Annotated in this window: 92 protein-coding genes, 5 tRNA genes, 1 pseudogene and 1 riboswitch; of the genes and pseudogenes, 53 read left to right on the plus strand and 45 right to left on the minus strand. The window is 66.2% G+C overall.

The window, feature by feature from the left end; genetic code table 11:
• Nucleotides 1-81: 81 nt before the first annotated feature.
• From MK181_02475 to ltaE, 6 genes are all read right to left on the minus strand, one after another.
• Nucleotides 82-1,005: an LLM class F420-dependent oxidoreductase gene (locus MK181_02475; GenBank protein ID MCH2418661.1), complete on the minus strand. Its 924-nt coding sequence runs from the start codon at nt 1,003-1,005 to the stop codon at nt 82-84.
• A gap of 81 nt (nt 1,006-1,086) precedes the next feature.
• Nucleotides 1,087-2,304: an FAD-binding oxidoreductase gene (locus MK181_02480; GenBank protein MCH2418662.1), complete on the minus strand. Its 1,218-nt coding sequence runs from the start codon at nt 2,302-2,304 to the stop codon at nt 1,087-1,089.
• Nucleotides 2,301-3,905 (minus strand): hydantoinase B/oxoprolinase family protein, encoded by a 1,605-nt coding sequence (locus tag MK181_02485; GenBank protein MCH2418663.1) that lies wholly within the window; start codon nt 3,903-3,905, stop codon nt 2,301-2,303. Before MK181_02485 ends, MK181_02480 begins: the two co-directional genes overlap by 4 nt.
• Nucleotides 3,902-6,013 (minus strand): hydantoinase/oxoprolinase family protein, encoded by a 2,112-nt coding sequence (locus MK181_02490; protein MCH2418664.1) that lies wholly within the window; start codon nt 6,011-6,013, stop codon nt 3,902-3,904. The genes MK181_02485 and MK181_02490 overlap by 4 nt, the downstream gene beginning before the upstream one ends.
• A 10-nt stretch (nt 6,014-6,023) precedes the next feature.
• Nucleotides 6,024-6,839 carry an SDR family oxidoreductase gene (locus tag MK181_02495; protein ID MCH2418665.1) on the minus strand — a complete coding sequence of 272 codons (816 nt, stop codon included), beginning with the start codon at nt 6,837-6,839 and terminating at the stop codon, nt 6,024-6,026.
• A gap of 106 nt (nt 6,840-6,945) precedes the next feature.
• Nucleotides 6,946-8,004, minus strand: coding sequence for a low-specificity L-threonine aldolase (gene ltaE / locus MK181_02500; GenBank protein ID MCH2418666.1), 1,059 nt, complete (start codon nt 8,002-8,004; stop codon nt 6,946-6,948).
• A 79-nt stretch (nt 8,005-8,083) separates the two neighbouring features.
• Here ltaE and MK181_02505 point away from each other — a divergent pair, with 79 nt between their 5' ends.
• Together MK181_02505 and MK181_02510 are read left to right on the plus strand one after the other, a co-directional pair.
• A complete protein-coding gene (locus MK181_02505) occupies nt 8,084-8,992 on the plus strand; it encodes a dihydrodipicolinate synthase family protein (GenBank protein ID MCH2418667.1) in 909 nt (302 codons plus the stop codon).
• Nucleotides 8,993-9,036: 44 nt separating this feature from the next.
• Entirely contained in the window at nt 9,037-10,068 is a 1,032-nt protein-coding gene (locus tag MK181_02510; protein MCH2418668.1) for an NYN domain-containing protein, read from the plus strand.
• Between the two features lie 10 nt (nt 10,069-10,078).
• Here the strand turns inward: MK181_02510 and MK181_02515 are convergent, their stop codons facing one another.
• Entirely contained in the window at nt 10,079-11,269 is a 1,191-nt protein-coding gene (locus tag MK181_02515) for a cytochrome P450 (GenBank protein MCH2418669.1), read from the minus strand.
• Complete coding sequence (locus tag MK181_02520; GenBank protein MCH2418670.1) at nt 11,266-11,922, minus strand: hemolysin III family protein; 657 nt, start codon at nt 11,920-11,922, stop codon at nt 11,266-11,268. Before MK181_02520 ends, MK181_02515 begins: the two co-directional genes overlap by 4 nt.
• An 89-nt stretch (nt 11,923-12,011) precedes the next feature.
• Here MK181_02520 and betA point away from each other — a divergent pair, with 89 nt between their 5' ends.
• From betA to MK181_02535, 3 genes are read left to right on the plus strand one after another with little or no spacing between them, the layout of a single operon-like run.
• Entirely contained in the window at nt 12,012-13,667 is a 1,656-nt protein-coding gene (betA, locus tag MK181_02525) for a choline dehydrogenase (protein MCH2418671.1), read from the plus strand.
• 42 nt (nt 13,668-13,709) lie between these two features.
• On the plus strand, nt 13,710-14,945 hold the full coding sequence (locus MK181_02530) for an amidohydrolase family protein (protein MCH2418672.1): 1,236 nt from the start codon (nt 13,710-13,712) through the stop codon (nt 14,943-14,945).
• Between the two features lie 16 nt (nt 14,946-14,961).
• Complete coding sequence (locus MK181_02535; protein MCH2418673.1) at nt 14,962-16,074, plus strand: hypothetical protein; 1,113 nt, start codon at nt 14,962-14,964, stop codon at nt 16,072-16,074.
• Between the two features lie 32 nt (nt 16,075-16,106).
• Here MK181_02535 and MK181_02540 read toward each other — a convergent pair whose 3' ends face one another.
• The 4 genes from MK181_02540 to MK181_02555 all read right to left on the minus strand — a co-directional run bounded on the left by MK181_02540 (nt 16,107) and on the right by MK181_02555 (nt 20,777).
• Nucleotides 16,107-17,171 (minus strand): zinc-binding dehydrogenase, encoded by a 1,065-nt coding sequence (locus tag MK181_02540; protein ID MCH2418674.1) that lies wholly within the window; start codon nt 17,169-17,171, stop codon nt 16,107-16,109.
• Between the two features lie 29 nt (nt 17,172-17,200).
• Entirely contained in the window at nt 17,201-18,394 is a 1,194-nt protein-coding gene (locus MK181_02545; GenBank protein MCH2418675.1) for a steroid 3-ketoacyl-CoA thiolase, read from the minus strand.
• A 181-nt stretch (nt 18,395-18,575) separates the two neighbouring features.
• Entirely contained in the window at nt 18,576-19,802 is a 1,227-nt protein-coding gene (locus MK181_02550) for an acyl-CoA dehydrogenase family protein (protein MCH2418676.1), read from the minus strand.
• 42 nt (nt 19,803-19,844) lie between these two features.
• Complete coding sequence (locus tag MK181_02555; GenBank protein MCH2418677.1) at nt 19,845-20,777, minus strand: SDR family NAD(P)-dependent oxidoreductase; 933 nt, start codon at nt 20,775-20,777, stop codon at nt 19,845-19,847.
• A gap of 225 nt (nt 20,778-21,002) precedes the next feature.
• Between MK181_02555 and MK181_02560 the strand changes: the two genes are divergently transcribed.
• Nucleotides 21,003-21,989 (plus strand): MBL fold metallo-hydrolase, encoded by a 987-nt coding sequence (locus MK181_02560; GenBank protein ID MCH2418678.1) that lies wholly within the window; start codon nt 21,003-21,005, stop codon nt 21,987-21,989.
• A gap of 43 nt (nt 21,990-22,032) precedes the next feature.
• A complete protein-coding gene (locus MK181_02565) occupies nt 22,033-22,902 on the plus strand; it encodes an NAD(P)-dependent oxidoreductase (GenBank protein ID MCH2418679.1) in 870 nt (289 codons plus the stop codon).
• Between the two features lie 32 nt (nt 22,903-22,934).
• On the opposite strand, the gene MK181_02570 is transcribed toward MK181_02565, so the two are convergent.
• Nucleotides 22,935-23,801: a TauD/TfdA family dioxygenase gene (locus MK181_02570; GenBank protein ID MCH2418680.1), complete on the minus strand. Its 867-nt coding sequence runs from the start codon at nt 23,799-23,801 to the stop codon at nt 22,935-22,937.
• 173 nt (nt 23,802-23,974) lie between these two features.
• On the opposite strand from MK181_02570, the gene MK181_02575 reads away from it, so the two are divergent.
• Both MK181_02575 and MK181_02580 read left to right on the plus strand, forming a co-directional pair.
• Nucleotides 23,975-24,286 carry a hypothetical protein gene (locus MK181_02575; protein ID MCH2418681.1) on the plus strand — a complete coding sequence of 104 codons (312 nt, stop codon included), beginning with the start codon at nt 23,975-23,977 and terminating at the stop codon, nt 24,284-24,286.
• Between the two features lie 3 nt (nt 24,287-24,289).
• A complete protein-coding gene (locus tag MK181_02580; GenBank protein MCH2418682.1) occupies nt 24,290-25,597 on the plus strand; it encodes a cytochrome P450 in 1,308 nt (435 codons plus the stop codon).
• Between the two features lie 137 nt (nt 25,598-25,734).
• Here MK181_02580 and MK181_02585 read toward each other — a convergent pair.
• A tRNA-Lys gene (locus tag MK181_02585) sits at nt 25,735-25,810 on the minus strand.
• A gap of 59 nt (nt 25,811-25,869) precedes the next feature.
• Nucleotides 25,870-25,947: transfer RNA gene (locus MK181_02590), tRNA-His, on the minus strand.
• Between the two features lie 101 nt (nt 25,948-26,048).
• Between MK181_02590 and MK181_02595 the strand changes: the two genes are divergently transcribed.
• Nucleotides 26,049-27,176 carry an FAD-binding oxidoreductase gene (locus MK181_02595; GenBank protein MCH2418683.1) on the plus strand — a complete coding sequence of 376 codons (1,128 nt, stop codon included), beginning with the start codon at nt 26,049-26,051 and terminating at the stop codon, nt 27,174-27,176.
• An 18-nt stretch (nt 27,177-27,194) separates the two neighbouring features.
• Nucleotides 27,195-27,272: transfer RNA gene (locus MK181_02600), tRNA-Arg, on the plus strand.
• Nucleotides 27,273-27,353: 81 nt separating this feature from the next.
• On the opposite strand, the gene MK181_02605 is transcribed toward MK181_02600, so the two are convergent.
• Nucleotides 27,354-27,719 carry a hypothetical protein gene (locus MK181_02605; protein MCH2418684.1) on the minus strand — a complete coding sequence of 122 codons (366 nt, stop codon included), beginning with the start codon at nt 27,717-27,719 and terminating at the stop codon, nt 27,354-27,356.
• A gap of 421 nt (nt 27,720-28,140) precedes the next feature.
• Between MK181_02605 and MK181_02610 the strand changes: the two genes are divergently transcribed.
• On the plus strand, nt 28,141-28,974 hold the full coding sequence (locus tag MK181_02610; GenBank protein MCH2418685.1) for a methyltransferase domain-containing protein: 834 nt from the start codon (nt 28,141-28,143) through the stop codon (nt 28,972-28,974).
• A gap of 32 nt (nt 28,975-29,006) precedes the next feature.
• Here MK181_02610 and MK181_02615 read toward each other — a convergent pair whose 3' ends face one another.
• The 3 genes from MK181_02615 to MK181_02625 are packed head-to-tail and all read right to left on the minus strand — an operon-like array spanning nt 29,007 to nt 31,074.
• Nucleotides 29,007-29,786 (minus strand): alpha/beta fold hydrolase, encoded by a 780-nt coding sequence (locus tag MK181_02615; protein ID MCH2418686.1) that lies wholly within the window; start codon nt 29,784-29,786, stop codon nt 29,007-29,009.
• Between the two features lie 15 nt (nt 29,787-29,801).
• Nucleotides 29,802-29,987, minus strand: a complete 186-nt coding sequence (locus tag MK181_02620; protein ID MCH2418687.1) for a tautomerase family protein — start codon at nt 29,985-29,987, stop codon at nt 29,802-29,804.
• Between the two features lie 52 nt (nt 29,988-30,039).
• A complete protein-coding gene (locus MK181_02625) occupies nt 30,040-31,074 on the minus strand; it encodes an LLM class flavin-dependent oxidoreductase (protein ID MCH2418688.1) in 1,035 nt (344 codons plus the stop codon).
• Between the two features lie 174 nt (nt 31,075-31,248).
• Here MK181_02625 and MK181_02630 point away from each other — a divergent pair, with 174 nt between their 5' ends.
• A complete protein-coding gene (locus MK181_02630) occupies nt 31,249-31,659 on the plus strand; it encodes an aminoacyl-tRNA hydrolase (GenBank protein MCH2418689.1) in 411 nt (136 codons plus the stop codon).
• Here the strand turns inward: MK181_02630 and MK181_02635 are convergent.
• The 3 genes from MK181_02635 to aceB all read right to left on the minus strand — a co-directional run bounded on the left by MK181_02635 (nt 31,656) and on the right by aceB (nt 35,959).
• Complete coding sequence (locus MK181_02635) at nt 31,656-32,894, minus strand: N-acetylmuramoyl-L-alanine amidase (protein MCH2418690.1); 1,239 nt, start codon at nt 32,892-32,894, stop codon at nt 31,656-31,658. The two genes, MK181_02630 and MK181_02635, sit on opposite strands and share 4 nt — an antisense overlap.
• 112 nt (nt 32,895-33,006) lie before the next feature.
• On the minus strand, nt 33,007-34,293 hold the full coding sequence (gene aceA, locus MK181_02640; GenBank protein ID MCH2418691.1) for an isocitrate lyase: 1,287 nt from the start codon (nt 34,291-34,293) through the stop codon (nt 33,007-33,009).
• A gap of 79 nt (nt 34,294-34,372) precedes the next feature.
• Entirely contained in the window at nt 34,373-35,959 is a 1,587-nt protein-coding gene (gene aceB / locus MK181_02645; protein MCH2418692.1) for a malate synthase A, read from the minus strand.
• 190 nt (nt 35,960-36,149) lie between these two features.
• Here aceB and MK181_02650 point away from each other — a divergent pair, with 190 nt between their 5' ends.
• Nucleotides 36,150-37,625: a helix-turn-helix domain-containing protein gene (locus tag MK181_02650; protein MCH2418693.1), complete on the plus strand. Its 1,476-nt coding sequence runs from the start codon at nt 36,150-36,152 to the stop codon at nt 37,623-37,625.
• Nucleotides 37,626-37,650: 25 nt separating this feature from the next.
• On the opposite strand, the gene MK181_02655 is transcribed toward MK181_02650, so the two are convergent.
• Both MK181_02655 and rmuC read right to left on the minus strand, forming a co-directional pair.
• Complete coding sequence (locus tag MK181_02655; protein ID MCH2418694.1) at nt 37,651-38,505, minus strand: phosphodiesterase; 855 nt, start codon at nt 38,503-38,505, stop codon at nt 37,651-37,653.
• 41 nt (nt 38,506-38,546) lie between these two features.
• Nucleotides 38,547-39,722 (minus strand): DNA recombination protein RmuC, encoded by a 1,176-nt coding sequence (rmuC, locus tag MK181_02660; GenBank protein MCH2418695.1) that lies wholly within the window; start codon nt 39,720-39,722, stop codon nt 38,547-38,549.
• Between the two features lie 146 nt (nt 39,723-39,868).
• Here rmuC and MK181_02665 point away from each other — a divergent pair, with 146 nt between their 5' ends.
• Entirely contained in the window at nt 39,869-40,900 is a 1,032-nt protein-coding gene (locus MK181_02665; protein MCH2418696.1) for an aromatic ring-hydroxylating dioxygenase subunit alpha, read from the plus strand.
• 26 nt (nt 40,901-40,926) lie between these two features.
• On the opposite strand, the gene MK181_02670 is transcribed toward MK181_02665, so the two are convergent.
• Nucleotides 40,927-40,998 (minus strand) — tRNA-Gly (locus tag MK181_02670).
• Between the two features lie 92 nt (nt 40,999-41,090).
• On the opposite strand from MK181_02670, the gene MK181_02675 reads away from it, so the two are divergent.
• The 19 genes from MK181_02675 (at nt 41,091) to rpmA (ending at nt 61,861) form a co-directional block, all read left to right on the plus strand.
• Nucleotides 41,091-42,548, plus strand: coding sequence for an aldehyde dehydrogenase family protein (locus tag MK181_02675; GenBank protein ID MCH2418697.1), 1,458 nt, complete (start codon nt 41,091-41,093; stop codon nt 42,546-42,548).
• Nucleotides 42,545-43,132, plus strand: a complete 588-nt coding sequence (locus tag MK181_02680; GenBank protein ID MCH2418698.1) for an amino acid synthesis family protein — start codon at nt 42,545-42,547, stop codon at nt 43,130-43,132. The genes MK181_02675 and MK181_02680 overlap by 4 nt, the downstream gene beginning before the upstream one ends.
• On the plus strand, nt 43,129-43,956 hold the full coding sequence (locus tag MK181_02685; protein ID MCH2418699.1) for an alpha/beta fold hydrolase: 828 nt from the start codon (nt 43,129-43,131) through the stop codon (nt 43,954-43,956). The genes MK181_02680 and MK181_02685 overlap by 4 nt, the downstream gene beginning before the upstream one ends.
• Nucleotides 43,953-45,428 carry an aldehyde dehydrogenase gene (locus MK181_02690; protein ID MCH2418700.1) on the plus strand — a complete coding sequence of 492 codons (1,476 nt, stop codon included), beginning with the start codon at nt 43,953-43,955 and terminating at the stop codon, nt 45,426-45,428. The genes MK181_02685 and MK181_02690 overlap by 4 nt, the downstream gene beginning before the upstream one ends.
• Before the next feature lie 150 nt (nt 45,429-45,578).
• Nucleotides 45,579-46,997 (plus strand): trigger factor, encoded by a 1,419-nt coding sequence (gene tig, locus MK181_02695; GenBank protein MCH2418701.1) that lies wholly within the window; start codon nt 45,579-45,581, stop codon nt 46,995-46,997.
• Nucleotides 46,998-47,002: 5 nt separating this feature from the next.
• Nucleotides 47,003-47,650 carry an ATP-dependent Clp protease proteolytic subunit gene (locus tag MK181_02700; protein MCH2418702.1) on the plus strand — a complete coding sequence of 216 codons (648 nt, stop codon included), beginning with the start codon at nt 47,003-47,005 and terminating at the stop codon, nt 47,648-47,650.
• Nucleotides 47,651-47,673: 23 nt separating this feature from the next.
• Complete coding sequence (gene clpX, locus MK181_02705; protein MCH2418703.1) at nt 47,674-48,933, plus strand: ATP-dependent Clp protease ATP-binding subunit ClpX; 1,260 nt, start codon at nt 47,674-47,676, stop codon at nt 48,931-48,933.
• A 10-nt stretch (nt 48,934-48,943) separates the two neighbouring features.
• A complete protein-coding gene (locus MK181_02710) occupies nt 48,944-50,287 on the plus strand; it encodes a bifunctional folylpolyglutamate synthase/dihydrofolate synthase (protein ID MCH2418704.1) in 1,344 nt (447 codons plus the stop codon).
• 38 nt (nt 50,288-50,325) lie between these two features.
• Nucleotides 50,326-50,739 carry a nucleoside-diphosphate kinase gene (gene ndk / locus MK181_02715; GenBank protein ID MCH2418705.1) on the plus strand — a complete coding sequence of 138 codons (414 nt, stop codon included), beginning with the start codon at nt 50,326-50,328 and terminating at the stop codon, nt 50,737-50,739.
• Between the two features lie 161 nt (nt 50,740-50,900).
• A complete protein-coding gene (locus tag MK181_02720) occupies nt 50,901-51,968 on the plus strand; it encodes a rod shape-determining protein (protein MCH2418706.1) in 1,068 nt (355 codons plus the stop codon).
• On the plus strand, nt 51,969-52,823 hold the full coding sequence (locus tag MK181_02725; GenBank protein MCH2418707.1) for a rod shape-determining protein MreC: 855 nt from the start codon (nt 51,969-51,971) through the stop codon (nt 52,821-52,823).
• 7 nt (nt 52,824-52,830) lie between these two features.
• The gene (gene mreD / locus MK181_02730) at nt 52,831-53,361 is read left to right on the plus strand and encodes a rod shape-determining protein MreD (GenBank protein ID MCH2418708.1); all 531 of its coding nucleotides are present in this window, start codon (nt 52,831-52,833) and stop codon (nt 53,359-53,361) included.
• Nucleotides 53,358-55,613, plus strand: coding sequence for a penicillin-binding protein 2 (mrdA, locus tag MK181_02735; GenBank protein ID MCH2418709.1), 2,256 nt, complete (start codon nt 53,358-53,360; stop codon nt 55,611-55,613). Before mreD ends, mrdA begins: the two co-directional genes overlap by 4 nt.
• Entirely contained in the window at nt 55,613-56,752 is a 1,140-nt protein-coding gene (gene rodA / locus MK181_02740; protein MCH2418710.1) for a rod shape-determining protein RodA, read from the plus strand. The genes mrdA and rodA overlap by 1 nt, the downstream gene beginning before the upstream one ends.
• 60 nt (nt 56,753-56,812) lie before the next feature.
• Nucleotides 56,813-58,786: a TIGR03960 family B12-binding radical SAM protein gene (locus MK181_02745; GenBank protein ID MCH2418711.1), complete on the plus strand. Its 1,974-nt coding sequence runs from the start codon at nt 56,813-56,815 to the stop codon at nt 58,784-58,786.
• Complete coding sequence (locus tag MK181_02750; protein MCH2418712.1) at nt 58,786-59,511, plus strand: TIGR03936 family radical SAM-associated protein; 726 nt, start codon at nt 58,786-58,788, stop codon at nt 59,509-59,511. Before MK181_02745 ends, MK181_02750 begins: the two co-directional genes overlap by 1 nt.
• A gap of 327 nt (nt 59,512-59,838) precedes the next feature.
• Entirely contained in the window at nt 59,839-61,215 is a 1,377-nt protein-coding gene (locus tag MK181_02755; protein MCH2418713.1) for an Rne/Rng family ribonuclease, read from the plus strand.
• A gap of 81 nt (nt 61,216-61,296) precedes the next feature.
• On the plus strand, nt 61,297-61,605 hold the full coding sequence (gene rplU / locus MK181_02760) for a 50S ribosomal protein L21 (GenBank protein MCH2418714.1): 309 nt from the start codon (nt 61,297-61,299) through the stop codon (nt 61,603-61,605).
• A 4-nt stretch (nt 61,606-61,609) separates the two neighbouring features.
• A complete protein-coding gene (rpmA, locus tag MK181_02765; protein ID MCH2418715.1) occupies nt 61,610-61,861 on the plus strand; it encodes a 50S ribosomal protein L27 in 252 nt (83 codons plus the stop codon).
• Between the two features lie 70 nt (nt 61,862-61,931).
• On the opposite strand, the gene MK181_02770 is transcribed toward rpmA, so the two are convergent.
• Entirely contained in the window at nt 61,932-63,092 is a 1,161-nt protein-coding gene (locus tag MK181_02770) for an HD domain-containing protein (protein MCH2418716.1), read from the minus strand.
• Nucleotides 63,093-63,156: 64 nt separating this feature from the next.
• On the opposite strand from MK181_02770, the gene obgE reads away from it, so the two are divergent.
• A complete protein-coding gene (gene obgE, locus MK181_02775) occupies nt 63,157-64,398 on the plus strand; it encodes a GTPase ObgE (protein ID MCH2418717.1) in 1,242 nt (413 codons plus the stop codon).
• Entirely contained in the window at nt 64,398-65,510 is a 1,113-nt protein-coding gene (gene proB, locus MK181_02780) for a glutamate 5-kinase (protein MCH2418718.1), read from the plus strand. Before obgE ends, proB begins: the two co-directional genes overlap by 1 nt.
• A gap of 16 nt (nt 65,511-65,526) precedes the next feature.
• Here the strand turns inward: proB and murJ are convergent, their stop codons facing one another.
• Nucleotides 65,527-67,188, minus strand: a complete 1,662-nt coding sequence (murJ, locus tag MK181_02785) for a murein biosynthesis integral membrane protein MurJ (protein ID MCH2418719.1) — start codon at nt 67,186-67,188, stop codon at nt 65,527-65,529.
• 59 nt (nt 67,189-67,247) lie between these two features.
• Between murJ and MK181_02790 the strand changes: the two genes are divergently transcribed.
• The 3 genes from MK181_02790 to MK181_02800 all read left to right on the plus strand — a co-directional run bounded on the left by MK181_02790 (nt 67,248) and on the right by MK181_02800 (nt 70,962).
• Complete coding sequence (locus tag MK181_02790) at nt 67,248-68,498, plus strand: glutamate-5-semialdehyde dehydrogenase (GenBank protein ID MCH2418720.1); 1,251 nt, start codon at nt 67,248-67,250, stop codon at nt 68,496-68,498.
• Nucleotides 68,499-68,561: 63 nt separating this feature from the next.
• Nucleotides 68,562-69,455, plus strand: coding sequence for a MoxR family ATPase (locus tag MK181_02795; GenBank protein ID MCH2418721.1), 894 nt, complete (start codon nt 68,562-68,564; stop codon nt 69,453-69,455).
• Between the two features lie 22 nt (nt 69,456-69,477).
• Nucleotides 69,478-70,962: a VWA domain-containing protein gene (locus tag MK181_02800; GenBank protein MCH2418722.1), complete on the plus strand. Its 1,485-nt coding sequence runs from the start codon at nt 69,478-69,480 to the stop codon at nt 70,960-70,962.
• A gap of 25 nt (nt 70,963-70,987) precedes the next feature.
• Here the strand turns inward: MK181_02800 and MK181_02805 are convergent, their stop codons facing one another.
• Both MK181_02805 and MK181_02810 read right to left on the minus strand, forming a co-directional pair.
• Nucleotides 70,988-72,361, minus strand: coding sequence for a 3-deoxy-7-phosphoheptulonate synthase class II (locus tag MK181_02805; GenBank protein MCH2418723.1), 1,374 nt, complete (start codon nt 72,359-72,361; stop codon nt 70,988-70,990).
• 73 nt (nt 72,362-72,434) lie between these two features.
• Complete coding sequence (locus tag MK181_02810) at nt 72,435-73,265, minus strand: sigma-70 family RNA polymerase sigma factor (protein MCH2418724.1); 831 nt, start codon at nt 73,263-73,265, stop codon at nt 72,435-72,437.
• A 294-nt stretch (nt 73,266-73,559) separates the two neighbouring features.
• Between MK181_02810 and nadD the strand changes: the two genes are divergently transcribed.
• The gene (gene nadD, locus MK181_02815) at nt 73,560-74,192 is read left to right on the plus strand and encodes a nicotinate (nicotinamide) nucleotide adenylyltransferase (GenBank protein MCH2418725.1); all 633 of its coding nucleotides are present in this window, start codon (nt 73,560-73,562) and stop codon (nt 74,190-74,192) included.
• 243 nt (nt 74,193-74,435) lie between these two features.
• Here the strand turns inward: nadD and MK181_02820 are convergent.
• A pseudogene (locus tag MK181_02820) lies at nt 74,436-74,597 on the minus strand (response regulator).
• 482 nt (nt 74,598-75,079) lie between these two features.
• Here MK181_02820 and MK181_02825 point away from each other — a divergent pair.
• Nucleotides 75,080-75,394, plus strand: coding sequence for a LytR C-terminal domain-containing protein (locus MK181_02825; GenBank protein MCH2418726.1), 315 nt, complete (start codon nt 75,080-75,082; stop codon nt 75,392-75,394).
• Between the two features lie 12 nt (nt 75,395-75,406).
• Nucleotides 75,407-75,790: a ribosome silencing factor gene (gene rsfS / locus MK181_02830; protein ID MCH2418727.1), complete on the plus strand. Its 384-nt coding sequence runs from the start codon at nt 75,407-75,409 to the stop codon at nt 75,788-75,790.
• A gap of 4 nt (nt 75,791-75,794) precedes the next feature.
• Here the strand turns inward: rsfS and MK181_02835 are convergent, their stop codons facing one another.
• The 4 genes from MK181_02835 to MK181_02850 all read right to left on the minus strand — a co-directional run bounded on the left by MK181_02835 (nt 75,795) and on the right by MK181_02850 (nt 79,064).
• Nucleotides 75,795-76,595, minus strand: a complete 801-nt coding sequence (locus MK181_02835) for an ABC transporter ATP-binding protein (protein ID MCH2418728.1) — start codon at nt 76,593-76,595, stop codon at nt 75,795-75,797.
• Complete coding sequence (locus tag MK181_02840; GenBank protein MCH2418729.1) at nt 76,592-77,656, minus strand: iron ABC transporter permease; 1,065 nt, start codon at nt 77,654-77,656, stop codon at nt 76,592-76,594. Before MK181_02840 ends, MK181_02835 begins: the two co-directional genes overlap by 4 nt.
• Before the next feature lie 19 nt (nt 77,657-77,675).
• Nucleotides 77,676-78,557 (minus strand): ABC transporter substrate-binding protein, encoded by an 882-nt coding sequence (locus tag MK181_02845; protein MCH2418730.1) that lies wholly within the window; start codon nt 78,555-78,557, stop codon nt 77,676-77,678.
• An 84-nt stretch (nt 78,558-78,641) separates the two neighbouring features.
• Nucleotides 78,642-78,777, minus strand: a riboswitch (cobalamin riboswitch).
• Nucleotides 78,778-78,782: 5 nt separating this feature from the next.
• The gene (locus MK181_02850) at nt 78,783-79,064 is read right to left on the minus strand and encodes a metal-sensitive transcriptional regulator (protein ID MCH2418731.1); all 282 of its coding nucleotides are present in this window, start codon (nt 79,062-79,064) and stop codon (nt 78,783-78,785) included.
• Between the two features lie 60 nt (nt 79,065-79,124).
• On the opposite strand from MK181_02850, the gene MK181_02855 reads away from it, so the two are divergent.
• The gene (locus MK181_02855) at nt 79,125-81,287 is read left to right on the plus strand and encodes a heavy metal translocating P-type ATPase (protein MCH2418732.1); all 2,163 of its coding nucleotides are present in this window, start codon (nt 79,125-79,127) and stop codon (nt 81,285-81,287) included.
• 195 nt (nt 81,288-81,482) lie between these two features.
• On the opposite strand, the gene MK181_02860 is transcribed toward MK181_02855, so the two are convergent.
• The 7 genes from MK181_02860 to MK181_02890 are packed head-to-tail and all read right to left on the minus strand — an operon-like array spanning nt 81,483 to nt 88,755.
• Nucleotides 81,483-82,742, minus strand: coding sequence for a Coenzyme F420 hydrogenase/dehydrogenase, beta subunit C-terminal domain (locus tag MK181_02860; GenBank protein ID MCH2418733.1), 1,260 nt, complete (start codon nt 82,740-82,742; stop codon nt 81,483-81,485).
• A 6-nt stretch (nt 82,743-82,748) separates the two neighbouring features.
• A complete protein-coding gene (locus MK181_02865) occupies nt 82,749-83,480 on the minus strand; it encodes a hypothetical protein (GenBank protein MCH2418734.1) in 732 nt (243 codons plus the stop codon).
• A complete protein-coding gene (locus MK181_02870) occupies nt 83,481-84,275 on the minus strand; it encodes a hypothetical protein (GenBank protein ID MCH2418735.1) in 795 nt (264 codons plus the stop codon).
• Nucleotides 84,269-85,648 carry an MmgE/PrpD family protein gene (locus MK181_02875; GenBank protein MCH2418736.1) on the minus strand — a complete coding sequence of 460 codons (1,380 nt, stop codon included), beginning with the start codon at nt 85,646-85,648 and terminating at the stop codon, nt 84,269-84,271. The genes MK181_02870 and MK181_02875 overlap by 7 nt, the downstream gene beginning before the upstream one ends.
• Nucleotides 85,645-86,700, minus strand: a complete 1,056-nt coding sequence (locus tag MK181_02880; GenBank protein ID MCH2418737.1) for an aromatic ring-hydroxylating dioxygenase subunit alpha — start codon at nt 86,698-86,700, stop codon at nt 85,645-85,647. Before MK181_02880 ends, MK181_02875 begins: the two co-directional genes overlap by 4 nt.
• Nucleotides 86,701-86,744: 44 nt before the next feature.
• Nucleotides 86,745-87,851: an aminotransferase class I/II-fold pyridoxal phosphate-dependent enzyme gene (locus MK181_02885; GenBank protein MCH2418738.1), complete on the minus strand. Its 1,107-nt coding sequence runs from the start codon at nt 87,849-87,851 to the stop codon at nt 86,745-86,747.
• A 4-nt stretch (nt 87,852-87,855) separates the two neighbouring features.
• A complete protein-coding gene (locus MK181_02890; GenBank protein ID MCH2418739.1) occupies nt 87,856-88,755 on the minus strand; it encodes a MurR/RpiR family transcriptional regulator in 900 nt (299 codons plus the stop codon).
• Between the two features lie 86 nt (nt 88,756-88,841).
• Here MK181_02890 and MK181_02895 point away from each other — a divergent pair, with 86 nt between their 5' ends.
• Both MK181_02895 and MK181_02900 read left to right on the plus strand, forming a co-directional pair.
• The gene (locus tag MK181_02895; protein ID MCH2418740.1) at nt 88,842-91,259 is read left to right on the plus strand and encodes an FAD-dependent oxidoreductase; all 2,418 of its coding nucleotides are present in this window, start codon (nt 88,842-88,844) and stop codon (nt 91,257-91,259) included.
• A gap of 78 nt (nt 91,260-91,337) precedes the next feature.
• The gene (locus MK181_02900; protein MCH2418741.1) at nt 91,338-92,450 is read left to right on the plus strand and encodes a mandelate racemase/muconate lactonizing enzyme family protein; all 1,113 of its coding nucleotides are present in this window, start codon (nt 91,338-91,340) and stop codon (nt 92,448-92,450) included.
• A gap of 346 nt (nt 92,451-92,796) precedes the next feature.
• On the opposite strand, the gene MK181_02905 is transcribed toward MK181_02900, so the two are convergent.
• A tRNA-Ala gene (locus tag MK181_02905) sits at nt 92,797-92,869 on the minus strand.
• Nucleotides 92,870-92,967: 98 nt separating this feature from the next.
• Between MK181_02905 and leuS the strand changes: the two genes are divergently transcribed.
• Nucleotides 92,968-95,442 (plus strand): leucine--tRNA ligase, encoded by a 2,475-nt coding sequence (gene leuS, locus MK181_02910; GenBank protein ID MCH2418742.1) that lies wholly within the window; start codon nt 92,968-92,970, stop codon nt 95,440-95,442.
• Between the two features lie 15 nt (nt 95,443-95,457).
• Here leuS and MK181_02915 read toward each other — a convergent pair whose 3' ends face one another.
• Entirely contained in the window at nt 95,458-96,324 is an 867-nt protein-coding gene (locus MK181_02915; protein ID MCH2418743.1) for a PAC2 family protein, read from the minus strand.
• Between the two features lie 2 nt (nt 96,325-96,326).
• Nucleotides 96,327-97,361 carry a phosphotransferase family protein gene (locus MK181_02920; protein ID MCH2418744.1) on the minus strand — a complete coding sequence of 345 codons (1,035 nt, stop codon included), beginning with the start codon at nt 97,359-97,361 and terminating at the stop codon, nt 96,327-96,329.
• 51 nt (nt 97,362-97,412) lie between these two features.
• On the opposite strand from MK181_02920, the gene MK181_02925 reads away from it, so the two are divergent.
• The 3 genes from MK181_02925 to holA all read left to right on the plus strand — a co-directional run bounded on the left by MK181_02925 (nt 97,413) and on the right by holA (nt 100,162).
• On the plus strand, nt 97,413-98,114 hold the full coding sequence (locus MK181_02925) for a tetratricopeptide repeat protein (protein ID MCH2418745.1): 702 nt from the start codon (nt 97,413-97,415) through the stop codon (nt 98,112-98,114).
• Nucleotides 98,115-98,294: 180 nt separating this feature from the next.
• Nucleotides 98,295-99,152, plus strand: coding sequence for a dihydropteroate synthase (gene folP / locus MK181_02930; GenBank protein ID MCH2418746.1), 858 nt, complete (start codon nt 98,295-98,297; stop codon nt 99,150-99,152).
• Nucleotides 99,149-100,162 carry a DNA polymerase III subunit delta gene (gene holA / locus MK181_02935; GenBank protein MCH2418747.1) on the plus strand — a complete coding sequence of 338 codons (1,014 nt, stop codon included), beginning with the start codon at nt 99,149-99,151 and terminating at the stop codon, nt 100,160-100,162. The genes folP and holA overlap by 4 nt, the downstream gene beginning before the upstream one ends.
• Nucleotides 100,163-100,198: 36 nt before the next feature.
• Here the strand turns inward: holA and rpsT are convergent, their stop codons facing one another.
• The gene (gene rpsT, locus MK181_02940) at nt 100,199-100,459 is read right to left on the minus strand and encodes a 30S ribosomal protein S20 (protein MCH2418748.1); all 261 of its coding nucleotides are present in this window, start codon (nt 100,457-100,459) and stop codon (nt 100,199-100,201) included.
• A 187-nt stretch (nt 100,460-100,646) separates the two neighbouring features.
• Between rpsT and lepA the strand changes: the two genes are divergently transcribed.
• The 4 genes from lepA to MK181_02960 all read left to right on the plus strand — a co-directional run.
• The gene (gene lepA, locus MK181_02945) at nt 100,647-102,431 is read left to right on the plus strand and encodes a translation elongation factor 4 (protein MCH2418749.1); all 1,785 of its coding nucleotides are present in this window, start codon (nt 100,647-100,649) and stop codon (nt 102,429-102,431) included.
• Nucleotides 102,432-102,470: 39 nt separating this feature from the next.
• Complete coding sequence (hrcA, locus tag MK181_02950) at nt 102,471-103,499, plus strand: heat-inducible transcriptional repressor HrcA (GenBank protein MCH2418750.1); 1,029 nt, start codon at nt 102,471-102,473, stop codon at nt 103,497-103,499.
• A 3-nt stretch (nt 103,500-103,502) separates the two neighbouring features.
• The gene (dnaJ, locus tag MK181_02955; protein MCH2418751.1) at nt 103,503-104,609 is read left to right on the plus strand and encodes a molecular chaperone DnaJ; all 1,107 of its coding nucleotides are present in this window, start codon (nt 103,503-103,505) and stop codon (nt 104,607-104,609) included.
• The coding region (locus MK181_02960; protein ID MCH2418752.1) for a 16S rRNA (uracil(1498)-N(3))-methyltransferase at nt 104,606-105,188 on the plus strand (583 nt) is incomplete at its 3' end. The genes dnaJ and MK181_02960, both read left to right, overlap by 4 nt.

Below are 105,188 nucleotides of genomic sequence, written 5' to 3' on the forward strand. Positions count from 1 at the left end.
ACTGGCCGTAGGCGAGGAGTTCGCTGAGGGCCCGGCCCACCCCGGCGCTCTCATCGAGGGTCTTTGCTGCATAGCGAACTGTTAGGTCAGTAGCGCCTCGGCGATACTGTCGAGGTGGTTCAGGTCCTGGTCGTCAAGGACTTGTAGGTAGACCCGATTACATCCTCGTTCAGAGAACTCAGCAGCCCTTGCGCGCAGTTCTTCCCGGCTTCCAGCAAACCCGTTTTGGCGAAGTTCGTCAGGTTGCCGTCCGATCGCCGCTGCGCGTCGTTCCATTTCGGCATCGTCATCACCACAACAGACAACCTGAGCACTGGAGTAAACGAGGTCATCAGGATCCCGGCCGCTGGCCTGACAAGCGTCACGCACGATGGTGGTCACTTCTGTCCATCTTTCCGGCGGCGTGAACGGAACGTTGAACTCGGTGGCGAAACGTGCAGCCAGCCGAGGTGTTCGTCTCGGACCGGACCCACCCATGATTATCGGCGGACCCGGCCTCTGTTCGGGTTTCGGCAGAGCGGGTGAACCCTCGATGGTCAGTATCCGGCCGGAGTAGTCGAAAGTCTCTCCGATCGGCGTGTTCCACATCCCGGTCATGATTTCCAGGGTGTCCTCGAGCAGATCGAAGCGTTTCCCGATTGGCGGGAAGGTCAGACCCTGGGCCTGGTGTTCAGCCTCATACCAACCGGCTCCGAGGCCGAGTTCTATCCGCCCACCGCTCATCTGATCGACCTGGGCTACCGACACGGCAAGAGGACCAATGTGGCGAAAGGTGATCGGAGTTACCAGGGTGCCTAGGCGAATACGTTGCGTGTCGCGGGCAAGACCAGCCAACGTCGTCCAGGCGTCAGTGGGGCCGGGCAGTCCATTGCTGTCTCCCATGCTTAGGTAATGGTCGGAGGTGAAGAATCCACCGAAGCCAAGTTCGTCAGCATGGCGAGCCAGGGCTAGGAGTCGCTCGTAGGTCGTTCCCTGCTGCGGTTCTACAAAGATTCGGTAGTCCACGGTCCTCCTTGAGTTCTTTCTGCATTCTGGGCCAGCAGTCGCCCATCGTGCTGACACGCCCGTTGATATTCGGATTCCGGCTTAGATGATGGCTTTTTCTAGGAAGGGCTCACCGCGCATGATCCGACCATGGCCCATTGCCGACAGGTCGATGGTGCGGTACTCGCCGTAGGTGAGGAGCTCGCTGAGCGCCCGGCCCACCCCGGCGCTCTGCTGTAGACCGTGTCCGCTGAACCCGTTGCAGAAGTAGAAGTTCGGTACCGCTTCGGCGGGACCGACCACGGCGTTCCGGTCCAGCGTGTTGTAGGCGTAGTGGCCGACCCAGGAGTGGGTCACAGCAATCCGTTCGAAGGCCGGAATCCGGTGCACGAGGGCGGGCCAGATCAGGTCTTCCCACTCGTCGCGTCGGACAGCAAAGTCGTCCGGGTCTACTTCCACGTCGTCGGCCGGGGGGATACCGGCCAGGTAGTGAGGCGGTTCGGTCCGGACGTGCATCCCGTTGATGTCGATGGTCAACGGCAGGGTGGGCCCGTCGAGTTCTTCCCGGCAGTCGAAAACCCAGGCACCCCGAATCCGAGGCTCAACGGGCAGAGGCAGACCGACCAGGTCGGCCACCCATCGGGCCCGCGGCCCGGCACAGTTCACGACCCGGTCACAGGCCACCACGGTTCCTGAGGCCAACTCGACGTGGGTGATCCGGCTGCCGGCCGCGTCGGTCCGTAAGCCCACTACTTGGTCGGTTACGTACTCGATGCCGTTGTGGCGGGCCCTCTGCTGGAAGCCTCGCATCATGGAGTAGGCGTCCAGGGTGCCTTCGTGGCGCAGGCCGAGGCTGGCACCGGCCAGGTCATCGACAAACAGGTAGCCGAACCGGTCGGCTAGCTGCCCGGCGGTCAGCAGCGCTACCTCGGCTCCGCATGACAGCTGCACCTCGTGGTTTTCGCGCAGGACTTCCATGCCGTCGCCGGTGGCGAGGAACAGGTAGCCGGTGTCTCGGAACCCCAGGTCGGGCGACTCGCCGTCCACCTGAACGTTCTCGTGGAAGTCGGCGATGAATTCGGTGGCGAACATTGACAGGCGGACGTTGACCGCCTCGGAGAACTGGTGGCGGATACTGGCTTCGGACAGGGTGGTCGAGGACCGCTCGTAGGTCGGGTCCATCTCCACGACCAGGACCGGACCGTCAAAGTCGGGGTTCTCAGACAGCCAATAGGCCACCGAACTACCCATGACTGCCCCGCCCACGATGACGGTGTCGTAGCCGGAGCGGCTCGGACCCGTCGGGGCGGGCCCGGTCACGTCACGTAGCCCTGTCGACGGTCCTCAGCCACCGCCTCGGAATCGCGTTGAACCGGTTCGCCAAACCCGCCACCCCCGGGGAGCTCCAACACGATCGTGCGGCCAGCCGGCACCAACTGCTTGCCCTTGGCGTCAAACGGGGTGCCGTCATCGAGGTACACGCGGCCCGGTGCACCGTCTCCGCCGCCGCGGCGCCCCCGAGCCGGGTTCTCGACCCGGTCGAACATGCACGAGAAAGCGAAGTGGTAGCCGTCGGTGGGGCCCAGCTCGATGACCTGGCCCAGGCCGCCGCGCTGACGTCCGGCTCCTCCCGAGTCGGGACGTAGTTCCTTGCGCCACACCACGATGGGTCCGGCCTGCTCGGTGGCCTCGGCGGGCATGGTTCGCACACCACTAGGGAACGCCGTGCTGTTGAGACCATCTAGGGCGGGGCGAGCGCCGGTGCCTCCACTGTTGAACATGAGGATCTCCCGGGGTGGGAGCCCGGCCGACGGGTCAACAGCCCGGGCGCTGACCTGGAAGTTCCAAAGGGCTCCGGCGCCTTCGGCGGGCACCACGTCGGGGAGCGCGTCGGCAATGGCCCCCAGGCACAGGTCGGTAACGAAGTGCCCGATCACGTGGCGCACCGCCACCGGCTCGGGGTGGCGGGCGTTGAGGATGCAGCCCTCAGGGGCGCTAACCGAGAAGGCAGCCAGGGAGGCATGGTTGGACGGCATCTCGGGGGCCAGAGCCACGAGCATGGCGTACGAGAAGTAGGCGTGGGCGTACGTCAGGGGCACGTTCACGCCGTGAGCACAAGTCGGCGACGTGCCGGCGAAGTCGGCGTGGGCGCCGTCGTCGGTGACGGTCAGGGTGACGACCAGATCGACCGAGTCGTTGTAACCGTCGACCCGCATTTCGTTGGTGTACGTGCCGGGAGGCAGAGCCTGAAGGCGTTCCCGGGTAGCGACAGCGGTCCGCTCGAAGATGAAGGCAGCCAGCTCGACAACGTCGTCCAGGTCGAACTCGTCGAGCATGGCGTGCAGGCGGCGGGCGCCCGTGTCGTTACAGCCCGACAGCGAGTACAGGTCGCCGACCACCTGCCCGGCTTCGCGCACGTTGTTGCGCACGATGTTCAACAGGTCCTCGTTGACCACGCCCCGTTCAGCGAACTTCATGATGGGGACGAAAAGCCCCTCTTCGTAAACCTCGGTGGCGTCCGGTCCGTAACCGCGGCCGCCCACGTCGACCACGTGGGCTGTGCAGGCGAAGAAGGCGACCAGGTTGCCGTTTCGAAACACCGGGTTGACGACGGTGAAGTCGTGCAGGTGGCCGGTGCCCTTCCACGGGTCGTTGGTGATGTACGAGTCGCCCTCGTAGATCCGGTGAGGGCCGATGTCCTCGATGAAGTTGACGACCGCTGCGGCCATGGTGTTGACGTGGCCCGGGGTGCCGGTCACCGCCTGGGCGATCATCCGGCCCTCAGTGTCGTAGATGCCGGCCGACAGGTCGCCGGCTTCGCGGACACTGGTGCTAAACGCCGTGCGCACCAGGGCCAGCGCCTGCTCCTCCACGATGGAAATGAGCCGGTTCCACATCACCTGGTGACGAAGCTCGCTCACGGCGTGGCCTCCTGTCGGGTCACCAGCAGGCAACCGTCGGCCTGCAGGACCGCCTGCTGGGTGCTGGACAGCCAGGTGGTGGTCTGAGGTTCCACGACGACTGCCGGACCCGGCACACGGTCACCGACAGCCAGGTCGTCTCGCTCCACGACAGCTGCCGTCACCGGGGTACCGGTCGTCGGGTCGTGGATAGTCCGGGAACGCCCGGTAGCGACATCACGGGAGGCAGCCACCCGCTCGATTCGATCCACCGGCGGTCGCGGAGTGGCCACCCGCACCGACCAGCCGATGGCCTCGATGGCCAGGCCGGCGATAGCTCGCCCGAAGAACTCCTCGTAGGCCTTCTCGAACCGGTTAGCCAGCAGCTCGCCACCCAGGTGGTCGAACGGGGCGGCATCGAGGCGGACGGGGATCTCCCATCCCTGACCGGCGTAACGCATGAAAACCCACCGTTCGGTCTCCAGAGCCGGCGGCCCATCAGCCTGGTGGGTGGTGGCCAGGGCTGCGGCGACCACCCCGGTGGCTTCGTCGGCCAGCTCGGCCAGCATCCGGTTGGCTGCCTCGTGGTCAAAGTCGGAGGTCAGGGCGTGGTGGCTACGGAGGGCCTCGTAGGCGACAGGGGCCCGGAGGAACCCGATAGCTGAGCCCACGCTGGCTCCCGGCGGGATCAGCAGCTCGTCCACGTCGAGCTTGTCGCACAGCCGACCGGCGTGCAGGGGGGCACCGCCACCGAAGGCAATGACAGTGAAGCGGCTCACGTCCTTGCCGTTTTCCACGGCGTGGACCCGGGCTGCGTTGGCCATGTTCTCGTCGACCACCTCGACGACACCTTCGGCTGCCGTGTCAGACGTCAGCCCGAGCGTGGCACCGACCCCGGCGTCCAAAGCCGTCCGGGCTGCCTCCTCGGACAGGTCGATGCCCGGAGCGCCGAACGTGTCGGCCGACAGGCGACCCAGGACCAGGTCAGCGTCAGTCACCGTGGGGGCCGTACCCCCCAGCCCGTAGGAGGCGGGGCCGGGTTCGGAACCTGCGCTGAGTGGCCCGACGCGGATCTGTCCCAGCACGTCCACGCCGGCGATGGATCCGCCTCCGGCTCCGATCTCGATCATCTCGATGACCGGGATGGAGATGGGCATCCCGCTGCCCTTGGTGAACCGGTGGGTGCGGGCCACCTCAAACGTTTTGGCCGTCCGGGGGGTTTGGTCCTCGATGAGGCAGATCTTGGCTGTGGTTCCGCCCATGTCGTAGGAGAGCACAGCGTCCAGGCCGTGACGGGCCGCGATGTCGGCGGCGAAGATGGCCCCTCCGGCCGGCCCGGATTCCACGAGGCGCACCGGGAACCGTGACGCCGTCTCGACGGTCATGAGGCCGCCACCGGAGTGGATCAGCGAAACAGGGCAGCGGGCGCCCGTCGCTTGGAGTCGGCGTTCCAGTTCACCCAGGTAGGTGGCCATGAGGGGTTGGACGTAGGCGTTGGCGCACACCGTGTTGAACCGCTCGAACTCTCGCATCTGGGGCGACACCTCAGAGCTGATTGATACGGCCACGTCGGGTAGGCGTTCCAGCAGCAGGTCGCGGAAGCGCCGCTCGTGGGTGCCGTCCACGTAGGCGTGGATGAACCCCACAGCGACCGACTCGTAGGTCTCACCGTCGGCGCGTTCGGCCAGCACCTCGACCAGGGCCCGTGCTTCGTCGTCGTCGAACGGGCGCAGGACCGAGCCATCGGCACCGATCCGCTCCGACAGGACATGGCGGTCCCTCCGCTCGATAAGCGGGGTGGGTAGCACCAGGTTCAGGTCGTACTGCTCGAAGCGGCTCTCGGTGCGCATTTCGATGGTGTCGCGGAAGCCGGCTGTGGTGACCAGAGCGGTGCGGGCCCCGGTGCGTGAGATAAGGGCGTTGGTGGCCAGCGTCGTGCCGTGGATGAACGTTTCCAGGTTGGCCAGGTCGGCTCCGGCGTCGGCGACGACCTGGTGGACGCCGTCGAGGATGCCCTGTTCGGGGGCGTCGTACGTGGTGAGGACCTTGGTTGAGAACAACCCATCGTCGGTTTCCAGCACCACGTCGGTGAATGTGCCCCCGACGTCGGCGCCGATACGCATGCCCATGGCCCGGTCCTCAGTCCTCGCCGAGCACCTGGTCGAGCGACGGGAAATCGCTGGGCGGCATGATGTCAACGGTGGCTGACCGCTGCTGGGACAGCATCCCACCGTCCACTTTGAGGACGTCGCCGGTGATGTAGCGGGCATCGTCGGAAGCCAGGAACAACGCCGGGCCGGCCATGTCGTCCGGGTCGCCGGGTCGTCCCAGCGGGATGTTCTCGCCCCGCAGACGTCGGGCTGCCTCGTCCATGCCCTCGGTGTCGATGGAGCCCGGCATCAAAGCGCACACCCGGATGCCGTACGGGCCGAGGTCCAGGGCCATGGCTCGGGTCAGGGCCTCGATGCCGCCCTTGGAGGCGTCGTAGGCGGTAAACGCCCGGTGGGCGCGGGTGGCTCCACCGGACGACATGTTGATGATCACGCCCGCTCCGTTGGCGGCCATGATCCGGGCCGCCCGGTGCGAACACAGGAAATGGCCGGTGAGGTTGACGTCGATGATGCGCCGCCACCAGGCCTCGTCAGCCTCGAAGAAATGAAGCATGGGGCTGACCATGCCGGCGTTGTTGACCAGCACGTCGACGGTACCGAACGCCTCGACGGCGGTGTCGAACAGGGCCTCGACCTGGGCGCTGTCAGACACGTCGGCCGGGCCTCCGACTGCCGTACCGCCGGCCGCTGTGATGGAGGCCACCACGTCGTCCACCCGGGAGGATTCCAGGTCGTTAACCACCACGGAGGCGCCTGCCCCGGCGAAGCGTTCGGCGATGGCCCGCCCGATGCCTTTGCCTGCACCGGTGACGACAACGACCTGACCTTCGTGAGAAGCACTCATGGACGGCCTTTCAATCCTTGTATCGACCCGTACACGCGAGGCTATCGGGGGTCGAATCCGGAGGTCAGATCCGGGGCGGTGAGTGCGGGACGCCGCCTTTTGGACGTCAGGTCCGGCCTAGGAACTCTCCGACGGTGTCGACCAGCAGGTCGGCGTGCCCGTCGTCCACGTCGAGGTGGGTCACGATGCGCAGCGTGGGCTTCCAGAAACACAAAAGGATCCCAGCGGCCTCCAGGTGGGCTACCAGACCGTCGTGGCGATCGGCGGGCGGAGTGGCCCACACCATGTTGGTGGCCTGCACGACCTCCATACCGTCGATGCCGCGCAGCCCGTCGGCGATACGTCTGGCCCGCTCATGGTCCTCGGCCAGGCGGTCTACGTGGTGGTCCAGGGCGTGCAGCCCGGCGGCTGCCAGGTGGCCGGCCTGGCGCATGCCGCCCCCCAGCATCTTGCGGATCCGGAAGGCCCGGGCAATGGAGGCTTGGTCTCCGGCGAGCACCGTGCCTACCGGGGCGCCGAGGCCCTTGGAGAGGCAGAGAGAAACCGTGTCGGTATCGGCGGAGTAGGCGTCGATACCGACACCCTCGGCGACTGCCGCGTGGAACAGGCGGGCGCCGTCAAGGTGGACGGCCAGGTCGTGCTCCCGGGCCGCCGCGATCAGGTTGGCTATCTGGTCGACGGACTGGGCGTGTCCGTTGACGGTGTTCTCCAGGCTGAGGAGGCGGGTCACCGGGTGGTGCTGGTCGGGTTCTTTGACGGCAGCCCGGACGTCTTCCGGCGTGAAACAGCCCTGCTTGTCGACCTCGAGGGGCCACGGGACGGCACCCCCGAGGGCCGCCGCGCCCCCAACTTCGTTGATCATGACGTGGTTGTTGCGGCCGGTCAGGAACTCGTCACCGCGCTGGCAGTGAGACAGGATCCCAGCCAGGTTGGACTGGGTTCCCGAGGTGCAAAAGAGGGCGGCTTCCTTGCCGGCCAGGGTGGCGATCCGTTCCTGGAGGGCGTTGACCGTGGGGTCCTCGCCGTAGACGTCGTCGCCGACCGAGGCTTCGGCCATGGCCCGACGCATGGCCGGTGTGGCCCGGGTGACGGTGTCGCTGCGGAAGTCGGCCTGGATGCCGGTAGGACCGTCCGCGGAGAAGGGGGTGGACTGCTGTTCGGGCACCGGCGCAGGCTAGGCGCCGGGTGTGCCACGATTCGCCTTGGCGGGCAGCAGGATGGCGACAAACGGGAAGGGACTGGTCATGGGAGGACACGACGGACCGCTGCTGCCCGATGGGGTGGTGGCGCCGATCCTGACCCCGTTTGAAGCCGACCTTTCGGTCTCCCACGACCGGTTGGTGGCCCATGCGCAAAGGGTGCTCGACGAGGGATGCGTGGGCGTGGCTGTGTTCGGCACGACGGGGGAGGCCCTGTCCGTTGCCACCCGCGAACGCGAAGCGGCCCTCGAGGCCCTGGTCGCCGGCGGCATCGACCCCGGCGTGATGATCGTGGGTACAGGGGTGACCAACCTGCCGGGCACGGTGCACCTGACCCGCCATGCCATGGAGCTGGGCTGCCGGGCCTGCATGGTGCTCCCGCCCTTCTACTTCAAGGACCCGGACCCCGAGGGGCTCTTCCGGCACTTCGCCGGCCTGGTGGAGCGGATCGGCGACGACCGCCTACGGATCATGCTGTACCACATTCCCCAGGTGGCCGGCGTGGGCCTCCCGGTCCCGCTGGTAGCCCGTCTGCGCGCCGAGTTCCCTGAGGTCGTCGTGGCCATCAAGGACTCGTCTGGCGACTGGGCCAACACCGAGGCACTTTTCGGAATCGACGGTCTCACCGTCTACCCGGGAGCTGAGATGCCCCTGCTGGACGCCTTGGACCGCGGCGGGCCGGGTTGCATAACGGCCACGGCCAACGTCAACGCCGGCCCGGTGGCAGAGGTGATCCGCCTACACGTCTCTGGTGGCCGACCGGCGGCCGAGGTGGCCATGGAAGGGGTGCAGGCCTTCCGCCTGCTTATGCAGGAGTACCCGGCCATCCCGACCCAGAAGCGCCTCCTGGCCCTCAGGCTGGGCGATCCGACCTGGGCGACGGTGAGGCCGCCGTTCCTGCCCGCCGACGAGGCGGTCGGGATCAGGTTGGAGGAGCGCATAGCCGAACTCTGAGCGGCATCGGAGGAACTCCGGCACGAGCGTGTGATGCTGTCGGTATGCGAACGGACGACAACGAGGAACGCATAGGCCTCTTCCTCGACTACGAGAACCTGGCCATCGGTGCCCGTCAGGACCTGGGTATGAAGCGCTTCGACTTCGGACCCATAGCCCGGGCCATGGCCGAGCGGGGAAGGGTCGTCTACCGGCGGGCCTATGCGGACTGGTCGGACTTCGACGAGGACAGGCGCCATCTCACCCGCCACCAGGTCGAGCTGATCGAGATCCCGCAGCGCATGGGGACCAGCCGCAAGAACTCGGCCGACATCAAGATGGTCGTCGACGCCCTGGAGCTGGCCTTCGAGCGCGAGCACGTCACCACGATCGTCATCTGCACCGGCGACAGCGACTTCACGCCCCTGGTGCAAAAGCTCCGAGAGCTCGACCGGCGTGTCATAGGCATCGGTGTCCGGGACTCCACCTCGAAGCTGCTCCCGCCGGCGTGCGACGAGTTCATCTACTACGACAGCCTGGAGGGCGTCGAGGCCAGCATCGCCGCCAGCAGGGCACCGAAGGCCTCCCGGGCTGTCGATGCCGACGACGAAGGCCCCGTCGAGGCACCGCCGTTGGACGAACTGGTCATCTCCACCCTGGTCGGCATGCAGGGCTCCAGCGAAGATGTGCGCGCGTCGACGTTGAAGCGGGCCATCACCCGCATCGACCCGACGTTCAACGAGTCCGACCACGGTTTCCGCGGGTTCACCGAACTGCTCCGCCACCTCGCCGAACGCAAGGTCGTCGAGCTGTCCGGGCCGAAGCGCGACCCCGAGGTGGACCTCGTGACCGGAGACGGGCCGGGCCAGGCGGCCTTCGAGTTGCTGGTCGCCGTGGTGGCCGACAAGGCAGGGAAGAAAGGTGCAGCCCTGTCCGGCCTCAAAACCGAGATAAACCGCCGGGACGACGGCTTCAACGAGCGGGCCCTGGGCTACGGGGGCTTCCTGCAGTTCTGCAAGGCCGCCGCAGCGCGTGACCTGGTGGCCATGGCGTGGGACGACGCGCGGGGCGACTACCTGCTCTCGCCGGCCGACTAGCGGTCAGCGTTCACGCCGGCCGGAAAGCCAGGTTCAGCGGGCGCCGCACGTAGTTTCCGGTGGCGTACTCCATTGCGGCACCGTCCACCACGTAGTCGGGGCAACGGACCAGAAGTTCCTCCAGGGCGACCCGTCCCTGGAGACGGGCCGCCGCAGCGCCCAGGCAGTGGTGGGCGCCGTAACTGAAGCTGAGGATCCGTGCCGGGTCACGACCCACATCGAGGCATTCGGCGTCGTCACCGAACTCACGGTTGTCGCGGTTGGCCGCCGCGTAGCCGAGCAGCACCTTCGACCCGTCGGGGATGGTGCGGCCATGAACCTCTACGTCCCGGGTGGTGGTACGGGCCAGGTTCTGGACAGGGCTGGTGAGGCGGAGCAGTTCCTCAACGGCGCCCGGGATCATCGACGGGTCGTCGATGAGGCGCCGCCGCTGGTCGGGATGGTCGCAGAGGAGCACGGCTGATCCGCCCAGGAGTCCGGTCGTGGTGTCGTTGCCGCCGGTCACCATGGTGAAGGCGAAGCCGAGGACCCACAGGATCGACACCGCGTCCTCACCGAGAGCGACCAACTGGCTGACCATGTCGTCACCCGGGTCGGTACGTCGCCTTTCGATAAGCCGGCCGAAGTAGTCCAGGAGGTCACCGATGCCGGACTCCGGGTCGTCGGTCCGCCCCTGGGCGGCGGCCGACACGATCTGCTCGGTCCACCGGTCGAACAGGGGCCGGTCCTCGGCCGGAACGCCCAGATAGTGGGCGACCACGAAGCTGGGGAGCGGCTTGAACAGGTCGGCCACGATGTCGCCGCCCCCTTCGGCGATGAGCCGGTCAAGGCGTTCGACCACGAAGTCCCGGACGTCGTCCTCAATGTCTGTCACCTGTCGGGGGGTGAATCCCGGGCCGACGAGCCGCCGGAACGCCGTGTGGTCGGGCGGGTCGAGGAACACGATCGGGGTGGCTTCACCCATGTCCACCCCGGTTCCCGGCTCGACGGTCAGACCGCGGGCCGACGAGAAGGTTCCGGTGTCGCGTGCGGCGTCGAACACGTCGGCGAACCGAGACAGGAACCAGAAACCGTCGTGGTTGTCTCCGCCGGGCATGTGGTGCACCGGGTCGTGGTCACGCAGGTCCCGGTACATGGGGAAGGGGTCCCGCCACGACTCACCGGATCGCAGCACAAACTCGGTGGTGGACATGGGGCTCAGCCTGCCTTGGGCAGGACGATGAAGGCCATGGCTACGTAGTGGAGGGCCGCTGCGGCGACCGTTAGGCCGTGGAACACCTCGTGGTAGCCGAACGAGCCGGGCCACGGGTCGGGCCGCTGGAAGGCGAAAACCACGGCGCCCGCCGTGTACAGCACCCCACCGACTAGCAACAGCACGAACCCAGCCACCCCGAGGTGGTGCCAGGCGTCGGCCACCACGGCCAGCAGACACCAGCCGACAACTAGGTAGGGAAGGGCGACCATCGGCGTGGGAGCGGTAGCGAACCGCAGCCGGAGCGAGATGCCCACCACCGCGCCACCCCAGACGAGCACCAGCACCAGCTTTGCTGCCCACGGAGACAGGGCAAAAGCGGCCACCGGCGTGTAGGTGGCGGCGATGGCCACGAAGATCGTGGCGTGGTCAAGGCGTTGCATCCGACGGCCACCGAGCCGTCCCCACGGGATGCGGTGGTAGAGGGCCGATACGCCGAACAGGGCCACGATGGCCAGCGAGTAGAGGGCGATGACGAAGCGGGGCCCGACGCCCGGGGCCCGCACGATCATGATGGGGGCCAAGGTCAGGGAGGCCACAAAGGCCATCCGGTGCGAAACCCCGCGGAACCGGGGTTTGGCGTCGTTGAAGGTCGTGACCACGATCGGTCACCCTACGGGGCGCGTCCGGTGGGCCGGGTCGGGCAGAATCGGGGTCGCCGCGTAGGGCGCGGCCGGGTGGAGGACGACCGTTGGCAGAGAGCTACGACTTCGTGATCGTCGGGGGCGGCTCCGCGGGCTGCGCTCTGGCCAACCGCCTCAGCGCCGACCCGTCCAACCGGGTGCTCGTTTTGGAGGCTGGGCGCCGCGACTGGAAGGCCGACGTGGTCATCCACATGCCAGCCGCTCTGTCAATGGGTATCGGCAACCGCTTCTACGACTGGATGTACGAGTCCGAACCGGAGCCCCAGATGGGCGGCCGCCGGGTGTATCACGCCCGGGGCAAGGTGCTGGGCGGCTCGTCGTCCATCAACGGAATGATCTTCCAGCGCGGGAACCCAATGGACTATGACCGGTGGGCGGCCACCCCGGGCTGCGAGGCGTGGGACTGGGCCCACTGCCTGCCCTACTTCAAGCGTATGGAGACGTGCATTGCTGGGGCCGACGACTGGCGGGGTGGTGACGGGCCCCTGAAGCTGGAGCGGGGACCGGCCACCAGCCCGTTGTTCCGGGCCTTCCTTGAGGCTGTGGAGGAGGCCGGCCATCCGCGGACCGTCGACGTCAACGGCTACCGACAGGAGGGCTTCAATGCCTTTGACCGCAACGTCTACCGGGGTCGACGCCAGTCGGCCGCCCGGGCCTACCTCCATCCGGTCCTGCACCGGAAGAACCTGAACCTGATCACCAAGGCGCACGCCACCCGGCTGGTCATGGACGGCACCCGGGTCACCGGCGTCGAGTACCAGCGCCGCGGGCAACGCCACGTGGCCGCCGCCGCCGAGGTCGTCTTGTGTGGTGGAGCCATCAACACGCCGCAACTATTGCAACTCTCGGGCATCGGCCCGGCCGCCGTGCTAAACGACGCCGGGGTCTCACCGGTCGTGGATCTGCCCGGGGTGGGGGAGAACCTCCAAGACCACCTCGAGGTGTACGTGCAGTACGCCTGCACCCAGCCGGTGTCGATGGCCCCCTACCTGGCTCGCTGGCGCAGGCCGTGGATCGGCCTGCAGTGGCTGTTCCGACAGGGCCCCGGAGCGTCGAACCACTTCGAAGCCGGCGGGTTCCTGCGCAGCAACAACGAGGTGCGGTGGCCGAATCTGATGTTCCACTTCCTGCCCGTTGCCGTCCGCTACGACGGGTCGGTGCCGGCTGCTGGGCACGGCTACCAGTTCCACATCGGGCCCATGTTCTCCAACAGCCGCGGGTGGGTACGGATCCAGAGCGACGACCCATTCCAGAAGCCGAAGCTGCTGTTCAACTACCTGTCGACGCAGGAGGACCGCCAGGAGTGGACTGAGGCCATCGCTGTGGCCCGCAACATCATGAACCAGCCGGCGTTCGCTCCGTTCAACGGTGGAGAGGTCTCGCCCGGACCAGACGTCCAGGGAGACGTAGCGGTGCTGGACTGGGTTCGCAAGGACGCCGAAACCGCGTTGCACCCGTCATGCACGGCCCGCATGGGAACTGACGCCATGGGCGTAGTCGACCCGTCGACCATGCGGGTCCATGGCACACAGGGATTGCGGGTGGTGGACGCATCGGTGATGCCCACGCTCACCAACGGGAACATCTACGCCCCGGTGATGATGACGGCCGAGAAGTCTGCTGACCTGATCCTCGAGAACACACCCCTGCCGCCGAGTGACGCCCCGCAATACCGGCACGGCGTATCCGAACCCGACTGGTAGAAGCACCGTCGTGGCGCTTCTCCTGATACAGGAGACCTCCTGATGAGAACCGTCGTCCGCAACGGTGTCGTCTACGAGCCGCTTGCCGGCCAGCACCTCGGCGAGCGCACGGTGGTCATCGACGACGGCACGATCGTCGAAGTTGTCGACGGTAAATGGTCCGGTGAGGTTGACGTCGACCTGGACGCGCGGGGCCGACACGTCCTTCCCGGCTTCGTCGACGGGCACGTACACCTGTCGATCCACACCATGGACTTCCGCCGAGCCGCCCGAGAATGGGAGTTTGAAAGAGCCCTCGCTGTGGCGGCGCTGTCGGAGGCAACGGTGCGGCGGGGCTTCACCACGGTGCGCGACACCGGGGGCGACCTACGGGGCCTGAAGCAGTCGATCCGCCGGAACCTGTGCGGCGGACCGCGCATCGTGTCGGCCGGGCACATGCTCTCCCAGACCGGTGGCCATGGCGACCTGCGGGGTTCAGTAGTTGACCCGCCGGAGTGCGGCTGTCAGATCATCACGTCGCCCTACGCCCACGTAGCCGACGGCCCGTCGGCGGTGCGCAAGGCAGCCCGACAGTCGTTACGCGACGGCTCGGACTTCATCAAGATCCACACTTCGGGCGGGGTGGCGTCGCCCAGTGATCCCCTTGACAGCGTGCAGTACACGCCAGAGGAGGTCTCAACGATCGTGACCGAGGCCGAGCACCGCCACACCTACGTGACGGCCCACGCCTATTCGCCGGAGTCGATGCGCTTAGCTGCCGACAATGGCGTGGCTTGCCTCGAGCACGGCAATCTGGTTGACGCGGCCACCGCCTCCCACCTTGCCGGGTTAGGCACGACGGTCGTGCCGACGCTGGTCACCTACTGGGCATTTCGGGATCACGCCGAGAAGTTCGGGTTCCCGGAACGGAACCAGGCCAAGAACGACGGCCTGTTTGAGCAGGGACGGGCAGCTATTGGGCTGTTTCGCGACGCCGGCGTGGAACTGGGCTTCGGTACTGACCTGTTGGGCGAAGCCCAGCCGTACCAAAACCAGGAGTTCGCCATCCGGGCCGAGCTGGAACCGGCGGTCGATGTGCTCCGGTCCATGTACGTCACCAACGTCCGCCTCTGTGACCTGGTGGGCAAGGTCGGCACGGTGTCACCGGGGGCGTACGGAGACCTGGTAGTGACCGACGTGGATCCACTGGAGGACCTCGCCGCTCTGGCTGACCCGGAGGCGGCGCTGGCTGCCGTGGTGCAGGGCGGTCGCCCAATCGTTGACCGCCTCGACGGCTGAGGGGGTGGCGAGGACCGTGGGACTGCAGATTGGACTCGGATCGAGGATCCGGAAGTCCCCGTTCTTCGAGGCCCTGGTTCGTCATGGTCTTACCCATGTCACCGTCTACAACCACATGTACATGCCCGGGTCGTTCGGCGATCCCGACGAGGAGTACAGGGCGCTCGTCGAACGGGTCTCGCTGTGGGACGTGGCCGCTGAACGTCAGGTTGAGGTGGTCGGTCCGGACGCCTTCGCTCTCTGCCAGTACGTATCGGCCCGGGACCTACGAGGCATGAAAACCGGTCGGGTGCGTTACGCGCCGATGTGCGACTACGACGGGATACTCATCAACGACCCGATGGTGCTGAAGCTGGCCGAAGACCGGTTCTGGATCTCGATCGCCGACAGTGACCTACTGCTCTGGTGCCGGGCCGTAGCCACCGAACGGGACCTGGACTGCCGGGTGTTCGAGCCCGACGTGTCGCCGTTGGGTGTGCAGGGGCCGAGAGCCGACGACACGATGGCAGACCTACTGGGGGAGTGGGTTCGCGACGTCCCGTTCTTCGGATTCGTCGAGACAAGCCACGACAGCATCCCGTTCGTACTGTGCCGGTCCGGATGGAGCGGCCAGAGCGGGTTCGAACTGTTCCTCCAGGACGGTTCACGGGGCCTGGACCTCTGGGACGCCGTGTGGGCAGCAGGAGAGAAATACGGCATCCACCCCGGTGCACCGACCCTGAACGAGCGGATCGAGAGCGACCTGTTCTCGTACCGTGCCGATTGCGGCGCGGGGGCGTCACCGTTGGAAGTTGGCCTGAACCGCTACGTGTCACTGGACCGTGACGACGACTTCATCGGGAAGGTGGCCCTGCTGGCCGAACAGGAAAGGGGGCCGGCCCGACGGCTGGTGAAGGCCCTACTGACGGGGGAACGGTTTCCGGCGACCAGCGAGTCGCCGTGGCCGGCGGTGGGACCGGACGGAACACCGTGCGGTGAGGTGAGGGTGGCCGCCTGGTCACCGAAGTACGGATCAAACCTCTGCCTGGCCCTCGTGTCAGCAGAAGTGGCCGGAGGCCCGTTCAAGGCGACGACGCCGTCCGGTGAGACCGTCCACGCCACCCACCACGCCTACTTCGCGGAGCAATAGCCGCAGGGTTTCGGCCGCACGGCCGGCGGGAACTAGTGGCTGTGCTTTAGTACGGCCCGGACGGCGTCCTCGTCGCCCTCGCGGTGCAGCAACGCCATAGCCCGGTCGACCTCGTCCAGGCCCACCACGACACCCAGCAGGGGAGCAGTCGGAAACCCGCCCTCGTTGAGGATCCGGGCTGCCTCGTCTACCGACTGCGCGGTCCCACCCGATCCGCCGTAAACGGTCAGTGACCGCATCACCACCTTGTCGGTCACCACCGGAACCGCCTGGCGGTCCTTCAAACCCGCCCACACCACCCGACCACCGTGGTGCACCAGGTCGAAGCACAAACTCGGGGTTCCCGGCGCGCTGGCGAGGTCCACGGCCACGTTCGCCCCACCACCCGTCAGGTCCAGCACCGCCTCCACCGGATCGCAGGCCGTCACGTCCACGACATGGTCGGCACCAACCTCGAGGGCCACGCCCAAACGGAGGGCGTCCTCTTCGGTTCCGGTCACGATCACGGTTCCTGCGCCCAGCAACCTTGCATACGCCGCGCAGGTCAGGCCCATGTGGCCTGGCCCCTGAATCACGATCGACTGGCCTTCCCGGAAACCGACCTTTTCCAGCCACGCCACCATGTTGGACAGGGGTTCGAACAGGGTCAGTTCTTCGGCCGACACGGAGCCGGTCAGCGGGGCTAGGTGCGTGCCAGGCAGCACGGCCATGTACTCGCCATAGCCGCCCCACAAGCCGGATCCCTCGTCCAGGCCAAACGAGTACCCGTAGCAGCGCACACCGAACGGGTTGCCCTCGTACGGCGGCCCGAACCAGACAATGTCCACCGCCACCCGGTCACCGACCGCTACCCCCAGGTCGGCGTCGTCAGCCAGGGCATGGACCCGACCCACGATCTCGTGACCGGGTACCACCGGGGATACCTCGCCTGGTACGTGGCGGTGCCCGGCCAACTGGGCCACGTCGCTGTGGCACAACCCGACCGCCTCCACAGCTAGTACAGCGCCCCCTGGTGGGGGTGTCGGCACGGAGAAGTCATCGCGTAACGCCCAGGTGCCATCGCCGTGGAACACCACAGCCCGGCAGGTATCGCCCATCTCTGGCGTTTCCGGTCGACCCGCCCGCCCTAGACCCGTTGAAGCAGGGTGCCGGTTCCGAGGCCGCCGCCGCAGCACATTGTTACGAGGGCGTACTCGCCATCGGTGCGCTGCAACTCGTGGACGGCCTTGGTGGTGAGGATGGCACCGGTGCCGCCCAGCGGGTGGCCGAGTGCGATGGCGCCACCGTTGGGGTTGACCCGCTCCATGTCGGGGCCAACCTCCTTCTCCCAGCAGAGCACCACCGACGCGAAGGCCTCGTTGATCTCGACGACGTCGATGTCATCGATGGCCATGCCGTTGTCGGCCAGCAGCTTTTGTGTGGCCCCGATCGGGCCAGTCAGCATGAACTCGGGGTCGGAACCAACGAGGCAGGTGTCGACCACTCTGGCCAGCGGCGCCACGCCGAGTGCTGCTGCTTTGTCGGCGGTCATGAGCAGGACGGCGCCAGCACCGTCGGAGATCTGCGACGACGAGGCGGCCGTGTGCACTCCGTCGGGCCGCCCCGACGGCTTGAGTTGAGCCAGCCCCTCCATCGTTGTTTCGCGTAGCCCCTCGTCCCGGGCGACGGTCACTGTCTCGCCGGTGACGCTGCCCTCTTCATCAAGCACCGGGGCCTCTACGTTCACCAGTTGGGTTCCGTAACGGTCCTCCTGCCACGCCCGTGCCGCCCGGTCCTGGGACTGCTTGCCGAAAGCGTCGCAGTCCTCGCGGGTGAGGCCCCAGTGGTCGGCCATGCGCTCAGAGCCCTCGAACTGGGAGGTGAATTCGAAGTGGTCGAAGTAGTTGCGGTTGATCGGGCGCCCCGAGTTGGGTTCCTTGGGTGTGGTGGCGCCAAACCCGACCTGGCTCATCAACTCGATCCCGCAGCCCACGGCGACATCCACCGTGCCTGATGCGACCAGGGCGTAGGCGAGGTTGGTGGCCTGCTGGGACGAGCCGCACTGGGCGTCGACCGTGGTGGCCGGTGCCTCGATCGGCAAACCGGCGGTCAGCCACGCCGTGCGGGTCACGTTCATGGACTGCATGCCGACCTGCCCGACGCAGCCGCCGACTACCTGGCCGACCTCGAGCGGATCGACCCCGGTGCGGTCAAACAGGGCCCGCTGGACTGTGCCCAGCACGTCAACCGAGTGGCAGGAGGACAGGCCGCCGTTGCGACGGCCGATCGGGGTGCGGACGGCATCGACGATGACGACGGGGTTGTCGGTGTTTGCAGTCATGAAATGTGCTCCAGAGAGGGGAAGGCTCCGACCACCCTAACGATTACCGGACCGGGCATGTGAGGTCGAGCGAGACGGGAAGAGCTAGCGACGACGGCGCACGACCACCACACCACCCTCGCCTTGGAGTGCTATCCGTTCCGGGACCCGGAGTCTCAGGACTGGTAACTGGCCGGAATCCTTAGATCGGCAGCCCGCCGGTCGCCGCGGCGGTGCTTCCGCTGTCGGAGAACGCCTTGATGGTGCGTTGGGCGATCCGCATCTGGTGGACCTCGTCGGCACCGTCGGCGAAGCGGGCCCAGCGGGCGTGCTGGTACATGTGCGCCAGGGGCGTGTCGGTCGAGTAGCCCAGCGCACCGTGCACCTGGATCGAGCGGTCGATGATGCGACCCAGGGCGTTGGCGACAAAGTGCTTGGCCATCGACACTTCTGACTTGAAGTCCTCACCCCGGTCGATCTTGTAGGCGGCGTGGAGCACCATGAGCTTCGACTGGTAGAGCTCCATCGTCGAGTCGGCGATGAGCCACTGGATGCCCTGCTTTTCGGCCAGCAACGAGCCGTGGCTGAACCGGTCCAGGGAGCGGGCGACCATCATGTCGAGGGCCATCTCTGCCTGGGCGATCCAGCGCATGCAGTGCGCCAGCCGGGCGGGGCCTAGCCGGTACTGGCCCAGCAGGTGACCCTGGCCTCGGCCGCCCAGCATCTGGGCATCGTGGAGCCGCAGGTCCTCGATAAGGATCTCGGAGTGGCCGGTGGAGCCGTGCATGGTCTCGATCTGTCGCACCTCAGTCCAGCCGTCGTGCGGAAGGTCCACCAGAAAGGCCGTGTTGGCGGCCTGGGGAAGGTCGGGGTCGTCCTCGGTGCGTGCGATGAGGATGGCGAACGTGGCCCGGTGAGCATTGGAGATGAACCACTTGTGCCCGTTGAGCACCCACTCCTCGCCGTCCTGGTAGCCGTTGGTGCGGATCAGGGTGGGGTCGGAGCCGGCCACCTCGGGCTCGGTCATGGCGAAGCACGACCAGGTGCGGCCCTCGCAGAGCGGCTTGAGGTATTTGTCCTTCTGATCGTCGGTTGCCCAGTGAAGGAGGGTGTGCATATTGCCCTCGTCGGGCGCCTGGCAGTTGAACACCCACGGTCCGTAGTACGACCTGGCCGCCTCGGCTTGCACCATGGCCAACTCGACATGGCCGAGCCCCATGCCGCCCCACTCCTCAGGCATGTGCGGCAGCCAGATGCCCGCGGAGTGGGCCTGCTTGCGCATCTCGATGAGTTCCCTGAGGCGCTCCTCGCCTTCGCCGCCGCTTTCCTCGATACGAGCCTCGGCAGGCGTGATGACGTCGTCGACGAAGGTGCGGACCCGCAGGCGGATCTCCTCAAGTTCCGGCGACAGGCTGAAGTCGATGGCCATGGTGATTCCGGTCTCTGTTCTGGGTCCCGGTGCCGGGATCTCCTAGATCGAGTGGCCCGGACGACCCAGGCCCTCGGTTGGGTTCCCGTCCATGGCCGGGTTGAGTTGCGCTTCGGCCATCAGGCCGGCAATCACGTCGGTCATGTCGGCCGGGTCGTCGGTCTGCATGGCAGTGGGGCCGAGGTGCCATTGCTCGGCGATACCGATCCGCTGGCCCATGATGTCAAACACCCGTCCGGTCACATTTTGGGCCGCTTCACTACAAAGCCAGGCGGTAGCGACGGCAATCCAGCGGGGTCCCATCCTCTCCTGGGTCTCCTCGTCCATCCCCGCGAACCCCGGGAGATCCTTGGTCATCCGGGTATAGGCGCCCGGGGCCAGGCAGTTAACGGTCACCCCGTACTTGACGAGCTCCATGGCTGTGATCACGGTGAACGCCGCGATGCCCGCCTTGGCCGCTCCGTAGTTGGACTGTCCGACGTTGCCGTAGATACCGGAGGGCGATGCTGTGTTGACGATCCGGCCGAAGGCCTCACCGCCAGCCTTGACCTTCTCTCGCCAGTAGGCCGCCGCGTGGTGGGTAGGGGCGAACGTGCCCTTCAGATGCACGTTGATGACGGCGTCCCAGTCGCCCTCCGACATGGAGAACACCATTCGGTCCCGGAGGATGCCGGCGTTGTTGATGAGGATGTCGCAACTACCGAAAGTGTCAAGGGCCTGCTGGACCATCTCGCCAGCCGAGTCGAAGTCAGCGACATTGCCGCCGTTGACGACCGCTTCACCACCCATGGCCAGGATCTCGTCGACCACCGACTGGGCCGGAGTGGTATCAGCGCCAGCTCCTGCGGCGTCGCCCCCCAGGTCGTTGACGACCACCTTGGCGCCGTTGGAGGCCAGCATCAAGGCATGCTCCCGGCCGATTCCTCGACCGGCGCCGGTCACGATGGCTACACGGCCCTCGACGATATTGCCCATGGGGGTACTCCTGTTCCTGAGATAGCGAGTGGGTCGACATCGATTTGGCCCGACGTCGCGACGGTACCGAGCCTGCCACCGGACGGGTCCGGTTGCCCATGCGGGTACCGCAGTGGTGAGACCTTGGTCATAGAAGAACTATTTGGAGAAGGTTGTACTGGTCGCGCTGGCAGTCCGGCTTCCTGCAGACCACTGGCTGTCCCGAATGCCACCTAGGGTCAGTCTGTGGCGACGGGTAATAGCAGGGGTCATGGCACAGCCATCCCCTACGAGACGGGCCTTCACGAGGTAGCTGACGGGGTGTTCGCATACCTGCAGCCAGACGGGGGCTGGGGCTGGTCAAACGCTGGACTGTTTGCCACGAGAGACTCCTCGTTGCTCGTTGACACCCTGTTTGACCAGGTCCTTACTCGTCAGATGCTCGACGCGATGGAGCCCGTCACGGCTACCCGCCCAATCGATACGGTGGTGAACACCCACGCCAACGGTGACCACTGCTACGGCAACGGGCTCCTCGAAGGTGCAGAGATCGTCACCACCGAAGCTGCCGCTCGCGAGATGGGCGCCGTACCTCCGTCTGCATTGGTCGCTCTTCTCCATGCCGACCTGGACCCGGTTGCTGCCGAATACATCCAAGAAGCCTTCGGAGGCTTTGAGTTCGAGGGGATCACCATCCCAGAGCCGACACGGACGTTCTCCGGTCGGCTCGAGCTCAAACTCGGTGACCGCTCCGTTCACCTGGAGCAGGTGGGCCCGGCGCACACGGCTGGCGATTTGATTGTTCACCTGCCCGATGAGTCCACCGTTTTCACCGGAGACATCCTCTTTGTGAACGGCACTCCGATTGTCTGGGACGGACCGATCGCCAACTGGGTAGCAGCTTGCGACCGAATCCTTGAACTCGGTTGCGACGTCATCGTCCCAGGCCACGGGCCGCTCACGGACGCTGACGGCGTGTTGGCCGTCCGCGATTACCTCACCTGGCTGGAAGACGCCTGCCGCTCCCGTCACAAGGAGGGGTTGACCGCCGCTGACACCATCTCTGACCTGGCATCCTCTGACGAGTTCGCTCCCTACCGTGAATGGGGAGAGTGGGAACGGCTAGCCGTCAACGTCCGAGCCGCGTACCGTGAGATCGACGACGACGGGACGATCCCGAGTTCATTCGTGGAGATGGCCACCGAGATGGCAGTGCTCGCTGCGGGTGGTTGACAAGATTCCGTTACCCCTCATGTGAGAGACCGAGGAGAGAACAATGTCCACCTGCAGTTTCGTGGGCCTGGGGGTCATGGGCTATCCCATGGCAGGCCACCTTCAGGCCGCTGGCTACGCCACGACCGTCTACAACCGCACCACAGCCCGGGCCGACGATTGGGTCAACCAGTATGGCGGGGCTTCCGCGCCGACTCCCCGAGAGGCCGCCACCGGGGCTGAAGCCGTCATGGTTTGTGTCGGCAACGACGACGACCTGCGCTCGGTCGTTTTCGGAGACGAGGGGGTGTTGGCTGGCATGGCCGTCGGTTCGACGTTGGTCGACCACACCACCGCGTCGGCCAAGGTGGCCCGAGAGATCGCAAGCTACGCCTCTGAGCAGGGGGTTGGGTTTGTTGACGCTCCGGTATCCGGAGGCCAGGCCGGCGCTGAGAATGGCCAACTGTCGGTGATGTGCGGCGGCGACCTTGAGGTGTTTTCCCGGATTGAGCCAATGATGCAGGCCTACGCCAAGGCCGTCGTCCTCGTCGGCGAGGTTGGTTCTGGGCAGCTCACCAAGATGGTCAACCAGGTCTGTATCGCCGGCCTGATCCAGGGCTTGTCCGAAGCACTTGATTTCGCTCGTCGGTCCGGCCTTGATGAAGAGAAGGTCCTGGCGGCTATTAGTAAGGGTGCCTCAGGCTCATGGCAGATGGACAACAGGGCCCACACCATGCTTGAGCGTCACTTCGACCACGGGTTCGCCTTGGACTGGATGCGTAAGGACCTTGGCATCGTCTTTGATGAGGCGGAGCGCGTCGGCGCCACACTTCCGGTCACGGCAATGGTCGACCAGTTCTATGCCCGTCTCCAGCGTGAGGGGCATGGCAGGTGGGACACCAGCGCCCTAATTGAATTGCTCCGCGACGACTGAGGCTTGCCGTCGGGCTGACCGGAAGCGTGGCCTCAGGTCGTCGGCTCTGTCCCGGCGACCGTGGTCCGGTGTAGTTCCCGACGCTGGCCCCCATAGTCGTTTAGCGCCACGTGTTGAGTGGACCGGTTGTCCCAGAGCACAACGTCACCGTCTGACCATCGGTGGCGGAAGGTAAACCGGACATGGGTACTGAATTCGTGTAGCCAACTCAGGAGACGTTTCTCCTCGCGGTCGCCCTCTTCGCTGTCGTCACCAACTCCCGGCCCCCGGAGGCCACGCACGTAGGTTCCGTTGAAAAACAAGCTGCGCCGTCCCGTCTCAGGGTGGGTACACAACAACGGGTGGTTTCGGGTGTCCTCAGCTGACTCCGAGGTGCGGATGTCCATACCTGATAGTCCGGAGTGCAGCGCCTGCTGGGCGGGTGAGTATGAGGCGCTAGCCGAGTGCACGCATGTGATTTCCTCGAAGCGTTCCCGCATCTCCTCTGGTAGCGCATCGTGGGCAGCTGTCATCGATGCCCAGATCGTGTCACCTCCGACCTTTGGAACTTCCAGGGCGTGCAGGATCGTGAAGGCGGGTGGAGCATCCAGAAATGAGAAGTCGCTATGCCACACCCCGCCGAAGTTGAACGCCTCCGGTTCAGTGGCCTCTTTGACGACCTTGATGACCTCCGGATGTTCTGGTACCGGCTGGACGAATGGCACCGGTGAGAAGTCACCTAGAAGGTGGCTGAACCCGGCCTGTTGGCCGGCAGACAGGTTTTGTCGGGGAACCACCAGCACCTCATGGTTACAGAGGGCGTCTCGTAACTCGGTCACTACCGCCGGGTCCATGTCGGGTGCTAGTTGCACCTCATCGACTCGGGCGCCAAGCACGCCTGTCAGGCGGGAGACCTCCATTCCCGGACCTTATGTCCGGGAGTTCTGTTGAGCCCTACCCCGAGGGAGGTGCGGTGAGAGACGAACCTCTAGGTGTGGATACGTACAGCCGGGTGGCGGGGCCAAGAGCAACAAACTGACCAGTCCTCTACTCTCGGTTGCTCGATGCACACGAACACGATTGGGGAACAATCATGAAGGTTCTAGCCACTACCGCTTGGGATGTCACACCAGCCCGAGTTCCTGACTTTCTCGCTAACTGTGGACGCGCCTCCGAGATTCACCGACGCCTTGGTGCCGAAGCGGTCCACTTGATCCAGTCCATGGCTGGGCCTGTTCCCGCACTTACCTATGCGCTGGTGTTTCCGGACGGGGCTACCTATGGAGCCTTCATCGACGCCATCAGTACCGACGAGGAATGGCTTGCTCTCTGGGCTGAAGCATCCGCGGGGGAGCGCTACGCAACCATCGTCTCCCAAAGCGTCGGTACCGACCTGTTCTCCTAGAACGTGAGCCTCCTCCCTGAGGGGCGGGGGGCGACACCGGAGCCCTGGGACAAGCGACTTAAGCAGAACCCCCGAACGGGAGGCCATGCGCCTCCCTGGCCCGGTGCGCGTATCTACACCGTGGGAAAGTGGGCCGTGCCCCCGGACCCACTGCCCGACTTTGGGAGCGACCCGCTGCCCGGCGAGTCGTTTCACCGGGCGTGTGCCACCGTGCGCGAGATGGGCCCGGTGGTTGAGGTTCCCTTCCACGGCGGGTCCGCCCTGTTCCTGACCCGCAGCGAGGACGTGGTCGGAGCCTTCCGGGACAACGAGCGGTTTCCCGCGGGTGCCCACTACGAGATCGTCATCGAACCGGTCCAGGGGCGCACCTTCGAAAGCATGGACGGCGACGAGCACAACCTCTATCGGCAACTGGCGCAGCCGGCATTCCGGTCTCGTGCTATCGAACGCTTCGACGCCGGGGGCCTGGCGGCCGTTGCGAACGAGGTCGTAGACGACTTCATTGGGCGGGGCCGGGCCGACCTCATGGCCGAGTTCTGCGCCGTCTTCCCGTTCCGGGTGCTCCGACGCAAGTTGGGCCTCCCCCCGGCCGGTGACGAGAGCCTCCGACGCTGGTCGTTCGACCTGCTGGGCTTCATGCGTGACCCGGAGGCCGCTCGGACGGCTCGCGACGAATTCGACGAGCATCTCGGCCCGGTGATCGGGGAGCGGCGAAGGCAGCCGACCGATGACGTGCTCTCGGCCATGCTCCACCATGAGGTGGACGGTCGACGACTTGACGACGAGGAGGTCGTCGCCCACATTCGGATGTTCTTCGCCGCCGGCGCTGCCACCACCTACCACGCGCTCGGAAACCTGCTCTACGTGCTTCTTACCCGGGAGTCCGTGCTGGTTACAGCGTTCGACGATCCGCAGCGGCGTCCGGCGATCATCGAGGAGTTACTGCGCTGGGAGCCACCGTTGGGTGCCCTGCCCAGGATCGCTACTCGAAACGCCGAGTGGCAGGGCACCGGGATTCCTGCCGGTTCGTTGCTGCTGTTCGGGATCGCCGCGGCCAACCGGGATCCCACAGTCCACGATCATCCGGACGAGTTCGACCCGGATCGCGACCCGGTTGGCCTCATCAGTTTCGGCTCGGGTCCGCACTTCTGTCCGGGTTCGCATTTGGCCCGTCGAGAACTCCTGACGGGTCTCGACGTGCTCCTCGAGAGACTTCCCGGCCTCCGCCTCGACGACCCCACCGGAATCGAACCGGTATCGACAATCCTGCGTGCGCCCGAAGCCGTCTACGCCGCCTGGGACCCCGCTTAAGCACGGACCGCGTTCCAGCAAGACGCCTACGCGTATTTACACCAGGGGGCTCCGGTGTCGTACCGCACACAGGTAACGGTGGCCAGCGAGTTGGCCACCTAGCCTCTGCCTCAACACAGGCAGGGGTTTCGCATTGGTGGTACGCCCCCCGGGACTCGAACCCGGAACCTGCGGATTAAGAGTCCGATGCTCTGCCAATTGAGCTAGAGGCGCTAGCGGCGCCCGATTCTATCGGCGACCGTCGGGCGGACGACCGGCAGGTTCGGACAGCGTGGGGTGACCGAGGGGATTTGAACCCCCGACTTCCTGGACCACAACCAGGTGCTCTAACCGAACTGAGCTACGGCCACCAAGTAGGTCGCCATGATACGTGGCCGCTTCATAGGTGACGCCCGGTTTAGGAGCCAGGCGGGGATGGCCCAGTGGCGGAACGGTGTGTGATGCTGCGCCGGTGACGACTCGAGTTGCGGTGATCGGCGGGGGTATCGCAGGCGTCAGCGCCGCCCACTACCTACTCGAGGTTCGACCGGACGCCCACGTCCTACTCCTCGAGATGGAGGCCAACCTCGCCCACCACACCACGGGCCGGTCGGCGGCTCTCCTGCTCGAGAACCTAGGGACGTCCTCCGTGCGGGCCCTATGCGCAGCCAGCCTCGACTTCCTCAGGGCGACACCAGAGGACCTGGTCGACACCCCACTCCTGTCACGTCGACCGGTCCTCCACGTGGGTACCGAGGATAAGGATGAGTCTGTCGACCGGATGCTCGTAGCGGGTCGGGAGTCGGCCACGACACCGACGATCGAGGTGGACGTCGACGAGGCCATGCGCCTCTTTCCGCCGCTTCGCCGGGAGCGGATCCACCGGGCCATCGTGGAACCAGACAGCGCCGACATCGACGTGGGGGCCCTCCACCAGGCGTTCGTCCGGGGGTTCCGGCGGGCAGGCGGCCAAATCGCCACCTCGACGAGGGTCGATGCGGCCACCCCCGACGGCGACGGCTGGCGCCTCGACACCACCGACGGGCCGGTAGGAGCCGACGTCGTCGTGAACTGTGCCGGCGCCTGGGGCGACGTGGTGGCGACCACAGCCGGCGTGGAACCGGTAGGTCTCCAACCCATGCGTCGCACAGCATTCATGGTCGACGGCCCGGGACTAGACACCACCGGCTGGGCATTCGTCGGCGACATCGACCTCGACTGGTACCTCCGAGACGACGGGCCACAGATGCTCTGTTCCCTAGCCGAAGAGAACCCGTCGGATCCCTGCGACCCGAAACCCGAGGAAGTCGACGTGGCGTTGGCCATCGAGCGCCTCAACGAGGCCACGACGTTGGACATCCGGTCGGTCAACTCGGCCTGGGTGGGCCTCCGGACCTTCGCTCCCGACCGGTCGATGGTCATCGGCCCGGATCCCAACCAACCCACATTCGTTTGGTGTGTCGGCCAGGGAGGGACCGGTATCCAGACCGCTCCGGGGGCAGGTCAACTGACCGCCGAACTGGCTGTCGGGGTTGGGCTGTCGCCGGCGTTTGGCGGACTCGTCCTCGACGAGGTCAGACCGGGGCGTTTCCGGGGCTAGCGGTAGTCTCGGTCACCCGCCCCCGTAGCTCAGCCCGGATAGAGCAGTGGCCTTCTAATCCACCGGTCGGAGGTTCAAATCCTCCCGGGGGCACCACCAACAGCACCGGTCCTTTGGGACTGCCCCGCTACCTCCGAGCGTCGGCTAGCGGCCGGCCGGGTTTCTACCCCTGTCGGACTACTTCCACTCCCAAAGATCCCAAGTGGCATCGCCGCTCGCTTCGACATTCCAGTCGTAGACAACTGCGACACCATTCAGGGACGAGAGAGAGGGGGCAGCAGACTCAAAGTACACGACCCCCTTAAACGCAAATCCGCCGTCAGCCGTCGGGGATCCGATACCGGTAGCCGTGAAGGTGGCCACTCCATCAGCTGCCATTACTACGCCAGCGTTGGGGCACTCCCCGTAGAAGGAGCCGTCAGCTCTCATAGTGGCCGAGTAGGAGGCAAAGCTCGTTACGTCAGTGCCGGCAAGGGTTCCAGACAGCCCGCTGGCGACCGTTTCAAACGTTGGATTCCCATCGACGGCTGAAATGGCCTTCATCGATGTGGGTCCTGATATGGATCCGACTTTTTCGCCCAACATGATTTGTCTCCTCAATCGAGTTCGTTGTCACAACCAATTTCAGAGTACGGGTCGAAGGTTGTCGATGGCCAAACCGACCGTTCGGTCCAAACGTGTAAATCTTGACCCCATGGAGAACCCGAACGAGCCAACAGAAGATGTTCCCCCGGAGGAACCTGACGACGAGAAGCCGTTCCCGTTGACGACGGAGTGGTTTGAGCTTCAACGCCACGAGGCGACAAAGAACGCGATGAGAAGGAAGGCCGAACGCGATCGGGATCGGGCCGACAAGGGCAGGACGAGAAGTCGAAAGTCTGGATTCCTGTGGCGTTGGAGGTCCAGGCCGTCGCCCTAGTCAGTTCGGCGCGACGTCTGAACGACCCGGAGGCCGTATCTCGAGATGAACGAACCCAGCGGCGACATCAAGACCATGGCGCTGTACCACCACGTCGACCGGGTGGTGAACGAGCTTCGTGAACTCGGGAAGCCCAACGACGAGCCATTGCGTGTCGACGAGCTGACACCCTTTGACCAACTGCACTACCACAGCACTGAGGCCGTCGACGAGGCGGTCCGCGCAACAGGCATCGGTGAGGGGAGTTCGGTCTTGGAGATCGGCTCCGGGCTCGGTGGGCCGTCCCGGTATCTGGCGGCCACCTCGGGGGCAGCGGTGACCGCGCTGGAACTCCAGGAGGACCACCACCGTATGGCTGTGGACCTCACCCGGCGGTGCGGTCTTGTCGACCGGGTGACGCACGTGTGTGGAGACTTCTTGACCCACCCCTGGGACGGCAAAGAGTTCGACGCCGTTGTCAGCTGGTTGGCGCTGTACCACATCCCTCAGCGGCCCATCCTCCTCAACCGGTGCCGGTCACTGCTTCCGGTCGGCGGCTTCCTCTACGCCGAAGACCTCTGCGAGCGCCGACCATTCGACGACGACGAACGCGAGGAACTCGCCTCCGAACTCTTCGCCAACTACCTACCGAGCAGCGATCGCTACCGGCAGGATCTTGCCGACGCCGGCTTCGAGGTGCTTGTCTGTGACGACATGTCCGACGACTGGACCGCGTTCACCCGTGGGCGCCTGGACCAGTACCGCCAGCAGCAGGACCGACACCTCCGGGTCCATGGTGAGGAGGTGTTCGAGACCATGTGCGGCTTCTACACGACGATGGTGCGCCGCTTTTCGGACGGGAAGCTGGGCGGTATCCGGGTGGTGGCTCGTCGGATCTGATCCCGCGGCCCGGTTAGAACCCGGCCAACGGTTTAGGAATCGCGGTAGCGCAGCAGGAAATCCCGTACCGGGCCGAGCACGCGGTCCGGTGCCTCGATCAGGATGGAGTGCTTCAGGTCCTCGAGGATGACCAGCTCGGCATTGGGCAACTGGTCAGCGATGAACCGGTTGAGGCGGGGGTTGCAGCCGCCGTCGAACTCGCCGGTCATGACCAGGCACGGGCAGGCCACCTCACGGAGCCACGGACCCATCTCCGCACCGGCGTACACGTCAAAGACGCTCAGGAAGACATCTTCCGGAGTACCCAGAACCTGCTGGATCCGGTTTTCGATGGCGTCCGGCCGGGCAGCGATGAACCGGTCGGTGTACCAGCGGTCGAGAAGGGTATTGAGCACCGGTTCGACGCCCTCAGACCGCATCCGGGCCACCACGCCCTGGACCTTGGCGCTGTCGTCGGCAGTACGGCCGGCGGCCGTGCTGAGCAGCACGACGCTGGTGGTGTTTTCCGGGTGGGCCCGGGCGTAGGCGGGGCCGATCTGGCCGCCCAACGAGTGGCCGATGATGTGGATGCGATCGTGCCCGAGACGCAGCCGCAGGACCTCCAGGTCCTCGACCAGGTCGTCTAGGGAGTAGGGGACCGGTGGTACAGGGCTCTCGCCGTGGCCCCGTAGGTCGTAGCGGACACAGGTGAAGTGCTCCTCCAGCCCCGGCAGCAGGCCGTCCCACGTGACCCGTCGGGACCCGATCCCGTGGACCATGTAGAGCGGGGGCCCCTCCCCGGAGATGGTGTGCGAGACGTCGACAGCACTCATGATCCTGTCGTCCGCTTACCGGTCGGACATCAGTTCGCCGCCGACGCTCCAGTCTTCCCGGTCGATCTCGGTGATGATCACGTGTAGCCGGTCGCCGGGGCCACCACAGGCCCGGACGAACCCATCAGTGAGCTCCCGGGCCAGGTTCCGTTTCTGGTCGACGGTGCGATCGGGAAACATCTCTACACGGATGATGGGCATGGCGGATTCCTCCTGGTTCGGGCGAAGGGCATGACAGACGACGGGTTCGGGTTCAGGCGGCGGCTGGAATCCGCTGCAGGTGGGGGAGTACGTCGGCGGCAAAGCGCTCCATGGCCTCGAGGTGTTCGGGCTGGGGCTGACCAAGGTTGGAGCTCAGGATGACCTCATCGATGCCGGCCTCCGCGTACTCGGCGAGGCGGTCGACCATCTCCTCGGCCTGACAGATGACGAGGTTCTGTTCCAGTTCCTCGATGCTCTGGGTGCGGGGCAGAGCCTGGACGTCGCCGTTGTGGACGATCCCCGGACCGGTGAAAACGTTGTCGAACCGGCTGTAGTAGTCGTAGGCCCGTTGCACCATCTCCCGGGTGTGGGCCTCGGAACCAGTGCAGTAGATGACCCGTGACATCATGATCCGGAGGTGGTGCCCGGCCTCGCCCATTTCAGCCTTGGCTTCCCTGTGGGCGGCGATCTGGGCCCGGAACAGACCGGGTTCCCCGGCCAGCGGGGTGGTCTGGATGTCAAAGCCGCGGCGGGTGGCGGCGGCGATCCCCGGAGGGTTCATGACGGCGACCATCATTCGGGGCATGGGCTGGGTCATCGGCCGGGGCATCACGGTCAACGATTCGAAGCGGTAGTACTCGCCGTCCCAGGAGACCTCCTCCCCGCCCAGGAGGGCGATGAGCACGTCGAGGCTCTCGTCGAATCGAGCCTGAGACTCCTCGATGGGGGCGCCGAGCCGAGCCATCTCGTAGGCGAAGGCACCGCGACCCACGCCGAGTACGAGACGCCCGTCGGTGAGGATGTCGGCCTGGATGACTTCGCCGGCGAAGATCCGCATGTCCCGGAGGGGGAGAACGGCGACCGAGGTGACGAGCTCCAGGTGGTCGGTCTCACAGGCCACCTTGACGGCCATCTGCAGGGGGGACGGCATGAGCAACACGTTGATGAGGTGGTGTTCGGGGAGGGTGACGCCCCGGTATCCGAGGCGTTCGGCGGCCTTCGCCTGTTCGACCATGTCGTCGTACAGCCGCTTGCCGCCATACGAGGTGTCCGGGTAGTAGGAGGACAGGAAGTGGTTGGCGTCCACGGGGAGAAGTCTGACGGTGCACGATGATGTTGACAAACACAGAAAACTGGATTGAACAATTGACACAATCAACAAGTCTGAGCACCTAATGAACCTTTCAGCCCTCCAGACGCTTCTCACCGTGGCCGAGTGCCGGCGTCGCCTGGAGCGACCGTCACCGTCAGCTGAGCCGGCATGACCGAGCGGATTCTGTCCACGGGGCCGGGATGCCGGATCCCGGTCGACCAGGTGCGATGGCGCTTCGGCCCGTCGGGTGGCCCGGGTGGACAGCACGCCAACCGAGCCCACACCCGGGTGGAGGCCGAGGTCGACCTCCGGACAGCCCGCGGGATCGAAGCGGAGGTCCGGGATCGCCTAGTGGCGAAGTTGGGGCCCGTCATCCGGGTGGTGGTCGACCAGCACCGTTCGCAGGCCAGGAACCGGGAGCGGGCCCTGGACGAGGTGGAGAAACGGCTTGGCGAGGCGTTGGTAGAGGCGGTACCGAGAAAGCCGACCCGTCCGCGACGTGGCGCCGTGGAACGCCGGTTGGAGGCCAAGCGCCGACGGGGCGCCCGCAAGGCCGAACGACGCCGAGACTGGGATTAGGCCTCCAGGCCGGTAAGGAAGGCCATCAGCACGGCGCCCAACTTCTGAACCTGGGTCCGGGTCAGCCCGTAGGCGTCAGCCATCTCGATCAGGACCGCATGTTCCGCCTGGTCCCAAGGCACGACTTCAGAAATCGGACCGTAGGCGTCGGGCCGGTCGGCCTCGTCCAGTGGCCGGATCGGATCAGTGTCGGGTAGCGAGCCGAAAAACTTCAAAGTATGGACGCCGAATCGTATGACCCAGTCCGTGGATCGGCCTAGGTGACGTGCCGTAGCGGCCAGAGTCTCGTACTCCTCGGCCGTGAACCCCGTCGAGACCTCAGTGGGCGGTGTGAGCTCCGGGTCGTGGCAGCCGCTGGTTGTGCCGGTGCCTGTGGTATGGCCGTCGTAGAACTCGGGGCGGAACCCGGATCCGGGATCCGCACTGGTCAAGAAACGGTGGATCGCCGCAGCGATGGTTCGCCCCTCCATGGCTTGGATCTCCGGATGGGCCAATAGCGCAGCCTCGGGCGGGTTCGATAGGTAGAGCGCCTCGCTGATCACCGAGTTCAGGTCGGGGGTCAGGCGGAGCACGCCATACGTCTCGGTCCGGCCGTCACGGAGTCGAACCGATGCCCCTTTGTGCACGGTGTCCACCCAGGACACCCAGTAGGGAGCAAAAGCTGCCTGGAGGTCTTCGAAGAGGATCCCGGCCAGCCGGGCCGACTCCGGGTCATCGACCTGGTGGAAGGTCTCGGTCCCTGGGGTCGCCGAGCGACGGACGGCGCCCCCGTTGTGGTGGATTGACACGAAGGCCCGTGGGGACAGGGCGTTGGCGATGGCCGCCCGCTGGCGGATCGGCAGGTGCAGATCCCGGTCCCGGGTGAGGGCCACCGTGTACCCGAGCGACACCAGGTGGTCTTGGGCGTGGAGGGCCACAGCAAGGTTGAGGGTCCGCTCGATTAGGCCGTTGGTTCCCACTGAGCCGGTCTCCGGGCCTCCGTGCCCCGGGTCGAGCACCACGTCGACAGGGTTCAGCGTCTTCTCGCCGTCGAAAGCGATGGGTGTCCCACAGGTCGAGCTGACCACTGTGCCGTTCGGCGACGAGGAGAGAATGGGCAGGATCTCGGCATTCGGACCGAGGAACGCCACCGGAGCAACCTCTGCGGAGACTCCGGGAACCAGACCGACGGAGGCGACGGCCACCAGAAGTCCAGCGGCGAGAGGCCGGAATGACCGGCGAAGGGACCAGAGCACGGGGTGACGCTAGGGGACCGGTCGGGGGCGACGGCACACGATCGTCACGAAAAGCAGAAAAATCCTCGGAGCAACCAGAAGCTGTCTGTCGATTTGCGGGACTACCGCGGTCCTAGAACTGCTCCTCCTCGGTGGAGCCCTCCAAGGCCAGCGTCGAAGCTGTGCCACCAGAGATGACGGTCGCCACGTCGTCGAAGTAGCCCGCCCCAACCTCGCGCTGGTGTCGGGTCGCCGTGTAGCCGTCGCCCTCCATCCCGAACTCGGCTTGCTGCAACTGCACGTAGGCCGTCATGTCTGATTCCGTGTAACCGCGGGCCAACTCGAAGGCCGAGGAGTTCAGTGCGTGCCAGCCGGCCAGGGTGATGAACAGGAACTTGTAACCCATCTTGCCGAGCTCGCGCTGAAACTTGGCAATGGTTTCGTCGTCCAACGCCGCCTTCCAGTTAAACGACGGCGAGCAGTTGTAGGCCAGCATCTTCCCGGGAAACTCGGCGTGTACAGCATCGGCAAACTCCTGGGCCTGGTCGAGGTCGGGTGTCCCGGTCTCACACCAGATGAGGTCGCAGTACGGGGCATAGGCCAGGGCACGGGAGATGGGAGTGGCCATGCCGGGCTGGGTATTGAAGAAGCCCTCGGCGGTGCGCTCGCCGGTCAGGAATGGCTTGTCGCGGTCGTCCACGTCGCTGGTGATGAGCGTGGCAGCCAGAGCATCGGTACGGGCGATGACCACCGACGGCACGCCGAGGACGTCGGCGGCCAGGCGGGCCGCGGTCAGCGTCCGGACGTGCTGCTGGGTCGGGATGAGCACCTTGCCGCCCATGTGGCCACACTTTTTTTCTGAGGCGAGCTGGTCCTCGAAGTGGACACCAGCCGCACCGGCCCGCAACATCCGCTTCATCAACTCGTAGACGTTTAGGGCGCCGCCGAAGCCGGCCTCGGCATCCGCCACGATCGGAACCATCCAGTCCCGGAGCATCTCACCCTTGTTCTCCGACCACTCGATCTGGTCAGCCCGTCTCAGGGCGTTGTTGAGGCGCTCGACCACGGCCGGTACCGAGTTGGCCGGGTAAAGGCTCTGGTCCGGGTAAACCTGGCCAGCCAGGTTGGCGTCACCGGCCACCTGCCAGCCCGACAGGTACAAGGCGGGGAGGCCGCCCTTGACGTACTGGATGGCCTGGCCGCCGGTCATGGCTCCCAGGGCGTGGACGTAGTCCATCTCGTGCATCTTCTGCCAGAGCACCTCGGCGCCGTGGCGAGCGATCGAGCACTCGGGGAGTACCGACCCTCGAAGTCGCACGACGTCGGCCGCGGTGTAGTCACGCTGCACGCCCTCCCAACGGGGGTTCTCGGACCAGTCCTGCTCGAGGACTGCAACCTGGTCGTCGAAGGTATTGCGCATTGATTGCTCGCTTTCGTGGGAGGACCAACGGCGGTTCGCCGGCGGGTCCAATAAGGGTTGGATGAGGGGAGTGTGTCCGTCAGTCGAGAAGCTCGTAGGCGGGCAGGGTGAGGAACTCGACGAACTCCGAGGCCAGGGCGACCTGCTCGAAGATCCGTCGGGATTCGTCGAACGGCAGGTCAGCAAAGGCGTCTCGACCGAGATCGTCAGCAATGACGACCATCTGTTCGTCGATAACCAAGCGAACCAGATCGGCGGTGACCTCTGTTTCGTCCTCGAGAATCTGGCCGTGGCGAACCCACTGCCAGATCTGGGAACGGCTGATCTCTGCCGTCGCGGCGTCCTCCATGAGGTTGTTGATGGCCGCCGCCCCGCTTCCCGAGAGCCAGGAGGCGAGGTAGCGGAGGCTGACGTAGACGTTGGTCTCCAGCCCAGCCCGGGTCACCGCTCCACCGGTCAGATCGACGGCGAGGAGATCGTCGCCGGAGACCAGGACATCAGGCCGCTGGCGGTCGATCTGGTTGAAGCCCCGCCCAAGGATGGCGTTGAATTCGACTTCGGCCACGGTGACAAGGTCAGGATGGGCGACCCAAGTCCCGTCGCAGCCGTCGTTGGCCTCTCGACGCTTGTCCTCCTTGACCCGGGTTAGAGCCTCGGCGGTGACACCAGGGTCACGTCGGTTCGGGATGAAGGCGGCCATCCCGCCGATGGCATGGGCCCCCCGCTTGTGGCAGGTGGCGACCATCAACTCGGTGTAAGCCCGCATGAAGGGGACTGTCATGGTGACGTCGGACCGGTCCGGGAGGACGAAGTCAGGGTCGGCGTTGAACTTCTTGGCGACGCTGAAGATGTAGTCCCACCGGCCGGCGTTGAGGCCACTGGAGTGCTCCCGCAACTCGTAGAGGATCTCGTCCATCTCAAAGGCGGCGGTGATGGTTTCAATAAGCACGGTGGCCCGGATCGAGCCACGGGGAATGCTCAGGGCGTCCTGGGCGTGGCAGAAAACGTCGTTCCAAAGCCGAGCCTCATCGTGGTTCTCCAGCTTGGGGAGGTAGAAGTACGGGCCGGTGCCGCGATCCAGGGCCTCACGTGCAGTGTGGAAGAAGACCAGGCCGAAGTCGACGAGGCTGGCCGCCGCCGGTCGACCGTCAACCTGGACATGCTTCTCCGGGAGGTGCCAACCCCGCGGGCGGACGATCAGGGTGGCCGTTTCGTCGTTCAACGTGTAGCTCTTGCCGTCGCGGCGCAGGGAGAGTTCTCGCCGGACAGCATCACGGACGTTGACCAGGCCCTCCATCACGTTGTCCCACGTGGGGGAGCTGGAGTCCTCGAAGTCGGCCATGAAGACTTTGGCCCCCGAGTTCAGGGCATTGATCATCATCTTGCGGTCGGGTGGACCGGTGATCTCGACCCGCCGGTCCAGCAGGTCCTTGGGCGGGGGAGCAACGGTCCAGGTTCCCGTACGGATCTCCGCCGTCTCGGGCAGGAAGTCAGGTCGGAGGCCGGTGTCGAACTTTTCCTGCCGGATCCGCCGGCTTCGCAGCAACTCGATTCGACGGTCTCGGAAGGTCCGAACCAGGTCGGCGACGAAGGCCGTCGCCTCCGGAGTGAACACCTCATCGCGCCGAGGGTGGTCACTGATCTCGATGCCGTCTAAGTCGGGCACTGCTACTCCTGTGGCTTTCCTGGCACGTCTCGTGTGATGAGTATTGGCGAATTTCCGCTCATCGGCAGGGTCAGCGGCCCGTGAAGTTCCTCTAGGCTGTTCAGAATTAAGAAAATACATCAGAGTTCGACCATGAAAGCGCGCAAAATCGGCTCTCGACGGACCCGGTGAGGAAGGCGAGGAGATCGACATGGCGGGAACGATGACCGGCCGGTCCTTTGACCCCGTGGTCCTCGGCCACCGATTACGGCACCTGCGTCGACAGGCCAACCTGACCCTGGCCGAGTTGGGCCGTCGCATCGGTCGACCGGCTTCCTACCTTTCCCAGGTCGAGAACGGTCGGATCGAACCCAAACTGGGAGTCCTAGGCGATCTGGCGTCGGCTCTAGGGTGCGCGACCGTTGACCTACTGGACCCCACAGCACCCAATCGGCGAGCCGAGCTGGAGATCGAGCTGTCCCGAGCCCAGGCGGGCCCGTGGCGGACCACCCTGGAGCTGCCCGAGGTACGGGCCGGGGCTCGCCTAGACGACGAGGTGCTAGAGGCTCTGGTCGGCCTCTACCAGGCTCTACCCGAGGTCGAGGTGACCCGTTCGGGCCTGGCCAGCCTCGAGGCCGGAGACCGGGCCCGGATGGCGAACATCTCGCTCCGTACCGAGATGAGAACCCTCGACAACTACTTCGCCGAGATCGAGGTCGAAGCGGCTTCCGGTCTGGCTGCCACCGGGTACGCCGGCGAAGGGCCGCCGTCCGAGAAACACCTGGCCGATCTCGCTGCCCACTATGGGTTCACCGTGGAGCGGGTAAAGGGAATGCCGCGGACAGCCCGGTCGGTGACCGACACCCGTCGCCGAGTGATCTTCATTCCCCAGCGTGACGACCTGAGCGTCCGGGCGGCCCGGTCAGTGATCCTCCAAACCCTTGGCCACTTCGCCCTCGAGCACTCAGAGACCACCGACTTCGAGGACTACCTGCGCCAACGGATCGAATCGAACTACTTTGCAGCCGCCGTACTGATCCCAGAGTCGTCGGCGCTGGATTTCCTCACCTCGGCCCGGGCGGACCGCGACCTCTCTATCGAGGACCTCAAGGAGCGTTATTACGTCTCCTACGAGATGGCCGCCCACCGGTTCACCAACCTGGCCACCACCCGACTGGACATTCCGGTGCACTTCATCCGGACCGACCCCGAGGGGACGATCACCAAGGCCTACGAGAACGACGGGATCCGGTTTCCGACCGACGCCGACGGAGGCCTAGAAGGCGCCCGCCTAGGGCGGCACTGGGGAGCGCGCCAGGCCTGGGACGGATCAGACCTCCTGCACTACCAGTTCACGACCACCGATGCCGCAGAGTTCTGGTGCGTGACCTATATCGAGAACGCCACGGAACGGACCCCCTACGCCGTGACCCTGGGCTGTCGGGCCGAGGACGCCGGACTGTTCAGGGGCGGTGAGACGTTGCGTCGGGTGAGTGGGCGGAACGAGGACGACCAGGCGGAGCCTGGGCTGTTGGGCCGCTGGGATGGCGTGGCCTGGCCGTCGGCGTCCGAACGAAGCTTCATTCTCACTGCCCTGCCGTCGGCCAGTCGGGAGTTCACACCGTTCCCCGGCATCGACCTCCTCGACGTCTACCGCTTCCTGGACCGTCAGGCCGGACCGGCCTGACGAACCGGTCGGGAGGCAACCGCGGTCAGTTTTTGGTGAACGGCTGACCAATCTCGGCCCGCTTCCGGATCTCGGCCACGAAGGGCCCCAGGTCGACGGACCGGATGGTTGCTGGGTCGCGGACCATTCCGGTGTGGGTCACGAAGCGCTCACCGTCCCATCGGTGAAGTTGGAAGCCCGAGGGCTCATCGACGGCTGACCCGCGGTCCGGGTGAAGGTCAAGGCCAAGTTGGTTGCCGGTGGACGGGCACGTTGAGACGGACGTCGAGCCAATCACCGTGTGGATGGTGCGGTGGAGGTGGCCGGTCACTAGCAGGCGGACCTGCGGGTGGCGTTCGATGGTGGTCCGGAACCGGTCAGCGTCCAGCAGGCCGGCCTGGTCCATGAACCGGAGGCCGGTCTCGAACGGAGGGAAGTGCGTGAAGACCAACGTCGGACGGTCCGGCTCGTCTGCCAGGGTGGAGTCCAGCCAGCTCTCACGGACCTCGTCGAACCGTCCGTCATGGCGACCGGGTAGCGAGGTGTCTAGACCGACCAAGCGCACCGGGTGATCGTCGACGACGTAACTGCAGTGGTTCTCTGCCACGTCCGGTGGGAGCCGGTCGGCGAACGCGAAACGAAAGGCCGGGCCCTCGTCGTGGTTGCCGGGCAGCGGGAGAAGCCTGTCGGCAAGTGGAGCTAATACCGCCAGCAGCGTGTTGTACTGGGTCTCCGTACCGTCATCGGTGAGGTCGCCGGTGGCCAACACCACGTCCGGTCCGGGGTCGAGGGCCATCAGGTGGTCGACAACTCGTCCGAGTGTTTCTGTGGTGTCGACCAGCTTGCCGAATGCGCCGACGTGGTCGCGAATGTGGCAGTCCGAGATCTGGGCGATCAGCACGTCGGGGACTCTAGGGGACGGGCCATGGGGCGAGCTTTCCCTCAGTCCTTGATCGGGAGGTCGTCCTCGTCGTCAGTGAGGTCCAGGAGCTCGCGTGCACGGTCCTCCGGAATCTCCTCGACGGAGCGGAGCCTTCGCTCCATGGCCCGGGTCCGTGTCCCTGTCTTCTCGATCGTGTTTTGGGCCGTGGCTAGCTGATTCTTCAGGGTGGCCAGGACCGAGCCGAACTTGGAGAACTCGGTTCGGACGGCTCCCAGAACCTCCCAGACCTCGCTGGAACGCTTCTCGATGGCCAGGGTGTGGAACCCCATCCGCAGCGAGCTGAGCAGGGCACTGATGGTGCTGGGTCCCGCGAGGGTGATCCGGTGCCGCTGCAGTTCGTCGACCACTTTCGGCCGACGGAGGGCCTCGGCGTAGAGGCCCTCGGTGGGCAGGAACAAGATTCCGATATCCGTTGTGTGTGGGGGGGCGATGTATTTCTCGCGGATGTCTTTAGCCGACTCGATGATTGTCCGCTCCAGGGCCTTGGCCGCCTCCTCCGCCGCGTCGGGGTCGGCCCGGTCCTGGGCGTCCTGTAAGCGGCGGTAGTCCTCCTGAGGGAACTTGGAGTCGACGGGTAGCCAGACCTGGTCCTGGTCGTCCCGACCGGGGAGCCGGATGGCGAACTCGACGAATGCCGTCGACCCGGGAACCGTCTTCACATTTTTCTCGTACTGGGCCGGCGTGAGGATGTCTTCCAGGAGGGCCTGCAACTGGACCTCACCCCAGGTACCCCGGGACTTCACGTTGGTGAGGACCCGTTTGAAGTCGCCGACGTCCTCGGCGAGCTGCTTCATCTCGCCGAGGCCCTGGCTAACCGAGTCGATGCTCTTGCGCACTGTTTCAAAGGCCTCGCCGAGACGCTTCTCCAGGGTGCCCTGGAGCTTCTCGTCGACCGTTTCTCGCATCTGGTCGAGCTTCTTCTCGTTGCCCTCCCGCATTTCGGTCAGGAGACGCGATTGCTGGGCGCCCATGGTGTCCAGCTGGGCCTTGATGGTGGTCACCAGGGTGTCAGTCGACGTGGCCATGTTTTGGCCAAGCTCCTGGCGCAGCGTGGCATCGCTCTCTGCGGCAGTCGTCCGAGCCCGCTCGAACTGGCTGCGGATGAGGTTCTGGAGGACCAGCCCGATGGCCAGGAGGACTCCGAGCGAGATGGCCACGGTAAGGAAGTTGGACATGGGGGGCGTCCTTTCGCCGACGGAGACAACGGTACGGCGACGGTGTGACGGTGTCGGTGCACCCGGCGAGAATTGGTCCCTACGCCGCGTCCACCACGCCCCGTTGGGAGACCCTGACCTGGGTCGCCTTAGCTACCGTGGTTGCTGTGGCTGAGCACGCCTTCCTCCGTAACGCCTGGTACGTGGCCGCGTGGGATCACCTGATCGGGGACGACCTGACGGCGCTCACCATTCTTGGTGATCACATCTGCCTGTTCCGACGGTCCGACGGCACGGTGGCTGCGCTGGCGGATGCATGTCCGCACAGGAAGCTTCCCCTGTCCATGGGTCGCCGGTGCGATGACGGGGTGGAGTGTGGTTACCACGGCCTGGTGTTCGACGGCAACGGTGCCTGTGTGGGAGCACCAGGCAACCAGGGCCGTATTCCCCGGGGAGCGGACGTACGTTCCTACCCGGTGGTCGAGCGCTACGGGCTGTCCTGGGTTTGGATGGGTAACCCCGAGCGGGCCGATCCGGCCGACATCGTCGAGATCGAGCACTACGGCGATCCGGACTGGGGGCTCAACACAGGGCCGGCCATGGACTTCAGTTGTGACTACCGGTACATCGTGGACAATCTGCTCGACCCCTCACACGTGGCCTGGGTCCACGACACGTCGTTTGCCCAGGAGGCGGCACGAGACACCCCGCTCGAGGTCGAGAAGCGCGACACCGGGGTTTGCGTCTCCCGGTGGCTCTACGGCGGAGAGGTGGCACCCTTCTACGCCAAGCTCGTCGAGTTCGACGGTCCCTGCGACCGCCACCAGCACTACGAGGCCTTCTATCCTTCGACTGCCCTAGCCCGCGCGCTGTTCACGCCGGCAGGCACCGGCGGCCCCGACAGGCCGCTCCACGACGACCTCTTCCAAATGGACAGTTGGAACTTCCTCACGCCGATCACCGAGAAGACCACCCGCTACCACTTCTTCCAGCTCCGCAACGTCCGGCCCGGCGATGAGGCCATCGACCGTCTGATGAACGAGGACGTGACCGGGGCGTTTAGTGAGGACCGGCAGGTACTTGAAGCGGTCCAGCGGGGAATGGACGCCGCCGAGTCGCACATCAACATGCACATCGACACCGGTCCGCTGAGGTTCCGTCATCACCTCGAGACCCTGATCGCCGCCGAAGGGGACTGAGCGGAACCCGCCAGGAGCGGTGAACGAGCGGGTGAAGGGAATCGAACCCTCATCATCAGCTTGGAAGGCTGAGGTTCTAGCCGTTGAACTACACCCGCGTGTCCGCTAGAGCAGACCCCATGAACCTACCGTCGGTCCGTTGGGGATCGGGACGGCGACGGCGCGGCACCCGGTGGCTACGCTGCCGCGCATGACGACCACCGCGCCGATCGGCGCCCACCTGATCGGCGGCGACTGGAGCACTGACGCTCCCGGCGGAACCGCGGTTAGCGACAACCCCGCCCGTCCTGATGAGCCGGTCGGCGAGTACCCGCTGGGCGACGCCGGAACGGCCGCCCAAGCCGTTGGTGCCGCCGTCGAGGCCCAGGCTGCCTGGCGGGCGGCTGGCTTCGGGTCCCGGTCCCGGATCCTGGAGCGGGCCGCCGTGCTGTTTGACGAGCGGGCCGACGAACTGGCACTCGTGTGCACGCTCGAGGAGGGCAAGACCCTGGCCGAATCGCGGGGTGAGGCGGTGCTGTCGGCCGAGACCTGCCGCTACCAAGCCGGCCTGGCTAAGACCTCCACTGAGCGAATCTTTCCAACCGGAAATCCCGGGGAGACCATCCGCACCGTCCGGGCCCCGCTCGGCGTGGTCGGCATCATCACCCCGTGGAACTTTCCGATCCTGATCCCTGTCTGGAAGATCGCCCCGGCGCTGGTGGCCGGTAACCCAGTCGCCTGGAAGCCGGCCAGCAACACGCCGCTGACTGCGGTGGCCATCGCTGCCGTCTTCGCGGATGCCGGCCTGCCTGCCGGGGTGCTGAACCTCGTGCTGGGTCCCGGCTCGGTGGGCGGCGCGCTGGTCGCTGACGAACGGGTCGACGGAGTGAGCTTCACAGGCTCGGTCGGGGTCGGTCGGGGCATCCGCGACGTGGTCACGGCCCGCAACGGTCGGGTCCAACTGGAGTTAGGCGGCCACAACCCGTGCATCGTGTTCCCAGACGCCGACCTCGACATGGCGGTTACCGCAGTGGTCGGTGGCGCCATGGGGGCCACCGGCCAGAAGTGCACGGCTACCCGCCGGATCATCGCCGTGGGCGACGTCCACGACGAGCTGGTCGACCGCCTCGCTGTTGCGGTCACCGCACTGAAGGTGGGTGACGGTCAGGACCCGGCGACGGCTATCGGCCCTCTGGTCTCAGCTGGCGCCCGGACCGAGGTCGTGGAGGCCATTGATCAAGCGAGGGCCGAGGGTGCCGAGACGGTGGCCATCACCGAGGGGGTCCCCGATGGTCCCTGTTACCAGGCCCCCACGCTGTTCGTTGGAGGGACCGACCTCACCATCACCCGCGAGGAGGTCTTCGGACCGGTCAGCACAGTGCTCCACGTGGACACCGAGGACGAGGCCTTCGCCCTAGCCAACGACACCGAATTCGGCCTGTCGGCGTCGGTCTTCACCAACGACATGTGGACGATCGATAGGGCCGTCCATGAACTCCGCGCCGGGCTCATTAAGGTCAACGGCCCGACCACCGGGTCCGAAATCCACGCCCCGTTCGGTGGCGAGAAGAACTCTTCGGGCCACTCGGCCCGGGAGCAGGGTGACACCGCCCAAGAGTTCTTCACCCGGACTCGGACCGCCTACATCAAGCCAGGTCGGCTCCCGTGACCCCCGAGGTGCGCAAGGTCGTCACCCACACCGAGGAGATTCACGTAGAGGGTGGAAGGGCCGCCGACCCGCCGTTGCGCATGTTCGGGATCGCCGCCGTGTTCACCAACCCGTGGGCCGGCCAGGGCTTCGTCGAGAACCTGCGGCCAGCCATTCTGGACGTGGCCCCCCGCCTGGGCGACCTCCTGGTTCCCCGCCTGGTCGAGATGGCGGGAGGTGGGGATGCTGTTGAGGCCTACGGCAAGGCGTCCATGGTCGGCACCTCGGGCGAAGTCGAGCACGGCTCGGCGTTCATCCACACTCTCCGGTTCGGCAACGTGTTTCGCGACGCTGTGGGCGGTACGGCCTACCTTTCGTTTACCAACACCCGGGGTGGTCCCGGAGCCACGATCTCCATCCCCATGATGCACAAGGTCGATCCGGGCTGGCGGTCCCACTACCTGACGTTGGAGATGACGGTGGCCGACGCGCCGGGTCCAGACGAGGTGGTGGTGGCCATTGGCGCCTCGGTCGGCGGGCGCCCCCACCACCGGATCGGCAACCGATACTCCGACATGGAAGAGATGGGGTTGACCGAGGGGTGAGCGGCGGTACTCACATTCGCCTCGATGGGGAGGACGCCGGGAACAGGCCACCACTCGTCCTGGTCCACGGTGTCGGCCTAGATCACACCATGTGGGACCTGGTGGTCGAGGATCTAGCGACCGACCGCCTAGTCGTGCGCTACGACCTCCTCGGCCACGGCCAGTCAGTTGACCCGCCGGGGCCCCGCACGGTAGAGGACCTTGTCGACCAGTGCCTCGGGGTTATCGACACCTGTGGTCCGGTACCCCCCGACGTGGCCGGGTTGTCGCTGGGCGGAATGGTCGCCCTGGGCCTGGCCACCCGGCATCCCGACCGGCTGGGTCGCCTAGCTCTCTGCAACACGGTGTTCGACCGGAGCGCCGAGGAGGTCCACCGGATCCGAGAGCGGTTATCGCTGGCTGAAACAGGCGGGATGGGGTCGGTGGTCGACCTGGCCGTCGACCGGTGGTTCGATGCCAGCTGGCAGGCCACACACCCGGACCGGGTCGACGCCGTACGGAACTGCCTGCTTTCCAACAACCTGGAGGCCTACCTGAAGGCATACCGGGCCTTCGTCGAGGGAGACCCCCTGAAGCCCGGAGAGGCGAGCTCGGTAACCACCCACGCACTGGCCGTAACCGGGGAGCTGGACCCGGGCTCGACCCCGGCTATGACCAGCGCCCTGGCCGTAGCCCTTGAGGACTGCCGCGCCGTGATCCTCCCCGGCCTCCACCACATCCCACCCATCGAGGATCCAACGGCCTTCGTGGCGGTGCTCCGGTCCTTCTTAGAGGAACCCTCCGCATCTGACCGCTCCGAATTCGCCGGGGAGGCGACCAGGTGAACGACTACCAGCTCTACATCGATGGCGAGTTTTGCGAGTCCTCCGACGGGGGCCGGTTCGATACGGTCAATCCGGCCACTGAGGAGGTTTGGGCCTCGGCGCCGGCGGCCACCGAGGCCGATGTAGACCGTGCCGTACGGGCGGCTCGCCGCGCCCTGGTGGAGGGGGAGTGGCCGACCCTGACGGCCACCCAGCGGGGCCGGCTCCTGAGCCGGCTGGCCGACCTGGTAGCTGATGCTGCCCATCACCTCGGTGAGGTCGAAACCACCGACAGCGGCAAGCTGGCCGCCGAGACTCGGGCCCAGTCGGCGTACGTCGCCGACTACTACCGCTACTACGCCGGCCTAGCTGACAAGATCCAGGGCGACACGCTGCCAATTGACAAGCCGGACCTCCACGTCTTTACGACCCGTGAGCCGGTCGGCGTGGTGGCGGCCATCGTGCCGTGGAATGCCGAGATGTTCCTGACCGCCACCAAGATCGGGCCGGCCCTGGCCGCCGGCAACACGGTGGTCATTAAGGCCTCCGAGGAGGCCCCAGCCCCCCTGCTGGAGTTCGCCCGGGTGGTCGACCAGGTCGGGTTCCCACCGGGGGTCGTCAACTTGGTGACCGGGTTCGGTGAGCCGTGCGGACGGGCGCTGACCAGCCACCCGATGGTCGACAAGGTGGCGTTCACCGGAGGCGTCGACACGGCCCGGCACGTAGTGGCCAACACGGCCCACAACTTGGCTCCGGTCACCCTGGAGTTGGGAGGCAAGTCGCCGATCTTGGTGTTTGACGATGCCGACTTCGAAGGGGCGGTCAACGGAGCGGTAGCCGGGAACTTCGGGGCATCCGGCCAGAGTTGTGTGGCCGGTAGCCGGGTTTTTGTGCAGTCGGGCGTTCACGAACAGTTCGTGGATGAGGTGGTCCGACGGGCCGAGGCCATCCGAATCGGCGACCCACTGGCCGACGACACGGAGATGGGGCCCCTGGCCACCCGAGCCCAACGGGACCGAATCGAGGCGGTGGTGGCCGAGTCCATCGACCAGGGAGCGACCCTGCACACCGGAGGGTGCCGTCCGGAGGGCCTGGACGTCGGGTGGTACTACCGGCCCACCGTGCTGGGGTGCGCCGACCAAGAAGTCCGTAGCACGAGGGTCGAACTCTTTGGACCAGTCATGTCGGTGCTTAGCTTCGACACCGAGGACGAGGCAGTGGCCCTAGCCAACGACACAGAGTTCGGGCTGGGCGCCGGGATCTTCACCCGGGACGTGTCCCGGGTGCACCGGGTGGCCAGGGCCATCCGCTCGGGCATCGTCTGGGTCAACACCTACCGGGCCATCTCGCCCATCGCCCCGTTTGGCGGCTTCGGCAACAGCGGATCGGGTAGAGAGGCGGGAGTTGACGCCATCCACGAGTTCACGACCACCAAAACCGTTTGGATCAACACATCAACCGAACCGATGTCCAACCCGTTCACTATGCGGTGACCGAGGACAAGAGCGGTCAAAGGTGACGGGCTTACACGAATTCGATCGGCTCGCTCAACCAGGGACGCAAATGCTTAACGGCTAGAAGCGGGGGTCTAGGACTTGGGTGCCGGGTGGGCGCAAGAGGACCGCCGGTACACTCCGGCCACCGTGGAGACCACCCTGGAGCATCTGGACGGCGACCGGGTGAGGTTGACCGTCGCCGTCGCCGAGGACGAGTTCGACGTGGCCGTCGATGCCGCCTTTCGTAAGATCGCCAGAGAGGTCCGGTTGCCCGGCTTTCGGCCCGGCAAGGCGCCCCGAAAGATCCTGGAAGCCCGGCTCGGTAAGACGACCGGGAGACAGGAGGCGTTACACGATGCCCTGCCCAACTACTACAGCCGGGCCCTTGTGGAGCACGACGTCGACGCCATCGACTCTCCAGAGATTGAGATCACAGGCGGTCAGGAGACGGGATCCCTGACCTTTGACGCCGTGGTGCCAGTCCGTCCCAGGGCCACCGTGGCTGGGCACGGCTCGCTGCGGATCGAGATCCCGGCCCCCGAGGCCACCGACGAGGACGTTCAAGAGCAGGTAGATGCCCTCCGTCGTCAGCACGCCACGTTGGAATCTGTGGAGCGTCCAGCTGACGACGGCGACCAGGTCACCATCGACATCGATGGCCGACTCGACGACGAGCCGGTCGAGGGCCTGACGACGAGCGGCTACCTGTACGAGGTAGGTGCCGGAGCGGTAGTCCCGGAGATCGACGAGAACCTCCGTGGCGCATCTGCGGGCGACGTCCTGGAGTTTGAGGCCGCCCACCCCGAGGAGGACGGCACCCTGGCCTTTCGCATCGCGGTGTCCGAAGTTCAGGCACGGGTGCTGCCCGAGCCCGACGACGACTTTGCCGCCCAGGCCTCGGAATTCGACACGTTCGGTGAACTAGAGGCCGACATCCGGGAACGGATCACTGGCCTGCGCCGCAACCAGGCCGGGATGATGGCCCGGGACCGCGCCGCACAAGCCGTCGCCGACCTGGTCGACATGGACATCCCTCCGGCCCTCGTGGAAGTTGAGGTCGACAGCCGGATCAATGACATGGCCATGAGGATGCGCTCCCAGGGCTTCGACCTCCCCACGTACCTGGAGGCCACAGGAGGCGACCTGGAGTCAATCCGCGACGAGCTGCGGGAAGGCGCTGAGGTGTCGGCCCGGGTGGACCTGGGGCTACGGGCCGTGGCTGAAGCAGAGGGCCTCGAGGCCGACGGAGAACCACTGGAGAAGTACCTCACGCTGTTGGCCGCACAGGTGGGCGGTGAGGTAGAAGACCTTAGGACGGCACTCACCGAGTCCGGTCGAATGCTCGAAATTCGAGCCGACCTGCGTAAGCAGGCCGCCCTCGACTGGGTATTCGAGCGGGCCGAGATCGTTGACGAGGAAGGGAATCCGGTAAACCGAAGCCTCCTAGAGGCCCCGGAGCCCGAGATTGTGGTTCCCGGCGACGACGGACCCATCCCCATCGCCGACGATGAGGTAGGGGAAACTGGTAGTTCGGCCGCGAAGCCGGTCGACGAAGAAGAAGAGTGAACAAGATGACGTTGGCAGATCTGAAGACACAGAATTACCTCGTTCCCACGGTGGTCGAGCAGACCAACCGCGGGGAGCGGGCCTTCGACCTCTACTCGCGCCTGCTCAAGGAGAACATCGTCTTCATCGGCACGCCGATCGACGACACCATCGCCAACCTGATCTGCGCCCAACTGCTGCACCTCGAGTCCGAGAACCCCGACCGGGACATCAGCCTCTACATCAACTCTCCCGGAGGCGACATCAACTCCCTCTTCGCCATCTACGACACGATGCAGTACATCAAACCGGACCTCACCACCATCTGCTTCGGCCAAGCGGCCTCGGCGGCCGCAGTGCTGCTGGCCGCCGGCACACCGGGCAAGCGCCTGGCCCTGCCGCACTCCCGGGTGCTGATCCACCAGCCGTACGCCGGCGCCCAGGGGCAGGTTTCCGACATCGAGTTGGCGTCCCGGGAGATCCAGCGCCTCAAGACGCAACTCGAGGAGATCTTGGCCCGCCACACCGGCCAGGACGCGTCCCGGATCCACGACGACACCGATCGCGACTACGTCATGACCGCCGAGGAGGCCAAGGAGTACGGCATCATCGACGAGGTCATCGACCAGCGAGACCTAGTGGATAACAGCGGCCCCATCGCCGCCGTGAAGTAGGACGACGGGCTCGAGGGGGACCGGTGGCGAAGTTCGGTGAGGGCGACCTCCTCAAGTGCTCGTTCTGCGGCAAGACGCAGAAGCAGGTCAAGAAGCTCATCGCCGGGCCGGGCGTCTACATCTGCGACGAGTGCATAGACCTCTGTAACGAGATCATCGAAGAGGAGCTCTCCGAGCCCACCGAGACCTCGCTGGGTGAGCTGCCTCGCCCCCGCGAGATCTACTCCTTCCTGGACGACTACATCATTGGCCAGGACCAGGCCAAGAAGATCCTGGCTGTCGCCGTCTACAACCACTACAAGCGGGTGCAGGCCGGGAGTGGTAGCGGCAACGAGGTGGAGCTGGCCAAGTCGAACATCTTGCTGATCGGTCCAACTGGATGCGGCAAGACCCTCATGGCCCAAACGCTGGCCCGGATGCTCAATGTCCCGTTCGCCATCGCCGACGCCACGGCCCTCACAGAGGCCGGTTACGTGGGTGAGGACGTCGAGAACATCCTCCTCAAGCTGATCCAGGCCGCCGACTACGACATCAAGAAGGCCGAGACGGGGATCATCTACATCGACGAAATCGACAAGGTGGCCCGCAAGAGCGAGAACCCATCCATCACCCGGGACGTTTCCGGGGAAGGGGTACAGCAGGCCCTGCTGAAGATCCTGGAGGGCACATCAGCGGCCGTTCCGCCCCAGGGGGGGCGCAAGCACCCCCACCAAGAGTTCCTCCAGATCGACACCACGAACATCTTGTTCATCTGCGGTGGGGCGTTCGCCGGCCTGGAGCAGTTGATCGAGAGCCGCCACGGCGGTACCGGAGTGGGCTTCGGAGCCGACGTGCGGTCCCCTGGAGAGAAGGACCTGGGAGCGCTATTTGCCGACGTCCGACCCGAGGACCTCATCAAGTTCGGCCTGATCCCTGAGTTCGTGGGCCGCCTGCCTGTTGTGGGCTCAGTCTCCCAACTGGAGGCCGAGGCGCTGGTGAGGATCCTGGTGGAACCCCGGAATGCCCTGGTGAAGCAATACCAGCGCCTGTTCGAGTTCGAGGACATCGAACTGGATGTCACCGAGGAGGCCCTGGCGGCCATCGCTGACCAAGCTCTCTCACGGGGAACTGGCGCACGCGGGCTGCGGGCCATCCTCGAGGAGGTCCTCCTCGACGTGATGTACGAGTTGCCGGGTGACGACGAGGCGGGACGCGTCGTTGTCGACCTGGATTCGGTGCAAGGTGAGACGCCGCCCACCGTGGTCCCACGTAGCGCCGATCACCCCGATCGCGCCGCCTCCTGACCTCGGCACCATGACGGGGTCCGCCGGCCAGCTGCCGGTCGAGGACTTCGCCGGCGCCCTCCGCTTCCTCGACAGATTCGTCAACCTGGAGGCGGCCGCTGGCCGCATCCACGGCCTCAGCTTGGACGCCATGAGGGGTCTGGTTGAGGTGATGGGCGACCCACAGGGCGACGTGCCGGTTGTGCACGTGACGGGAACCAACGGAAAGGGCTCGGTGGCCTCCATGGTCGCTGCGCTACTGACGGCTGCCGGACTACGTGTGGGCACCTACTCCAGCCCCCACGTCGACACCGTCCGGGAGCGCCTAACCATAGATGGCCAGTTGATTTCCGAGGAGTCTTTCGCCGACCTGCTGGCCGACGTGGAGCGGTATGCGGCGGTGGCGCCGGAGCGCCCCTCCTATTTCGAGCTCCTAACAGCGGCGGCCTTCCTGTGGTTCAGCAACGAAGCTGCCCAGGTAGGAGTGGTCGAGGTCGGCCTCCTGGGACGCTACGACGCCACCAACGTGGTGGACTCTGCGGTCGCGGTCGTCACCAACGTGGGTCGGGACCACACAGACGGGACCGGCGACTGGCGTCGGGACGTGGCAGCAGAGAAGGCAGGCATCATTCGGGAGGGGCGCCCGCTGGTGCTGGGGGAGACGTCCATCGAGCTCACCGGGGTGTTTGCCGCTGAGTCACCGGACCCGGTGCTGACCCGGGGGGTCGACTTTGGTGTCCGGGGCGCCGAAAGGGCGGTGGGGGGCCAGCTTCTCGAGCTGTGGACCCCGAGTGGAAGTCACGACGGGATCTTCCTGCCCCTGCACGGCGACCACCAGTCCGATAACGCATCGGTTGCCCTGATGGCCGCAGAGGCGTTCCTTGATGCCCCGTTGGGTGAGGACGTGGTGGCCGAGGGGTTTGCCGGAGTCCGGATTCCCGGGCGTCTGGAGGTGATGTCCTCCGAGCCCCTGGTCGTGCTGGACGGGGCTCACAACCAGGATGCGGCCCGAGCCCTAGTTGCGACTGTGTCGACAGTTTTTCCGGTCGGCCGGCGGATTCTGGTGGTGGGCGCGCTGGGGCCCCGCCGGCCGGAAGACTTTTTTGACGAGTTAGTTGCCCTGGCCCCCGATTTGGTGGTGACCTGCACGGCTCCGTCTCCCCGAGCCGTACCGGCTGGGGAGTTGGCCGCCCTAGCCGCCGAGCGACGGATGGAGGTGGAATCGGTGCCGGACGCCGTAGATGCCGTCCGTCTCGCGGTGGCGGCCGCTGAGGAGACCGACCTCGTCTTGGTGACCGGGTCCTTTTACGTGTTGTCGGCGGCCCGTCGGGCCCTGGGCGCTGACCCGGTCGCGGACGACCTGGACGACTTCTAAGGGGTCCGGGCTGGCCCATGCCGCCGTAGCCTGCGGGTATGGATCGAACGCTCGTTATCTGCAAGCCCGATGCCGTGGAACGCCGCCTCGTCGGGGAGATCATCGGCCGTTTCGAGGGTAAGGGCCTCACGGTGGTGGCCGCCGAACTCCGACAGTTGGATACCGAAACCCTGGCCCGGCATTACGAAGAGCACGTCGGGAAGCCCTTCTACGACGACCTCGTGGCCTTCATGTCCCGGTCGCCGTCCATGGTGATGGTCGTCGAGGGACCCGAGGAGACGTTCGCTGTAGTCCGTTCCATGATGGGGACCACCAACCCCCGGGAGGCGGCGCCGGGAACCATCCGAGGAGACCTAGGAACCCTGTTCACCGAGAACCTCGTCCATGGTTCTGACTCCCAGGCCTCGGCCGAACGGGAAATTGGGATCTTCTTTCCCGACCTGGCGGCCTGAGCCCCGGTCGTCGGGTCGGCCGACGATGCCAACCCTTATGCCCGCGTAGGGTGGTGAGACGGTTACGAAGAGTGGCAATTGGGTGACGGGCGCGTTACGTTTCCCGGAGCGAGTGGGGCGGACCTGACCTCTCTCACGAGAACCGACGGAGTACCCGGTCGATGGCCGAACCTGTAGATCGACGGCCACGCGTACAAGGGTCACGGCGCACGGTCTTTGGAGCCCGCGACATCGCCGTCGACCTGGGGACCGCCAACACCCTGGTGTACGTACGCGGCGAGGGGATCGTCTTAGACGAGCCGTCGGTCGTTGCCGTCAACTCGTTGGACGGCAACCTGCTAGCCGTCGGAGACGAGGCCAAACGAATGATCGGGCGGACTCCCGGCTACATCCGCGCTGTCCAACCGTTAAAGGACGGAGTCATTGCCGACTTCGAGATCTGCGAGAAGATGCTCCGCTATTTCATCCAGCAGGTTCACAACCGGCGCTGGGCCAAGCCCCGCATGGTTATCTGCGTCCCGTCCGGAGTGACCGGTGTGGAGCGACGGGCCGTGCAGGAGGCCGCCGAATACGCCGGCGCCCGCCCACCTTCCTACATCATCGAGGAGCCCATGGCGGCGGCCATCGGTGCCGGCCTTCCAGTGGCCGAGCCCACGGGTTCCATGGTGGTCGACGTGGGCGGCGGAACCACCGAGGTGGCGGTCATCTCGCTCGGGGGTGTAGTGGCCAGCCAGTCCTCCAGGGTCGGGGGCGACGAAATGGACGACGCAGTCAAGCAGTTCCTCAAGAAGGTCAAGGGCGTTGACGTGGGCGACCGAACGGCTGAGACAATCAAGATCCGCCTGGGCTCCGCTCACCCGCTAACCCAGGAGATTCGTGCCGCCGTGTCCGGTCGGAGCCTCCGTACCGGCCTGCCCGAATCGGTGGAGTTCTCCACCAGGGAGATCCGCGAGGCCCTAGAGGAGCCGGTTGCTGCCATCATCGACACTGTGAAGGTCACACTGGATCGAACGCCCCCTGAGCTGGCCGCCGACATCATGGACCGGGGCATCACCCTGGTGGGCGGCGGCGCCCTCCTCATAGGTTTGGCCGACAGAATCCGAGCCGAGACCGGCATGCCGGTCTGGTTGGCCTCCGACCCGCTGCGGTCCGTCGTCGAGGGAGCGGGCAGTGTCCTGGAGGAGTTCTCCAGGTTCGGGGAGATGATCTTCGGCGACGACGCGGAATAGATGGTGGCGGTCCCTCGGCCCGCCGGGCGGTCCCGTCCGACGCTCCTCCTGCTGGTTGCCGCCGCACTGACCCTGCTGACTCTCCAGTTCCGGGGAGCCGAACCACTGTCCGCCTTCCAGCAAGGAATCCGTGACGTGCTGGATCCCGTCCGGTCGGCGAGCGAACGGGTGGCGCGACCGGTGCAGTCGGCCTGGCACGGCCTATTCGACTACGACGACCTGCTAGCCGAGAACGAGCGGTTGGCTGACGAGCTGGCCCGCATGCGCGGACGACGGCTTACCGGCGAAGCCGACAAGGAACTACTGGAGCGCCTACTCGGCGAGGTCGACATCGATTACACGACGCTGGAGACCGTCGTCGTCCGGATACTCGGCACACCTCCTGGGAACTTCTCCACCTACTCCCTCGAGGTGGACAAGGGCCAGGACGACGGCCTGGAGGAGGGAATGGCCGTGGTCACCGGGGCCGGCCTGGTGGGACGTTTGGAGGTGGTCGACCGTTCCCGGTCGATCGTACGCCTTGCCACCCATCCGGAGTTCCGGATGGGTGTACGCCTCGTTGGCTCTCAGGACGAGGGCTTAGCCCGCGGCGGAGGGGCCACCGGCCGACTGGTTATCGATGCCGGCATCCGGTTGGATGCCGTGGTGAAGGCCGGCGAGGTGGTGGTCACCTCCGGTGGTCGCAGCCGCTTCCCGGCCGACATCCCGGTCGGACGGGTGTCCGACCCCGATGATGATGCCGAGTTCGACCGTCAGATCATTGTGGACCCGGAGGCCTCCTTAGAGAACCTGAGCTTCCTGAACGTGGTGCTCGATCCCGTCCGCTTCGATCTCGAGCCGAGCAGGCGACGGTGATCGGCCCGTGACCCACCGGTTCCGCGTCCTGGCCCTGTTGTTGACCGCCACCGTGGCCCAGGTGACCGTGTTTGACGAGGTTCGGGTGGCCGGAGCGTCGGTCGAGTACCTGCTGCTGGTCTCGGTGCTGACCGGGTACCACGGGGGTCCGGAGCGTGGGGCCGTGGTGGCTTTCTTCGCCGGGCTCCTACATGACGCCGTGACCATCACTCCCATGGGCCTTCACGCCCTCGTCTACCCCTCATTGGCCGTCGCCACCAGCCACCTGGAGGTTCGCCTGGCCCGCTTTACCCGGCCGTTCCTCGGGAGCGGCCTGGCTGTCGCCATCGCCGGTGGCGTTCTGGCTGCTGCCGCGGTGGGGAGCCTGTTCGGACTCCGGGAGCTGGGTGACCCTGGGCTGCTCCGTACCACGGTGGTGGTTGTCGTCATGACGGTAGCCGTAGCGCCACCGACCAGCCGGGCCGTGCGATGGGCGGTGACCGGGGGCCTGCCCGTGGACGTGGACCTTCGCGGGCAGGGAGCGGAGGGCGGGGGGTGAACGAGACCGGCCGCTACCGCATGCGGGTCCTGGCCATCATCGGCCTCTCCATGTTCGCCGCCCTGGGGGCTCGCCTCTGGTACCTGCAGGTCATGGTGAGCGAGCAGGCTATGGCTACCGCCCGGAGCAATATCACGCGGGTGATCGCCGTACCGGCTCCCCGTGGTCGGATCCTGGACGTCCACGGTCGAACACTGGTCGGGAACCGTCTGACCACCGTGCTGACTATGAACCGCAACGAGCTGGACGAGTCAGGATTCGACAAAGACGAGCGGCTAGAGGTGTTCACCGAGATCGCCGTCGAGATCAACCGGTCCGGCCACCTGATGAAGGTCACCGACGTAGTACGGGCGTTGGCGGACCCTTCATACGGCAACTATGACGACATCCCGATCGCTCATGATGTGGGCGAGGACCTCCTGGTGTTCTTTGGCGAGCGCCCGAACCAGTTCCCTGGTGTACGGGTAGCCCAAAGCACGGTGCGTTCCTACCTCTACGGTGATCTGGCCTCCCACGTCTTGGGGTGGGTGGGGCCGGTCAACGACGCCGAGCTCCGGATACGGCGCCCACCGGACGGCAAGGAGTACCGGCTTCGGGACCAGATCGGCAAGGCTGGCGTTGAGCTCATGTTCGAAGATGACCTGCGGGGCCAGGCCGGTCACAAGGTGGTTGAGGTGGACCGCTTGGGGGAGGTCGTGCGGGAACGGCATGACCTGTTCGTTCCTCCGATTCCGGGCGATGACCTGGTGCTGTCTATTGACGTCAACGTCCAGTACCTAGTTGAGCGTGAGTTGGAGCGGTCGATCCATCTGGCCCGCACCCGGGAGCCGGACGCCGATCCGGACCGACCTGGCCAGCTCCTGCCCGCGTACGACGCCCCTGGCGGCTCGGTCGTCGTACTGGACCCTCGGGTGGGTGACGTAGTGGCTATGGCCTCCTTCCCGTCGTACGACCCCAATGAGTCGATCGGCGGCTTTAGCTTCGACCGGTGGGCCGAGCTCAACGACCCGGCCAACGATCTCCCCATGTTCAACCGGGCCATCCAGGGTGAGTACGCCCCCGGTTCCACGTTCAAGCTGTTCACCGCTCACGCGGCGTGGCACGAGGGGGTGTTCGGGGTGGGGGCCGTGCCCCGGGCCGATGAGCTGTGGGACGACCCGGGTGCTTACGTGCTCCGGAGCTGCGGAGACGTGGATCCCACCGATCCGCCGCCCGGTTGTCGATACCGAAACGCCGGCGAGAAGCAGTACGAGGCCGTAGACCTGGTCCGGAGCCTTACCGTGTCCAGCGACGTCTACTACTACCAGATCGGGGAGTCGATCTACATCAACCCGGGCCACCCCGACACTGCCGTCCAGGATGCTGCGGCCTCCTATGGGATGGGCCTGGATACCGGAGTCACCCTGCCGTTCGAACAGGACGGCTATCTACCGACACCCCGCAACCGGCGACAGCGGCACGAGGCAAACCCGGTGGCCTTTCCGGAGTGGGGATGGTCGACCGGTGACAACGTGATCACGGCCATTGGCCAGGGAGAGGTCCTGGTTACGCCGCTGCAGCTTGGTAATGCCTTCGCCACGTTCGCCAACGACGGTGTGCGCTACGCCCCCAACGTGGTGGCTCGGATCATGGACCGTGATGGCACGGTGGTTCGGGAGTTCGGACCCCGTGAGTTATCCACGGTCGACATTGACGACGGTTTCCGCCGCCGGGTCCTCGATGGCCTGGCTGGTGTGACGGCCCACGAGGAGGGCACCGCCTATTGGGCTTTTAATTCAAGGGCCACCGGCGGCAACTATTTCCCGCTGAATCGGTACCCGGTCGCCGGCAAGACCGGAACCGCCGAGGTCCGGGGTAAGGCTGACACGTCGATTTTCGCCGCCTTCGGGCCCGCGGACGAACCCACCTACGCCATTGTGGCCGTGCTTGAGGAGGCGGGCTTCGGGAGCAGCGTCGCCGCACCGCTGGTGGCTCGTATTCTGGCCCCAGTCTTTGAGGGAACGGTTCCCGAGGCGCCCCTAGCCGCCGTCCGCTATGCCCGCTCGGCGGCTCTCCCCCTGTGCGTGGCCTGGCACGAGTGGCGGACAGGAAACACCCTGGACCGGCTTGAGGCGGCTGATCCCTCTTCCGGGGACGTCGGCGGACCGGTGCTAGACGCTTCTGGCCAGGTTCGGGTCCGAGGTATCCGGGTGGATTGTGAGGACCTCCTGGACGAGATCCTCGCCGTGTTCCTCGACAAGGAGTTCGACTGATGGTCGACCTCCGTCGCCCGGACTTCGACCGGCCGAAAGTTCTACGTCACGTCGACTTGGTGCTGCCGGTCCTGGCTCTCGCGGTTTCCCTGGTCGGGGTACTGATGGTCTACTCAGCCACCCGAGGCCCGGTCACCGAGATCCGGCCGGGCGAGACCTTCTACCTCGGACGGCAGGCCCGGATGGTGGCCGTAGGCCTGGCCTCCATGGTGGTAGCCGCCTGGTTTGGCCACCGTCGACTCCAGCGCTTGGTTCCCCTGGTCTACCTGGCCACCCTGGGGGTCCTGGTGGCCGTCCTGGTGGTCGGCATTGAGGTGAAGGGCGCCAGGGCGTGGTTTCAGGTCGCGGGCAATCAATTCCAACCGTCGGAGCTGGGAAAGGTGGTGCTCATCCTTACCCTGGCCGCTTGGTTGGGTCGGACCGAGGAACCCAGCGGACAGAGGGTTGCCGGAGCGGTAGCGCTGGCTGGGCTCCCCGTCGTGCTGATCGTCCTCCAGCCAGACCTTGGCACCGTGCTGGTCTACGGGGCTATCGCGGTCGGGATGGTGCTGGTGGCCGGCGCCAAGGGCCGGCACCTCCTCATCCTGGGTCTGCTCCTGCTAACCGGTCTTGTGGGCGTCTTACGGTCTGAGGTACTAGAGGACTATCAGGTCCGGCGGCTAATGGTCTTCGTGGACGAGGAGACGGACACGGCGGCCAGCTACAACCTGGAACAGGCCCAGGTGGCTATCGGCAATGGTGGGCTGACGGGCCGTGGGTTGTTCCAAGGAACCCAGAACAACTCCGAGCTAGTTCCCGAACAGCAGACCGACTTCATATTCACCGTGGTGGCCGAAGAGACGGGGTTCGTGGGAAGCGCCCTTGTGCTGGGCATCGTGGGTCTACTCCTCCTACGGGTGTGGCGGATCGGTCGCCTTGCCGACGACCGCTTCGGCATGCTGGTCTCGGCTGGGGTGTACACCATGCTCCTGTTCCAGGTGTTCCAGAGCGTCGGGATGTCGACCGGAATCATGCCCATCACCGGAATCCCGTTCCCGTTGGTCAGCTACGGCGGATCATCTGTAGTGACGACGTTCATCTCACTTGGCCTCGTCCAGAGCGTGCATATGCGTCGCCACGAGCGCCAGGTCGGTGCCTGAACGGGGTCGGCGAACCCCCGAGGTCCCCAAGCGCTGGGTTGGTGGATACGCTGGCCAATCATGAGTTCGCTTTGGCTCGAACTCGAACGTGTCCTCGGCGAGGTCCAGAAGCCGGCCCGCTACATCGGATGTGAGGACGGGATGACCGTCCCGGTCCACCACCCGGACAGGGTGGCCTGGCTCCTCGTCTACCCGGACACCTACGAGGTCGGCCTTCCCAATCAGGGTCTACAGATCCTGTACGAGATCCTCAACGAACGGCCCGATGCGGTGGCCGAGCGGAGTTACGCGCCCTGGACTGACATGGCAGCCGTGCTCCGGCGTGAGGGGCTCCCGCTGTTTTCGGTGGATACCCACCGCCCGGCCGCCGACTTCGACGTGTTGGCTTTCAACTTGTCCGCCGAGCTCGTCTACACCAACGTCCTGGAATGTTTGGACCTGGCGGGAATTCCGCTCCGAACGAGCGACCGCAACGCCGGGCATCCGCTGGTGCTGGTGGGCGGGCACTGCTCTTACAACCCGGAGCCTCTGGCCGACTTCATTGACGCAGCGGTACTGGGCGACGGCGAAGAGGTGGTGGCCGAGATTACCGAAACGGTGACTGCGTGGAGGGCCGAAGGACACGGCTCCCGAAGCGGCCTCCTACGACGCCTGGCGAGCGTGCCCGGCGTGTACGTCCCCTCGCTGTACCGGGCGGAGTTCGATGAGGGAATCCTGACGTCGATCACCCCGCTGGACGACGCCCCGCCAGTGGTCGAGAAGCGCACGGTGGCCGACCTGGCCGACTGGCCATACCCGAAGCGGCAACTGGTGCCGCTGACCGAGGTGGTCCACGACCGTCTCAATGTCGAGGTCTTCCGGGGATGCACCCGGGGCTGCCGGTTCTGCCAGGCCGGGATGATCACCCGCCCGGTCCGGGAACGGCCCGCCGACCAGGTACGGACCATGGTGACTGAGGGCCTCCGCCGGACCGGCTATGACGAGGTAGCCCTGACGTCGTTGAGCACCGCCGACTTCAGCGGAATCGAGCAGGTGGTAGCCGAGACGGTGGCCGATGATGCCTGTGGCCAGGTGTCAGTCTCGCTTCCCAGCCTGCGGGTGGACGCCTTCACGGTGGGGATTGCCGCCGAGATCCAACGGGCTCGGAGGACCGGACTGACTTTCGCCCCGGAGGCTGGTAGCTGGCGTATGCGCCAGGTCATCAACAAGCTCATCAGCGAAGAGGACCTCTACGCAGCGGTGGAGTCGGCCTACTCACAGGGATGGCGCCGGGTGAAGCTGTACTTCCTGACCGGCCTGCCCACCGAGACCGACGAGGACACACTGGGGATCTTGGAGATGGCCCGACGGTGCGTGGAGGTGGGCCGGGTCCACCAGCACAACCCGTCGGTCACCGTCTCGGTCGGAGGCTTTGTCCCTAAGCCATTCACCCCGTTCCAATGGTTTGGGCAGAACACCGAGCGGGAACTCCGGCGCAAGGTCGGGCTCCTTCGCGACGAGCTGAAGCGCCGCCCGAAGACTTACCGGGGTGTCCAGTTGAAGTGGCATGACGCCCGGGCATCGGTGGTTGAGGGGCTCATGAGTCGGGGCGATCGGCGTCTTGGGGCGATCATCGAGGACGTGTGGCGATCCGGAGGCGTCTTCCAGGAGTGGAGCGAACACTTCGACATACGCCTCTGGGAGGATGCGCTGGATCGTCACGGGCTATCTCTTGAGGACTTCGTGTACCGGCACCGCACCGAGGACGAGGTGTTGCCCTGGGATCACCTGTCGGCCGGCCTCCACAAGGACTTCCTGTGGCAGGACTGGCGCGATGCCTTGGAGGCGGTCGGGTTGGAGGACTGCCGCTGGACTCCCTGTTACGACTGCGGGGCCTGTACCGGCTACGGGATCGAGCACGTGGTTGCGTCGGCCGTCCCCCCGGCCGGCGGAAGCCAGGGCACCGGTCAGGACCTGAGCACAGGGGGAACGGTGCCGGTCATGCTCCGAACGCGCCCGTCGGCCGACCAGAGTCCCGAAGCGGTGGGTGTGTAATGAGGGTTCGGATTCGCTTCCACAAGAAAGGCAAAGTCCGCTTTACGAGCCACCGCGACGTGGCCCGGATCTGGGAACGGGCGCTGCGGAAGGCTGAGGTGGCGGTGTCCTACAGCCAGGGGTTCTCCCCCCGGCCGAAGCTCTCGTTCGGACTGGCCCTGTCGACCGGTCACGAGTCAGAGGCCGAGTTCCTCGACCTCGAACTGGCCGGGGAGATCGCCGAGGCGGGGGAGTGGACCCCTGAGCGGGGTGTGGCGATGGCCGCTCGTCTGAGTAGCGCGCTGCCAGTGGGTCTCGACGTGGTCGCTGTGGCCCCTATCGAGAAAGGTGATTCGCTCCAGAAGGCCGTGATGGCCTGTACATGGTCTATCGAAGTCGACCATGTCGACCGGGCTGGAGCGGAAGCGTGGGTGGCCGACGTGCTGGCCCGCGAGGAGATCGTCGTCGAGCGCGAGCGTAAGGGACGGCCGGTGGTCGATGACCTCCGCCCCCACGTGCTTTCACTGGACGTCGCCGGGACGACGGAAACCGGGGTTCGCCTACTGGCTGACCTAGGGACCCAACCCCGAGCACTCAGGCCAACCGAGCTGTTGGCGGCGGTGGATCCGCCGCTCACGGCGCGAACTGTGTGCAGGATGCACCAATGGATGTCGCAGGGAGACGACCGCGAGGAGCCGCTAATGGCCCCGGTCTGCCCTGCCCCGTCGGCGAGCGTGTCGACGTGATGAGAAGGGAAACAACCAATGTCCGAGAATACGGGCGACGAGCGACGGACCGAAGCGGTCCGTCCGTCCGACACAACGAGCAGCGGAGCGGCTGAGGCGTCACTGGCTCCTAAGGTCGGTGATAGCCGACCGGCTCCTAAGGTCGGTGATAGCCGACCGGCTCCTAAGGTCGGTGATAGCCGACCGGCGGCCGGTGGAGACAGCGGCGACGGCCAACCGGGCTCCGGCGGAGGGCGTCGACGTCGACGACGAAGGGGCGGCCGCGGTCGCAGTGGCGGGGGCCAGCAGGGCGACAACCAGGGCCGGCAGGGCCGGGGTAATCGTCCCGTGGAGGCCGTTACCGATGATGGACCGTTAGAGCTGGACGAGGACACCCTCAAGCGACGACGAGGCCGGGAGCGGCGAGGCAAGCCAATCGGTCGGTACCTCATGTGCGTCAGTGTCAACGGCGGCGTGACCCAGATCGCCGTGCTGGAGGGGCGACAGCTCATCGAGCACTACCTGTCTCGTCCGGCCGACGACGTCAGCGAGATCCACGGCAACGTCTACCTAGCCAAGGTCCAGAATGTGCTGCCCGGCATGGAAGCGGCGTTCGTGGATATCGGCACGCCTAAGAACGCAGTGCTCTACCAGGGCGACCTCCAGTACACAGACACCGACTTCGAGGGCAAGGGCCGGCCTCGCATTGAGCAAGTCCTGAAGTCAAAGCAGACGATCCTGGCTCAGGTCACCAAGAACCCGATCGCCCACAAGGGGGCCCGGCTGACTCAGGAGGTTTCCCTCCCCGGCCGGTTCGTGGTGCTGGTGCCCAACAGCACCACCTATGGGATTTCCAAGCGCCTGTCAGATTCCGAGAGGAAACGCCTCCGGTCGATCTTGGATCGAACCAAGCCCAAGCAGCACGGGATCATCGTGCGGACGGCCGCCGAGGGCATCACCGCTGAGGAGATCGAGCGAGACGTCCGTCGCCTAGTCCAGCAGTGGGAGGAGATTGAGGCCCTGTCCGGGCGGTCGCAATCCCCGAGCCTCTTGTACCGCGAGCCCGAAATGGCCTTCCGGTTCATCCGCGAGGAGTTCAACAAGGACTTTCGAGGCGTGGTCATCGATGATCCGGAGATGTTCGAGAGGGTCCGGACCTACGTGGAGAGCGTCAACCCGGCCCTGGCAGACCGGATCACCTACCACGACCCGGAGACCGAGTCCCTGCCCCTGTTCGAGCGCCACCACGTGCACGAGCAGCTGCGTAAGGCTCTGGATCGCAAGGTGTGGCTGCCATCGGGCGGATCGCTGATCATCGAGCACACCGAAGCCCTGACGGTGATCGACGTCAATACGGGTAAGAACGTTGGGCGGTCGAGCCTTGAGGAGACCGTGTTCCGAAACAACCTGGAAGCTGCCGAGGAGATTGCCCGCCAACTCCGGCTCCGTGACATCGGCGGCATCATCGTGATCGACTTTGTTGACATGGAGGTCAAGGCGAACCGGGAGGCTGTGGCCACCACGTTGCGTTCTTCCCTGGGTCGGGACAAGACCCGGACCCAGGTCTTCGATATCTCCGAACTGGGCCTAGTGGAGATGACTCGCAAGCGGATCGGAGAGGGCCTACTGGAGTCGTTCGCCACCGCGTGTGAGGACTGTCGGGGTCGGGGTCGGATTCTGGACGACGACCTCCTAGCCGGATCAGGTCGGGCAGGCCGCCGGTGAGCGGTATTGGACCGTGCTGCAGGTAACCGTCACTCTGGAGGCGGTGGCGCCATCGATGGCCCCGGATAACCTGACCGCACTATGTACGCAGTGATCGCCACTGGTGGAAAGCAGTACCGGGTCGAGGAGGGCCAGCGGGTTCTCGTCGAACGCCTGGGAGCCGTGGGCGGCGACGTCGAGTTGACCCCCGTGATGGTGGTGGACGGCGACGACGTGTTGGCTACCCCGGAGGCCCTCGCCGGTTCGAGCGTGTCGGTCCGCATCGTGGGAGACGCCAAGGCACCCAAGATCAGGGGCTTCACCTACAAGAACAAGAGCAACCAGCGTCGCCGGTGGGGCCACCGCCAACATTTGGCCGAGATCGAAATTACCGGGATCACGAGGGGCTAAAGACATGTCCAAGACCAAGGGCGGCGGCTCGACCCGCAACGGCCGCGACTCCAACGCACAGCGACTAGGGGTCAAGGTCTACGACGGCGGTCGGGTTAGTGCCGGCAGCATCCTGGTCCGGCAGCGGGGCACCAAGTTCCATCCGGGCCACAACGTGGGCCTGGGCGGCGACGACACACTGTTCGCCACAGCCGACGGCGTGGTGAAGTTCGGCCGACGGGCTGGCCGCAAGCTGGTGGACGTCCTCACCGACTGACGCGACCGGATCCCAGTCGCCGTAGCCGAGCGATGGAAGACGCACCGCCTGGCGGTGCGTCGTTTCGCGTTTAGGAGCCGACGTCCAGCCCGGCCGGAAGCCGCTCGGCGTTCCACCCAAGGAGGCGGGTGGCAATACGACAGGCATAACGGTCGGTCATTCCACCCACGTAGCGAACGGCAGCCAACCGGACGGCATCGGAGCCCGAGTGGTCTTCGAAGCCGTGGAGGGCGTCGGTCGGGAGGTCCCCCGGGGCCGTCGTGAAGTGGTCGACGAGGGCCCGCAACAGTGCGATGACCCGCGATGCCTGGTCGAGGGAGGCAGGACGCAGATAGATCCGCTCGTAGTCAAAGGCCCGAAAAGCACCGAGGGCAGCCGCCGTGTCGTGGTCCATGCCTATGCGGCCCCTCGACGCCGACGGGCCGACGACTCCGTCGATAAAGGCGGACAGTTGCTCTCTCCGGGCGGTGCCGCACCGTTCGCGCACCACCGCCGGAAGATCGGCGGGATCCACGATCCCCGTGTGAACGGCATCTTCAAAATCGTGACAGACGTACGCAATTCGGTCGGCCCAGCTGACCACCTCGCCCTCTGGGGTGGCTGGCGCCGGGCGCGACCACGAATGGTTACGGATCCCATCCAGGGTCTCCCGGCAGAGGTTCAGCGGAGCCAGGGTTACGTCAGCACCCCATTGGGCATGGTCATAGCCACCGTCCACGTAAAGGGAGAGAGCGTCTTCGCTAGCGTGCCCGCCTGGTCCGTGGCCGCAGTCGTGACCGAGGGCAATGGCCTCGGTGAGGGGCACGTTTAGTCCGAGGCTTCCGGCGATCGCTCGGGCTACCTGGGCTACTTCTAGGGCGTGGGTGAGACGGGATCGTTGGTGGTCCTCCGGGAAGACGAAGACCTGGGTCTTTCCGGCCAGCCGTCGGAAGGCGGTGGCGTGGAGGATTCGGTCACGGTCCCGCTCGAAGCAGGTTCGGAAAAGATCGGGAGCCTCCTCGACCAGGCGGTCACCGGCTCCAGTGGCAAGGGTGGCGCCGTCAGCCAAGAGGCTCACTTCCCGCTCTTCCCGGGCCGGTCGATCCACGGTTCTCGGGAGACCGACTGTGGCCCAACTGTCGTAGTGGGCGGTCCGGATCTGATCGTCGCCGTGCCCGTCCATGGTCGAAGCCCACAGGGCAGCCCGTGGAGTCTCCGGGGGGCTTGCGGCGTTGGCGTCGTATTGGGGCACCGAACCACCCTAGGGAGGCCGGGAGTTCATCGGGCTCGCTGGAGCCGCTCAGTAGGCTCGCAGCATGTCCCAGTTCGTCGATGAATGCGGGCTCAACGTTCGCGGCGGCGACGGTGGGGCGGGCGCGGTGTCGTTTCGCCGTGAGGCCCATGTCCCGAAGGGTGGCCCAGACGGCGGCGACGGCGGCCATGGTGGATCGGTCTGGTTGGAGGCGGACCATAACGTGGCCTCACTCCTGGCCTTTCGCGATCACCCACACCGGCGGGCCGACAATGGCACCCACGGTTCAGGCGGCAAGCGCCACGGCCGGGCGGCCGAGGACCTAGTGATCAAGGTCCCGGAGGGGACCACAGTGCGTGGCCTGTACAGCGGCGAGATACTCGCCGACCTCGTGCAGCACGGCGACCGCTGGCTGGGGGCGGAGGCCGGACAGGGCGGGCACGGCAACGCCAAGTTCCTGAGCAACCGTCGACGGGCCCCCGGCTTTGCCGAACAGGGCGAGGAGGGAGAGGAGCACTGGCTGACCCTGGAACTCCGACTGATGGCCGACGTGGCGCTCGTCGGCTACCCGAATGTGGGCAAGAGCACCTTGATCTCGAGAATCTCGGCTGCCAAACCGCGGATCGCCGATTACCCGTTCACCACGTTGGAGCCCAACCTCGGGGTGGTCCGTTCCGAGGGCTGTCCCGAGTTCGTGGTGGCCGACATTCCGGGCCTCATCGAGGGGGCTAGCGAGGGACGGGGTCTGGGCCACCGTTTCCTACGTCACGTTGAACGGGCCCGAGTCCTGCTGGTGCTAGTAGACCTAGCTCCCACCGCCCTGGAGGAACCAATCCGCCAGCTTGAGGTGATCCTGGGAGAGTTGCGCGCCTACCAACCTGAGCTCCTCGAGCGCCCTCGCCTGGTGGTTGGATCCCGAGCCGATGTGGCGGAAGCAGGTGTGACCTTCGACGGGGACCGCCTGTCGGCCGTTACCGGGGAGGGCCTGGAGTCGCTGGTCCACGCGCTGGGCGGCCTAGTGGAAATCGCCCGGTCTGCACCCCCCGAAAGGCCCGCCGTAGTGGTCCATAGGCCTCCCACCGAAGACGTGGTGGTGGAGCGAGGTGAGGACGGGACCTGGGAGGTCGCGGACCGCAGGGTTGCCCGGGTGGCAAACCTAAACGACCTAACCAACCCCGATGCGCTGGACTATCTCCACGACCGCCTGAAGAGAATGGGCGTCGACCGGGCCCTGGCCCGAGCAGGGGTGCGTGACGGGGAACCGGTCCGCATCGGTCGACTCGAGTTCACTTACGAAGAGGGCTGATGGCAGGCCGGAACGACACCGCAGTAGTAAAAATCGGCACCTCGTCTATTACCGACGACGAGGGCGTCATTGACCGCGCCATGGTGGCCAAGCTGTGCGACGAGGTAGCCGCTCTACGGGCGACGGGCCGTCGAGTGGTCGTGGTGACGTCGGGGGCCATTGCTGCCGGCCTGCCCGAGTTGGGCCTGGGCGGCGACCGCCGCCCCCGAGACCCGGTGACCTTGCAAGCCGTGTCGGCAGTCGGCCAGGGCGGCCTCATTCGCGCCTACCGGGAGGAGCTAGGCCGACATGACCTGACCGTCGGCCAGGTCCTCCTAGCCCCGCTGGACTTCTTCGTGCGAGCCCAGTACCTACACGCCCGTGGCACTCTGACCCGCCTGTTGGAGCTGGGGGTCGTGCCGGTTGTGAACGAGAACGATGCTATTGCCGACGACGAGATCCGGTTCGGCGACAACGACCGCATTGCTGCCCTGGTGGCCCACCTGGTGGGAGCCTCCACGCTGGTCCTGCTGACCGACACCCCAGGGTTGTTTACTGCCGATCCTCGTCTGGACAGCGAAGCGTCCCTGATCGAGGAGATCGTGGAGATTGACCACGAGCTGGAGGGCCTGGCCGGGCGGGGAGGCTCGATCCGGGGGAGCGGAGGCATGGCCTCCAAGTTGGCGGCGGCCAAGATCGCCAGTTGGTCGGGCGTCCGCACGGTGATCGCCGACGCGGGACGGACCGGGGTAATGGTCGACTCCTGCGAAGGGGTGGTCGGCGTGGGCACCGTGGTCAGGGCCCGGGAGGCCACGCTGGGGGCTCGGCGCCTGTGGATCGCTTTCGCTGTCGGATCCTCGGGTCGGATCACCGTGGACGCCGGGGCCCGCCGGGCTCTGGAGGAGCGTCGGGTCTCGCTGCTGCCGGCCGGGGTGGTGGCTGTGGAGGGTTCCTACGAAGCCGGCGCGGCGGTTGAGGTCTGCGACATTGAGGGGACGGTATTTGCCAAGGGCATCGTGAAGCACGATGCCGGGTTACTACGCGCCCATCTGGGCCGGCGGTCGGCCGACCTGCCGGAGGGTATGGCTCACGAGGCCGTCCACGCCGATGATCTGGTGGTACTCCCCACTTGACCCGCTGCCGGATTGGTCAGCGTGTTCGTATTCGCCGAACAGGGGCCAGGACGAGGTCGGCTTCGGCGACCCCGGTAGCTCGCGCGACCAGCACGTAGGCCGACCCGGCCAGCAACAGCCCAAGGGGCGCGAGGGCCACGTCGGGAAGGTCCGACGTCCCCCAGCGGACAGCCAGAGCCACCACAGCGGCGACAGCCGTGGCGGGAGCCAGCCGAGACATCACCGCTGACGGACCCGGCAGGCCAGGTAATGCGGTCCGACAACGGCGGGCCAGTAGAGCCAATTCCACCCACGCCGCCATGGCCGAACCGAGGGCCAGGCCCACCGCCCCCAAGTGCGGGTCGGGTGAACCGCTCCGGATCCCTGACCCCAGCGGTCCGAACCAGCCACCCTCAGTGGCCACCGAACCCAGGACGGCTCCGTGTACGGCGATCCGGTCGAGCGGGAACATCAGGGTCACGCCCACGGCGACGGCTAGCGCCACACGGAGCGCGGCGATCCGGGCCGGCCCGGCGGTGTCGCCCATGGCGTAGAGCGTGTTTTGGTGGATACGCGATGAGGCCACAGCGGGAAGGCCGAGCGAGTAGGCAGCTAACACCAGGGCCACCACTCGGGCGTCGTCGGAGTCGAATGCTCCCCAGCCGAAGAGGGCTCCGACGATGGCCTCTCCCAGAACCAAGTAGGCCACGGTGGAAAAGGCCACGAAGAAGGCGGTCCGCCGACGGGCGGCTAGGGCACGCTCGGCTAGTCGGAGACGGCCCTCGGGCCGGGACATCTCGGGAAGCTCGGCGGCCGCCACGCTGGTGGCAAACAGGGCAATGGGTAGGCCGTAGAGCATCTGAGCCGATAGGAGGCCGGCCACGGCACCAGTTACCAGCAGCGAGGCCAGGACCAGGTCCAGGTAGCCGGAAAGCTGGAGGACACCCCGGCCGAGCACGGCGGGCCCGAATCGGCGCCGAACCTCGGCCACCGCCGGGATCCCACGTCCCAGTGACGGTCGGAGATCGGGGGCCAGGCGCCAGACGGCAAGCGCCTGAACGCCGAACTGGAGGGCACCACCAGCCACCAGTCCCCAGGCCAGGGCCACAGCGGCCTGGCGGGGCGACCAATCGCCGAAAGCCGCAGCGGCCAGCACGGCAATCTGGGCGGCGTTCCAGAGCACGGGGGCCACGTAGGGGAGGAAGAAACGACGATGGCTGTTGAGCACGCCGAGGCACCAGGCGGAGAGCACCAGTAGGCCTAGACCACCGGTGGTGATCCGCATGAGGTCGACGGTGAGGTCTAGCCGTCGCCCTTCGAAGCCAGGGGCCAGCAACACGGTGATGGGCCTGGCCAACACGATGGCCACCACCACCAGACCGCCGGCTAGCGCGGTAAGAAGGCCGGCCACCGCTCCGGCGACTCTTCCGGCCTCGTCGTCCCGGCCTTCACCGAGCAGCCGGCTGTAGACGGGGATGAACGACGCAGATAGGGAGCCCTCACCGAGCAGGTTCTGGAGGAGGTTCGGGATCCGCAGGGCGGCGGCGAAAGCGTCGGCCGCCGGGCCGAGGGCCAGAACTGACCGGAGGAGGGACTCGCGGACCAGGCCGGCCAGACGAGACAGGGCAATGCCGGAGGCGACCGCCGAAGACCCGCGTGGAGAGCGAGGGTTTACTGGGTCGCCGGCCGCCGGGTCCATCGGGGCCACGGTACCCGCGGCCGTTCGGCGTCCCGGGCCGCCTCGGTAGCCTTCTAAAGGTGAGCGAGACCACCACTGTTCCCGAACTGGCCCGTCGGGCCAGGACCGCTGCCCCGGTCTTGGCCGCGGCGACCACGGCCAAGAAGGATTCCGGCCTCCTGGCGGCAGCTGATCACCTAGAGGCCGACCGGGACGGGATTTTGGAGGCCAATACCCAAGACGTGGCCCGGGGAGAGGCCGATGGGATGGCCCCCGGCTTCCTCGATCGCCTGAAGCTGGATGCCGGGCGGGTCGCTGGAATGGCTTCTGGACTGCGTCAGGTTGCCAACCTCCCCGATCCTGTGGGTCAGGTGACCGCGGAATGGACCCGCCCCAACGGCCTGCACCTGACCAAGGTCCGGGTGCCCCTGGGCGTGGTGGCCATGATCTACGAGAACCGTCCCAACGTAACCAGCGATGCCTTTGGGCTCTGCCTGAAGGCGGGCAACGTGGCCTTCCTGCGCGGTTCGTCCGGAGGCCTGGAGTCAAACCGGGCTATAGCGGCCAGCATCCGGTCGGCTCTAGTAGACGTCGACCTCCCAGCCGACGCTCTTGTCCTGGTCGAGGACGTGAGCCGCGAGGCCGCGGTGGAGTTCATGCAGCAGCGGGGCTACGTGGATTGCCTAATTCCCCGGGGCGGGCCGTCGCTCATCCGGTCGATCCTGGACAACGCCACGGTTCCCTACGTGATTGATGGGGACGGGAATTGCCACGTCTATGTCGACGAGTCGGCCGACCTGGACATGGCCACCGAAATCCTGGTGAACGCCAAGATGCAGCGTCCCTCGGTGTGTAACGCGGCGGAGAGCCTGGTGGTGCATGCTGGGGTAGCCGATCGCTTCTTGCCCCGGGCCGTCGAGGCCCTGGTAGGCGTGGATCTGGTGGGCGATGAGCGGGCTCGTGCCGTGGTTCCCGGCATGGGAGAGGCCAGCGAGGACGACTGGAGCACTGAATACGCCGACCTGAAACTATCCGTGCGTGTGGTCGACGACCTGGACGAGGCCATCCGGCACGTCAACGAGACCGGATCGGGACACAGCGAGGCCATTGTCACCGCCGATGAGCAAGCAGCGGCCCGCTTTACCGCCGAGGTGGATGCGGCGGCCGTGGTGGTGAACGCCTCGACCCGTTTCGTAGATGGTGAGGAGTTCGGCTTTGGCGCCGAGATCGGGATCAGCACCCAGAAACTGCACGCAAGGGGGCCCATGGGTCTCGAACAACTGACCACCGAGAAATACGTGATCCGTGGTGATGGCCAGACGCGTGGCTGACCAGGCGTCGGCCGCCCGAGTCCGGTGGGTGTGGCCAAGTAACCGGTCGGTAGCCTGATCACCATGGCCGACCACCGCTTCGCCGACGTGTCCGGCATCCGCAAGGCTCTTTCCGATGCCAAGTACCTAGCCGACGACGGAACCGCAGGGATCGTGTACCTGGCCGACCGCCTAGGCAAGCCCGTACTGGTGGAGGGACCGGCGGGAACCGGCAAGACCCAACTGGCCAAGAGCGTGGCCGAGATCACCGGTGCCCGCCTGATCCGTTTGCAGTGCTACGAGGGCCTGGATGAGTCCAAGGCCCTATACGAGTGGAACTACAAGAAGCAGCTGTTGCGCATCCAGGCCGAGGGCGACGGCTCCAGCTGGTCTGACGTCGAAGAGGACCTCTTCTCCGAGGAGTTCCTTCTCACCCGACCATTGCTGGAGGCCATCCGGGCCGAAGAACCGGTCGTCCTGCTGGTTGATGAAGTGGACCGGGTGGAGGTAGAGACCGAGGCTCTCCTGCTGGAGATTCTCTCCGAATACCAAGTGTCGATCCCCGAACTGGGCACCGTGGAGGCCCGCCAGGTGCCGTTGGTCTTCCTGACCTCCAACGGGACCCGGGAACTCTCCGAAGCCCTGAAACGCCGGTGCCTCTACCTGTACATCGACTACCCCGACCTAGAGCGGGAGCGGGAGATCGTGTCGGCCAAGGTCCCCGGTGTGGACGAGAACCTGGCTGACCAGGTGGCCCGCATCGTGCGCTCCATCCGCCAACTGGACCTCAAGAAGGATCCGTCGGTGTCCGAGACCCTGGACTGGGCTCGGACACTGGTTCTTCTGGGCATTGATCAGATCGACGCCCAGACGGCGACTGACACGGTGAACGTGCTACTCAAGTACCGCACCGACATCGACAAGGTGGTCAAGGAGTTCGCCGATAACCCGGCTGAACTGACCGACACCTCTGCCTGAGGTCTACGGAACAGTCCGGCCGGTGACCGTTACCGCACCGACGGTAGAACCGTCGGCCGACCAGCCACTGCTGGACCTCCTGAGCGGGTTCATCTCCGAACTCCGCAACGCGGGCCTCCCGGTCAGTCTGACCGAGAACCTCGACGCCATGGAGGCGGTCACCCACATCCCGCTGGAGGATCGTGAAGCCTTCAAGTACGCCCTGGGCGCCACGCTGGTCAAGAACCACGCCCACTGGCGGGCCTTCGAGGTGGTGTTCGAGGTCTACTTCTCATTGCGAGGCCCGGAGTACTCGATCGTAGACGCCGGTCAGTCGGGCGATCCCGCAGTCGACGATACCGACGAAGCAGATATGGCGGGTGACGGTCAGGCCGGTAGCGGGGGTGGCGGCATGTCGGCCCTCACCCCGGAACAGCTGGCCGAGATGCTGTTCAAGGCCCTGATGAACGGCGACGATGCCATGCTGCGGGCCCTAGCCCGCCAAGCTGTGATGCGCTTCGCCGGGATGGAGCCCGGCCGACCGGTAGGCGGCACCTACTACCTGTACCGGACACTCCGGAATCTGGACCTCGACGGGATGCTGGACCGGCTCATGGAGGCGGCTCGCCACGAGGCGCCGAACGACCTGACTCGTCTGGAAGAGCACCTGGAGCGAGACGAGTTCCGGGACCGCTTGGACCGCCTCAAGCAGGAGATCGAGGCGGAAATACGCAGGCGCCTGGTGGCCGATCGGGGAGTGGAGGCCATGGCTAAGACGCTTCGCAAGCCACTACCCGAGGACGTGGACTTCATGCACGCCTCTCGGGAGGAGTTGGCCAACCTGCGCAAGGCCATCTATCCGCTGACCCGGAAGCTGGCCGTCCGGCTGGCCCGCAAGCGCCGCCACGGCCGCAAAGGACCGCTGGACTTCCGCAGCACCATGCGCCACTCGTTGAGCTACGGCGGGGTCCCGGCCGAGCCCAAGTTCCGGTTCCCCCGTCCAGCCAAGCCGGAGATCATGGTGGTAGCCGACATCTCGGGGTCGGTGGCGGCCTTCGCTCGCTTCACCCTTCATCTCGTCTACGCCATTAGCAGCCAGTTCTCCAAGGTTCGGTCCTTTGTGTTCATCGACGGACTGGACGAGGTCACCGGCTTCTTCGAGGGTGTGGAGGACATCGGTGAGGCTGTGCACCGGGTAAACACGGAGGCCGACGTGGTCTGGGTGGACGGCCATTCGGACTACGGGCACGCCTTCGGCGTGTTCTGGGAGAAGTACGGGAAAGAGGTGGGGCCCAAGACGACAGTCCTGGTGCTCGGTGACGCCCGGAACAACTATCACGCGTCCCAGTCGTGGATCCTCAAGGAGGTCCAACACCGGGCTCGGAAGGTGTTCTGGCTGAATCCCGAGCCGAAGGCGTACTGGGATACCGGCGATTCGATCGTGGGGGAGTACGGCACCTGGTGCGAGGGTGTGCACGAGGTTCGGAACCTGCGCCAGTTGGAGGGGTTCGTCGAGAATCTGGTCTGAGCCGCACCTGGGCGACGCCGATGACTCAGCGGGTTCCGTTGCGTAACAGCTCGGCCAGGCGAAAGGCCAGGTCGAGGCTCTGGCTGCCGTTCAGCCGGGGGTCACACATGGTTTCGTAGCGACTGCCGAGGTCGGCCGTCTCCACCGCGGCTCCCCCTCCGAGACACTCGGTGACATCGTCGCCGGTGAGCTCCAGGTGAACGCCACCTGGATGGGTGCCAGAGAACCGGTGGGCGGCAAAGAACCCGGAGACCTCGGCCAGGACGTCATCGAAGTGTCGGGTCTTGCGACCATCATCGGCGGTGAAGGTGTTCCCATGCATCGGATCGCAGACCCACACCACCGGATGCCCGGCCTCCTTGACGACATCTAGAAGGGGTGGCAGGCCGTCCACGACCCTGGTGGCTCCCATGCGGGCGACCAGGGTGAGGCGGCCCGGGACGTCATCCGGGTTGAGGGTTCGGCACAGGGCCAGCACATCGTCGGCGGTGGCACTCGGGCCCAACTTGCAGCCCAGCGGGTTCCCGACGCCCCGTAGGAACTCCACGTGGGCGCCGTCCAACTGGCGGGTCCTTTCACCGATCCACAACATGTGGGCCGAGCAGTCGTACCAGTCGCCGGTCAGCGAGTCACAACGGGTCAGGGCCTCCTCGTAGTCGAGCAGGAGGGCTTCGTGGCTGGTGTAGAAGTCGACCTGGCGGAGGTCGGCGAGGGTGTCACTGTTGACCCCGCAAGCCGACATGAACTGAACAGCCCGGTCGATCTCGTCGGCAAGGTTCTCGTAGCGTTGCCCGGCCGGGCTGTCGCCCACGAACTCACGGTTCCACTGGTGGACCCGCGAGAGGGAGGCGAACCCGCCCTTAGTGAAGGCCCGCAACAGGTTCAAGGTAGCGGCGGCTCGGTTGTAGGCCAGAAGGAGTCGTGCGGGGTCGGCGGCCCGTTCGTCGGCCGTGAACCCGATGTCATTGACGATGTGGCCCCGGAAGGAGGGGAGCTCGACACCGTCCACCGTCTCGGTATCGCTGGACCGGGGCTTAGCGAACTGGCCGGCGATCCGACCGACCTTCACCACGGGTACGCCGGTGTAGTACGTGAGAATGACCGCCATCTGGAGGATCACCCGGAGCCGGTCACGAATAGAGTCGGCGGACGTGTCGAAGGATTCGGCACAGTCGCCGGCCTGGAGCAGAAAGGCCTGACCTTCAGAGACGGCGGCCAGTTTCTGAGTGAGCTCTCGGGCCTCGCCAGCGAAGACCAATGGAGGGAGGTCGCCCAGCTGGTCGAGGACCTGGTGGTGGGCGTCGGCGTCCGGCCACTGGGGCTGCTGGAGGGCCACGCGGTCACGCCAGGACCGGGGGGTCCAACCGGCATCAGACCGCGAAGAGGTGGCTGTATTCACGGCTTTAGCCTACGGGCGACCCGTCAGGGGGCCGCAGGTGTTTTCCCGGCCCATTGGTGCCGACGGGCCGGAATCAGGCGGCGTCGATGACCTCGGTGGCCCGGTCGCGCACAGTGATCACGGCACGCTTGACCAGACGCCGGGCGGCTTCGGCAGTCACACCCAGGTCTTCGCCAACCTCGCGGTAGCTGCGTTTGCGCCCGTCGGTGAGGCCGAAGCGTTGCTCGACGGCATAGCGGGCACGATGGTCCAGTACATCGAGCAAGCGAGTAGCCATCTCGTTCTCGGCCATGGCCATGACCTGGAGCTCGGGGCCGTCAGCGGAATCGGGGAGGAGGTCGACCAGTTCGTTGCTGTCGTCGTCGCCGATGGTGCGGTCCAGCGAGGTTGGGGTGGTCAGTCGGTGGAGTCGGGCGTGCTCCTCGTCAAGTTCGTCGCCGTTGCCGGAAACGGCACGCAGGGCGGCCCGAAGGCTGGCCGAGCGGTCGCCGGGGAGACGGACCAGGCTGGCCTTCTGGTCGAGGGCCCGGCCGATTGCCTGGCGGATCCAGAAGGTGGCGTAGGTCGAGAACTTGAAGCCCTTCCGCCAATCGAACTTGTCGACCGCGTGTTCCAAACCAAGATTGCCCTCCTGGATGAGGTCCAGAAGCTCCATGCCGGGGGGCAGTGGGTAGCGGCGGGCCACGCTCACCACCAGGCGCAGGTTGGCCCGGATGAAGCGGTCCTTGGCCCGGTCGGCGGCCCGGATAGCACGCTTGACCTCGCGACCGGTCTCTCCGGCCTCCTCGCGAGCTCGGGCGTCAGCCCCAGCTTCGATGATCTGGGACAGTTCCCGTTCCTCCTGGGCGTTCAGGAGGGGAACCATGCCGATCTCGTTCAGATACTGGCCTACAGAATCACTCATGTTCTCTTAATCTCTTTTTCTTCTCTTGGTGGGGCACACGACGCGCGCCGTTGCCGCTCAGGGATTTCAGGGAAACTGATCTGCCGACCGGACCGCTCGTCGTGGCGGCTCCAGCGACTTCGTATGACACATATTCAAGCACAGAAGGCACCCGCTGTGAAGGGTCTAGCGGGGTGACATGGGGCTCACCTTCTCGTATTGATGCCCGTTTGGGCAGGTCAACGAATGTGTACGACGATTCCATGACGAACGGGGTTGACCGGGAGAACGGCGGTGGTTCGGTAGCATCGGCCCGTGCCCGGCTCCGCGCCCTCCGTCCCGCCGCGTCGGATCGGCATCCTCGGCGGCACTTTCGATCCACCGCACTTCGGCCACTTGGCAGCTGCCCGAGAGGCCCTCAGGGCGTTGGACCTAGACCTAGTGACCTTTGTGGTGGCCAACGACCCGTGGCAAAAGACTTCCCTGACCGGGGATGGGGTGGTGGAGGAGGTGTCCCCAGTGGGCATCCGCCTGGCCATGGTCGCTGCAGCAATCGACGGTATGGACCGCGTCCAGCTGGATGACCGGGAGGTACGACGAGGTGGGCCGTCATACACAGCGGACACCCTGGCCGAGTATCGCACCGACCACCCGGAGGCGGAACTGTTCGTCCTAGTGGGCAGCGACGTGGCACCCGGGATGGACACCTGGGTGCGACCCGAGGAGGTCCGCCGCCGTGCAACGATCGTGGTGATGGAGCGGCCGGGACACGAGGGGAGCCACCCTCCCGCCGGCTGGGTCCACCAGGTCCTCGATGGCTCCTTTCCGGACCTGGCCGGCACCGACCTCCGGCGGATGGTGGCGGCGGGCCAGAGTCCGGAATCTGCCGTCCCGCACGGGGTGGTGGCCGTCATCGCTGAGTACGGCCTCTACGGGGCCGGGCAATGACCGAACCCGTGGACGGTGATACCCCGCCGGACGACGATCGGCGTCGTCTGGCACCACCCCTACCCGCTGGGTGGCGGTGGGGGTTTCCGACCTTCCTGGTGGTGGCCCTGGTCTGGGCGGTGGTGCTCCTGGTTGACGGGCTATCAACAGTGCTGGACAGCGAGGGCGATGAGACCCGAGAGGCGGTGACCGATCCCTCAGCGCCGGGCTTCGAGGCATTCGTCGAGCAGACGTGGTCGATGCTGGTGGCCACCGAGGACGGCGACGGAGAGCTGGTGCAAGTGGCGGTAGTGGCGGCCACCGACCGGGCGGGAGGAGGAGGGACAATCCTCTTGGTCCCGCCGGAGGTGATGGCACAGGGCTGCGAGGCCTCGCCATGCCGTTTGGCGGAGCGCCACCGCGAGGGCGGGATCGACCATGTCCGGGAAACGGTGACCCGGTTGCTGGAGGTTGAGGTGACAGCTGCCGTACTGATGACTCCCGACCGGTGGACCAGCCTGGCCGGACCAGCGAGCCCCGTGTCCGTAGACCTGCCCATCGACCTGGTGGCCACGGCGAGTGACGGTACGACGGTGGTCCGGTTCCCGGCGGGTCGGGTGGACGTAGCCCCATCGGACGTGGTGGACCTCCTGGCATTTCCCGATGATGCCGACGGGCTGGGGCGGCTAGAGCGACAGAGCGCCTGGTGGGCCGCGTGGCTGGTACGGGTGGGCATCGGGGATCCGTTGGAGAACCTCCCGAACTTGGAGTTAGAGCTCGTGGATCTGATGGCGTTGGTGGCCGGAGGCTCGGTCCGGCTAGCGGACCTGCCGTGGACGGCGGTCGAGACGGATCTCGGCTCTCAGTTGGTCACCGATAAGGGGATGGTGGCCGATCTGGCAGTGCAGATGTTCCCGTTTCCGATCCCGTTGGTCCCCGGGCAGCGACCGACGGTCCGGCTGCTGAACGGAACCGGTGATCCCTCCCTCGACTCCCCAGCGCGCGAGCGGGTACTCCGGGCCGGGATGGATTTGTCCGTGGTAGGGAACTACCGCCATGACGGCGTGATCCAGACCCGGGTTGTCTACCGGGATCTGGTCCTGGCTGAGGCAGCCAACGATCTGGCGGCCGCCCTCGGCGGGGGCACCCTGTTCGACGAGAAAGCCAGCCCGGTGACCGACCTGACCGTGGTAATCGGAGCCGACTTCTGGCCTGCGGGCTAGCGTCTCATTCTTGTGCCCGAGCCGACCCTGACCGACTCCACCGAGCCCACCCTGGCCGACTGGGCCCGCCGGGCGGCCCAGGCAGCCGACGACAAGCTCGGGCGAGACACGGTGGTAATCGAAGTCGGCGACGTCCTTGCGATCACCGACTTCTTTGTGATCTCGGGTGGCGGGACGGTTCGGCAGGTCCGGGCCATCGCCGATGAGGTTGAGGAGCAGCTGACCCTCTTGGACGGTCCAAAGCCGGTCCGAGTAGAGGGCCGGGATGACTACCGGTGGGTCCTCATGGACTTCGGGGGGTTCGTGGTCCACCTGCTGGACGAGGAGGCCCGGGCCTTCTACGACCTGGAACGCCTGTGGTCGGACTGTCCCCGCCTGGAATGGCAGCCCGCCTGACCGATCAGCCTGGACGACGACGGTGGACGGTCACCGTTACCGCCCCCTCGTCGTCGACCTCGGTGCGAGCGTCGACCCCCCAGTGGCGGGCTATTAGTTCCGGGGTGAGGATCTCGGCCGGACGACCGTCGGCCACCAGCCGGCCGGCATCCAGGACGGCGATCCGGTCGGCGAACTGGCCGACCACCGATAGGTCGTGCAGCGAGCCGACCACGGTCAGGTCCCGTTCGGACCGGAGCTCGGCGACCAGTTCCAGTACCTCCAACTGGTGGCCGAGGTCCAGGAACGAGGTCGGCTCATCCAGCACCAGGACCGGTGTCTCCTGGACCAGGGCCCGGGCCACTACCACCCGCTGACGCTCTCCACCCGACAGCGAGTCCACGGCCCGGTCGCTGAACGGGGTGAGGTCCAGGCGGTTAAGGACTGCGGCGGTGGCGCGACGGTCGGTGGCGGAGGCCGAAAACCGGAGACCCTGGTGGGGGGATCGCCCGAGGAGGGCGTAGTCGAATACCTGCATGCCCGGTGGGATCACGGGATGCTGGGGAACCACGGCCAGAAGTCGGGCCCGGCTCCGCCCGGAGGGTTCCGAAGTTCTCACTGACCCGACCCGGACCGTCCCCGAATGTGCGACGGTGCCGGCCAGGACGCGCAGCAACGTGGTCTTACCAGCGCCGTTGGGGCCGACGACCGTAGTCCAGGACCCGGCGGCCACCTCCAGGTCTACGCAGTCGACAACCGTCCGACCTCCCAGGTCCACGGAGACCCCTGACCAGGACACGCCGATGGCCGTTGCCGGATTACTCATGAGGCCATCTGCCGACGGAGGATGACCAGGAAGAACGGGGCCCCGACGAAGGCGGTGATGACGCCGATAGGGAGCTCGGCCGGGGCCTGGACGGTCCGGGCCACCACGTCGGCTAGGGCAAGGAAGGCGCCACCGAACAGCAGGGACAGGGGGATGACCCGCCGATGGCTGGCGCCGGCCACCAGACGAACCGCGTGGGGAACGACAAGGCCGACAAATCCAATGAGTCCGCTAACTGCCACAGCGGCCGCCGCACCCAGCGATGCGACGGCCAGGATGGCCCGACGGGCGGCACGGGGTCGCAAGCCGAGCGTACTGGCCTCCTCGTCGCCTACGGCCAGGACGTCCAGGGGGCCGACGGCCAGCACTAGGCCGACCACACAGACCGCGGCGTAGGGGAGAAGTAGTCGCACCTCGGCCCATCCGGCGGTGGACAAGCGACCCAGGATCCACGCGAAGACCTGCTGAAGAGTCTCGGAGTTCTGCTGCTGGACGAAGGTCTGGATGGCCGTGAAGAAGTTGGCTACAGCCACCCCGGCCAGGATGAGGGTGGTTGGTGAGCCGACCCGACCTCGACGGACGCTCAAGGTACCGGCTGCCGTGACGGCCATCAGGGCCCCGGCGAAGGCGACCAGTGGGACGGGGTCGACACCAAGGACCTCCCGGAGCTCGGCCACGATGGCGATGGTGGCGCCCAGGCCCGCCCCGGCAGCAATTCCTAGCAGGTAGGGATCAGCCAGCGGGTTCCGAAAAACACCCTGGTAGGCAGCCCCAGATCCAGCTAGCAGCGCTCCCACCAGTAGACCCAGGACCACCCGGGGTGCCCGGAGGTCCCAGACAATGGCCCGGTCGGCGGCCGACAGGGATGAGTCGACCTCCAGAAGAGGCAACCGGTCAAGAAGTTCCCGGATTACTTGTCCGAGGGGAATGGCTACCGGTCCGGTGGCCACACCGATCACAGCCGAGACCAGGACGGCACCAACCCCGGCCAGGAGCCAGCGAATCCCGAGGAGCGACCGTCCGTCACCCTCGGGGTTTAGCCGGCCTGCCTTGGAGGTCATCGGGGGGATCCGGATCAGCTCAACTGATGGCGTTCACCGAGTCGACGATGACCCGGAGAAGGTGGACTATCCGCGGGCCCCACCGGGAGGCCACATCGTCGTCCAACTCGATGACGGTGCCGTTGGTCACCGCAGTGAGCGTCTCCCAGCCCGGGCGCTCGGCCACCGTGACAGCTGTCTGGCTACAGCATCTGGTGTCGGCCAGGAAGATCAGGTCGGGGTCGGCGTCGAGCAGGTACTCGGCTGACAGTTGTGGGTACCCCCACGAGGCACCGTCCGGGTCGGCGGCGTCGGCTGCGTTGACCAACCCAGCCAGGGCATAGACCTCGCCAATGAACGTCGACGACGTCACCGTGTAGAGGGTGTCGTCCAACTCGTGGTAGTAGCTGAGCGGTTCGTCCCGTTCCTGGACTGAAGCCGCCAGTTCGGCCATCTCGGACTGCATGCCAGCCACAAGAGCGGCCGCCTCGTCGACATTGCCGGTAATGGCACCCAGAGCTGTGATCTGGTCGTAGGTGTCGGCCAGCGTGTACGCCGCACCCTGCAGAAGGGTGGCAACCCCGGCGGCTTCCAATCCGGCCACTACGTCGCCCGGATCGTAGGAGAGGACCACCAGATCCGGGGCAAAACCGAGGATGGCCTCGACGTTGGGCTGGTAGCCACTCAGGTCGGTGGTCGGTGCTTCGGCGGGGTAGTTGGACATGGAGTCCACGGCCACGACACGGTCGCCGGCGTCGATGGCGAACAGCATCTCGGTGGCCACGGTGGAGATCGACACGATGCGTTCATGACCGGCAGGTTCGGCGGCGGCCGGTACGCCAGACATAGCGCTGGAGGCCTCGGCGCCGCCACAGGCCGCGATGACGACGACCAGGAGCGGGCCAAGGATCTTGTGGGCCATCACGGTGGGTCCTCCTGTCGTCGAGGTGTGGTCGCCCGATCGACAGGACCTTTGTCCGTCGGCCGAACCGATCCCCTTGCCTCGAGGGTGTCTGGTTCGCACGGCGGAAGCTGGTTCGGACTCGCCGCCGCCGAAAGGCGACGGCATCACCGCTGCGGGACAGTGCCGGGATCACACCGGACTTCGGTCCTCCGACCGCACCGGGATTGTATAGCGGGGGAGGGCCTACGAACGGAGGAGGCGTTGGATTGCTGCCACAACCTCTTCGACCGTCTCGTCGGCGGTGTCGCCCCCTTCCTGAACGGCCTCGCTCACGCAGTGCCGAATGTGCTCGTCTAGGAGAGCCACCCCGACGCCCTGCAGCGCCTTGGTCACCGACGAGATCTGGGTTAGGACGTCGATGCAGTACGTGTCCTCGTTGACCAGGCGTTGGAGGCCGCGGACCTGGCCTTCGATCCGGCGGAGCCGGACGAGGAAGTCATCCTTGGAGGGGGAGTAGCCAACCATAGGGGTAGGGGGTATCGTAGCGCGGCGAGCAATGGACACCACGCCGGACGGATGGAACAGGTGACGACGAGGACGATCGACCTTCCAATCGACGGAATGACCTGTGCCGGGTGTGCGGCCCGGATCGGTCGTGGATTGTCGGAGCTAGATGGGGTGGCCGATGCCCAGGTCAACTTCGCCACGGAGCGGGCGACCATCTCCTACCACCCGGAGAAGGTGGACCTTGGGGCCTTTGATAAGGCCGTTCAGAGACTCGGATACAAGGTGGTAGTCGAGCCGTTGTCGGAGGGGGTGGTGGACGACCGCGAGGTGGACGGTTCTAACCGGCGGCTCATCCTGGCCGGCGCCCTCACCGTTCCCGTTGTCTTGCTCTCCATGGTCTCGGCGCTGGACTTTCCGGGTATCGAGTGGGTGATCGGCTTTTTGGCCACACCGGTCGTGTGGGGGGTCGGGTGGCCGTTCCACCGGGTAGCCATCCACAACCTCCGCCACCGGGCAACCACCATGGACACCCTGGTCTCGATGGGAACGGTGGCCGCCTGGGCCTGGTCGGTTATCGCGCTGGTTCTGGGGCGCGGCCACATCTACTTCGAGACGGCGGCCGTCATCGTGGCCCTAATCCTGTTCGGTCGATGGTTGGAGGCTCGGGCCCGTCGTCGTTCCGGAGACGCCCTCCGGGCACTGGCTGGCCTGAGTGTGAGGGAGGCCCGCCGCAAGGACGGCACTCTGGTACCCGTCGATGATGTCCGGGTCGGCATGCGGCTGGTAGTTCGCCCCGGCGAGAAAGTCCCGGTGGACGGCCGGGTACTGGATGGATCGTCCACCGTGGACGCCTCGATGATTACCGGGGAGCCGATGCCCGTAGTGGTGGGCGTAGGTGACGAGGTGGTTGGTGCCACCATCAACGGGAACGGCGCCCTGACCATCGAAGCCGTCCGTGTGGGCCCGGAGACTGTCCTAGCCCAGATCATGCGGCTGGTCGAGCGGGCCCAGGGCTCGACGGCCCCCATTCAGCGACTAGCCGACCGCATCTCGGCCGTGTTCGTCCCGACCATCCTCGTTGTGGCCTTAGCTACCGTGGCCATCTGGCTGTTAGCCGATGGCTCGGCGGGGGAGGCGTTCACGGCGGCCGTCGCCGTCCTCGTCATCGCCTGTCCGTGCGCCCTCGGTCTCGCTACGCCCACGGCGATCATGGTGGGTACCGGTCGGGGCGCCCAGCTTGGGGTGATCGTGAAGGGAGGCGAAGTGTTGGAAGCCACCCGTCGGATCGACCACGTCGTCTTGGACAAGACAGGCACGGTCACCGAGGGGCGCATGTATCTCGAATCGGTGGTGGCGGCATCGGGGACTGATCCCGACGTTGTGTTGCGTCGTGCCGCTTCGGTGGAGGCGGCCTCTGAGCATCCTGTGGCCATCGCAGTAGCTGCCGCCGTTGCTGACCACGACCCGATTGAAGGCTTCGAGAACCTCCCGGGCCTCGGTGTGCGGGCCATGGTCGACGACCGGGTTGTGCTAGTCGGCCGCCGTCTGCTCTTTGCCGATGTGCCTACCGACCTGGACCAGGCCCTCGACGACGCCGAGAATGCTGGACACACCGCTGTGGTGGTCGGTTGGGACGAGACGGCCCACGGCGTCCTGGTGGTGGCCGACGAACTCCGTTCCACTAGCGCCGAGGCGGTGGCCGGGCTCCGCGCATTGGGCCTAGAGGTGACGTTGCTGACTGGCGACAATGAGCGCACAGCACAGACGGTGGCGACGGCTGTCGGCATCGACCGAGTGGTGGCCGGGGTGTTGCCCGACGGCAAGGAGGCCGAGGTTCGGAGCCTCCAGGAGGCCGGATCGGTGGTGGCCATGGTGGGGGACGGGATCAACGACGCACCGGCCCTAGCCCGGGCAGACCTAGGTATTGCCGTGGGCACCGGGACCGACGTGGCCATCGAGGCCTCGGACCTGACCGTGGTATCCGGTGACTTGCGGGTAGTGGTGGACGCCATCGCCCTGGCCCGCAGCACGCTGGCCACCATCAAGGGCAACCTTTTCTGGGCCTTCGCGTACAACGTGGCCGCCGTTCCGCTGGCCGCCGCCGGCTTTCTCAGCCCCATGGTCGCTGCAGGGGCGATGTCGTTCTCATCAGTGTTCGTGGTTGCTAACTCGCTGCGGCTGTACCGGTTCACCGGCCACCGCGAGGCAGAGGTCGTCCTAAGTGGAGCTAGAGGGAATTGAACCCTCGACCTCTTCCATGCCATCGATGGTACGGATCGACCAGCAGAGCTCTCGGAAGGGTCCAGTCCTCTGTGATCACTCCGGCGGCTACCGGATTGAACCCCTCTGGCCAGTCGGGCCTCAGATGGCCAGGGCTATCTGGGGGACCGAAGGTCCCGAGTTCAAATCTCGGCAGCCCGACAAACAGTGTGCAGGTCAGGCGTGGTCGTTGGGCCTATCGGTTGGAGAGGCGGGCAGTGGTTCAGTGAACCGGCCTTCGGTGGCCCGGCGGAGCGTCCCCGCTTGCTCGGCGAGCCGGGCTTCTGGGTTGAGACGACGACCGAGGAGGTCGACCCGCAGTCCGGTGGTGTTGATTGTCGGGATCCCGGCTTCGGCTAGGCCAGCGAAACGCGAGGCTAGGGCCTCCTTCTTACGGACCTGGTGGGGTTGGAGCTCGTCGAACTCACGGGGGTCTATCGGCCTACCGAGCACCAGGGCGCCAGCTTCCACTGCTGACCGCACTAGGGCCTCGCCAGTAGGGGTGCGGACGATGATCCCGTTGAAACCCTCGTCATCGCCCGTTGGGGCCCCACCGGGCCAGACGTCGGCGGCTGCTATGTCGGCCGCTTCGCCAAGGGCGTCGGGGCAGAACTTGCAGCGGGTCTCAACCTTCCAGCCGGCCTCGTCTTCCCACATCTCGAGGTAGGTCCTTTCGAACGACCTGCCATCGGTGGTCTCGACCCGGGTGGGTCCGGGGTTTCCGTGGCCGCGGTAGCGGAACAGAGATACCTCATCCTCGTCTACACCTACTTCGGCGAGCACATCGGCTGATTTCTCGAGACGGGACTGGCCGCCACATACCAGGGCCAGTCGGGCCACACACAGGTCGTCGACCCGGGGGTCGGAGGCCGCGTGGGCGTGAAGGGCTCCTAGGTCACAGGGCTTGGCGATGACGGCGAACGGCTCTGCCCGGTCGAGGACAGGGCCCAGGCCGGCTAGTGGGGCAGTCGGTCCGTAACGGGATCCGGTATTGGCGAGCACCTCTTTGGCGGTTTGGCTCAGCACCCAGTGGCTGCGCATCGGGTATTTCGGGTCGGCTCCGACGTGAAGCACCGTATCGACGGTTCCGGTGTCTATGAGGTGCATGCCGAGGGCGGTCAACACGCCTCCGGTGGCCGCACGGAACCGGACCTTCGGGTCGCCGGCCCACCCGTAGCGCATTGTCGAGAAGGCCCCCCACACCGGGTCGGCTTCAAGGTCGGGCGTCTGGCGTGGGGCGGCTACCACACCCGGGCAGGCGGCCAGCAACACTGCCTCCTCTTCGGGCGAGAACCGTTCGGCCGGGGTGGGCCGCAGACTGCCCGTTGGGGTCATGACCATGGGAATGCGGCCTTGGGTCACGGTCTCGCAGAGGCCGCAGCCGACGCACAGGCCGCTGGTGACGACCTCGGCGATGCTGTTTGCAGTCCGGTGCATGTCTGGTCAGGCCATCAGACGATGCGCAAAGAGCGCCTCGTAGTGGGGGCGACACGTTGAGTAGGCGTGCCTCAGGAGGTCGTTGTGGTCGATCGATACGTAATCGCGCTGCTGGATGGTGAGCCCGGTGGACGTACGCAGGTTGTCGTGCCATGAACCGCTGTCGTACCAACTCATGGCCTCCTCTCTGGGGGCCGCCCAGTGCAGGGCCTCGGCCAGGAACGGGATACCGACAGCGTCACACCACGCCGAGGTGATGCCATCCGGGTCGGCCATGAGGTCCTCCGCGTCGATGACGGGTGGTGGTGTACCCCGGTGTTCGGTGAGTCGGTCGAACAGGGACCGTTGCTCGGCGAAGCCTGTCTCGGCGATCTCGAAGTCCGGCCACTTGTCGTACATCGAGGGCAGGGTCTTGGCCGGATCACGGATTAGGAAGGAATGGTTGAAGTGGTCGAGGAAGTCGTCGTCGGCCATGTGGGTTACGTAGTGCGGGAACTCCTTGACGAACACGGGCCCCGTTTCGGCGGCCGCCCGGAGGTCGGACCAGACCGAGGCCGAGGTCAGCCCGGGTTTCGGTCCGCCCGCCCGTTGCGGAGGGCACCGCCGGTCCTCGCCGAGGTACCAGGCCTCGCCGAACGGTTCGTGGAGACAGTGGTGGTCCTTTCGTTCGCGCATCATCTGCTCGAAGGCCGTGGATCGTGAGCGGGGTACCGCCCACAGGGCGAGGATCGTGTGCATTCAGAGGGTCCCGAGCAGTAGGCCGTGGTCGCGGACGGGGATCCCGAGGTCGAGCTCGCGGAGCATTCCCCAGAAGAGGGCGTTGTCGGATGCCACGACCGGCTTATCGAACATGGCTTCCAGAGCCGGTACATGAGGTGCCGTCCGGAAGCCGGCGCCGGTTTGCACCACGACGTCGGCGTCCCGGGCCGCCTCGTGGGCTAGGCGGATGCTCTCCATGACGTCGCGGTCCGGGTGGTCCCACACTGTCTGGTCCTCGACCTCCAACTGCTCTTCCAGGGTGGCGTAAAGGCCCTGGTCGCGCATGTGGCCGCTGGACAGGATCTCGAATCCGGCCTGTTCCAGATAGCGGTTGATGCCGTCCCTCCAGTCGTCTCGGTAGTAGGCGTTACTGACAGCGATCCGCCTGGCCCCGAGGTGGCGTAGTGCCTCGACGATGCAGTGTCCAGCCATGAGGAAGCGGGCACCGATCCGCTCGCTGAGGTCGTCGCAGTACCTGGTGATCTGGTCTGGCGTCGTACCGGTGCAGTGCACCCAGTTGCTGCCGGCCTGGCCGATCACTTGGCAATGCGACTCGGCCAGACAGGTGGCCGCTTCGTCCAGTAGGTCGAAATTGCGAGTCCGGTCGTTGAGGTGGTACTCGTAGCCGGGGATGTGAAGCGCCCGTTGCATGGCGCCTACCCCTTCGGGGGCGACGGCCGTGAACTGCTGCACCACGTCGTCGAAATAGCGCGGTGTCGTGACGAAGCCCGAGTAGCCGATGTAGCGCTTGCGGGTGATGTCGGTGGTTAACACGTGTCCTCCTGGGGTTCGTTGCCGCTGTTGGCGAGCGCCATCCAGAAGCTGGTCAGGTCCGGCGCATGGCGAAGGTCGCGGGCGGTGGCGATCATGGCGTCGGCGTCGATTCGGTTGCCGACCAGCAGCCGGAACTTGGCCTCCAACTCGTCGGAGGTGAGGGGCTGGTGCATTGAGCCCCTCTGGCCGCACACCCGCACGTGGTGCTCCGTGCCGTTCGTGCACACCACTCGTAGGCCGCCGGCCATCTTCCAGGCGTAGCTGGCATCGCACCATTCGGCGGCGGCCATGGAGACCACCCGGGCTTGGAGGTCGGCTAGCGCCGGATCGGCGATGCGTTCGGCGGTATAGGTGGACGGGTCGGACGGGTCAGCCAGAAAGGCGGCCGCCACGTTGAACGGTCCGCTGTACTGGGACGCCATCACCGAGGTGGTTCCATCCTGGGAATTCTGCTCGGCGGCCTTGGTCGGCACCTCGGCGTGGATCTCGGCGATGTCGTCGGCACGGACGCCCCGACCGCGGATCTCGAGGGCCGCGTCAATGAGCGGGTGGATATCGCTGCAGGCCGCATACGGCTTGACGGTGATCTCGTCGATCATCCACCGATCACCGAGGTTGTCGGTGAGGAGGTTGACAGCGGGTTCGGTTGTCGAGATCCGACAGAACCCATATCTGCCGGCCAGTCCGTCAGCGGGTCCGTCGAAGCCGTCGGCTGCCAGCAGGGCGGCCGTTAACCCGCCCTCCGCCGCCCTGCCGGCATGGAGTCGCTTGGTATCTCCTCCACTCTGGTTGAACTCGGTGGTTCCCGACGAGAAGGTGGCGGCAATTCCCAGGGCGTGAGTCATCATCCCGGATCCGAAGTCCAGGAGGTGTCCAACCGCTGCGGCAGAACCAAACACCCCGGACTGGCCGGTGGGGTGGTAGCCAGCCAGCATGTGGGATGCCGGCCCAACGGCGATGCCGGCTCGTCCCATCGCTTCGTACCCAACCACGATCGCCTCCAGGACGGCCAGCCCCGAGGCGCCGGTTTCGGCGGCGATGGCGAGCACTGCTGGGATGACGACCGCTCCGGGGTGCGAGATGGCCTCCTCGTGCACGTCGTCCAACTCGAAGGCGTGGCCTGACGCCCCGTTGGCGAAGGCGGCCATCGGAGCCGAGGTAGCGAACCCTGAGCCGACGACCGGACATGGACCACCGTCACCACCAGTACGACGGGCGTGGGCGGCTGCCCGCTGGCTCCACGGCTGGCCGGCTCCGAACACCATGCATCCCAGAGTGTCGACTAGGCAGTCGACGGCACGGTCGATGTGATCGTCGCTGATCCGCAGTGCCGGGTCGGCGAGGAAGCCTCCCAGTTCTCGGGTAGCGGTCATCGTCCCAGCGCAGCGCGGACCAGGTCGTGCAGGTGGGGGACGGCGTCCTCGGAGTGGACGGTGGCCACGCCGTCGGGACGTTCGATGAGCGGACCGGGGACGTAGCCCCGACTGCGCAGACCCCGTTGGACGGAATCCAAGATTGAGAAGTCTTCGCTGACCGTGGTCCGCCAGTCCAGGTCGATGATCTCGTCCTGTTCAGCGGTCGGGGTATCGCCGTCGAACCACCACTCGCGGATTAAGAGGGTGCGGTCCACGGCCAGGGGTACCCACCGGAAGGTGTTGAGCACCTCGCCGGGATAGCACTGGATTGATGACACCGGGAACACGAAGAACGATTCGTACGGCTGGCCTCCCTCGGCTAGGGCGTACCCGGTGCTGGCCGGCGCTTCGGCGCTGTGGCGGATGGTCTGGCCGCGACCGGTGATGCGGTAGCTGCCGGGGGACACGACGCCCTTGGTGAACGACTTGTGCACGTTGGGGCAGTGGTAGCACTCGTTGTAGTTCTCGACGGCCAGCTTCCAGTTGGCGCTGACCAGGTGGGTGCGCCGATGGGTGAGGGTGCGGCCGGCCGCGCTGGGTGCCACGGCCAGCAGCTCGTCCTCGATGTCGGGCACGGTGTCGGACAGGCTGGCTGCGTCATCGTCCAGGTTGACCCACAGGAAGCCACCGAGCGTGTCTAGCCGGACCGGCGGCACGCAGATCTCGCCGACCGACTCGCCACGGGCGTGCAGCAAGCGGCCGTCGAGGTCGTAGTTCCAGGCGTGGTACGGGCAGGTCAGGCTGCTGGTGTGGCCGGCATCGTCGGTCAACAGTTCGTGGCCGCGGTGCTGGCACACGTTGTACATGGCGTGCAGCGAGCCGTCGGCCAGCCGGGTCACCGCCACCCCCTGGTCGCCGACGGTAGCGGTGAGGTAGTCGCCGGGTTCGGTGAGTTGGCCGATGTGACCGACTAGCTGCCAGGTGCGGGCGAAAATGCGGTCCAGTTCGTCGGCGAACACGACCGGGTCGGTGTACCAGTCGCCGGAGAGAGCTCGGCGGTGGTCGCTCAATGGGGGCTCCTCGACGGTGAGAGGGGCGGTACAGCCGGCGCAGGCTAGGGCAGGTCGGCTAGGGCGTCCACCAGGTGGTCCATCCGGTGGGGGAGGTTGATGTCGCTGCGTAGATAGCGCTTTTCGAGACCCCGGAAGGACACCGAGCCGTCCTTGACGATGACGCCTCGTTCGAGCAGGTCTTTGAACACCAGTGTGGAGTCGGTGTCGGGGTCGAGAATTTCGATGAGCATGAAGTTGGAGCGGGTGCCGGGTACCAGCCGGAAGCGGTCCAGTTCGGCGAAGCGGGCGGTGGCGTGGGCTTTGCCCTCGAGGATGGCGGTAATGGTGCGGTCGACGTGCTCGTCGTCGGTCAGGGCGGCGATCCCGCCGGCGATCTGGAGTCGGCCCACGTTCCAGGTGGGCTTGACGGCCAGCAGCGGCGGGATCAGGTTGGGGTGGGCCACACCAAAACCGAGTCGCAGCCCGGCCAGGCCGAACGCCTTGGAGAAGGTGCGCAGCACGATGAGGTTGTCGTATTCGGCAGCCAGGTGGATGTAGCCGGGCGTGTCCGAGTAGTGCACGTATGCCTCGTCGAGGGCCACCAGGGCGTGGGGGGCGGCCTCGACGATGCGGCGTACGTCGGCCTCTTCGAGCCAGGTGCCCGACGGCGAGTGGGGGTTGGTGACGAACACGATGCGGGTGTCGGGTCCGATGGCGTCGATGTAGGCGTCGACCTCGCAGGTCATGGTGGGTGTGTCGATGTACACCGGCTGGCGGCCTTCGGCTTCGGCGAACAGGTGGTATATCGGAAAGCACGGCCGGGTCATGAGCACCTGGCCGCCTGGTTCGGCGAACGCCCGGATGATGAGGGCGATGACTTCGGTTTCGCCGGAGCCGCACACGAAGTTTTCGGGGGCGTAGCCGTATTTGGCGGCCAGAGCCTCGCGCAGCGGTTCGGCCGTCCACGGCGAGTACATGTGGACGTTGTCCAACTCGGCGGTGATTGAGGCCACGGCCTTAGGGGAGGGGCCGAACGGGTTTTCGGCTGAGCCCAGCTTGGCGACCTCGTCGGCGGGGATCCCGTAGTGGGCGGTCACCCAGTCGGCGGGTAGTCCGGGCACGTAGAACTCGGGGTTTTTCAGGTTGGGGTTGGCCAGGTGGAGGTCCATAGGGTCACTCCTCGACGTACACGCCGGCTGCGCGTCGGTGCTGGTGGAACTGATCGATGGCTTCGGCGGCCTCGGTGCGGCTGTCGGCCACCATGAACGCCAGCAGGGTCTCGAGCAGGGCGACGACGCCCAGCACGCTGGCGAAGAACAGCGGGGTCTCGGCGGGGGTGGTGAACACGTGGTCGGCGTCGAGGGCCGGCGGTGCGGTGCGACTGTCGGTGACGGTCACCACGGTGATGTCGCGTGCACGGGCCAGGCGGGTGGCTTCGACGATCTCGGCCCGGTACGGGGCGAAGGTCATGGCGATAAGCACGTCGCCGGCGCCCATGCGGCCGATGTCGTCGATGGGCAGGCCCTCGTTGGTGGGGAGGGCCCACAGCCCGGGGACGGCCATGGAGCCGACATAGCAGAAGTGGCGGGCTAGGGGCAGCAGGGCGCCGACGCCGAAGACCCCGGTGCGGGGGGCGGCGAGGATGGTGTCGGCCACCGTCTGGAGTTCGACGGTGTCGAGGTCTTCGAACACCTGCTCGACGATCCCCAGGTTGGATGAGGCCAGATCGGCCAGCAGGTCGCCGTGGTGCTCGGCGCCGGCCAGGGTCTGGAGCCAGCGGGCCTTGTCGGGGAACGAGGTTCCGGGGGCGGTGACCTCGTGACGGAACGGATCGCGTAGGTCTTCGTAGCCGTCAAAGCCGACGGCCCGGGCCAGGCGGACCAGGGTGTTGGGCTTGACGCCGGCCGCTTCGGCCAGCTGGCGCATCGAGAGCACGGCGACCTGTTCGGGGCGGTCGAGCATGTGGCGGGCCGCCTGGCGGACCTGGGGGGTGAGGTCGTTGTAGGCGTCGGCCAGCCGGTCCAGCAACTCGTTTGACGACAGCGGTGCGGGGGCCATGGACGTCGCGTTCATGATCGTACAAGTGTACCATTATTGAAATAAAATCGGACAAATGTCCGCTATCTCGTTAGTCGTTTCGTGGGAGTCCCCTCATGTCCATGCCCGATCACACCCGGGTCGTCGTCGTCGGTGGTGGCATCGTCGGTGCCAGTGTCCTTTACCACCTCGTCGAGGAGGGGTGGACCGATGCCCTACTCATCGAGAAGGCCGAGTTCACGTCCGGCTCCACGTGGCACGCCGCCGGCCAGGTCACCCACTCAGTGTCCAGTTACACGCTGGCCTTCATGCGCAAGTACGCCACTGAGCTCTACGCAGCGCTCGAGGCCGAGACCGGGGTGGCTACCTCGTGGCACGAATCAGGCTCCTTCCGGGTGGCCTACGAGCCCATCGAGGTCGACTGGTTGAAGGGCCAACTGGGGGTCGGCGCCTACGCCGGGCTCGAGATGGACTGGGTGGGCCCCGAAGTGGTCGCCGAGCACCACCCCCTCTACGACGTGTCGAACGTCGTGGGCGCCATCTGGACGCCCCGGGACGGCCATGTCGACCCGTCAGGCGCCACCAACGCCATGCTCACCGGGGCCCGCAACCGGGGTGCCTCCACCTCTCGCCGCAACCGGGTGCTCGAGATCAACCGACGCCCGGACGGCGACTGGGACGTCGTAACCGAACAGGGCACCGTCACCTGCGAGCACGTGGTCAACGCCGCCGGCTGCTACGCCGACCGGGTGGCCCGCATGGTCGGCCTGCGGGTGCCGATGGCCAACGCCCTTCACGCCTATGTCATCACCGAGCCGGTGCCTGAGATCACCGCCCTTGACCGTGAGCTGCCGGTCATGCGCGACGACTACCTCTCGGGATACATCCGCCAGGAACAGGAGTCGGGCCTCATCGGCATCTACGAGCAGGTCGGAGCCGAGGCGGCCTGGAATGACCAGCCGGGGTGGGAACTCGAGAACCCGCTGTTCCCGATCGACTACGACATCATCGGCGACCGGCTCATGCGGGCCTTCGAGTGCATGCCGTGCCTCGAGCCCCGAGGCATCAAGCAGACCATCCGAGGGGCCATCACCCACACCCCGGACGGCGAGGCCATGCTCGGCATGTCGGGCATCCCCAACTTCTGGATGGCTTGCGGCGCCCAGGTCGGCCTGGCAGACGGCCCCGGGCTGGGCCGGGAGCTAGCCCGCTGGATGGTGCATGGCGAGACGGTTCTCAGCGTGCGGAGCTACGACCCGCGCCGGTTCGGGTTCGTGCCCGACGGCGACTACGGGCGGGAGAAGGGCGTCGAGGACTACATGTACCGGCACCAGACGCCGGTGCCGGGCCTCGAGCACCCTCATCTCCGCCCCTTGAAGGCCACGCCGGCCTACGAACGCCAGGCTGAGCTGGGCGCCGTGTTCACCCAGGTGTACGGCTGGGAGCGCCCTAAGTGGTATCCGGGGGCCGCCGGACTACCCGTCGAGGACGATGTCGGGTTCCGGCACGTGCGCTGGTTTGAGCCGGTGCGGGAGGAGGTTCGGGCCGTGCGGGAGGGGGTCGCGCTGCTCGACATGACAGCGTTCGCCAAGTTCGACCTGATGGGTCCGGACGCCTTCGAGGTACTGGACGGGCTGTGCGCCAACCGGCTCCCGAAGGTAGGCCGCATCGGCCTCAACTACTTCCTCACCCCAACCGGACGGGTCGAGAGCGAGATGACGGTGACCCGCTTGGCCGACGACCACTTCTACCTCGTGTCGGCTGCGGTGGGGGAGCTAAAGGACCGCGAGTACATGACCACCCACTGGCCGACCGGGCTCGACGCCATCCTGACCACAGTGTCCGAGGCCTTCGGTGTGCTGTCGGTGGTCGGGCCGTCGGCCCGCGACCTGCTGGCTCGATGCACCGCTACTGACGTGTCCAACAGGGCCTTCCCGTGGCTGACCGCTCAGCAGATCATCGTGTGCGGGGTGGAGGTGCGGGCCCTGCGGGTGGGCTTTGTCGGCGAGTTGGGCTGGGAGCTTCATGCCCCGCTGGCCGACATGGGCACCCTGTATGACGGTCTGTGGGCCGCTGGTACCGACATCGGGGTCGCCAACGCCGGCCACCACGCTGTCAACTGCCTGCGCATGGAGAAGGGCTACCGCACCTCGCGGGACATGACCCACGACGTCGACCCTGTCGAGGCCGGCCTCGGGTTCTTTATCAAGCGTGACAAGGGAGACTTCGTCGGCCGGGACGCCCTGCTAGCCCGCGACGAGCAGTCCCGCCGCTGGGCGTCGGCATACCTGGAGGTCGAGTGCGACATCGCCGAGTGCATCGGCGGTGAAGGGGTGTTTCGTGGCGACCGGGCCGTGGGCCTCACCTCGTCAGGCGGTTACGGCTACACCACCGGCAGGGTGTACGCCTTCGCCTTCGTGTCACCCGACGACGCTGTGCCTGGCACCGACCTGGAGGTCATGATTCTTGGCGACCGGTACCCGGCCCGGGTGCTCGCCGAGGCCGCCTACGATCCCGGAAACGAACGGCTCCGGAGCTAGGGGCGGATCGGCCCGGAATCGGCCGGCTCCAGAGTTGGGGATAGTTCAGGCCGGGGTGAGACGACCAGGGGGTGTGATTTGAGGATCACCCGGATCACGATGTGGGGGCTGGACCTTCCCCTGAAGCGGCCTTACTCGCTATCGGGCGGGCGACTCCACTTCGAGCGCCTTGACTCCACCATCTTGCGGCTTGACACCGACGAGGGGCTCGTCGGCTGGGGCGAAGGATGTCCATGGGGGTCCACCTACCTGCCGGCCTTCGCCGGTGGAATCCGAGCCGGCGTGGCTGAACTGGCTCCCACCGTTCTAGGACTAGACCCCCGTCGTACCGACGTCGTCTACAGAGCCATGGACCTGGCTCTACCCGGTCACGGCTACGTGAAGTCCGCCATCGACATGGCCTGCTGGGATCTTGCCGCCCAGGCGGCTGGCCTCCCGCTCTGTGATCTGCTGGGCGGGAGGACAGATGGCTCAGTGCGGCTCCACTCGTCCATACCATCAGGCACCCCCGACGAACTCCTGGCCGAGATCGACTTGGCTAGGGCCGAGGGCTACACATTTCACTCGGCCAAGATCGGCGCCGATGTAGAAGCTGACGTTGAACGCATACGGACCCTCGACGCAGCCATGGTCCCAGGCGAGGAACTCACTTTTGACGTCAATCGCTCCTGGACTCCCGCCGAGGCAATCACCGCGCTGAACACCACCCGGGAGATTCTCCGAGTGGTGGAGCAGCCCTGCGAGACCTACGGGCAACATCTGGCAGTGCGGGCCGCGGTCGGCCAGCCCCTGGCTATCGACGAGTCGCTCGTCACCGTCGATGACATGATCCGGGCGGTCGGCGACCGGGCCTGCGAGGTGGTCGGTCTGAAGGTCGGCAGAGTGGGAGGGATCACTCCGGCCCGTCGCATCCGGGACGTGGCGGCGGCAGCGGGGATCCGGATGAACATCGAGGACACCGGGGGTACCGCCCTATCGGCCAGCGCGACGGTACATCTGGCCCAGGCGACTCCTGAGCCGTTGCGTCGGGCCACCTGGCTGTGTGTCGGCCACCTGACTGACAACCCGGTGGAGGGAGGTGTGGCCAACGACGGGGGTACGGCTACCGCCCCGGACTCCCCAGGCATCGGTGCGGTTCCCGACCAGGCCGCGCTCGGCCAATCGCTGGCCATCTTTGAGGCCGACCGGTGAATAGCCCCCTCGGTCACCTACTCGGATGGGACCGAAGAACTGTTTCACCTAGGCATTCGTTGCACACTTCGTTGCACAGAATGCACATCACCACACGGACACAGGCGTATCCGTCAGACACACATCGTTGAATCCACGGGCGCTAGCGGTCCAGACGGACACTCCGGACAGATTTCTGTGATCTACCGGACCAGTGGCAGTTGGCGAATGTCGCCTACCCCCTCTTTCTCAGACAGGGTCGAGTTAACGATGGGGTAGGGGCTTGTGCGTTGCTCCCAGCGTTGCTCCCAGAGAGTGTTTGTACTGAAAACGAGAGCACCGCAGGTCGTTGACCTGCGGCGTCAAGTGGAGCTAGAGGGAATTGAACCCTCGACCTCTTCCATGCCATGGAAGCGCTCTGCCAACTGAGCTATAGCCCCGGGGAGCCGACAATCTACCAGCGGCCCATTGGGACTCGACTCGGCCATCGGGTATCCGGGCACCGGACTACAGCGCCCCCGTCGTAGCCTCAACGGCGATGTCCGAGCGCTACGACCCCCAGAGCATCGAGGCCCGCTGGCAGCAGCGGTGGTCCGACGAGGGCACCTATCAGGTCGACAACGACGACGCCCGCCCGCCCTTCTACGTGCTCTCGATGTATCCGTACCCGAGCGGTCCGGCCCACATGGGTCACGTGCGGAACTACACGATGGGCGACCTCCTGGTCCGCTACCGCACCATGCGGGGAGATGGTGTGCTGTCGCCCATCGGGTTCGACTCCTTCGGGCTGCCGGCCGAGAACGCGGCCATCCAAACCGGTACTCACCCCCGAATCCACACCGACGCCAACGTTGAGGCCCTCTCGGACTCGTTGCGGCGGATCGGTGCCGTCTACGACTGGCGCCGGGCGGTGAAGAGCCACGACCCCACGTACATCCGGTGGACACAGTGGATCTTCTTGAAGTTCTACGAGGCGGGCCTCGTCTACCGCGACAACGCGCCTGTCAACTGGTGTCCAGGCTGCCAGACAGTGCTGGCCAATGAGCAGGTCCTGGGCGACGGGACCTGCGAACGTTCTGGCGACCCCGTTGAGCAGCGAGACATGGAGCAGTGGTTCTACCGGATTACCGCCTACGCCCAGCAACTCCTTGACGATATGGACAACGTCGACTGGCCCGAGAAGGTCAAAGTCATGCAGCGCCACTGGATCGGACGGTCGGAGGGAGCCGAGTTTGGCCTACCTGTATCCAACGCCGACGGATCAGCCCGAGAGGATGTGGCGCCGCTGGCCGTCTTCACGACTCGGCCCGACACGTCGTTCGGCATGACGTTCGCCGTCATCTCACCCGAGCATCCCCGGGTCGACGAGTTGACTACCGACAACGAGAGGGCCACCGTCGACGCCTTCCGGGCCTCGGTGGCCGGCCGGTCTGAGATCGACCGGCTTTCCACCGAGGGTTCGCTGGACAAGCGCGGCGTGGCCACCGGGTGCCGGGTCGTGAACCCGTTCACCGGGCAGGCCATTCCGGTCTTCCTGGCCGACTACGTGCTCATGACCTACGGGACGGGGGCCATCATGGCCGTACCCGGCGAGGACCAGCGCGACTGGGACTTCGCCGTTGCGCACGGCTGCGAGATCATCCGCACCGTCCAACCACCCGACGACTTTGACGGCGAGGCCTACGTCGGCGAGGGGCCGGCCATCAACTCGTCGTTCCTAAACGGCCTGGAGGTGGCCGAGGCCAAGGTGGCGGCCATCGACTGGCTGGAGGCTGGGGGGCACGGCGTCCGGAAAGTCAATTACCGCCTGCGAGACTGGTTGCTGTCCCGCCAGCGGTACTGGGGCTGTCCGATCCCCATCGTCTACTGCGATGACTGCGGTGAGCAGCCGGTGCCCGTCGGCCAGCTTCCGGTAGACCTGCCTGACGACGTTGAGTTCATGCCCACCGGACAGTCACCGCTGACCACCCACGAGGGCTTCCTGAACGCCTCATGTCCGGCCTGCGGGGGTCCGGCTCGTCGCGAGACCGACACCATGGACACCTTCGTGGACTCGTCCTGGTACTTCCTCCGGTTCGCCGATCCGTGGAATGACGAGGCGCCCTTCTCGCCCGACGCGGCAGCCCGCTGGTTGCCCGTTGACCAGTACATCGGAGGCGTGGAGCACGCCATCCTCCATCTCATGTACGCCCGCTTCTTTACCAAGGCCCTGGCCGACGTCGGCGTGGCCCCTGAAGGGCTTCGAGAACCATTCCAACGGCTTTTCACCCAGGGGATGATCCGCCTCGGCGGCACCAAGATGTCCAAGTCGAGAGGCAACCTCGTCGCCCCCGAGGAGATCCTCGACGACCAGGGGGCCGATGCCCTTCGCCTGGCCCACCTCCAGGTCAAGCCCCCGCAGGAGGACGTGGACTGGGAAGACTTCGGGATCGACGGGTGCGCCAAGTTTCTGGCCCGAGTTTGGCGCCTAGCTGTGCCCGGTTCGGACCTGTTCGCCGAGGCGAGGACCGGTGAGACCACCGAGGCCGACACGGAGATTGACCGGACCACCCACCGGCTGGTGGCCCGCATCACCGACGAGTACGACCGATGGTCATACAACACGGCTGTTGCCGGCTTCATGGAGTTCACTAACACGCTCTACCGGTACGTGCAGACTGACGACGGTCCGCACGCCGCGACCCTGGATGCCGCGGTAGACGCCCTGCTTCAGGTCATGGCTCCGGCCGCTCCCCACTTGTGTGCCGAACTGTGGGAGACACGGCGAGGAGGCCATGTGCACCTGGAATCGTGGCCCGAGGCCGACCCGGCCAAGCTGATCGATGACATGGTCACCATGGTGATCCAGGTAAACGGCAAGGTCCGCGATCGGGTGGAGGTTTCGGCTGACCTGGATGAGGCGGGTGCCGAAGCCGCCGCCCTGGCCTCCGAACGGGTCCAGGCCGCCCTGGCCGGTGTAGAGCCCCGGAAAGTCATCACCCGGCCGCCTCGCCTGGTCAACGTCGTCGTTTGAGCGGCCGTTAACGGTCTAGCCGTCGTCGTGGCTGCGGAGGAACCTCTCTAGCTCGGCCGCCAGTTGGTCGCCGTCGGGCAGTTGACCCCGGACGTCGTGGAGGTCGTCGTAGGCCGCCTCCAGCCTCTCCAGCATCGTCACGTGCTCCGGGTTACGGGCCACTAGATCATCCAACCGAGCCCGGGTGGCGAGGGAAGCTTCAGATAGCGGGCCCTCGTCGACTGTGGCCCCCGAGAGATGTGCCAGGCCGGCAAGCAGCGCTAGGGCGGCCGGCGGATACGAGGTAGCCGAAAGGTAGTGAGGAACCTGAGCCCACAGGCCAATCGCTGAGATACCGGCCCGGCTGGCCTCCATCTCGATCACGGCCTGGGCCCCGGCAGGAACCTCGACGGTGGCCGTCACAAAGTCCAGACGTTCGGTCAGGTCGGCACTGCCGGCCGTACACGACAGGCGGGTTGGACGAGTGTGGGGGACGGCAGCCGGATAGGCGCCGAGGCCGACCACCATCTGGACACCGAACTGGCGACATAGGTCGACCACGGCCTCGGCGAAGCCCCGCCACTCGTGGTCGGGCTCCGGACCGTGCAGGACCAACACGTCGGTTTCGGTGGTGGACTCAAGAAGGAACAGTTCGAGAGTCGGCCACTCCATACGGCGGCTCACGCCGTCCACCAGGTGGAGGGTGGGGCGCCGGGCCCGGTGATCGAGTAGACGGTCGGTGTCAAAGCGGGCGATCCGACGCCCCGGGTCACCCTCCAGTAGACGCTGGCGTGCCTCTGCTGCAGCGCCGGCGGCGTCGATCCAGCCGTCCAGGGCCAGCAGCAGGACCGGTCCGTCCAGGACGGGAGTCTCCAGGATCTCGAAGAGAGGACGGTCAGCCACGGTCAGGTTCCCGCCGGCAGCCGGGAAGCCATCTCGTGGGCCAGATCGGCAAGGTCGACCACCCTCTGGCCAAAGGCCTCCACCAGCCGGGGATCGTCCTGGTCGCCCATCACGCCCGCTGCGTACCTCGAGTAGACCCCCTCCACGATGCAGGCGATCCGCCAGTAGGCGAAGGCCAGGTAGTAGTCCAACTCGGCCAGGTCCCGTGTTCCGTGGGCCTCATAGAGGGAGCGCACCTCGTCGGTGGTCGGGAACCCCTCGATCGACGTAGGGGGTAGCTGCCCGCCGGTGGCTCGGCTATCGGCGTAGGCCACCATGCCGGCCACGTCGGCCAGTACGTCGCCGGTGGTGCACAGCTCCCAGTCCAGGACAGCCGCCACCTCGCCGGCGGCCGACATCACGCAATTGTCAAGCCGGTAGTCGCCGTGCACGATCCCTGCTCCCTGCTGGGCCGGAACCCGGGCGGCCAGCATCTCGTGGGTCTCCAACACCTGAGGCAGGTCACGGGTGGTGGATCGCTCGAACTGGGTCCGCCATCGCTTCAGCTGGCGCTCTACGTAACCGTCGTGGCGACCCAGGTCTGACAGGCCGACGATTTCCAGGTCAACATCGTGGAGACGGGCTAGGACCTCTACGAGGGCTACACCCATGCGCCGGCGGACATCGACTGGGACCAAGGCGGCGTCTTCCACCGTACGCACTACCAGGCCAAGGACGAAGTCCATGACGTAAAAGGGCGCACCAGTGATCTGGTCGTCCTCACACAGGCCGACCACTGACGGGACGGGGACGTTGCTGTCGGCAAGGGCGTTGATGATCCGGTACTCGCGGGCCATGTCGTGGGCGGTGGCCAGAACGTGGCCCATGGGGGGTCGCCGGAGGACCCACCGCCGGTCGTGGTCATCCGACACGGAGAAGGTCAGGTTGGAGCGCCCACCGGTGATCAACTCAAAATGCAGGTCACCGTCGATTCCCCCAACTCGCCCGTCGAACCACCGGAGCAGGTTGTCGTGGTTGATCCCCGCGGTGTCGGCCATCGCCCCGGGACGGTAGTGGAGGCGCACGACAGGCTGCCTACCCTGACCTCCATGGACGTCACCGACGCAACCTTCCAGACCGAGGTCATTGACCGGTCCCGCCAGGTTCCAGTCGTGGTCGACCTGTGGGCCGAGTGGTGCGGCCCGTGCACCGCCCTGGGGCCGATCCTGGAGAAGGTGGTCGGCGAGACAGGTGGTCAGGTAGTTCTGGCCAAGGTGGACATCGACAAGAACCCAGGGGTGGCCCAGGCGTTCCAGGTTCAGTCCATTCCCGCCGTGTTCGGTTTGGTTGATGGACAGGTCGCCGGGAGTTTTGTCGGAGCGCAGGGCGAAGAAGCCGTCCGGGCGTTCGTGGAGGGCCTACTGCCCACCGAAGAGGTCTCCGAGATGGAGCGCCTGGTGGCCGCTGGTGACGAAGCATCGCTGATTGCCGCCCTAGCTATCGAGAATGACAACGTGGAGGCGGTCACCGCCCTAGCCCTCCTCCTGGTCGAACGCTCCGGCGAGGGCGACCGGGAAGCCGCCCTCAAGCTGTTGGAGCGGATCCCTGAGTCGGCCGAGACACGACGGATCGCCGCCATGGCACGAGTTGAGCCAGTGGAGGACGTCGAGACAACCCTCGGCGAGCTGCTTTTAGCCGTGAAGGACGACGACGAGGCCCGACAGCGCTTTGTAGACCTCCTCGAGGTGCTGGGTCCTGACGACCCGCGCACCGCCGAGTGGCGTCGGCGCCTGACTTCGACCCTGTTCTGATCCCGATCTGACCTGGCGGCCCTTTCGACCGCCGATCCACGTCTTCCACGGAAGTGTCGCGGCCCCTGAGGGCGAGTCGGTTCCGGGTCGGTGGGACAACCTGGCCGGTGCTGTGGGAACTGGGTCACCTGTGACTGCTTCAGTCACCGACAGTCCGACCCCGCGTGTACCGTCGACCGGGTGATCGTCGAGCTGGGAGCCGACCACCGGTACGACTGCTCGACCCGCACCCTGGTTATGGGGATCCTCAACCGGACCCCCGACTCCTTCTGGGACCGGGGACGCTTCTGGGACTTTGACGACTTTCTCCGGTTGGCTGACCGACACGTGGCCAACGGGGCTGATCTTCTTGACGTGGGTGGATCCAAGGCCGGCCCCGGGCCGGAAGTCACGGAGGCCGAGGAGCTGGACCGGGTGGTTCCGGCGGTGGAGGCGCTGCGAGCTCGGTTCGACCTACCAGTCGCGGTGGACACGTTCCGGGGTTCGGTGGTTGCCGAGGCGTTGGCCGTCGGAGCCTGCGTGGGTAACGACATCAGCGGGTTCGCCGACCCGACCTTTTTGCCTGCTTGCGCCCGAGTCGGAGCTTCGGTGGTGGCTACCCACGTCCGGATTGGGCCGCGCATTCCTGACCCGACCCCGCGCTACGACAACGTGGTGCTTGAGGTCCGAGGCTTCCTTGCCGAACGAGTCGCCATGGCCCAAGCAGCGGGAATCCCCGACGAGCGGATCATGATCGACGCCGGCCTCGACCTGGGAAAGACCCCGGACATGTCGGCCCTCTTGCTTCGGAGTTCCGAGGACTTGACGTCCCTCGGGCGACCGGTGTTTCTATCGGCGTCCAATAAGGGCTTTCTCGGTGAGATAACCGGGGCCGCGGTCGACGACCGACGGGAACCATCGTGGGCTGCCCATGCGTTGGGAATCGCCCTCGGGTGCCGGATCATCCGGGCCCACGACGTACGAGGCGGTCGGCGGGTAGCCGATGTCCTGGAAGCGCTGTTGGCCACCGAGAAATTACCGACGGGAGAAATGGCGTGAGCCGACCCATCGTGGTCATCGTGGGAGATGATGATGCCTTGGTCACTGAAGCCCTCCGGGGGGCCGTAGAGGAAGCTCTGGGCGGCGAGGATCGTGCTCTGGCCCTCGAGGAGTTGACTGAGGAGGAGTACCGCCTTGAGGATGGCTTCGAGATCGCGCGCCTGGTGGACGCCGCCCAGACACCGCCGTTTCTCACCGGTCGACGGGTGGTAGTCGGACGCCACGTGGGCCGCTTCGGGACGAAGGACGCAGTGGCCCCCCTCGTCGCCTACCTGGACGCCCCGTTGGATAGCACCTCATTGGTCGTCGTCTGGGAGAAGGGGAGCATGCCGGCCCAGTCCCGGCTCAACCCGCTGCCCGCATCGCTGGCCGAGGCGGTGGCCGGTGCCGGGGGCGAGGTCCGTAGGTGCGGGACGGGTCGGGGGCGAGACGCCGATCGGTGGTTGGAGGATCGGCTGGACATTGCTGCCGTTGAGTTGGACCGACCGGCCAGGAACCTGGTGGTCCGACGTCTGGGCGAGGATCGGGCCCGGATCGTGCCCCTGCTGGACACGCTGGCTGCGGTGTTCGGGATCGGTGCGGCCGTGGGGGTGTCCGACGTGGAACCGTTCCTGGGCACGGGGGGCGACGTGGCGCCGTGGGATCTGACGGACGCCATCGACGCCGGTGACGTCCCAAAGTCTCTGGACTGCCTAGCCAGGATGCTGGACGCCGGTGGGCGGCATCCTCTGGCCGTGATGGCGTCGCTGCACGGGCACTTCGGTCGGCTGCTACGCCTCGACGGGGCGGATGTTCGTAATGAGGTGGAGGTCGCCGACGTGTTAGGGATCAAAGGTTTCCCAGCCAAGAAGGCGCTGCAGATCAGTCGCCGCATAGGCCCGGGGAGGGTGGCCCGGGCGATTCGACTGATAGCGGCCGCCGATCTGGACTTGCGGGGACGTTCGGCCTGGCCGCCAGAATTGGTGGTTGAGGTGTTGGTGGCCCGGTTGGCGAGCCTGGCCCGGCGCTGAGCCAGAGAGGGTGACGGCCGGAGCGGCCGTCGGGGATCAGCCGGAAAGGCCGTTAAGGCGTTTCTGGAGTCGCGACTTGCGACGGGCGGCGGCGTTGGGGTGCAGGATCCGACGATCGCCGGCCCTGTCGATCCGCTTCATGGCGACTGCGGTGGCCTCGGCCACGTTCTCGCCCGACTCAGCGGCCTCGACAGCGCTTCGGATACGGGTCTTCAACTCGGCACGCACAGAACGGTTGCGCAGCCGGCGCTTTTCTGTCTGACGGTTGCGCTTGATCTGGCTCTTGATGTTGGCCACGGGGGATGGTCCCTCTGGGTCGGTGGACGTTTGGTCCGGTTGGGAACCGGCACGGCACACCATGTTACCGGTGGCGTCCTTGGAATGGTTCTTGGCCGACGTGATGCCTGCCCAGCGGCGCGTTAGGCGGGGCTGGGTGCCCGGGGCCACCGTGGAGACGGCCCCCGCCGGTACCGTCAGCGGCGGGATGGACCTCTCGCGGCTGCGCAACACCTCAATCATCGCCCACATCGATCACGGCAAGTCCACGCTCGCCGATCGGATGTTGGAGCTCTGCGGTGCTGTCGATCCGCGCGAGATGCGGGCCCAGTACCTGGACTCCATGGACTTGGAGCGGGAACGGGGCATCACCATCAAGCTCCAGAGCGTTCGCCTGGACTGGAAAGACACGGTAATAAACCTGATCGACACCCCCGGCCACGTGGACTTCGGCTACGAGGTAAGCCGGTCGCTGGCCGCCTGCGAGGGGGTAATCCTGGTCGTGGACGCCGCCCAGGGGATCGAGGCCCAGACCCTGGCCAACTGCTACTTAGCGCTTGAGAACGACTTAGAGATCGTGGCTGCGTTGAACAAGATCGACCTACCGGCCGCCGAGCCCGACCGGTACGCCGAGGAGATTGAGAAGGTCCTCGGCATTACTGCCGAGGATATTCTTCACATCAGTGCCAAGACGGGCGAGGGGGTGGCCGAGCTACTGGACGCCGTGGTGGAGCGGACCTCGCCACCAGTCGGGGACCCCAGCGCTCCACTCCAGGCCCTGGTCTTTGACAGCCACTTTGACCAGTACCGCGGGGTGGTGTCGTCCATCCGGGTGGTGAACGGCCACTTGGATAGGACGGCTTCGCTGCGCTTCATGCAGGCTGGGGCGGTCCATGAGGTCGATGAGATTGGGGTGCGTCGCCCGGACATGACGCCGGTGGACGGCCTCGGCCCCGGCGAGGTGGGGTACCTGCTGGCCGGCATCAAGGACGTGGCCGAGGCCCGGTCCGGAGAGACGGTGACTACCAGCCGACACGGTGCCGACTCACCGCTGGAGGGCTACCGGGAACCCCAGCCCATGGTGTTCAGCGGGCTCTACCCGATCGATGGCGACGAGTTCAATGATCTCCGAGAGGCCTTAGAGAAACTCCGCCTAAACGACTCCAGCTTCACCTATGAACCCGAGACCTCTGGGGCGCTCGGGTTCGGCTTCCGGTGTGGCTTTCTGGGGCTACTTCACATGGAGATCGTTCGCGAGCGTCTGGAGCGGGAGTTCGATCTCAGCCTCATCACCACCGCCCCGTCGGTGGTGTACCGGGTAACTACGACATCGGGTGAGCGGCTGGAGATCGACAACCCGTGTGACCTACCGTCGACGACCGAGATGGCCCGCATCGAGGAGCCATTCCTTCTGGCCGCCATCATTACGCCTACCGACTTCACGGGCACACTCATGGAACTCTGCCAGGAGCGACGGGGTGACTTGGAGGGCCTGTCTTACTTGTCGCCCGAGCGAGTTGAACTCAAGTACCACCTTCCTCTGGCTGAGGTGGTCATTGACTTCTTTGATCAGATGAAGAGCCGCACCCAGGGCTACGCCAGCCTGGACTACGAGCCCGAGGGCTACCGCGAGTCGGACCTGGTTCGGGTGGACATCCTGCTCCACGGCGATCCGGTGGACGCCTTCTCGACGGTGGTCCACCGATCTGCGGCCGAGGTCTACGGGCGAAAGATGACAACCAAACTTAAGGAGCTCATCCCGCGCCAGCAGTTCGAGGTGCCCATTCAGGCGGCTATTGGGGGACGGGTCATCTCCCGGGCGACGGTCCGGGCGTTCCGAAAGGACGTAACGGCCAAACTCTACGGAGGCGACATCACCCGAAAGCGCAAGCTGCTAGAGAAGCAGAAAGAGGGTAAGAAGAAGATGAAGTCCATCGGACGGGTCGACGTGCCCCAGGAGGCCTTCATCTCGGCACTCAAACTCTACGACTGACCATCGGCTGCCGGGGCACGGCAGCCGATGGTCCGGGGGGTGGCCGATAGCATCTGCTCCGTGTTGGAGGACCGCAAGGCGACCATCCTGAGCGCCGTCGTCGAGGAGTACATCAAGACGGCACTGCCGGTGGGCTCGGCCCGGATCGCCGGCTCGCATGAGATCGACGTCTCCTCGGCCACTGTCCGCAACGAGTTGGCCAACCTCGAGGAGCAGGGGTACCTGATGCAGCCCCATACCTCGGCGGGCCGGGTGCCAACCGAGAAGGCCTACCGATTCTTCGTGGATCGGATCGACGGCCCGGGCACCCTGGACGCCGCCGACCGGGAGCAGGTGCAGGCGTTCTTCCGTCGGTCGCACCGGGAGATGGAGCAGATGCTGGCGGAGACCAGCAACCTGTTGGCTGACCTGACGGGGAGCGCGGCCGTGGTCCTTGCCCCCGACCGTGACCAGCAGGAGGTTCGTTCGGTCCAGGTAGTCGGCCTGACCCGGGATCTGGCCCTCTTGGTACTGGTCATGGCCAACGGCACGGTTGAGAAACACACCCTGGAACTGGACGAGGAGGCCGCCGACCCTTCGGAGGCCACCCTGGCGGTGGCGGCCGCCCACCTCTCCGGAGCACTCATCGGCCGCCGGCTACAGGCCGTCGACCGAGCACCGGTGACCGGCGAACCAGCAGTAGACGCCGTACTCGAAACGGTGTCAGACATCCTGGCCGAGCGGTCGGCGCGGGTCGAACGGGCTTGGGTGGGTGGCCGGGCCCAGGTGGCGGCGGCCTTTGGCGAGGTTGAGAGAGTTCGCGAGGTGTTGGACATCTTGGAACGCCAGTTCGTGGTGGTCAGCCTGGTCCGTGACGTAATTGACCGGGGTTTGAGCGTGGCCATCGGAACTGAGACCGGGCTGGAGCCGCTGACGGACTGTTCCGTGGTCGTGGCGCCTTACGAGATTGAGGGCCAGACGGCGGGCTCGATCGGGGTGCTCGGACCGACCCGCATGGACTACACGCAGGCCCTGGCCACAGTGGCCGTGGTGGGACGCCGTCTCGGCGATCGTCTTACCGAGGGCTGATCGGTGACGCGAGACCACTACGAGGTCCTGGGCGTTTCCCCGGACGCCAGCCCGGAGGCAGTGAAGCGGGCCTACCGGCGCCTGGCCCGCCAGCACCACCCCGATGCCAACCAGGGCGATGAGGGAGCGGAAGCCGAGTTCAAGTCAGTAGCCGCCGCCTACGAGGTGCTCTCCGATCCGGACCGCCGCCGAAACTACGACCGGTTCGGCCACGACGGACCATCGACCGGAATGACCGGTGATCCCTTCGGGGGCATCGGCGACATTTTCGAGTCGTTCTTCGGCGGTGGCTTTGGCGGGGCCGGAGGGCGCCGATCGGGTCCGACGACTGGCGAGGACCTCCAGACGACGATCGAGGTTGAGCTGGAGGACGCCGTGTTCGGCTCTGAGGAGGAGATCACGGTCCGGACGGCCGTGGCGTGCGCAGACTGCGAGGCCACTGGTTCGGCACCCGGTACCTCGGTAGAGCGGTGCGGAGGCTGCTCGGGTACTGGCCACGTCCAACGGGTCCGCCAGTCACTGCTGGGCCAGATGGTGACCACCACGTCGTGTCCGACCTGTGGTGGGCGAGGAGAGGTCATCTCGGACCCCTGTGGTGCGTGCCGGGGCGAGGGTCGCCGGGTAGAGGAGCAGTCGTTCACCGTCAACGTTCGGGCCGGGGTCGACGAGGGTACGACTCTGCGGCTTAGCGGTCGAGGGGCGGTGGGGCCGCGTGGCGGCCCGGCCGGCGACCTTTACGTGCACGTGAGGATCCGTCCCCACGCCGTGTTCGAGCGCCATGGCAGTGACCTCATGCATCGGTTGCACCTGCCGGTAACCCAGGCGGCACTCGGCGTGGAACTGGACTACAAGACGCTAGATGGGACCGAGATACTCCGGATCCCCGCCGGGACACAGGGCGGTGAACGGTTCCGTTTCCGAGACCATGGCGTCCCCCACCTCCAGGGACGTGGTCGCGGCGATCTCGTGGTCGAGGTGGTGGTGGACACCCCCATCGACTTGACCGCCGAGGAAGAGGAGATCCTGCGTTCCCTGGCCGCCGAACGCGGTGAGGCGGTGGCCGAACCAGGTGATGGCCTGCTGTCCAGGATCCGCTCAGCTTTCCGATGACCGGTGCGCTGCCCGATGGTCAGGGCGGTCCCCACGCCTACGTCGAAGACCTCGATGAGCCAGCCCTCGCCGACGAGGACCGCCACCACCTAGCCCGGGTGCTTCGCCTCCGCGACGGTGACTCGCTGACCGTCGGAGACGGACTGGGCCGCTGGCGCCCGGCCCGCTTCGGTTCCGACCTCCGGATCGACGGCGAGGTGGTTGAGGTCCCGGCGGCCTCGCGGACGGTGGCCGTAGGCTTCGCCCTAATCAAGGGGGGACGACCGGAGTTAGTGGTCCAGAAGCTGACCGAGCTGGGCGTGGATCGCATCCTTCCGCTGGCTGCGGAACGTTCCGTGGTGCGATGGGACGAGGCCAAAGTTGCCTCACAGTACGAGCGGATGGTTCGGGTTGCCCGGGAAGCCGGTATGCAGTCACGACGGGCGAGGCTGCCCGAGGTCGCCCCGGTGGCCCCGGTGGAGTCCCTGTTGGATGCTGCGATGGCTGATCCGGGCGGGGAAGTGCTAGACGCCGACGTGGACGTGCTTCTGGTGGGCCCGGAAGGTGGTTGGACGCCCGAAGAGCTTCGAGGAAGGCGAC

Source organism: Acidimicrobiales bacterium, from assembly GCA_022452035.1.
In the GTDB taxonomy this organism is placed as follows: Bacteria; Actinomycetota; Acidimicrobiia; order Acidimicrobiales; family MedAcidi-G1; genus UBA9410.

Excerpts from the sequence above, each read along its gene's own strand:
- MK181_02490 (MCH2418664.1), bottom strand. The coding sequence starts at position 6,013 with ATGGGCATGCGTATCGGCGCCGACGTCGGGGGCACATTCACCGACGTG.
- MK181_02495 (MCH2418665.1), bottom strand. The coding sequence starts at position 6,839 with ATGAGTGCTTCTCACGAAGGTCAGGTCGTTGTCGTCACCGGTGCAGGC.
- MK181_02505 (MCH2418667.1), top strand. The coding sequence starts at position 8,084 with ATGGGAGGACACGACGGACCGCTGCTGCCCGATGGGGTGGTGGCGCCG.
- MK181_02510 (MCH2418668.1), top strand. The coding sequence starts at position 9,037 with ATGCGAACGGACGACAACGAGGAACGCATAGGCCTCTTCCTCGACTAC.
- MK181_02530 (MCH2418672.1), top strand. The coding sequence starts at position 13,710 with ATGAGAACCGTCGTCCGCAACGGTGTCGTCTACGAGCCGCTTGCCGGC.
- MK181_02540 (MCH2418674.1), bottom strand. The coding sequence starts at position 17,171 with ATGGGCGATACCTGCCGGGCTGTGGTGTTCCACGGCGATGGCACCTGG.
- MK181_02545 (MCH2418675.1), bottom strand. The coding sequence starts at position 18,394 with ATGACTGCAAACACCGACAACCCCGTCGTCATCGTCGATGCCGTCCGC.
- MK181_02550 (MCH2418676.1), bottom strand. The coding sequence starts at position 19,802 with ATGGCCATCGACTTCAGCCTGTCGCCGGAACTTGAGGAGATCCGCCTG.
- MK181_02555 (MCH2418677.1), bottom strand. The coding sequence starts at position 20,777 with ATGGGCAATATCGTCGAGGGCCGTGTAGCCATCGTGACCGGCGCCGGT.
- MK181_02565 (MCH2418679.1), top strand. The coding sequence starts at position 22,033 with ATGTCCACCTGCAGTTTCGTGGGCCTGGGGGTCATGGGCTATCCCATG.
- MK181_02570 (MCH2418680.1), bottom strand. The coding sequence starts at position 23,801 with ATGGAGGTCTCCCGCCTGACAGGCGTGCTTGGCGCCCGAGTCGATGAG.
- MK181_02575 (MCH2418681.1), top strand. The coding sequence starts at position 23,975 with ATGAAGGTTCTAGCCACTACCGCTTGGGATGTCACACCAGCCCGAGTT.
- MK181_02605 (MCH2418684.1), bottom strand. The coding sequence starts at position 27,719 with ATGAAGGCCATTTCAGCCGTCGATGGGAATCCAACGTTTGAAACGGTC.
- MK181_02610 (MCH2418685.1), top strand. The coding sequence starts at position 28,141 with ATGAACGAACCCAGCGGCGACATCAAGACCATGGCGCTGTACCACCAC.
- MK181_02615 (MCH2418686.1), bottom strand. The coding sequence starts at position 29,786 with ATGAGTGCTGTCGACGTCTCGCACACCATCTCCGGGGAGGGGCCCCCG.
- MK181_02620 (MCH2418687.1), bottom strand. The coding sequence starts at position 29,987 with ATGCCCATCATCCGTGTAGAGATGTTTCCCGATCGCACCGTCGACCAG.
- MK181_02630 (MCH2418689.1), top strand. The coding sequence starts at position 31,249 with ATGACCGAGCGGATTCTGTCCACGGGGCCGGGATGCCGGATCCCGGTC.
- aceA (MCH2418691.1), bottom strand. The coding sequence starts at position 34,293 with ATGCGCAATACCTTCGACGACCAGGTTGCAGTCCTCGAGCAGGACTGG.
- MK181_02650 (MCH2418693.1), top strand. The coding sequence starts at position 36,150 with ATGGCGGGAACGATGACCGGCCGGTCCTTTGACCCCGTGGTCCTCGGC.
- rmuC (MCH2418695.1), bottom strand. The coding sequence starts at position 39,722 with ATGTCCAACTTCCTTACCGTGGCCATCTCGCTCGGAGTCCTCCTGGCC.
- MK181_02675 (MCH2418697.1), top strand. The coding sequence starts at position 41,091 with ATGACGACCACCGCGCCGATCGGCGCCCACCTGATCGGCGGCGACTGG.
- MK181_02700 (MCH2418702.1), top strand. The coding sequence starts at position 47,003 with ATGACGTTGGCAGATCTGAAGACACAGAATTACCTCGTTCCCACGGTG.
- MK181_02710 (MCH2418704.1), top strand. The coding sequence starts at position 48,944 with ATGACGGGGTCCGCCGGCCAGCTGCCGGTCGAGGACTTCGCCGGCGCC.
- ndk (MCH2418705.1), top strand. The coding sequence starts at position 50,326 with ATGGATCGAACGCTCGTTATCTGCAAGCCCGATGCCGTGGAACGCCGC.
- MK181_02720 (MCH2418706.1), top strand. The coding sequence starts at position 50,901 with ATGGCCGAACCTGTAGATCGACGGCCACGCGTACAAGGGTCACGGCGC.
- MK181_02725 (MCH2418707.1), top strand. The coding sequence starts at position 51,969 with ATGGTGGCGGTCCCTCGGCCCGCCGGGCGGTCCCGTCCGACGCTCCTC.
- rodA (MCH2418710.1), top strand. The coding sequence starts at position 55,613 with ATGGTCGACCTCCGTCGCCCGGACTTCGACCGGCCGAAAGTTCTACGT.
- MK181_02745 (MCH2418711.1), top strand. The coding sequence starts at position 56,813 with ATGAGTTCGCTTTGGCTCGAACTCGAACGTGTCCTCGGCGAGGTCCAG.
- MK181_02750 (MCH2418712.1), top strand. The coding sequence starts at position 58,786 with ATGAGGGTTCGGATTCGCTTCCACAAGAAAGGCAAAGTCCGCTTTACG.
- rplU (MCH2418714.1), top strand. The coding sequence starts at position 61,297 with ATGTACGCAGTGATCGCCACTGGTGGAAAGCAGTACCGGGTCGAGGAG.
- rpmA (MCH2418715.1), top strand. The coding sequence starts at position 61,610 with ATGTCCAAGACCAAGGGCGGCGGCTCGACCCGCAACGGCCGCGACTCC.
- obgE (MCH2418717.1), top strand. The coding sequence starts at position 63,157 with ATGTCCCAGTTCGTCGATGAATGCGGGCTCAACGTTCGCGGCGGCGAC.
- proB (MCH2418718.1), top strand. The coding sequence starts at position 64,398 with ATGGCAGGCCGGAACGACACCGCAGTAGTAAAAATCGGCACCTCGTCT.
- murJ (MCH2418719.1), bottom strand. The coding sequence starts at position 67,188 with ATGGACCCGGCGGCCGGCGACCCAGTAAACCCTCGCTCTCCACGCGGG.
- MK181_02795 (MCH2418721.1), top strand. The coding sequence starts at position 68,562 with ATGGCCGACCACCGCTTCGCCGACGTGTCCGGCATCCGCAAGGCTCTT.
- MK181_02810 (MCH2418724.1), bottom strand. The coding sequence starts at position 73,265 with ATGAGTGATTCTGTAGGCCAGTATCTGAACGAGATCGGCATGGTTCCC.
- MK181_02825 (MCH2418726.1), top strand. The coding sequence starts at position 75,080 with ATGTTCCCGTTTCCGATCCCGTTGGTCCCCGGGCAGCGACCGACGGTC.
- MK181_02835 (MCH2418728.1), bottom strand. The coding sequence starts at position 76,595 with ATGAGTAATCCGGCAACGGCCATCGGCGTGTCCTGGTCAGGGGTCTCC.
- MK181_02840 (MCH2418729.1), bottom strand. The coding sequence starts at position 77,656 with ATGACCTCCAAGGCAGGCCGGCTAAACCCCGAGGGTGACGGACGGTCG.
- MK181_02845 (MCH2418730.1), bottom strand. The coding sequence starts at position 78,557 with ATGGCCCACAAGATCCTTGGCCCGCTCCTGGTCGTCGTCATCGCGGCC.
- MK181_02850 (MCH2418731.1), bottom strand. The coding sequence starts at position 79,064 with ATGGTTGGCTACTCCCCCTCCAAGGATGACTTCCTCGTCCGGCTCCGC.
- MK181_02860 (MCH2418733.1), bottom strand. The coding sequence starts at position 82,742 with ATGCACCGGACTGCAAACAGCATCGCCGAGGTCGTCACCAGCGGCCTG.
- MK181_02865 (MCH2418734.1), bottom strand. The coding sequence starts at position 83,480 with ATGCACACGATCCTCGCCCTGTGGGCGGTACCCCGCTCACGATCCACG.
- MK181_02875 (MCH2418736.1), bottom strand. The coding sequence starts at position 85,648 with ATGACCGCTACCCGAGAACTGGGAGGCTTCCTCGCCGACCCGGCACTG.
- MK181_02885 (MCH2418738.1), bottom strand. The coding sequence starts at position 87,851 with ATGGACCTCCACCTGGCCAACCCCAACCTGAAAAACCCCGAGTTCTAC.
- MK181_02890 (MCH2418739.1), bottom strand. The coding sequence starts at position 88,755 with ATGAACGCGACGTCCATGGCCCCCGCACCGCTGTCGTCAAACGAGTTG.
- MK181_02895 (MCH2418740.1), top strand. The coding sequence starts at position 88,842 with ATGCCCGATCACACCCGGGTCGTCGTCGTCGGTGGTGGCATCGTCGGT.
- leuS (MCH2418742.1), top strand. The coding sequence starts at position 92,968 with ATGTCCGAGCGCTACGACCCCCAGAGCATCGAGGCCCGCTGGCAGCAG.
- MK181_02920 (MCH2418744.1), bottom strand. The coding sequence starts at position 97,361 with ATGGCCGACACCGCGGGGATCAACCACGACAACCTGCTCCGGTGGTTC.
- MK181_02925 (MCH2418745.1), top strand. The coding sequence starts at position 97,413 with ATGGACGTCACCGACGCAACCTTCCAGACCGAGGTCATTGACCGGTCC.
- lepA (MCH2418749.1), top strand. The coding sequence starts at position 100,647 with ATGGACCTCTCGCGGCTGCGCAACACCTCAATCATCGCCCACATCGAT.